This window comes from Corynebacterium antarcticum, from assembly GCF_016595285.2.
GTDB classification, from domain to species: Bacteria; Actinomycetota; Actinomycetes; order Mycobacteriales; family Mycobacteriaceae; genus Corynebacterium; species Corynebacterium antarcticum.
Genome location: NZ_JAENIP020000002.1, coordinates 1 through 115,343, shown reverse-complemented (window position 1 = coordinate 115,343; position 115,343 = coordinate 1). Strand labels below are relative to the sequence as shown.

Genomic DNA, 115,343 nt, shown 5'->3' with positions numbered 1-115,343 from the left:
CACGGCGGGTGATCCCGGGGGTCATCGTCTGGCTGGACGTGCTGGTGGCCGCGATGGGACTCGGGACAGGCGCCGTCCTCGCACTGCGCGGAACGCCGCTCCCGGAGGTCCTGCGGGTGGCGGGACTGCTGATCGTCGTCGGCACGGTCATGGTCACGGCGGCACTGGCGCTGTGCGTCCGTACCGGGCCGGGAGCGGTGATCGCAGCGACCGTGTTCCTCACGGTCCTGTCCGTCACCCTCGGCGGTTCAGTCCTGGCCGACACAGCGCTCTGGTTACCGGCGATGCCCGCGTGGCCACTGACGGCCACCGGCGGCCGTCTCCCCGTTGCACTGATCATGGGCACCGCTCTGCTCATCGTGTCCACCGGGTTGGCGCACCGGGAGTTGCGTCGGGCGGCTGCACGGTGAGCGGTACCTCCGGCTGCCATCCGTGCGGACGGACCTCGTCGTGGAACGGCTCGGGTGACCCCGGGCGATCCCCGGGGTCCGTGTCTGTCCGGGACCGGCCCGTACCCCTGTCGCGGCCCACGGAACTGGGTATAGTCACCGGCATGAGCCGGATGGTGGGGTCCCATGAAATCGAGCGGTGACGTCACGGTACTGAGGGTCATCTGCACCCGGGCGCAGAGCGCCCCCGTGGTTGATCTGCTCAGCGACGTTCGCGGTGTCACCCATCTGATCCGGAGCCGCGACGCCGCACTCTCACCGCCCGGGGACGTCATCGAGGCGGTCATTCCCCGGGGACTCATCCAGGCCCTGGTGGACGATCTGACGGAACTCGGTGTCGATGAGTCGGGTGAGATCAGTTTCCGTGACATCGATCTCGTGGTGTCGCGGATGGTCGACGCGGCATGTGAAGATGTCGCGGCACACTCAGGTGCGGACCCTCTCGTGTGGGACGAACTGATTGAACAGACCGACGAGGGAAGTGAACTCAATCCCGAGTTCCTCATATTCCTCGTCATCGCGTGCCTGTTGGCGGCGATAGGCGTGATAACGCATTCAGCGGTTCTCATCGTCGGGGCGATGGTGGTGAGCCCGGATTTCGGGCCTCTCGCGGGTCTCGCGGTTGCGGTGGTGGGACAACGTCGGAGACTGGCGGTCGAGGCCGCATCAGCTATCACCGTGGGATTCCCGGTGGGGATCGCCGCAACCGGATTAGCCGCGCTCCTCGCCCGGAGCGCCGGAATTCTCCCCGGGGATTCACTGGACGACCTGGGGAGTGTCTCCTTCGTCTATCAGGTCGGCCCCTATTCGCTCATCGTGGCACTCCTGGCGGGAATGGCCGGAATGCTCGCCCTGACCTCCCGGAAGTCCACCGCGCTTGTCGGGGTGTTCATCTCCATCACGACGGTACCGGCGGCCGGTTTCTGTGCACTGGCCGCAGTCAACGGTGACTGGAGCCGGTCCGGGGAAGCACTACTCCAGCTCCTGATCAACATCGCCGGGGTTCTCGTCGCGGGAATCATCACCCTGTGGTTCCGGCGTGCCCACGTCACGGGTGGACCGGCGGTGGGCTGAGACGGGGCGGGCCCCGGGGTGGTCGTACCACTCCCGGGACCCTCCGACCTCGTGCCGCAGAAAGAATCCTAGGAGGTCTCCACCAGGTTGTCGGCGCCGAGGATCTCACGGGCGCGTTCCAGGTCGGCCTCATCGGCGCTCTGTGCGACCAGCAGGAAACGACCCGCCGTCAGGTGCTCGGTGAGCTTCGGCAGATGCTTCTTGGCCACGAAATGACCGGTGACCGCACCAACCACACCACCCAGTGCGCTGAAGGCGGCCGCACCTTCGACACCACCGGCGAGCGCCGCCGCGAGGGAACCGGCGACCACGACAGGCCCGACACCCGGAACCAGAAGGAGAGCCGACCCGGACAGAAGGCCGAAGATACCGCCGAACCAGGCGCCGAACTTGGCGTCGGACTTGGCGACATCCTTGCCGTTGATGAATCCGTGAACCTCAGTCGTGCTCTCCAGGTTCTGGGTGATCACGGAAACATGTTCGATGGGGAATCCAGCTTCACCGAGCTTCCTGACCGCTTCGGTCGCCGCCTCCAGCGAGTCGAATACCGCAACCTCACCCTGGTTGATGTTCGTTGTTTCCTGGCTCATGTTGTCCTCCATCAATCTCGGTAGTTCTCGATAAATGTCTGCCCCCGGAACAGCTCATCCAGGGGAAACCTCCGAACCGATCGGACCCATTCGGTGAATGGACCATGCGCGCTGTTCTCCGGCCATGCTCTCAGGCACAGTTTTGTCGGCGGCCACCAACCGGAACGATGAAAGCGGAAAACATCCGATTCCGTCCAACAGCAACGTCGGAAGATACAGAATTGCACCCATTATCGCGGCCAGAAGTAGCGTTAGTACATCTGCGACCGCTGGATACGTTTTTCATGATAAGGATCATCAGGCAAACTTTCCACAAATCTTCTGTATTTTTTATACTGATAACCCCTCATTTTTTATCAGTTTTTTCTCACTGTTTCGCTCATCCAGGTTAATTTCACTCAGCGAATCCCCGTCAACCGCCCACCTATCCGTCGGGAGATCGGTGTCCGGCACCACAGCATCCCGATCCCGTCGGTCCGCCGGGCCCGACCACGGAGAGCGCACGCACCGGAATCATGGACCGGAGTCCCGTGACAGGGCGGAACAAACTTCCCCGGGGATTCCTCGTTCGACTGGAACTCAGCAAAACCGCCACACCGACGGCCCCGCCACCATCAGCCGGTCCACGGATGAGTGGGATGACACCTGCCGACGCGGTCCGCCCGGGAACCGGCCGCGCCCCCGCATCGGGCATTGTCCCGAAGGTTCACCGGTTCCACCCCGGCGCCGGTCCGCACATCCCCCGACGGTTACGGGAACGATTCCTGTCTCCGCCGTACACCTACGACGACGGGAGCGTGATCGGATTGCCCGGATCCGATGATGTGGACGCCACCGTCGACGACACTCCATCCGTCGGGGATGAGGATGTGGTCGATGGGTGAACGTGCCCATCCGGGGAGGGAGGTCGGCCATGTTCCCCCACCGAAGATCGGTGCGGCGGCCACCGCATCCGTGTGCGTGTCGATCCGCGCCAGGTCACCGTGCCGGAGCACGGCGTTGAGATCACCGATGATCAGGGCGCCGGGGTTCGCCGCGGCGAGAGCGGCGACGGCTCCCAGATCACCGCGCCACCGGCTCATGAGACCAGGCAGTGGAGGCGCGGTGTGGAGACCGATGACATCCGGTTTCCCTGTCCCGGGGTGTCCGGATGAAACGTGAATGGTGCCGAATGTGACACGGGAGGAGCCGGGGACCTCTGTGGTCCGGTAGTCCCCGAGCCCGTCTGCGGTGAGAACCGTGACGGGTGTCCCTCCGCTGACGAAGGACCGGTAGCCGGCAGGAACCTCACCGGAATACTCGGGGAGAACCGCGATGTCGGGGTGGACGTCCCGGATGAGGGCGGCGAGGTTCTCCGTGGTGACGGAACCGCCGGTGTTCCACTCGAGCACGACGAGTTCCCCGTCCCCGTCGGCTCCCGCATCGCTGACGGTGGGCCGCTGGACGGGCAGGAAACTCCCCGCACCGGCTATGACGAGTACCGCGCCCGCGACGGGCAGCACCCGGAACCGCCGCCGGGGCACACCGACGGCACCGATGAGGCCCAGCCCCGCGCCGATCACGACCGGAAATGCCGTGAGGTGGGCGATGACGGGCAATGTGGTGGTCGGGTTCCCGGGCAGGAACGCCCAGACCAGAGCCGCTGTGAGGATGCAGAGGGACAGGATACGCATCACAGCTCCAGGGCGTCGAGGATCAGGTCGGAGGCGTCGGAGACGCTCGTGCGCCACAGGATGTCGGCGCGGGTGTCGGCGCGCCCCGGGCCACCGTTGACGACGATGAGGGGAAGCCCGGCGCGGCCGGCGTCGAGCGCGATGCGGTATCCGCTCATGACGGCTAGTGAACTGCCCATGACGACGAGGGCACGCGAGTTGTGGAGGAGCCTGTTGACGGTGGCACGCCGGTCGGTCGGGACGGGTTCGCCGAAGTAGACGACATCGGGTTTGAGGAGTCTCGAATCGCGGTAGATGCAGCCGACGAGCCGGAAACGGGTGACGATGTCCGGTGTGAGGTCGATATCGCCGTCGGGGCGGACGTCCCCCGTGCCCACGGCCCGGGCACACTCGAGGTATCCCGGATTCGCCGCGGCGAGACGGCGGTCGAGGTCGGGGCGCGGTTCTCGGGTGCCGCAGCGGAGGCAGACGACGACGGAGAGATCACCGTGCAGTCCGATGACGGTGCGGAGACCGTCGACGTTCTGGGTGACGATCCCGGTGATCAGACCGGCGCGTTCGAGTTCGACGAGGGTGTGGTGGGTGCGGTTGGGACGGGTACCCGCCATGTGCCGCCAGCCGATGAAGCTGCGGGCCCAGTAGCGGTGGAGTGCCCCGGGATCGTGGCGGAACTCCTGGTAGGTCATCGGTCGATCGCGGGTGAGGGACCCTGCCGGTCCGCGGTAGTCGGGGATACCGGAGTCGGTGGACATCCCGGCGCCGGTGAGCACGAGGGCCCCGCCACGACGTAGTGCATCGGCGGTGGCGGTCAGTGCGTCATCCGGCGGCGTGGGTCGTGCGGTTTCCCGGACGACGCGGGAGATGGAGCGGAGTGCGGAGGCGTGGATGCGGGCGATGTCCGGGGTGAAGCTGGTCAACCGGCGACCAGCCTGGTGACGATCTTCCCCATCCAGTGCGGGGTGAGTTCGCGGGCGGTGTGCATGATGCGGTCGGTGGTGGACACGTCGTAGTGCACCTTCGCCCGGGCGAACCGACCGGTGGGGTGCACGGCGTCCCAGAGAATGTCGGCGACGGCCTCGGGTGTGATGTTGACGCCGAGGCGGCGGACGGATCCGGCGTCGACGTCAGCGAGGCTGGTTTTGGCCCAGAGGGGCCACAGGTCGACGACGCGGATGCCGTCGTCGTGCCATTCGAGGTTCAGTGCCTCGGTGAGACCGGCGACGTAGAACTTGGTGGCGGAGTAGACGCTGATGTCGGGTTGCCCGTAGATAGCGGAGGCGGAGGCCATATTCACGAGATGCGATCCGGGTGTCGCCGCGAGATGGGGGTGGGCGGCACGGGCACCCAGGGTGACGCCGAGGCAGTTGACGTTGATCTGTGCGGCGATGTGTCCGGGGTCCATCCCCGCGAGGTGCCCGTCGGCGATGATGCCGGCGTTGTTGTCGAGCACGTCGAGTCGTCCTCCGGTGTGGGCGGTGAATTCGGCGAGTGCGGCGTCCCAGCTGCCCGGATCTGTGACGTCGAGGTGGCCGCTGATCATCGTGCCGCCCAGTTCCTCGCTGATGTCGGGGCCGTCGACGGAGATGTCGTAGACGCCGACGGTCCAGCCCTCGCGGAGGAAGCGGCCGGCGACGGCCGCCCCGATTCCCCGGGCGCCGCCCGAGATGAAGATGTTTCCCATAGGTTGGAGTGTATGACTGATTCCTCCACAACTGCAGCCGCCATCACGATCACCTGTCCGGCGGACGGTCGGACGGTGGGGCGGGTGACGGGCCACACGCGAGCGGATGTCCGTTCCGCGTTCGCCGTGGCGAGACGGGCCCAGCCGGTGTGGGCCACCACACCGGTGTCGGACCGGAGGTCGATCATGCTGCGGTTCCACGATCTCGTGCTGTCGCACCGGGACGAGCTGCTGGATCTGATTCAGGCGGAGACGGGCAAGAACCGGGCCAGTGCGTTCGATGAGGTGCTCGATGTGGCGGTGACGGCGCGGCACTACGCGTTCGCGGCGGCCGGGCTGCTCGCGCCGGAACGGGTCAAGGGGGCGTTGCCGGTGTTGACGCGCACCGTCGTGGAGCGGGCACCGGTCGGCGTGGTCGGGGTGATCTCCCCGTGGAACTATCCGCTGTCGATGGTCGTCTCCGACGCGGTACCCGCTCTTTTGGCGGGCAACGCGGTGGTGCTGAAACCGGATTCGGCGACACCGTTGACGGCGCTGAAGGCGGCGGAGCTGCTGTCCGCCGCGGGTCTGCCGGCGGAGCTGTTCCAGGTGCTGCCCGGCCCCGGTGAGGAGGTCGGCGGGGCGATCGCCGACGAATGTGACTACCTGATGTTCACGGGGTCCACGGCGACGGGCCGGATCCTTGGTGCGAAGGCCGGGGAACGGTTGATCGGCTATTCGGCGGAGTTGGGTGGCAAGAATCCGTTGATCGTCGCCCCGGACGCCGATCTGGCGCGCGCGGCGCGCGGCGCGCGGCAGGCGTGCTTCGCGAACACGGGCCAGTTGTGCATCTCCGTGGAGCGGATCTACGTGCACGAGGAGGTCGCGGGTGACTTCACCACCCGGTTCCTGGCGGAGGTGTCGTCGATGACGGTCGGCGCGGGTCCGGGCTGGGACGTCGACATGGGTTGCCTGATCTCCGAGGGGCACCTGGAGCGGGTGCGGTCAATGGTCGACGATGCGGTGTCGAGGGGCGCCCGGGTCCTGGCCGGCGGCCACCCGCTGCCGGACCTGGGACCGACGTTCTACGCACCGACGGTGTTGACGGATGTGCCGCCGGACGCGGAGCTGTATGACGGGGAGGTGTTCGGCCCGGTGGTGTTCATGGAGACGGTCGCCAGCGTCGACGAGGCGGTGGAGCGGGCCAACGAGACCACCTACGGGCTGAATGCCAGTGTGTGGGCGAAACCCTCGACGGGCCGCCGCATCGCGTCGCGGCTGCACGCGGGCACCGTGAACGTGAACGAGGGTTTCGCCGCGGCGTGGGGTTCGGTCGCCGCCCCGATGGGTGGCTGGCGGGCCTCGGGGCTGGGGCGTCGCCACGGGGCGGTGGGGTTGACGAAGTACACGGAGACCCGCACCGTCGCGACGCAGCGCCTCATGCCGGTGTCGGGTCCGCCCGGTGTCGACCGGGAGTTGTTCTCGGACGTGATGTCGACGGCTCTGCGCTGGGGCAAGCGTGTCCTGCGCTGACCGGATCGTCTGGCTGCGCCGGGATCTCCGCCTGCACGATCATCCGGCTCTGACGGCGGGCGGTCCCGACGCGCGGGTCGTCGTGGTGCGGGAGCCTGCGGCGAACGGTTTCCAGCGGGCACTCGTCGACGCCGCGTTGGATGAGGTCCGTGCGCACCGCACGGTGGAGGTTTTCGACGGCGATCCGCGCGAGGTGATTCCGGGGCTGAACCCGGCGAAGGTGTGGGTGAGCGCCGACTTCACGCCGTCGGGCCTGGCCCGTGACCGGGCGGTCTCGGACGCCCTCGGCCCCGGTGTGATGGAGGCCGCCGGGTCCGCGTACGCCGTCGATCCGGGGATCCTGCGCACGGGGCAGGGCGGGCACTACAAGGTGTTCACGCCGTTCCACCGGGCGTGGTGCGACTACGGTGCCGATGATCCCGTGGGTGGCCTCCCGGGCGAGGACGGGCTGCCGGTCACCCGGGCGTGGCGGGACTGGTGTGGGTTCCTGCGGGAGCGGCTGGACGGCTACGCGGAGAACCGGGACATCCCGGCGATCGACGGTACGTCACGGATCTCGGGGTGGCTGGCCGTGGGTGCACTGCACCCGCGGAGCCTGCTGGCCACACTGGCGGTCGCGGATGCGCCGGAGGATGACAAGGAGGCGTTCGCCCGCGAGCTGGCGTTCCGCGAGTTCTACGCCGATTTCCTCCACCACCGCCCGGAGACGGCGCACAGTGACGTGAATCCGCGGTTCGCCGGTTTCCGGTGGAACGAGTCCGGTTCGGAGTTCGACCTGTGGGCCCGGGGCCGGACGGGTTTCCCGATCGTGGACGCCGGGATGCGTCAGCTCGCGGCGACTGGCTGGATGCACAACCGGGTGCGGATGCTGGTGGCCAGTTTCCTCACGAAGGATCTCCACCTGCCGTGGCAGGCGGGAGCGGAACACTTCCGCAGGCATCTGGTCGATTTCGACGTGGCAAGCAACCAGCACTCGTGGCAGTGGTGCGCCGGCACGGGTACGGACGCCTCTCCCTACTTCCGGGTGTTCAACCCGATGACCCAGGGGAAGAAGTTCGATCCCGACGCCCGCTACATCACCCGCTGGGTCCCGGAGTTGCGGGGCGTTCCGGCCGGGGACATCCACGCGATACGGAATCTTCCGTCGGAGTATCCGGTGCCGATCGTCGATCACGCGGAGGAGCGCCGCGACGCGCTGGCACGTTACGAGGAAATCAAGGGGGTTTCCAGGGACTTTAAGGTGCGTCACGGGCGCTAATCGCCTAGGTTTGATTCCATGAGTGCACTTCAGACCCATTCCGCCGGTCACACCACCGGGTTTCTCCGTCTTTCTTCGGTGGTCACGGCGGTTCTCACCGCGCTGGCGGTCATGCTCATGCTGACCGCTGCTCCGGCACACGCCGCAGGCAACCGCGACTGGCTGCGCCCCGGATGTGAGTGGGACGGTCACGGACACTGGATCCAGAAGTGCCGGGTTCCCTCACCCTCCAACGGTCGGGACATGGCCGTGCTGGTGCAGCCCGCCGCCTACGGCGGCAACGGTGGCCTCTACCTGCTGGACGGTCTGGAAGCCCCGCGGGACAGCAATGACTGGGTGCGCACAGACGTGATGAACCAGTTCCTCGGCGACAACGTCACCATCGTCATGCCCGTCGGCGGTCGTGGCCAGTTCTACGCCGACTGGGCACAGGCGGGCCAACCGCTGTCCTCGGGTTACAGTTCCGAGATAGGCCAGGTGCCGCCGCTGCAGTGGGCGCAGTGGGAGACGTTCCTCACCGCTGAACTTCCCGACTGGTTGCAGCACCACTTCGGGGTGAGCCCGAACCGGAACTCCATCGCGGGTATCTCGATGGGCGCACTCCCGACGCTGACCCTGGCGTCCCGGCATCCGGACCAGTTCAAGCAGGCGATCGCCCTCTCGGGCTTCATTGATCCGACCGCGGCGACCCACATCCCGATGCTCGCGGCGGTCGGCTCCGCCGGTTCGTCCTTCAACGGTGGTCAGGTGTGGGAGCTCTTCGGTTCCTCACCGGCGTTCAGCTCCAACATGAACAAGCTCGATCCGGTGGCGAACATCCAGGGACTACGGAACGTCGACACCATCGTCTACTCGGGTAACGGGCTCAAGCACCCCGCGGACGGTTTCCCGCCTCCGCCGAACATCCCGCTGTCGATCCTGGGTGAGTTCTTCATCAACCTCTCCAGCATCAGCTTCGTCACGAAGGCCCGTGCACAGGGCATCAACGTCGAACACCAGCAGGGAGACGGTCTGCACACGTGGGCGCCCTGGGTGCGGGTCATGCGGGACAACCACAGTCGTATCCTCGGTGCCGTCGGCTGATCCCCGTCGCACGATCCGCTCACCCCCGCCACTGCCGGTCAGTGCGGGGGTTCCGCGTATCCGGGGACAGATGTTGACCCTGCCACGGTGTCAGACTGTCGACCGGGATCATGAACAACATCCACGGACTCAAGACAGGTGTCTTCTCCCAACTCACCGGCATCAGTGTGCGGATGCTCCGGCACTACGGGACACACGGTGTGCTCACCGCGCTGAGCCGGGAACGTCGCCGTGCGATCCTCCGGGACATCGCGGCCGCAGAGACGCAGTTGGATGCGCTCGCAGCTCTCGACGTGCGGGCGATCACCGACCCGGTTCCGGTCACCCGGACCGTGTTTCCGGCCATGGACGTCATCAGCCTTCGCGCGGTGCTCCGCGACCACAACCACGAGCACCACCTGTGGGAGCGCCTTCGTGATCTGACATCCGACGGCACGGTACCCGTTACCCCGGAAGGTGTCGCCGGGGCCTGCTACCATGACGCCGAATTCCGCGAATCGCAGACCGACGTGGAGATCTTCGTCCGGGTCACTGAACCGTTTGTGCCGGAGGCACCAGTGACACACCGGGTGATCCCCGCACGGGACGTCGTCACGGCGACGCTCCACGGGCCGTACGAACGGATGGGCACGGTCACCACACAGATCGGTGCCCATCTGGTCGAACACGGACTGGAGGCCGGGCCGATGATGAACATCTACCGGGTCTCCCCGGCGCAGGACCCGGATCCGGAGGCCTGGATCACCGATGTGGTGTTCCCCCTGGTTCAGAGCGCCGGCATGCCGGCGACGTAGGCCGCCTGGCCGACGTGCTGGGCGGCGTCGTCGATGATGCTGACGAGCCGGGTGGCCCGGGTGACGGGCGGATCATAGGAATCGTCGATGATCTCCTCCCACTGACCGTCCCGCAGGCTCGCGGCGTACCACGCGGCGGCGGCACACACGTCGGCGAGATACCCGGTGAGTCCCTCCTGATCGTCGGACCTCATCCGGGCCGCTGTCTCGGGACCGTCACCGTATCCGATGCCGTCTCCGGCCGGGCCGAGGTTCAACCGGTCCCGCCAACCCTCGGCCCACACCTCGGTGCCGCCGGTGAGCTGCGCGAGCTGCACGTCCATCTGGCGGGCCGCGTGCCAGAGCAACCACGCCGGCGAGTTCGGGTGGCCGCCGGGGTGACCGTTCAACACGGCAGGTGCCAGGGCAGGCAGTGCAGCCGCTGCTTCAGCGGGTCGGTGGGCGAGGTCGGTGAACAGTGCGGAAAGGTCCATACCGTCAGTGTAGGTCCCGTGATCACTCCGACAGAGGGGCCGAGGAGCGGTCTCCCCGGAGTCGCTTGACCACGTTCTCCGCGGAGATCAGGCACATCGGCACACCGACCCCGGGCAGGGTCGTCGCCCCGGCGTAGTAGAGCCCCGCAACGAGTGCACTGGCGTTGCTCCCCCGCAGGAAGGCCGACTGTCGCAGTGTGTGCGCCGGCCCCAGGGCGCTTCCCCGCCAGGAGTTGTAGCGCTCGGAGAAATCACCGGGTCCGAGGGTCCTCCGGACGACGATCCGGTCCGCGAGGTCGTCGACCCCGATCCGTCGACCGATCTGGTCGATGGCGGCATCCGCGATGCCGTCGACGAGCGTGGCCGCCCGGGACCGGTAGGCGTCCCCGTGCCCGAGCTGGGGATCCGCGGGAACCGGAATCAGCACGAAGAGGTTCTCGTGACCGTCCGGTGCGACACCGGGATCGGTCGCCGAGGGCTTCGATATGTATATCGACCGGGACGCCGGGAGCCCGTCCTCGGGGAGAACACCCTCGAAGACCGCGTCGAAGTCGGCGTCCCAGTCGCGGGAGAACAGCAATGTGTGGTGCGCCAACTCCGGGAGTTCGCCCCGGACCCCGAGCATGAGCAGCACGGTGCCGGGACCCGGGTCGCGGGTTCCCCACCATTTCTCCGGGTAGCTTCGAAGCTCAGCGGGGAGCAGCGCGTTCTCGGTGTGATGGAGATCCGCGCAGCTGACCACGACGTCCGCGGGCACCTGCTCGACCGTGCCGTCCGCGCGCCGGACCCGCACACCGGTGGCTGCGGCCACCGGTCGTCGGAACCGGCCGAGGAGGACCGGTCCGGGGCTCCGACGGGCGCCGCTCGTCGTGATCTCCAGAACCCGTGTTCCGGTGACGATGTCCACCCCGGCACGTCGCGCCACCCGATCCAACGCCTCGATGACCGCCGCGAATCCTCCCATCGGGTACCGGACCCCCTGGTCCAGATCCGTGTGGCTCATCAGGTGGTAGAGCGCCGGCGTGGAACCTGGCCGAGAGGCCAGGAACACCGACGGATAGGTGAGGATCTGCCGGAGCCGTGTGTCCCTGACGTACCGGGCCGCGAATGCGCCGAGGGAGGTCGTCAACAGGGTCGCGAGCAGCCCCAGGCGACTGCGGACCTCCCTCGCGGTGAAATCCCTGACCCCGCTGAATGTCGTGTACAGAAACCTGTCGACGGCGATCCGGTAGGCGTCCGCGGCGGATTCGAGGTACCTGTCCAACGCGGCCCCGGCGCCCGGCTCGATCCGTTCGAACATCTCGACCGCCTCCGCCCGTCCCGCAGGAACGTCGAGCGGCTCGCGCGCCTCAGGATAGATCCGGTACGCGGGGTCCAGTGTCACGAGATCGAGTTCGTCTTCCGTCGAGGTCCCCATCAGCCGGAAGAAGTGGTCGAATGCGTCAGGCATGAGATACCAGCTCGGCCCCGTGTCCCACCTGAACCCGGGGCCATCCGCGACGGTGAGGCTCCCGGCCCGGCCCCCGGTCTCGACAAGGGAGTCGTACACGGTCACGGCCAGGCCTTCCCTCGCGAGCAGTGCCCCGGTGGCGAGACCCGCGACCCCGGCCCCGATGACCACCGCGGTGCGGGGGCGGCCCGCCTTCCGTCCGCCGGCGGCCGTCATCGTCGATCCTCCGCGGGCATGCGGTCGCTGCGGCGCGTGGAGGGTGATTCACTGAGCAGGTTCACCGCCAGGGTCCGGACCCCGTCCCTCACCTTTCCCGGGAGGCCGGGGCCGGGGCGTGCGGCCACGCACAGCTCCGGGGCGTACCAGATGGTTTCACCGGGCCGCACCGCGAAACTCAGGTGGACGTCCTCCGACACCCGGGCACCGGCCTCACGCACCGAGCGGCGGACGGAACACCACCAGTCACGGCGGAGACTGTAATTCATACCGTAGAACGGCTGATGGCCGAGGATCCTGCCGACCGATGCTCCGTGGGCCCTCCGATAGGCCCCGCTCAGCAGTTCACCCCGCCAACCGGGGATCTCGAGACGGGTCGGACCGCTGACCCCCACGACGGCGAAGCCCGGGGTCCGGGCGGAGGCACGGTCCCAGGCGGAGACCAGGCGCGCGAGATGATCCGGGGCCGGGGTGCTCCGGGGATTGACGCGGAGGAGCACCGGTCCGGAGGCGGCATCGAAACCGGCCCATGCGGGGAGGACCCCGGGGGCGCCGGACACCGTGATGACGTCATGGACGGCGGTGACCCCGGAAACCTCACCGGGGGTTCCGGGGTCCGTGACGACGATGATCTCCCGGGCGGGGAGGGTCTGCCGGCCGAGGCCGTCGAGGCATCGCCGCAGCAGTTCGGCATCGTGGCCGGCGGGAACTACGACGCTGATCGCCTGCGCCCCGACCTCCGGCCGGTCGGGTGATTCCGGTGACATCATCTACCTCTCTCCACGGTGTCCGCCAGTCGCGGAGCACTGGTCGACAGTGTAATCCGGATCATTTTCGCCGGTCCCCTGCACCGGTACGCGGACCCTGCGGGAGTCAGCGGGTGTGGTCGGATACGCGTGTCACGAACACCGACACCCCCGGCGCGGCCACACCCATGCGGTCCGACAGTGGAAACCCACCCCGGAATCGAACGACCGGTCCCTCAGAAACGACTGCAGCCGCAGGTCACGTGATCCGTGATCTGCGGCTGCAGTCGGCGTTAACCGCCGATGGTGGGCGAAGGGGGACTTGAACCCCCACGTCCCAAAGGGACACTGGCACCTGAAGCCAGCGCGTCTGCCATTCCGCCACTCGCCCGAGTGTTGGTCGCTGCGCAACTTCATGAAATATAGCACGCGCGCAATCCTGGTTGGCAAATTCCCTGTTCACGATCCACTTTCCGCGGCCGGGACCGGGACCGGACAGGTTCACCGGTGACCGGTCGGCCTACTGTCCCACCCCACCGGGCACCTATACTGGGCGAAAACACTGCGCAGACAGATCCTCTCCACGCCCCGAGACACCGGGCGTGGCACGGAACATCGACGGCATCCGGTGGACGCCACCTCGTTTCCTTCCACGGACCTGTCGCCCAGTACCCGCTGTCCCGGCAACCGGTCTACACCGGTCGGGGACAGTCGTCATACGGAGGAAGGTGGAAACGATGTCTGTCATGGACCGGATAGCGAAGCTGGACACCTCGCTTCAGCGTGGTCTGGACAACGGCTTCGCTTTCGTGTTCGGCGGAAAGGTCGTTCCCGGGGAGATTGATGATCTGCTGACCCAGCAGGCCGAGGACAATCTCACCCGGGGCGACGGTGACTGGATCGAGGCACCGAACGTCTACCTTGTCTCGGTCAGCCGGAAGGACTTCGACAATCTCCGCACCAGTCACCCCGACCTCCCTCAGGACGCGGCCGGCCGGATGAGTAGGTGGTGCCGGAACCAGGGCTTCGTCACCCTCGGGCCGGTCACCGTCCAGGTGCGGCAGGATCCGGGACTGCGGACGGGACAGCTGGGTAGCCACAGCCGGATCGACCGGAACCCCCGGGAGGAAACCGGTTATGTGGGGGACACCGGAAGCTCAGACAGACCGGATCGACACTCATCGGATGCATCCCCGGCGGACACCGGGACTCCCGGTATCCGGACCGGGACGAATTCCCCCGGAGCAGCCGTCCCGGACCCGGTTCGGCCGGCCGCTGACCCGCACCACCGCCCCGCCGCACCGGTGCCCCCCGCACCGCAGACCGGCGTGGCGGAGCCGACCGAACACATCTCCACCGGGACACCTGTCCAGCACGCCCCGCTCGTATCTCTTCTCCTGCAGGACGGCTCGTCCCGAACCTATCTCGTGCAGGAAGGGTCCAACATCGTCGGACGCGGTACAGATGTCGACTTCCGGCTCCCCGACATGGGCGTATCCCGCCGGCACGCGGAAATCATGTGGGACGGTCGGGACGCGGTCCTCGTCGATCTGCACTCCACCAACGGCACCACCGTCAATGACACCGACATCGACAACTGGCTCCTCGCCGACGGGGACGTGATTAAAGTGGGTCACTCCTACATCGAGGTCCGCATCACCGGCGGCTGACCGAACGGCACGTCCACCGCTCCACCGTCCACCACCCACCGTCGCAACACCCGCCAGGAGAAGAAGATATGGAATCAGTTGTGCTGCTCACCCTACGGATGGGGCTGCTCGTACTCCTGTGGTTCTTCGTGTTCATGGCGCTCCGTGCGCTGCGCAGCGATGTCCGCACCGCAGCTGGCGGACGGGGCGAGGGTGCCGCCGTCAGCGGACGACCACTCACCCGTCCCACGCCCCCCACCCGCCTGATGGCCGTCGGTGGACCGTCGGAAGGTACGTGGATCGAACTCACGGGTCTCAATGAGATCCTCATCGGCCGGGACCCCAACTGCACGTTCGTCGTCGGCGACGATTCGACGACGCGGCAGCACGCCCGGCTGTTCCGGCATTCGGACGAATGGTTCATCGAGGACCTGGCGTCCCGCAACGGGACCTTCGTCGGCGGGGTGCCCATCGAACAGCCTGAACGCGTCAGCACCGACACGAACATCGACCTGGGAACCACCACCGTGAGGCTCATACCGTGACCTGGAGACTGAACTACGCCACCGCGTCCGACCGCGGTCTCGTGCGCGGCAACAACGAGGATTCCGCCTACGCCGGCCCCCACCTGCTCGCGCTGGCGGACGGCATGGGGGGGCACGCCGCGGGCGAGATCGCCTCGCAGCTGATGATCGACCATCTCCGGCCCCTGGACGCCGATCCGGGCGACAACGACATGCTCACCCTGCTCGGATCCCTCGCGGACGACGGAAACCGCTCCATCGCGGACGAGGTGAGACGCAACCCGAACACCGAGGGCATGGGCACGACGCTGACCGCGCTCCTGTTCGCCGGTCAGCAGACGGCCCTGTGCCATGTCGGGGATTCCCGTGGCTACCGGCTCCGGGACGGAAAACTGACCCAGGTCACCACCGACGACACCTTCGTCCAGTCCCTCGTGGAGGAGGGGAAGCTCGATCCCGAGGATGTCTCGACACACCCCCAGCGCTCCCTGATCCTGAAGGCCTACACCGGACGTCCGGTGGAACCCCATCTACGATTCATCGACACCCGGCCCGGGGACCGGTTCCTGCTGTGCTCCGACGGTCTGTCCGATCCGGTCACCCACTCCACCATCGAGGAGACCCTCCGCACCGGTGGCCCGACCGAGGCCGCCCGGCGACTGGTTGACCTCGCGCTGAGGTCCGGGGGCCCGGACAACGTCACGGTCGTCGTCGCGGACATCATCGACACGGAACAGCTCGCCCCGGAGGAGGCGAAAGCTCTGCCGACCACCCCCGTGGTCGTCGGGGCCCTGAACACCGTCGATCCCGAGAGCCCCCGACCGGATACCGCCGCCGGCAGAGCCGCGCTGATGAGCGCCCGGCAGCCGCAGGAGATCTCCCCTTCCGGGCAGGCTTCCCCGCAACCCGTGGGCGCAGCCGCGGATGACCCGGTCCACGCCCCCGACAAGAGTTCCCCGCGACGCCGGTTCCGCTGGATCATCCCCGTACTGGTTCTGGCGGGTGCTCTCGCCGGCGGTGCCTGGTGGGGGTGGGGACAGGTGAACTCCACCTACTACGTCTCCGTCGTCGCCGACGGCGCCGCGGACAACGTGACGGACGGTGACATCGTCATCGAGCGCGGGATCGATCTCTCCGTTCTCGGTCGGCCCCTCCACAGCACCTACCAGGTCGTCTGCCTCGACACCGGCGGGAACGTCACCGTCGTCGGAGCCGCGGCCGGCGACGGCTGCAGCCCGTTCCACCTGGATGATCTCCCCGAGGCGCGGCGCGACTCGGTGACCTCACTTCCCTCGGGCTCCTATGACGAGGTCCTGCAGCAGCTCCGACGTCTCGGGGATGACGCTCTGCCGGTGTGCGTGACGCGGGAACCGGGGGAAGAGGCGGACCCCGGAGCCGAGAAGGACTCCACCGACGCCGGTGACTCACCCACACCCGGCGAGGAGGACGGGGCCACCGGGGAAACCGACGGCGCCGAACCCTCGACCGAACCATCGGTGGCCCCCCGCCGCAGTCCCGGCGATCTGAGTACGCCGGGCGTCAACTGCCGGGAGGTGACCTCCTAGTGGGTATCGTCGAGAGACTGAAGATGCGTCGGACGGAACGCTGGCTGATTCTGCTCGCCGCTCTCGTGATCCTCGTCGCCCGTGCGTCCCTGGCGGTCGCGCAGGGGGACGACCCGGCGACCGCCCTGATCCCAGTCGCCCAGTTCGCGGTGGTGTTCCTCGTCGTGCACCTGGTGCTCTGCTGGCTCATCCCCTACGCCGACTGCGTGATGCTGCCGGTGGTGGCGTTGCTCAACGGTCTGGGGATCCTCATGATCCACCGGCTCGACCCACTGCTCATCCCGCAGCGGGACGGCGGCGTCACGGAGGTCTACCTCGCCTCGGGTCAGCTCCAGTGGACGATGGTCGCCCTCGTGGTGATGATCGCGGTACTGCTGGTGATCCCGAACCACCGCGTGTTCACCCGCTACTCCTACCTGTTGGGTGGCCTCGGGCTGATCCTCCTGGCGCTGCCGATGGTGTGGCCGGGATCCTCCGGAAGTGACGCGAAGATCTGGATCTCCATCGGCCCCTTCTCCGTGCAGCCCGGCGAGTTCTCCAAGATCCTGCTGCTGCTTTTCTTCGCGCAGCTGCTGGTGAACAAGCGGGCCCGACTCAACGTCGCCGGTGCCCGGCTCCTCGGGCTGGACTTCCCCCGCCTCCGGGATCTCGGGCCGATTCTGCTCGTGTGGGCCATCGCGCTCGTGATCATGGCCGGAGAAAACGACTTCGGCCCGGCTCTCCTGCTGTTCAGTACGGTTCTCGGCATGCTCTATCTCGCCACGGGGCGGACCTCCTGGCTGCTGATCGGCGGTCTGCTTGTCGCCGTCGGCGGCTACGGTGTCTACACGATCTCGACGAAGATCCAGTCCCGCGTCCAGAACTTCATCGACCCGCTGGCGAACTACGACGGCACCGGCTACCAGCTCTCCCAGGCACTGTTCGGGATGAGCTGGGGTGGGATCACGGGAACCGGGCTGGGTGAGGGTTACCCGGACGAGGTTCCGGTGGCCCACACCGACTTCATTCTCGCCGCCATCGGCGAGGAGCTCGGACTGGTGGGTCTCACCGCGGTCCTCATTCTCTTCGCCGTCCTCGTCATCCGCGGTATGCGCACCGCCCTTCTCGTCCGGGACTCCTACGGCAAACTCGTCGCCGCGGGTCTCTCCCTCACCCTCGCCATCCAGGTCTTCGTCGTCACGGCGGGCATCTCCGCACTGATGCCGATGACCGGACTCACCACACCATTCATCTCCCACGGTGGTTCCTCGCTGATGGCCAACTACATTCTCGTGGCACTGCTTCTCCGTATCTCCGACACCGCCCGACGCCCGGCGCTCAGGACCACCGCTCCGGCGGGACCACCTGCGCCGGGACTGCGCCAGGAGGTGCGACGCTAGATGATCAACCGTTCAATCCGCGCGACCGCCGTCTTCACCATGCTCCTCATCGTGATCCTGGTGGCCAACCTGACCAGGGTCCAGGTATTCAGTGAGGACCGGTACGCGCACAACGCCCTGAACAAGCGCCAGTACCACGAGATGCAGTCGATACCCCGCGGTCAGATCTCCACCGACGGGCTCGTTCTCGCCCGGTCCGTGAAGGACGAACAGGGCAACTACCGGCGGGAGTACGTCACGGATCCCGTCGTCTACGGTCCGGTCGAGGGATATCTCTCGAACATCTACGGCGCCGCGGGCCTGGAACTCGGTTACAACGACATCCTCAACGGAACGGACTCTTCACTGTTCGCCTCACGGTGGATGGACACTCTGCTCGGTCGTACGCAGGCGGGCGCGAGCCTGGAGCTCACCCTCAATCCCGAGGCCCAGCAGGTCGCCTATTCGGGTCTCGCGGACCGTGGCTACGAGGGGGCGGTCGTCGCCATCCGCCCGAGCACCGGGGAGATCCTCGCCATGGCCTCCACGCCGAGCTTCAGTCCGGCTGCCCTGACGGATACCTCGACAGCGGACGCCACGTGGTCGAAGCTGACCTCGGACCCCGGCGCACCCCTCCTCAACCACGCGACGCAGGACGCCCTGCCACCGGGATCGACGTTCAAGGTCATCACGACCGCGGCCGGTCTCGCCGGTGACTTCACCCCCGACACACAGCTGACGGCGGCTGCCAGGACGACCCTCCCGGGCACCGAGACCACCCTGGAGAACTACGGTGGTCAGACCTGCGGTCAGGGAGCGACAGCGTCGCTCGCCACCGCTTTCGCACTGTCGTGCAACACGGCATTCGTCGAGCTCGGCGTGAAGGTTGGCGCCGATGCACTGCGGGAACAGGCGGAGAAGTTCGGTGTCACCGACACCTACGACCTCGGACTCCCGGCCATTCCGGGCACGGTCGGCCAGTTGCCGGATCCTGCGGCCGTGGGCCAGTCCTCGATCGGTCAGCGCGATGTGACGATGACGGTCCTCGAGAACGCCGTCGTCGCCGCGACCGTCGCCAACGGCGGTAAACGGATGAACCCGTACCTGGTGTCCCGCATTCTCGGTTCCGACCTGCGAACGCTGCGCAGCACCGACGCCCGCCAACTGAACCAGGCGATCAGTCCGGACGTGGCCGCACAGCTCACGGAGATGATGCGCGCCAGCGAGCGCAACACCGCCGGCTACACCGGAGCGGACATCGCGTCGAAGACGGGGACGGCCGAGCACGGTGAGGACTCCAGGAACTCGGATCCGCATGCCTGGTACATCGCCTTCGGCCCCTCCGAGAACGCCGATGTCGCCGTGGCCGTGCTCGTGAAGAACGGTGGCGATCGCGGTCAGGCCGCGACCGGCGGATCCGTGGCCGCGCCGATCGGCAGAGCCGTCATCGACGCAGTTCTCCGGTCGGGACGCTAGGAAAGGAAACGGTGAGCCCCATGTCGAACACCAATGAACCCCGGCGATCGTCCGGGGACAACCAGGGAATCGAACGTCTCCAGCGACTGATCGGTGGAGACTACCGACTGCGGTGGGTCATCGGGCACGGAGGCATGTCCACCGTGTGGCTCGCGACCGACGTCCGGAACAACCGCGATGTCGCCGTGAAAATCCTGCGTCCCGAGTTCTCGGACAACCGCGAATTCCTCGATCGCTTCCGCAATGAGGCGGCGTCCGCCGAACGGATCAATTCCGTGAACGTCGTCCGCACCTTCGACTACCGGGAGGTGCCCGACCCCGCCGGCCACACCTTCTGCTTCATCGTCATGGAGTACGTCCGTGGAGAATCTCTGGCGGACCTCATCTCCCGCAGGGGCCATCTCGACGAGGAACTCGCACTCGACGTCCTCGAGCAGGCCGCCCACGGGTTGTCCGTGATCCACCAGATGAACCTCGTCCACCGGGACATCAAACCGGGCAACATCCTCATCACCGAGGAGGGGCGGGTCAAGATCACCGATTTCGGCATCGCCAAGGCCGCTGCCGCGGTGCCGTTGACCCGCACGGGGATGGTCGTCGGAACCGCCCAGTACGTCTCTCCGGAACAGGCGCAGGGAAAGTCCGTCACGAGTGCCTCGGACATCTACTCCCTCGGTGTCGTCGGATACGAGATGCTCTCCGGCAGGCGTCCGTTCTCCGGGGATTCCTCCGTGTCCGTCGCCATCGCGCACATCAACCAGGCGCCCCCCCAGATCGGGAACTCCGTGTCGGCGCAGACCCGCGAGCTCATCGGGATCTCGCTGCGCAAGGACCCGGAACGGCGCTTCGCCGACGGCAACGAGATGGCGCTGGCCGTGCACACGGTCCGGTTGGGCGAGAGGCCCCCACAGCCACGTTCCGCCGCGATGGAGCGCAGGGCCCCCGCACCGACCCCGACGGAGTCGACCCGGATCCTCGGTCAGGTCACCAACCCGACGACCGTGCAGCCCGCGGTGGGAGCCACCCCGCCGCCGGTGCCGGTCCGTCCGGTCGTCCACCGGCAACCCCCGGCCCGGCAGTCAGCTCCCGTGGCACCGCCGCGCCGTGGTGGAGGTGGACTCATCGCGTTCCTCGTCGTCCTGCTCCTCGGTGCCCTGGCCGCGGTGGGCTGGCTGCTGGTCTCGACCGGTACGCTGAATATCGACGGGGTCACCGCTCGTACACAACCGACCAGCCCCGCGGTCACCCGGCCGTCTGAACCGGAACTGACCGTGGTCACCGAGATCAAGACCACCGTCGTGCCCGCTCCGGAGCCCACCCCCGAAACGACCCCGACGCGGAAGGCCCCCGAGGAGCCCACCGTGCGGAATACGACCTCGGCGCCGGTACCGACGCCGCCTGCGGTGCAGCCCACCCGGGAACCGGCCCCTCCGGCGGGTGATTCCGCTGGCGGCGCTGTTCCGACCGCGGAGAACGTGAGCGAACGCGCGGCCTCCGCCACGGGCGGCAACCCGGGTACCGTAGCCCGGATGGCGGCACCGAATCGATCCACGACAGACACCGGCAACCCCGGAGAGGAGACCCCGTGAGTGAGCACGTGCTCGGCGAGCGCTACGAACTCGGTGAGGTCATCGGTACCGGCGGCATGTCGGACGTCTACGCCGCGAAGGACACACTCCTCGGGCGTGAGGTGGCGGTCAAGATGATGCGCGCGGAACTGGCCCGGGACGTCAATTTCCGGGAGCGGTTCAGGCGGGAGGCCCAGAATGCCGGGCGGCTGAATCATCCGTCGATCGTCTCCGTCCTCGACACGGGCGAGACGGAGCTGAACGGAATCAGGATCCCGTACATCGTCATGGAACGGGTGCACGGGAGAACCCTCCGTGAGATCGTGCAGAGTGACGGCCCCATGCGCCCGGCGGAGGCCGCGCGGACGCTGCTGCCGGTCTGTGAGGCCCTGCAGTTCTCCCACGACGCGGGCATCGTGCACCGGGACATCAAACCGGCGAACATCATGATCACCAACACCGGGTCGGTGAAGGTGATGGATTTCGGCATCGCCCGTGCGGTCGACGACGCCACGTCCGCGATGACGCAGACGTCCGCGGTCATCGGCACCGCGCAGTACCTCTCCCCGGAACAGGCCCGGGGCAAGTCCGCCGATGCGCGGAGCGATGTCTACGCCCTGGGTTGCGTGCTCTACGAGACGGTGACGGGACGCCCCCCGTTCGAGGGCGAGTCCCCCTTCGCCGTCGCTTTCAACCATGTCCACGAGGACCCGGAACCACCGTCATCCTTCATTCCGGACCTGACTCCGACAGCGGCACTCAACGTCGACGCCGTTGTGCTGCTGACGATGGCCAAGCATCCGGCGGACCGCTATCAATCCGCGGCTGAGCTGGCCGAGGACCTGACCCGGTTGAGCCGCAACGCGGTGTCCAACGCCGCACGGAGTCACATGCGTCCGATCCAGGGTGATGAGCCGGACCGGACCCGGGTCATCCGATCGGAGAACGCCGCGACACGACAGGTGTCCCCAGCTCCCGCGCACGCAGCGGTCCCGCAGCACTCGGCGGCCGCATCCGGGGCGCGGACCAGCCATCGCCGACGCAGCGAGGAGGGGCCCCGGTACGCGGACAACGGCGGATCCGGGAACCGTGGCGTGTGGATCGGTGCACTGCTGGGGCTGGTGTTCGTCGCGGGAGCTTCGGTCTTCGCCTTCAACTTCTTCACCGGTGACACCAGCCCCGGTGGAGGATCCGGCACACCGGTCAGCGTCAATGCCGACGGAACGGTCACGATTCCGAACGTCGAGGGGAAGTCCCTGGCTGCGGCACGCAGATCACTCGAGGAGCTCGATCTCAGGGTCAACGTGACCATGCAACCGTCACCGGATGTCTCCGAGGACACCGCCATCTCGACGAACCCCGGTTCCGGCTCAACCGTTCAGCCGGGTTCCACGGTGACGCTTCTCGTGTCCTCCGGAACCGAGTTGACGCGGGTGCCCGATGTCGCCGACATGAACACCGAGGAAGCGGAACGGGCACTCGTGGAAGCCGGACTGGCACTCGATCCCGTGGTCCGGGAGGTGACCTCCGATTCTGTCGCGGAGGGCCTGGTCATCGACCAGGATCCAGCGGCCGGCCGGAAGGTGTCCAAGGGTTCCAAGATCAAGATCACGGTGTCCACCGGCCCGGAGACGGTGACCGTACCGAATCTCAGCGGTCTACCGGTGGAGGAGGTCCGTGGCCGCCTGGAGGGGATCGGGCTCGTTCCCGTCGTCCAGTCGGTCGCCTCCGATCTGCCCGTCGGGCACGTGACCGCGGTTCTCCGGGGTGGTACCGAGGTGTCCCGTGGCACCCCGATCACCGTCCAGGTCTCCGACGGTTCGATGTTCCGCATCCCCGATCTCACCGGCATGGATGTCAACCAGGCTCTCGCGGCGCTCCGTGCGGCCGGCTGGACCTCCCCGGACACCTCCCTGCTGCAGCAGCCGGTGCAGACCGGTGCGTTGATAGAGTCCGGCCAGATCGAGGGCCAGACCCCGCTGCCCGGTGAGTTGACGGGGAAGGATGCTCTGGTGAGCATCCGCGTCAAGCAGTTCGACCTGCTGAAGGCGATCCAGCCCTGATCCCGGTGACTCCACCACGGGCCGGGTGGAGTCACCGACGGGTGCTGGTAGATTGTCACCTATGTCCGGCACCCCACCGGTACCGATCACCTACCGGTGGTGGGTGGACGATTCCGTGGCACCGTTGGCTCGGAGCATGCGGGACCCGGGGTGTCCGTAGAAAACACATCACGCCAATCTGCAGAGGTAACCATGCCGAAGTCAAAGATCAACAAGACCACCGCCCCCGTGTCCGGCGGTGGAGCGAACCGTGTGCCGGTGAAGATCAACGCCAGCGGCACCCCGCTGTGGTACAAGGTCATCATGTTCGGTCTCATGCTGGCCGGGCTCGCCTGGCTCGTGGTCAACTACCTCGCGGGTACGCAGATCCCGCTCATGCTGGAGCTGGGACCGTGGAATTACCTCATCGGGTTCTCACTGTTCATCCTGGGCCTGTTGATGACCATGGGCTGGCGCTGAGGCGCGATCTCAGCCCCTCCGCCGGACGCCGGCGCAGCACATCGGATGCTGCGCCGGCGTCCGGTTTTCTCGTCCCGTCACCCGGTACCGCCACGGGCGTGGTCACCGGGACTGATGAAGGACCCCGAAGCGACGCAGCGGCCACCGGCGCGGTGGAGAGAACCGGCGAAGACCGCGGGTCAGCTCCGCCACACCCCGCCGCCCATCCGCCGGTGCTTCCCGGTCGCCCCCTTTCCCACCGGGGAGAACGCCACCCGACGGGTTGGACCCGTCCACGGACACCGGTGGGCGGCGGTACCGGGAGGCACCACGAACCGGGGACAGAGTTATCCACAGGGAACATGAGTTACACACAGATAATTTGTGGATAAACTCCTCCACATCGTGTGCAGGGTGTTATCCACAGGGTGTGGACAATTCTGTGGACGAATCTCGCGTACCCGTTCCCGCAGGGAAACACACAACCTGTGGACAACCCTGTGCACTGTTTCCACCGTTCGTACATGCTTTCGTTCCTGCACGGATAGTCGCAGTACACAACGGTTCCCGACACACACAGACGCGCCGAATCACAAAAATGTCATTATCCACACTGTGGACAACTCCTGTGGACAACTCCCGTCCCCCGGACGATCCACAGCAAACCCCCGACCACGGTGGAGAACGGGTCGGGGGTTGTCAACAGAGGGTGAATCAGAGCAGCAGTGCTCCCGGGTCTCCTGTGGAGAACTCCGCCACCCGAATCAGGACAGCGGCGACCGCGACAGCGCAGACGGCTCCGAGCCCGAGCCACCGGGCCGTGGTCCTCCGCGTACCGAACAGCGCGGCGGCGAGCAGCGCTCCCGTGGCCAGTCCCCCGAGATGCCCCCACAGGGACACCCCTGGGGTCATCAGGGTGTACGCGAGGTTGACGCCTATCAGAACCAGTGCGCCGCCCACCTGGGAATTCTTCCGGGAATAGGCGATCGCGACGAACACCGCCATCAACGCGTACACGGCGCCCGAGGCTCCCACCGTCGGATATTCCGGGCTCCACCAGAGAACCGTCGCCGATGCACCGACTGCGCCGGTGACGAGTATCCCGGCCGTCAGCGGTGAACCGAAGGTCGCCTCCGTCTCCCTTCCGATGAGAAAGAGCAGGACGACGTTGATCAGCATGTGACCGATGCCCGCGTGCAGGAGACCCGATCCGAGTGCCCGTAGCGGGCCAAACGCTGAATCGTCCATCAACGGGAGATACAGAATCCAGGCGTCACCGAGTCCACTGTCGTCGAGGTTCCCGGTGATCGACCGGGACTGTACCGCGGTGACGACGAAAACGAGGACGATCAGGACGACGGTTGCCGCGGACACCGGAGCCTGACGGTAGAGGTTCCGGGCCAACTGGGAGGGTGGGAGCGGTGGGGACGGGGACAAGACGGCCTCCGGAATCGGTCGCCGGATCCGGTTCTCGTCCGGTCCGGCTGCGGTCAGTGACGGTGGAATCGACCGCGCACGCAGAAGAAGACCCCGCCACACCGGTCGGCGGACCACCCGGTCCGGGCGATCCTGAGACGGTGCACGGGGCTCTTCTCGTGCGCGGTACCGGTCGTGTCGCGTTGGTCGGCACGACACGACGGGTCAGTCCGTGGTGATCTCCACGCTCTCGATGACCACGGGCTCGGTGGGTCGGTCCATCCGGTCGGTGGCCGTCGTGGCGATGGCGTCGACCACCTTCTTCGACGCCTCGTCGGTGACCTCACCGAAGATGGTGTGCCTGTTGTTGAGGTGCGGTGTCGGAACCACGGTGATGAAGAACTGGGAACCGTTCGTTCCCGGGCCGGCGTTGGCCATCGCGAGCAGGTACGGACGGTCGAAGGAGAGCTCCGGGTGGAACTCGTCGGCGAACTGGTAGCCGGGGCCACCTCGTCCGGTGCCGGTGGGGTCGCCGCCCTGGATCATGAACTGGTCGATCACACGGTGGAACACGGATCCGTCGTAGAACGGGCCGGTGGTTGATCCGCTGGCGTTGTTCGTCTTGTACTCACTCGTACCCTGCGCGAGGCCGACAAAGTTGTCGACGGTCTTCGGCGCGTGATTTCCGAAGAGATCAATGGTGATGTCACCACGGTTGGTGTGGAGGATCGCGGTCGCGGTCTTGGTAGTCATGGACTCCATGCTAGTCAACAGGCGTCAGCCGTGCTGGTTTCCACGCACCGCTGTGTCGTCGGAGCCCCCACGGACCGCCGTCCGGGGCTACGCTGGACACACCAACAGCCCGACGAGTGTTTCCGGTCGTACAGTCGGCGATTCGCCCCACCCTTTCCGACTGCGTCAGCCCGACCGGGGCACAACACCTCTCAACCAAGGAGAAGCGCGTGAATCCCTCGACCATCCGTATGGCGTACAAACTCGGCCGGCAGGCCCTCGGCACCGCCCGTGATTACCGTGACCGCCACGCCGCCGACAGTTACGACGATCTGGTCGCCCGAGCGAACGACTACGCGGAACACCGGAAGGCGGTCAGTCAGCTCCGCGACGAACTCGCCGAGAAGGCCGGTTCCCTGACGGAGGAATCCCAGGCCCAGGCGAGTGCCCTGCTCAGAGAGGCGCGCCACCGCCTCGAGCAGCTCCGGAAGCAGGCTGAGGAAAAGGGGACGGATCTGGCCCAGGACCTCGAGAAGCAGGGTGGCCGGAAGGTCAGGAAGGTACGCAAGGCCGCGGAGAAGGCGCGGAAGAAGGCGGAGCGGAAGATCAACCGCCGTAAGTGCCTGACCAGCCGCTGCGGCGGCGACGAGGGCCGCGGTCGGTTGGCGAATCTCACGCTTCTCGCGCTCCTGGTCTCGACGGTCGCGGGTGTCATCTACTGGCTGCGCAACCGCGCCGACAAGCCGGGGACGACGCCCCCCGATGTGCGGGACCACGCCGCCGAGTCGACCGGAGCCTCCGGGTCGAAGGCCGAGGCAGTCTCAGACAAGGCGGCCGAGGCCGCCGCCGCCGCGACCGCCGCGGCCGGAGAGAAGCTCGCGGAGGCCCGCGCCAAGGCCGATGAACTGCTCGACAACGCCGGGACCGACGCCGGGGACGGGTCCGTCGTCGACACGGTCGCGGACAAGGCGGAGGACATCGCGGAGAGCGTCCACGACAACGCGGATGAGATCGCCGGAGAGGTGACCGACAAGGCGGAGGACATCGCGGAGAAGACCCGCGACGGCGTCGAGGACGCCGCTGACGCGGTCGAGACCCTCGCCGACGACGCCGAGACCGTCGCCGGTGCGGTCGCCGATGATGCGGCCGACGCGGCGAAGGCCGCGGCCGATGAGGTCGGGAAGGCCGCGGAGGAGAAGAAGAGCGGCAACTGACCCGGAGGCACGACCACCGCCAGGTCCCGTGGATCCCGGTTTTCCGGGGTGCGGGACCTTTCCATGTCCCGCACCCCGCCACCACCCGCCCACGGGAACCCCGGGCACCGGGTCGCGTGGATTCAGCGTGCGTTGATGCGGCGGAGAATCTCGGCCGCCGCGTCCGCCAGCACATCGTTCGCACCGTCGAGCGGCGCCAATCGGATGATCGCCTCGGACAGTGCCGCCGCCGCCGATCGGACATCCCGGTGCACGGGTATCCCGAGGTAGCTGGCCGAGGTCACCGCGGCCGCACCGGCGAGCAGCGCGTGGTCACGGACGCGGACGCGGTGCACCGCAGTGACCTCGTCGGCGATGATGAGCAGCTGTTCCGGGGTGAGCGGACGGACGCGTGGGACCGGGTTCATCGACCGTGCCGGAGCCTGCGTTCGGTCGCGGCGTACCCGCTGACCACGGTCCGGGCCAGCTCCGCGACCTCCGCGTCGGCGAGCACGCGGGCGGCGGTGGCGACGATGGCCCGGGTGGCGGCCTCCTGTTTGCTCGTGCCCTGTGCCTGGGCGAGGAGGGTGAGCGCCCGGTCCTGGGCGTCGGTGAGGCGAAGAGTCATGGCCATACCCCGACACTACGGACAGGACGCCTCTGATACCAGTCTGATATCAGTTATCGGTCTTTATCCTGACTCAACGGCGTTGAGAGCCCGTTTCAGGCCCTCAACGGGTTAGAATGGTGGGGATCAAGACCTCCATACACCCTGCTAGACGGAAATTAGGTGACCCGTGAGCGACGACAACTCCGGCGGCAACGACGGCGGCGAGCTCCTGTTCGACAGGATCCATCCGATCGACATCGGCGAGGAGATGCAGCGCAGCTACATCGACTACGCGATGTCGGTCATCGTCGGCCGTGCCCTGCCCGAGGTGCGCGACGGCCTGAAGCCCGTGCACCGACGACTGCTCTACGCGATGTACGACAGCGGCTTCCGCCCGGACCGCTCCTACGTGAAGTCCGCGAAGCCCGTGGCGGAGACCATGGGTAACTACCACCCGCACGGCGACTCAGCGATCTACGACACCCTGGTCCGCATGGCCCAACCCTGGTCGATGCGCTACCCGCTCATCGACGGACAGGGCAACTTCGGATCCCGCGGAAACGACGGCGCGGCCGCCATGCGTTACACCGAGTGCCGCCTCACCCCGCTGGCGATGCAGATGGTGCGGGACATCCGCTCCAACACGGTCGACTTCCAGCCGAACTACGACGGCAAGAACCTCGAACCCGTCATCCTCCCGTCCCGGATCCCGAACCTCCTGATGAACGGCTCCGGCGGTATCGCCGTCGGCATGGCCACCAACATCCCGCCGCACAACCTCACCGAACTGGGTGACGCGATCTTCTGGATGCTGGAGAACTACGAGGCTGACGAGGCGACCACCCTCGAGGCGTGCATGCGCTACGTCAAGGGCCCCGATTTCCCCACCGCCGGGCTCATCGTCGGCGACCAGGGCATCAAGGACGCCTACACCACCGGTCGCGGTTCCATCCGCATGCGCGGCGTGACCAGCATCGAGGAGGACGGCAACCGGCAGATCATCGTGATCACCGAGCTGCCCTACCAGGTCAACAAGGACAACCTGGTGCTCAGCATCGCCGAGCAGGCGAACCAGGGCAAGATCGCGGGCATCTCCCGGATCGACGACGAGTCCTCCGACCGCGTCGGTCTGCGCATCGTGGTCACCCTGAAGCGGGACGCGGTGCCGCGCGTCGTGCTGAACAACCTGTTCAAGCACTCTCAACTGCAGTCCAGCTTCGGCGTGAACATGCTCTCCATCGTCGACGGGGTACCGCGCACCCTGCGCCTGGACCAGATGCTGCGCCACTACATCGCGCACCAGGTCGACGTCATCATCCGCCGCACCCAGCACCTCCTGGACGAGGCGGAGAAGGAGGCCCACATCCTCCGCGGCCTCGTCAAGGCTCTCGACATGCTCGACGAGGTCATCGCCCTGATCCGTGCGTCGGCCACCGTCGACATCGCCCGGAACGGCCTCATCGACCTGCTCGACATCGACGAGATCCAGGCCGACGCGATCCTCGCGATGCAGCTGCGTCGACTCGCCGCCCTGGAGCGGCAGAAGATCGTCGACCGCCTGGCCGAGATCGAGGAGATCATCGCCGACTACAAGGACATTCTCGCCCGTCCCGAACGCCAGCGTGAGATCGTCCGCGACGAGCTCGCCGAGATCGTCGAGAAGTACGGCGACGAGCGCCGCACCCAGATCATCGGTGCCACCGGCGACGTCACCGAGGAGGACCTGATCGCCCGCGAGAACGTCGTGGCCACGATCACCTCCACCGGCTACGCCAAGCGTACGAAGGTCGACGCCTACCGCAACCAGAAGCGCGGCGGCAAGGGTGTCCGCGGTGCGGAGCTGAAGAGCGACGATGTCGTCCGACACTTCTTCGTGTGCTCCACGCACGACTGGATCCTGTTCTTCACGAACTTCGGTCGCGTGTACCGTCTCAAGGCCTACGAGCTGCCCGAGGCCTCCCGGACGGCCCGCGGCCAGCATGTCGCGAACCTCCTGGAGTTCCAGCCCGGCGAGCAGATCGCCCAGGTCATCCAGATCCGGGGCTACGACGACGCCGAGTACCTCGTGCTCGCCACCGCACACGGCCGGGTCAAGAAGTCCCGGCTCGCCGACTACGACTCCGTGCGCTCCGGCGGCCTGATCGCCATCAACCTCAACGAAGGTGACTCCCTGATCGGTGCCTCACTGTGCTCCAGCGAGGACGATCTGCTGCTCGTCTCCGAGGAGGGACAGGCCATGCGGTTCACCGCCGACGACGAGACCCTGCGTCCGATGGGCCGGGCCACCGCCGGTGTGAAGGGCATGCGGTTCCGCGGCGAGGACAAACTCCTCGCGATGTGTGTCGTCGGTACGGGTGACTACCTGCTCGTCGCCACCTCCGGCGGCTACGGCAAGCGGACCGCGATGGAGGAGTATCCGACCAAGGGTCGCGGTGGCCTCGGCGTCGCCACGTTCAAGTACACGCCGAAGCGCGGAAAGCTCATCGGTGCACTGTCGGTGGACGACGACGACCAGATCTTCGCCATCACCTCAGCGGGTGGGGTCATCCGCACGGAGGTCGGCCAGATCCGCCCGTCCTCGCGCCAGACGATGGGCGTGCGGCTGGTCAACCTCGAGAAGGGTGTCGAGCTGCTCGCCATCGACCGGAACGTCGAGCACGAGGGCGAGGAGACCGCGGAAGCCGTCGCCACCGGGGCCGCCAAGGGCCCGACGCTGGACCTCGACGAGGACACGGACACGGACGACATCCCCGGCGTCCGTCGCGGTGGAAGCGCTAACCTTGACGCCAATGGTGTTCCCCTCGACGGAACCACCGCTGACGACGAGAACGGGGACGAATGATGAGCATCCAGGAAGTGACCGTCTCCCGGGTATCCCCCCTGTCGGCGTTCCGGACCGCACTGGCGCTCTCGCTGGCGGCCCTCGCCGCGTGGATCCTGTGCGTCACCCTCCTGTACTACGGCCTCGAGCAGTTCGGGTTCTGGGCCAAGCTGAACAGCATCGTGACGGGCGTCGGTGGCAGTGACGTCATCACGTTCGGCACCGTCCTGTCCGTGGCGAGTCTCCTGGGGGCGGTCACCGCCATCGCGGTGACGATCCTGGCCCCGTTGACCGCCGTGATCTACAACGGGATGGTCGAGCTCTTCGGCGGTGTCGTGGTCACCCTCAACGAGGGCGACTACTGATTCCGTGGCCGCCGGCTACGGGTTCCGGACATACCGGATCCGTATCCGGCGCCCTTCCGGAAAATTAACCTTCACCAGGTGATTTGCTTTTGATGGAGCGGGCTGGGTAAAGTTCAGTCTCGTTCCAAGGGCCTATAGCTCAGTCGGTTAGAGCGCTTCGCTGATAACGAAGAGGTCACAGGTTCGATTCCTGTTAGGCCCACCAGAAGAACTTGGGGCATTAGCTCAATTGGTAGAGCACCTGCTTTGCAAGCAGGAGGTCAGGAGTTCGATTCTCCTATGCTCCACAAGAGAACGTTTCGCCGGCTCAGTCAGTGACTGGGCCGGCGTTTTCGTGTCCCCCGGCACCCATGTCGGCACCGACTAGGTGAATATCGTCGAGGTGTGTAACATCTGTGACTGTTGTGACTGCAGTTAATCCCTGAGTTTGACTGTGGCGGAAGAGTCACAACACCCGTGACACGTGCTCTCCGGTTCACGTCCCACCGGGACGCGGGACCCGGGGGCACCTGTGTCACCTTCTCACCCACCGGTCGTCAACGACCGCGCATCCATCACGGAGCGGACACCCGGACACGCTAGAGTGATCCCGGTAGCCCGAAACAGCCCGACGAACACCAGAGGATGTCGAACCACCGATGACCGATCTCAAGTCCACACTCACAGGAGCCAACCGGGACGCCGTAGTCAGTGACATGGCGGCCTTCGTCGAGTCCTCCGTCTCCGGTCTGTCCGGGTTCACGGGCATGGCCATCAAGGGAGCCGTCGGGGCAGCCCGCAAGGCGGACCAGAACGTGATCTCCAAAGGCGTCAACCGCCTCCTCCCCGAATTCTGCGACGCCCTCGACCCGCACTGGCGGAACTACCGGGAAAGCGGCGCACACGCCGACTTCGGTGCGTACCTCGAGGAGCACCACACGGAGGTGACCGACTCGATCCTCGCCGTCGCCGACCGCAACGCGGACAGCATCGACCAGCCCACCGTGACCAAGGTCTACTCCTCGGTGCGCGGGAAGCTGACCGGCATCATCGACGACCACCTCGGCGGCCTCGGCGCCGTGATCGAGAAACACGCCGCCTAGAGTCCCCTCGCCTCGGAGGAACGGCCCGGTTTCCCCACGGACGGCGGAGACCCGTACCCTGGCCCGCCGTACCCTTCAGCCGAAGGGCGCGTATCCACCGGCGCAGTACGAGGGTGAGCCACCGGACCTGGGGTTGACCACCACACACAGGTACGGGTCGTCATGGGCTCCGCACAACAACCGGGTGTCAACCACTGTTCCGACACCGGGCAGGGACGTCACCACCGCGCCACACAGCGTACGGTGTGCACCATCCTCCGCCCTCCCGGCGCCGCCCGACCGGGGCCCGTCGCCGGGGTACACCCACCAACCGTGCTCCCCGGGAGACGCCACAGGCCCGGACGACGCACTCCGCGGCAGTTGTTGGACCGTCCGCGGTTCAGAAGGCCGGGGAAGCGGTGCGAACCGCTCAAGACCGTCGCGACCACGATCGATCGGCGCGTGGGTGTGATGACTCCGCACCACGGTGTCCCCGGCCCCCGATTCCGGGGTTTCGGTCGGCGTAGTCGGCGTCATCGGTTCGTGGCACCGAGCATGGCCACAACCGACCGTCACTTCGTCCCACGGAACTGGAGAGGCGTCGGCGTGCAGCCATCGGAGGACACCCGTGGTCACCCCTCACTTCACGTCCACGGTGACATCTACGACGTCCCGGTGGCGGGAGTCACCCGCTGGGCGCCGATTGACGTCGGGCCCGAAGAGCACAACGTCCCCGACCCACTGTGGGACGACATCCGGCCGGACACGGTGACATCTCCCGGACCCAGGGCGGTACCGCGTGGAACGACAACCACAGCGCCATCGATCCCCCGTTTGCTTCGGTGGTGTCAGGGAATCGGGTTACGGCATCGATTACGGAGTCCGGAGCTGAAGGGACCCGGTGTCCCACAGGTCATCTCCCGCAGGTCATCATGAACTGATCCGGCCACCGGACATGAAAGACGGCACCGCTCCCGGTATTTTCCGGGGGCGGTGCCGTCATGTCTCCGGTCACCTGCCGTGGACCCTCCGGTCCGCGACAGCTTCTCTAGACGTCGAGGAAGCGGACGTCCTTGGCGTTGCGGGTGATGAAGGACCGGCGTGCGACGACATCATCGCCCATGAGAATGGAGAACAGCTCGTCGGCGGCCTGGGCGTCGTCCATCGTGACCTTGCGCAGGGTACGGACGGAGGGATCCATCGTGGTCTCCCACAGCTCCTTGGCGTCCATCTCACCCAGACCCTTGTAGCGCTGGATTCCGTCGTCCTTGTTGATCTTCTTGCCGGCGGCGAGCCCCTCCTCGAGCTGGCGGTCACGCTGTTCGTCGGTGTACGCGAACGTCGGACCACCCTTCGACCACTTCAACTTGTACAGCGGCGGCTGTGCGAGGAACACGTAGCCGTCCCTGATCAGATCCGGCATGAAACGGAACAGCAGGGTCAGCAGCAGCGTCGAGATGTGCTGGCCGTCGACATCGGCGTCGGCCATGAGCACGATCTTGTGGTAGCGCAGCTTGGAGATGTCGAACTCATCGTGGATGCCGGTACCGAGCGCCGTGATGATGGCCTGGACCTCATTGTTCTTCAGGACCTTGTCGAGACGGGCCTTCTCCACGTTGAGGATCTTGCCGCGCAACGGCAGGATCGCCTGGAACATCGATTCCCGGCCGCTCTTCGCGGAACCACCCGCGGAGTCACCCTCCACGATGTAGAGCTCGGACTTGCGCGGATCCTTGGAACGGCAGTCGGCGAGCTTTCCGGGGAGACCGCCCATGTCGGAGCTGGACTTCCGGCGCACCAGTTCGCGGGCCTTGCGGGCCGCGAGGCGTGCGTGGGCGGAGGACACGGCCTTGTTGACGATCGCCTTGGCTTCGGCGGGGTTCGCCTCGAGCCAGTGGGTGACGTTCTCGTTGACCATGCGCTGCACGAAACCCTTGACCTCGGTGTTGCCGAGCTTCGTCTTCGTCTGGCCCTCGAACTGGGGGTCGGCGACCCGGACGGAGACCACCGCGGCGAGACCCTCACGGCAGTCCTCGCCGGCGAGGTTCGGTTCCTTCTCCTTGAGCAGTTTGTGCTCGCGGGCGTACCGGTTGAGCAGGGTCGTCAACGCCGCCCGGAAGCCCTCCTCATGGGAGCCTCCCTCGATGGTGTTGATCGTGTTGGCGAAGGTGTGGACGTTCTGCTGGTAGCCGCTGTTCCACTGCATCGCGATCTCGACCTCGTGCTCATCCGCCTTGGCCTCGAAGGCGACGATGGTCGGGTGGATCGGGGTCTTCGACTTGTTCAGTGCGTTGACGTAGTCCTTCAGACCCTCGGGGTAGTGGTACGTCCTGGTCTTGACCTTCTTCTTCACCTTCTTGCCGGCGGCTGCGGCTTCCGCAGCTTCCGCAGCTTCCGCTTCCTCGGCGGCGATCTCGGCCTCATCGAAGGAGTCCCCGGTCAACGGCTCCGCCTCGTCGACGCCCTTTTCGGCGATCTCGTCGAGCTCGGCCTGCTCCTCGGTGACGCGCTGGTCGGTGAGGGTGATGGTCAGTCCCTTGTTCAGGAACGCCATCTCCTGCAGGCGGCGGGCGATGGTCTCGAACTTGAATTCGGTGGTCTCGAAGATCTCGGCGTCGGGCCAGAACCGGACCGTGGTGCCGGTTCCGCGGGCCCGCCCGCCCTGCTGGAGTTCCTCGGGTACGGCCTGGTTGAAGTTCTGGAACCAGTGGTGTCCCTCCCGCTTGATGTCGGCCTCGACGCGGGTCGACAGGGCGTTGACGACGGAGATACCGACGCCGTGGAGACCACCGGAGACCGCATAGGACTCGGAGTCGAACTTACCGCCGGCGTGGAGCTGGGTCATGACGACCTGGACCGTGGGCATACCGGAGGGATGCATCTCGACGGGGATACCACGGCCGTTGTCGACGACCTGGACACCACCGTCCACGAGAAGGGTGACATCGACGCGGGTGGCGTAGCCGGCCATCGCCTCATCGACGGAGTTGTCGACGACCTCCCACACCAGGTGATGGAGCCCGCGTTCACCGGTGGACCCGATGTACATGCCGGGCCGCTTACGAACCGCTTCCAGACCCTCGAGGATCGTGATGGATGAAGCGTCGTAGTGGTGTTCGGTTGCTGCCACGGTGTCTGCCACGGTGTCCTTGGCTCCTCGCTGAAGTTGTATCTGGACCTTTTCATTCTACACGGTCAGGGGTACCTACCGAACACGGCCTTGGGAGCGTCAGAGAGCCTCACATCCGGGGAAAAACAGATTTCCCCAGGTCGCCCGGGAATGTGTCGCAACTCACCTACGCCTCACCCGTAGGTGTCCCTCGGGCCCCGTCCCTTGACGTGGAGCGGGCCCTTCCGCCAGCTGGGTTGGGAGGGTCCGAAAATCTTCAGCTCGGCGACCACGTCGGGTCCGACCTTCTGTGAGATGACCTGCAGGATGTTGCGCTGCATCAGCCTGAGGTTCGTCGCCCAGGCCGTTGAGTCGCAGGTGATGAACAGCTGCTTGTCCTTCAGCATCTGGACCTGACTGTGCCGGGCGATCCGCTCTCCGACGAGGAGCTCCCAGTTGGCCTTGACCCAGCCACCGGCCATGGGGCGACCCCAGCCCCGACGTCTGATCTCGTCGCCGAGCACGGATCCCACGGATTCCGTTCTGTCCGGGCGCCCGAGTGCCCGACCGTCCGGCCCGGTCGGCCGGCCGATCCGCCGCGGCTGCGTCTCGCCGGGGGCCGGACCGCGGGTCACGCGGCCCGCCTCAGGTGGCCTGCCCCCTCTTTTCCGCGCGACCGCACGGATGTGTTCATAGGCCGCGGTGACCGAATCCTCCCTTTCCTCAGGAGTCGTCATGATCGTCTTCCCCGGTCGGTTCCACGCCGGAGACCCGCTCCGGAGCGGACCCCGGCGCATCCAGAACGGAGTATCTGCCCGATTCGTCGGTGATCATCGAGACGCGGTGGATGCGGGCACGCGAGGGGTCCAGGCCGGTCGGGAGATCACCGTCCACGGCGGCGGTGATGAGAACCTGTTCCGCCGTCAGGGCGATCTGGATGAGTGCCTCTCTCCGGGCCGCGTCGAGTTCCGCGAAGACATCGTCGAGGATCAGGATCGGGTCCGTTCCATCCTCCCTGAACAGTGAGAACACACCGAGTCGTAGCGCCAGGGCGTACGACCATGTCTCCCCGTGGCTCGCGAATCCGCGGGCGGGTTCATCTCCGAGCATGAGTTCCAGATCATCCCGGTGGGGACCGACGAGTGACAGTCCCCGTTCGATCTCCCTCGTCCGGTTGTGCGCCAGATCGGACAGCATCGCGGCCTCGAGGACCTCAGCGTCACAGCAGTCGTCGGGGGCCGTCGTGATGGTGCTCCGGTAGCTGAGTCCGGGGGGTCTCGATTCCGGGGCGATGATGCCGTATGCGGTGGTGACATGGTCGGACAGCTCGGCGACCAGTGCCACCCGTGCGGCGGTGAGCTGTCCGCCGGCCGCCGCCAGCTGCCCGTCCCACGCATCGAGTGTGGTGAGCGCCGCGGCCCCGTCCTCGTTGTCGTAGCCGCGCCGGAGTGCGCCGGACGCGGATCGGAGGAGTGCGTTGCGTTGCCGGAGGATCCTGTCGTAGTCGGCTCTGACACCCGCGATCCTCGGGTAGCGGGTCGCCAGTACCTCATCGAGGTAGCGACGACGTTCCACAGGCTCACCCCGCACGAGGGAGATGTCCTCCGGGGCGAAGAGCACAGTCCTGACGACACCGAGCAACCCGCGTGGGGATTCCAGTCTGGTCCGGTTCAGCTGCGCGAGGTTTCCGCCCCGCGGCTTTATCAGGAGATGGGCCGTGAGTTCACGGCCGCCGTTGACGGCCACCGCGGAGATCCTGGAGTCCCGGGCCCCCGATCGGACCAGCGGCGCATCATTGGCCACGCGGTGGGACCCGAGATGCGCGAGGTATCCGACGGCCTCGACGATGTTCGTCTTTCCGTGTCCGTTCCTCCCCACCAGAACCGTGACGCCGGGACGGAGATCGAGGGAGAGAGTCGGCCAGGAGCGGAAATCACGCAGCGTCAGGGTACGGATGTGCACTCTTCGCCTTTCACTCCTTCACGTGGTCCACACGACAACCCCGGTCTGTCCCTCGTCTCTCAGCCGGGAAGACGGACCGGCATCAGGAGATACGTGAAATCGGTCTCCGGGGTGGTGAAGGTCCCGTCCTCGTCGGCTTCGGGCAGGTCTGCGGGCTCCGGGATGAGAATCGCGGGCCGTGACGGATCGGTGAATCCGAAGACGACGCGCTCCGTCCGCACCACGGCGAGACCATCCTTGAGGTAGCCGGCGTTGAAGGCGGTGAGGAGCGGTTCACCGGTGAACGCGCAGGGGAGGATCTCCTCGGCGTGACCGGCGTCGGAACCTCCGGCGGAGAGGATGACCTGTCCCTCGGAGAATTCCATCCGGATCTGGGCGTTCCGGTCAGCGACCAGTGCGACTCGGCGGATCGCATCGATGAGCGGGGCGATCTCGACGCTCGCCAGCGCCTTGTGGTTCTTCGGCAGGAGCGGACGGAAGTTGGGGAACTGCGCGTCCAGGAGGCGCGTGGTAGTCCGGCGGGCGTCCGCGTGCACGCCGAACAGGCCTTCGCTACCGATTTCCGCGCCCGCACCGACGGCGATCTCGATGTCGTCGCTGGCTCCGTCGAGGGTACGGGCGTTGTCGAGGAGAGTCTTCGCGGGGATGAGCAGTTTCGCCGTGGCGTCCGTGTCAGCGGAATTCCATCCCAGTGTGCGTACGGCCATCCGGAAGCGGTCGGTAGCGACGAGCAGCAGTTCCGGACCGTTGATCTCCATGTGCACGCCGGTGAGCATCGGCAGTGTGTCATCTCTGCCGGCCGCGGTGGCGACCTGGGTCACGGCTTCGGTGAACAGCTTCGGGTTGATCGTGCCGGTGGTCTCAGGGAGCGTCGGCAGCTGCGGGTAGTCATCGAGCGGGATGCTCGGCAGCTCGAATCGGGAGGAACCACATCTGACCTGCACCGTCGACCCGTTGAGTTCGATTTGGACGGGCTTGTTGGGCAGGGTTGCGGTGATGTCGGCGATGAGTTTGCCGGCGACGGCGACCCGACCTGTCTCGGTGACCTCGGCCGGGATACGGACCTGGGTGGAGACCTCGTAGTCGTAGCCGGCCAGTTCCAGACCCTCGTCATCGGCGGTGATGAGCATGCCCCGGAGAACGGGCTGGGTGGGTTTACTCGGGAGGCTCCGTGCCACCCAGGCGACAGCTCCCGCCAGGTCGTCCTTGGACACCCGGAATGACACCGATTGTGACTCCATGCTCGTTGAAGCTCCTCAAGACGTGGTCGAACACTGCGACGCGACACAGGGACATGTTCCGGCCGGTCGCCGGAACGGGATGCACTGCCGCCGGAGCGTTGTCGCCGGACGGGTGGGATCGGGTCCGGGACATCGCTTCATGTGATTACAGACCAACGTACCCGGCGAGCGGTCGCCGGGAAACCTGGAATTACAAAGATGCCTCCCCGCCGGAGGCCCAGCCTGTCGTTCCGGTGCCGGTCAGATCCGGCCCGGAGTCAGTTTCCCCACATCCCCTCTTTCTTCTTTAGATCTACCAAGGGAAAAGACGGGAGTAACAGTAAGTCCTGTGCAAACTGTGGAATCGGCGTCATCGGGTCTGGTCCGTCCGGCGATTCGGGTTGTGGGTTCATCTGTGTGGATCCTGTGGACAAAGTCGACGGGCTGTGGATGGATCCCGGAGCCTGTTGTTCATCCACAGGCCATCCACCATTCGGGGGTTGTTGCTCAACAGGTTGCCGGCGGTTGTCCACCGACGGCTCCGGTTGTGATGGGCGTGAGAGCTTGTGTCGAGGATCACCAAATTACAAATCTGAAATTACACAGGTGTGGATAAGGTCTGTGGACAACTTCCGACCTCTCCTGACACACGAAGACGAACAGGAGGCACCCCTTCCTGAGGTGCCTCTCGTTCGGGTGTGGTGCGGTCCGTCAGGCCCGCCCGCGGGTCTTGACTATTCTGGTGAGCTCCTGGATCTGATCGTAGGTGTCATGTTTCTCGGTCATCTCCTTCCGGATCTTCCGGTCCGCGTACATGACCGTGGTGTGATCCTTGCCGCCGAAGCTCGCACCGATCTTGGGCAGGGAGAGATCGGTGAGTTCCCGGCAGAGGTACATGGCCAACTGGCGTGCACGGGCGATGGGGCGCGCCTTTCCGGTGCCGCACAGCTCCTTGACGCTGATGTTGAAGTAGTCCGCGGTCACCTCGATGATCGTGTTCGCGGTGATCTCGATGTCCGCGGCCTCGGGCATGATGTCCGACAACGCGGACATCGCCGTGGCCATGTCGATGCTCGTCCCGTTGAGGGACGAGAACGCCGTGACGCGGATGAGGGCGCCCTCGAGTTCCCGGATCGACGACTCGTAGCGGGACGCGATGAGCTCCAGCACATCCCTCGACACCACGGTTCCCTCGAGACCGGCCTTCTTCTCGAGAATCGCGATACGGGTCTCGAGGTCGGGTGGCTGGACATCGGTGATCAGCCCGCCCTCGAAGCGGGTCCGGAGACGGTCGGTCAGGGTGGTCAGCTGCCGTGGTGGCCGGTCCGAGGACAGGATGATCTGCTTGTCGGCCTGGTGGAGGGCGTTGAACGTGTGGAAGAACTCCTCCTGCGTACCTTCCTTGCCCTCGAGGAACTGGATGTCGTCGACCATGAGCACATCGAGATTCCGGTACCGGCGTTTGAATGACTCCTGACGGTCATCACGGACCGAATTGATGTAGTCGTTGGTGAACTCCTCGCTGGAGACGTACAGCACGCGGAGGTCAGGTTGCAGTTCCTGCGAATAGTGTCCTGCGGCGTGGAGGAGATGGGTCTTTCCCAGCCCCGATCCACCCCAGATGAACAGTGGGTTGAAGGCCTGGGCGGGAGATTCGGCGACGGCGATGGCCGCTGCCTGGGCGAAGCGGTTGGACGAACCGGTGACGAAGGTGTCGAAGGTGTACCGCTCATTCAGGGATGCCGCCCGGTGCGGGTTTCTCGCGGTCTTCTCCCGGACGATCCGCTGGCCGCTGTCACGTTGCGGCTTGTTCCGGGAATTCGCGGTCGCACGGGCGACCGTGGCCCGCCATCCCTCGCTGGACGGGTAGTCGGCGTCCCGGTCGGACAGGTGCCCGTTCAGGTGGTTCTCCGTCTCCCCGTGGACGTCCGCCGGGAACAGGGTCGGCGCGGCGGGGTCGTCCCGGTGTGAGGTACGACCGTCGACCTCGGTCGGTCCGCCCGGAACCGGCGTCCGCGAATCCCGCCCACGCCACTGTGATTGAACCGGCTGCTGCCGGGTGGAAGCGTCCGGTTCGGTGTCGGACCGGTCCGCTGACCGGTGCTCCTCCCGGTGGAAGGGATCCCGGTGGGGGGGCTCCGCCTCCCGGTTCTCCCCGGAGGACTCCGGTGCGACGGAGACCGCGATACCGTGGGGACTCCCGAGGATGTCGGAGAGAATCTGCTTGATCGGCTCCCCGAAGTCCTTCTCGATCATGTTCTTGGCGAACAGGTGCGGCGTGGTGAGAACGGCGAAACCCGGGACGAGTGCGACGATCCGTACGAGCTGCATGTTCGCGGCCTGCATCGGGCCCAGGGGAGGGACTCCGCTTCCGGGCCTTCCGGCCAGGTCAGTGAGCTCGGTCACTACCCTGTCCCAGATCTGCTGGGGTGAAGTATCCGTCACGGTCATCCTTCTGTACGTCGTCTCTGATCTCTGCCGGACATCGGCGGTCTGCACTTCCCGGCGTAACACGAACGGGGTATGCGGGGAAGCTCAGGTGCTGATTCCGTGGCCCGGGGTGCCGGTGCGGGCAACGGCGGTGGACGGAGAACTGTCATTCTCCACCGGTTCGTCCACACCTCGATGTGGTCGGTGTCCAGCGGGTTCCACAGAGTTATCCACATCTGTGGACAACAGTTCGTGGACCTCGTTCTCCACAGGGTACCGGATACCCTGTGGATAGATTCAACCGGCTGTCCTGACTGGTTTAACCTGCGGATTCATCGGGAAATGCGAATATCCTCAAGCTTTGGTTGAGAGTTATTCACAGTGCAGGACATCCACAGGCTGTGGTTCGACTGCTGCTTCATTGTTACCTGTCGCCGCGGACCGGTGTCTAGACGGGTGACCCGGCGGCCCTGCCCCCGGATCCTCGCCGTGGATCGCCGCCGGTGGCGTCTGCCCGCGGAAACGTGTCGGAAGGGTCAGGTGAATAGGGGGATAATTACGGAAATGTCATTTCAACTCCGGGGTTCTCCGGCGGCGTGTCGATTTGTCGAACCATCAACCTGCACGTAATCTGGCCTAGTCTCAACGCATCACTCAGGGTGGACACTTGTGTCCGGTCTGTTCCGGTGCGTTTCACGCAGCACCGGCCGGTCAGCCGGACGGCCGCAGTGCCGGCATTCCGGGTTTTCCGGTTCGTCGCATTCCGGTCGATCCGTTCGACGTGCCACCGCTGCGTTGTGTTCCGGGAATCGCCTGGACGAATGTCGCCCCCGCGACATCTGTCGATCGTGTCCCGGGCAGCAGAAAAATCATCCACCTAAGGGTGAGATGCACAACCGGTGCCTGTGTCTCGGCGCCCGGCGAAGAGGGCGATCATCCCGTCCCGTGTGCTCCGGCACAGGGACGGACCCCTCCGGTAGTCGGGTGCCCCGTCCGGCCCGGTGTGTGGATCGCCCGTTAATTTGAGGAGTGTTCACCGTGGCAAAGGGCAAGCGGACGTTCCAGCCGAACAACCGTCGTCGCGCACGCGTGCACGGCTTCCGTACTCGTATGCGCACCCGTGCAGGGCGCGCCATCGTGACGGCTCGCCGTCGCAAGGGCCGTGCTTCCCTGACCGCTTAATCAGCGGTCGGATCCGCAGGTTCACGGGTGTTACCGAAAGAGCATCGACTCTCCACCCCGTCCGACTTCAGTCGTACGATCCGGGGTGGGCGTCGAGCCGGCTCGAAGACGGTCATCGTGCACCTTCGGCACACGGAGACCGAACCCGGAATGGCCCGCAGTGGCGGTCCCCGGTTCGGTCTCATCGTTTCCAAGGCCGTCGGGAACGCGGTGGTCCGCCACCGTGTCTCCCGACGGCTTCGGCATGTCTGCGCCGGACTGGCGGCGGGTCTCGGTGATGACTGTGATGTCGTCATCCGCGCCCTGCCGCGTGCCGCGGAGGCCTCCGGAACGGAGCTCGACCGCGATGTCCGGAGAGCTCTGGGCAGAATCCGGGACCGCAGCGGTGACTGAGAGCCGTGGAACGTGCCCCCACTGCGGGACATCGCCGGCTGCGCCCGGGTTCCGTCCGGGGAAATCCGCGGCATCCCGGGCGCTTCTGTCCGGGGTCCGTTTCTACCAAAACTACATATCACCCCTTAAGATGGGGTCCACCTGCCGTTTCGAGCCGACCTGCAGTGCCTACGCGCTCCAGGTCATCTCAGCGCGGGGTGCGGTCACCGGCATCGCGCTCACGCTTGTGCGGTTGTCCAAGTGCGGACCCTGGCATCCGGGTGGTTTCGATCCTGCGCCTCGGTTCCGGGCACCGGAGGATCCTCCCGGCTGCCCCCACTGCACACCCACCACCACCAAGGAGTCCTGACTCAAAAGTGCTTGATTTCGTCTACTGGCCAATTTCGGCCATTCTCTGGTTCTGGCACAAGGTCTTCAGTGTCCCCTTCGGATCCGGATCCGGTGTCTCCTGGGTCCTGGCCATCGTTTTCCTGACCTTCACCATTCGTGTCCTGCTGGTTAAGCCGATGCTCAATCAGATGCGGTCATCGATGAAGATGCAGGCGCTGCAGCCCCAGCTCGCCGAGGTGAAGGAACGCTGGAAGGGCGACCAGACGAAGATCATGGAGGAGACCCGGCGGATCAACAAGGAGGCCGGAGTCAATCCGATCGCCGGCTGTCTGCCCGTCCTCGTCCAGATGCCGGTGTTCTTCGGCCTGTTCCACGTGCTGAGGTCGTTCAACCGGACCGGTTCGGGTCCCGGACAGCTGGGCCTGTCTATCGAGGACAACCGTCAGCTCGCGAACTACATCTTCTCCCCCACCGACGTCCAGTCCTTCCTGGACGCACGGCTCTTCGGGGTCCCGATCTCGGCCTACATCAAGATGCCGCAGGACATGTACGAGGCGTTCCAGCCCATCGACTTCACGCGGATGAACATCGTGTTCGTCGCGGTGCCGTTGATCATCCTCACGGCGGTTGCGACGCACTTCAACGCGAAGATGTCGATCACCCGGCAACGTGAACGCATCGCCAGCGGCAAGCAGAAGAGCATGGGTAGCGCACAGATGCAGTCCCAGATGGAGATGATGAACAAGATGATGGTCTGGTTCTTCCCGGCCATGATCGTGTTCACCGGTATCTTCTGGCACATCGGTCTGCTCTGCTACATGGGTGCCAACAACATTTGGACCTTCTTCCAGCAGCGTTGGATCTTCGCGAAGCTCGACCGTGAGGAGGCCGCCGAGGAGGAGCAGAAGAAGCAGGCGAAGCGTGCCACCGCCCCGAAGCCCGGGGTGCGACCGGAGAACCCCAAGAAGGCGCCGAAGAAGAAGCGTCGGGGTTCCCCGGGCAACGGGAACCTGAGCATCGACAAGGTGGTGGGGGACGGCCCCGCCCACACGGAGGACGGGGATTCTCCGGCAGCCGGTGGCGGGGCACCGGACGGTGCCGCACAGGAACCCCCCTCGGCCGGGCAGTCACCGGCTCCGGGAAAGCGGAAGAGGAAGAAGCGGAAGTAATTCCGGCTCGTCCACGAAAACCCCACAGATCCGATCCTGTGGGGTTTTTCCGTGTGTGTCGGTCGATGACGCCGGGCGGAATACGCCCCCGCAGCGCCACATGGAAAGATGTTTCACGTGAAACCACCAGAGACTGATCCGGAAGAACCGACCACTCCCCCGTCCGCGGCTGAAGCTGTCTTCGGCACCAACCTGGACAGGGCGATCGCATACCACCGCTCACTGGCGACGGACGGTGCGGTCCGGGGCTTCATCGGGCCCCGTGAGGTTCCGCGGCTGTGGGACCGTCACATCCTGAACTGTGCGGTGCTCGGCGAAGTCATTCCCCGTGCGGACGGCCTCCGGGTGGCGGACATCGGCTCTGGGGCGGGACTGCCCGGGATACCGCTGGCTCTCGCGCGTCCGGATCTCGACATAACCCTGATAGAGCCGTTGCTCAAACGGTCCACCTATCTCTCCGAGGTGGTCGACGACCTCGGACTGGACAACGTGACCGTCGTCCGGGGTCGCGCCGAGGAGAAGGCGGTGCGGGAACAGGTCGGACGGTTCCGGGTCGTCACCTCCCGGGCCGTCGCCCCCCTCGGGAAGCTGGCCGGGTGGTCACTCCCCCTCGTCGCCCGTGGTGGCGAGATGATGGCTCTGAAGGGCTCGTCCGTGCGGGAGGAACTCGACCGCGACGCGCGGGAGATCACCCGGGCCGGAGGCGGACGTGCGCGGATCGTCACCGCAGGTGAAGGTCTCGTCGGAGAGCCCGCAACGGTCATCGTGATTCCGCGACGGAGATGACCGGCCAGTCACCGGTTCAGGTGGTGCCGCTCCGGTGGATGACCCATTCATGAGACACTAGTGTTGAACTGATGGTGGAAAGGTCCACGGGCTGAAGGTCCGGAAACCGAACCGCCGTCGCGGGACACCCGACTTCGGCCCCCCGCGCGCATGACCTGCGAATTCCGGCAATGAAAAGGGGAAACGACGTCCATGGACGACAACTTCTGGGACGACACGCCGATAGCGGCCGCGGCCAAGCGCGCCGCCAAGGTGAAGACCCCGAACGCCTTTTCGCTCCCACGCCCGGAGCGGCCCAGGATCTTCACCGTCGCCAACCAGAAGGGTGGTGTGGGGAAGACCACGACATCGGTGAACCTGGCTGCCGGACTCGCCCTCTGCGGACTGAAGGTCCTGGTGGTCGATCTCGACCCCCAGGGAAACGCCTCGACAGCCCTCGGTGTGGAGCACCGCGGTGAAGGCGTGCTGTCCAGCTACGAGGTACTCCTCGGAGACTGCACCCCCCTGGAGGCCATGCAGACGTCGACGGCGCACGAGAACCTCAAGTGCATTCCCGCGACGATCGATCTGGCCGGATCAGAGATCGAACTGGTCTCCATGGTGCGGCGCGAGTACCGGCTCGCGGACGCACTGAATGAGGAGTTCATCACCACCCAGGGATTCGACTACGTCTTCATCGACTGTCCCCCGTCACTCGGTCTGCTCACCATCAACGCCATGACGGCGGCACGGGAGGTTCTCATACCCATCCAGTGCGAGTACTACGCCCTCGAGGGCGTCGGGCAGCTCCTCAACAACATCACGATGATCCGGGACTACCTCAACCGGGAACTGCACATCTCGACGATCATGCTCACCATGTACGACGCGCGGACGAAGCTCGCGGAACAGGTGATGGAGGAGGTCCGCTCCCACTTCGGGGACGTCGTTCTGCGCTCGGTGATACCCCGCTCCGTGAAGGTCTCCGAGGCCCCGGGCTACGGTCAGACCGTACTGGCATACGATCCCGGTTCCCGCGGTGCCATGGCCTATCTCGATGCCGCGAAGGAGATCGCCAATCGCGGTGACTACCCCGTCACAGCTGACTCCGGAGCCCTCGGGGTCTCCCCCGACGGGGATGCGGGTACGCAGCGATCCGGTACCGGAGGCGCACGGTGAGCGACGGGCGCAACGAAAGAAATCCACTCCTGCACCAGAAAGGTTCCGGTCACACCATGGCACAACAGACCCGCAAGGGTGACAGCCGCCGCGGCGGCCTGGGGCGCGGTCTCGCCGCACTCATCCCGGACGGCGCATCCCCGGCCCGGCCCCGGTTGGGCGACGGAGCCGCCAGCATCCTCATGGGTGAACGCACCCCGGGTGCGGAGACCACGACCGGGGAATCCGTGGGGGGTGCCGGACGACCCCCGGCCTCGTCGACCAAGGGGAACAAGCGGCCCACCGTCGCCTCGGGGACACCGGACACGGGCAACTCCGTCGGGGCCGTCTACCGGGAACTCCCGGTCACGCAGATCATGCCGAACCCGCACCAGCCGCGGACGGTCTTCGAGGAGGAGGCGCTCGAGGAGCTCGTCCATTCGATCCGCGAGTTCGGACTCATGCAGCCGATCGTCGTCCGCCGAGCGCCCGACGACGGCGGCTGGGAGATCATCATGGGCGAGCGCCGCTGGCGGGCGGCTACCCGTGCGGGTCTCACCGAGATCCCGGCCATCGTCCGGGACACCGACGACGGATCCATGCTCCGGGACGCACTCCTGGAGAACATCCACCGCGTTCAGCTCAACCCACTGGAGGAGGCGGCCGCCTACCAGCAGCTGCTGGAGGAGTTCGGTGTGACCCAGGCGCAGCTCGCCGACCGGATCGGTCGGTCCCGACCGGTGATCACCAACATGATCCGGTTGCTGGCGCTGCCTGTGCCCGTCCAACGCAAGGTTGCCGCCGGTGTGCTCTCCGCGGGGCACGCCCGTGCCCTGCTGGGACTGAAGGCCGGTGCTGACGCCCAGGCGTCCCTCGCCGACCGGATCGTCGCCGAGGGGCTTTCCGTGCGTGCCACGGAGGAGGCCGTCACGCTGCTCAACCGGGGCGACAGGATTCCCGAGCGCAGGGCGAAGGACAGGCCCGCCCCGCCGGAGTTCGCGACACATGCCGCGGACAGTCTCGCGGACCGCCTGGACACACGCGTGACCGTGAGCGTGGGCAAGCGCAAGGGAAAGATCATGGTCGAGTTCGGGGACCGGGAGGATCTCGAGCGGATCATGGGACTCCTGCAGGCCGGTAACAGGTAGCCTCCGGAAGAAGATCGGGGCGCCGGCCATGATTCCCTCGCTGTACGCGGTGACACCGGACACGGTCTGTCTCATGCACGCCCGCGCCCGTTCCAGTGTCTTCTGGGAACTGGACCCCGGGACCGCGGCCGAGGTCACCGCCACAGATTCCGCCTCCCTGGAGAAGGAGGCGTGGATCCACCGTGTCCTGGCGGAACAGGGCGGATGCGGCTACAGCATCGGTTCCGTCGAGGAATCCGAGGCGATCGCGAGTGTCCTGTTCTGCTCCCCCGAGGACGCGTCAGGGGTGGTGCAGCTGCCGACCGGTCCGGTCTCCCCGGACGCGATGTTGCTGAGTTCGTTGTTCATCGATGACCGGTTCGGGGAAATTGGACTGGAATCGGTTCTGGTGAACGCGGTCATCCTCGAACTCACCCGACGAGGTGTGCGGGCCGTGGAAGCTTTCGCTCTGCGTGACCCCGCCCCTGGCGTGCACACCGATGAAGTGGAGCCGGGTACCGGGGAGGATTCCGCCCGAGGTCTGGTTGTGCGGGCCCGCGATGTCGGACTGCTGCGGTACGGGATACTCGAGGAAGCGGGATTCGATGTGATCGCCGACCACGAGCTCCTCCCCCGGATGCGACTGTCGCTCCCCTGCGAGGACCACCTCCGGATGGAGGGTTTCGAGTCTCTGCCGCTCGCGGCGACCCCGAGGTAGTTCGGGAGAAGCTGACGCAGAGACCGTCCCACGGTGACTGAGGAGGACGTCGGCGGTCGGGGATTGCGTCGGTGTGGTACGGGAAGGCGGCCGACGGAGGATCTCGGTCGTCCCGTCGCCACCCGCCCACCATTCGTCGGTCCCGGCGGTGGCCGGTTGAGACGGAACAGCGCCCCGAGCGCTCAGAGCAGCTCGGACTCGAGGATCTCGCTGAACTTGTAGGTACCCGTCGGCTGGTCGTCGCGGTCCATCAGGTACAGCCGTTTGACCGCGACGACGATCGACTCCGCGATGGCGTCACGTTGTGCCGAGTCCGTGAGAATGGAGACGTCGTGCGGATTCGAGAGGTAGCCCGCGACGAACTCGACGCAGGTCATCTCACTCAGTCGCAGGAGATCCCAGGTCCGCGCGTGATTTCCGCAGTTGATCAGCTCGGTGCGTGCACTCACCTCACGCTGGATCAGACCTGACAGCTTCTCGCCCATCAGCGATGACGATCCGTGCCGTGAACCGAAGTAGAACGATGCACAGCCGGAGGCCTTCTCGTTCGGGTAGTGGTCCAGCTGCAGGCAGAGCATGAGGTCCGCGCCGAAGGCGTTGGCGATGTTCGCGCGCTGATCGTGGCTCGGATCATCCATGCGGGGCCGGGAGATGATCGTCTCCATGCCCGTCGCGACCATACGGCCCTCGAGGCGGGTGGCCAGATCCCAGAGGATCTCCTCCTCGGAGATGTCACCGAATCGTCCACGGACGGTGCGGCCCTTGTTGGAGCCCCCGAGTCCCGGGTCGATGACGACCCGTTTGCCGGTGAGCTGTGGGCCCGCGAGACGCACCTGTTCCCGCTCGAGGATGGCGTTGGGTGAGCCACCGGTGATTCGCCGCCCGAGGTAGCTGAGGGCGCGGATCGTCTTTGGGCCACAGATCCCGTCGCTCTCCAGGCCGTAGTTCAACTGGTAGTTGGCGACGGCGTTGTAGGTGGCCTGGCCGTAGTGTCCGTCGATCCGGTCGGTGTAGAACCCCAGCTCGAGCAGCTGGCGCTGCAGCTGGTTGACGTCGTCGCCGACGAGGATGTTGTTCGGGTAGAAGGAGAGCACCCGGGCACCGAGCGTGTACGTGGCCTCGCGGAGTTCACGCAGCGTCGACTCCCCGATCTCACCGGAGGCGATGATGCCCCGGGTCTGCTGGAACTCCTGCACGGCACGGGCCAGGTCAGCGTCGTAGAGGGTGTCCTTCTCCTCGAAACTTCCGGAATCTCTTCCTCCGACGTCTCCTGCGTAGCCCTGAATCAGGCCGAGTCGGGCCAGGGTGGAACGCACCTCTGCGACACGGGGGCTTCGGTCGCCCACCCGCAGTTTGTCTGCCACGATATCTTCGTCCTTCGTCCTACGTTCCCACAACTGTCGTGGACGCCCGGAAAACCTGCGCCCACAGATCCGACTATTGGTGCAGTCGGTGACTTCAGGTCAGATTACCAGTTAAACCAGGCTCTCCAGCTGGGACACGATCTCGTGCCTGGGGCGTGGCCGGTTGAATTCGGCCACCTTCTTTCCCCCGCTGAAGAACATCAGCGTGGGGATTGACATGATCTGATACCTCGCACCCAGGCCGCGTTCGGCGTCGACGTCGACCTTGGCGATGAGCGCCCTGTCCCCCATCTCCTCGGCAACCTGGTCGATGACCGGTGCCAGTTTCCGGCACGGGCCGCACCACTCGGCCCAGAAGTCGACGAGGACCGGTTTGTCGGCCCCGAGCACCAGCTCCTCGAAGTTGCTCTCGGTGACGTTGACGGGGTTGCTCATGTCTCTCCTCCGGAGTCGTGTCGGTGTGTGGAACAAGGGTGAAACCGTGGTTCCCGGGGGTGGTGTTCCCGAGAATACGCCGTTTCGGCCGGCGACCGCCGCGGCGCGGAGTGCTCAGAGTGCGGGTGCCGCGGCGAGGAAGTGCTCGGCGTCGATCGCCGCCCTGCACCCGGAACCGGCGGCCGTCACCGCCTGCTGGTAGTGGCTGTCGACGAGGTCACCGCAGGCGAAGACACCGGAGATGCTGGTGCGGCTCGACGGGTGCTCCACGGTGACGTATCCGGCGGGGTCACAGTCGATCTGACCGTCGACCATCCCGGAGCGCGGATCGAGACCGATGGCGACGAACATGGCCGTCACATCGAGATGCGAGCTTTCCCCGGTCACCGTGTCGGCCAGCTCGAGACCGGTCACCTTTTCCGCGCCCTCGACCCGGGTGACCACTTTGTTGGTGACGAACCGGATCTTGTCGTTTGCCCGTGCCCGCTCCTCCATGATGGCGGACGCCCGGAACTCCCCACGCCGGTGCACGATGGTCACCGAACTGGCGAAACGGGTCAGGAAGAGTGCTTCCTCCATCGCGGAGTCACCGCCGCCGATCACGGCGATGTCCTGGTCCCGGAAGAAGAACCCGTCACAGGTCGCGCATGAGCTGACGCCGCGGCCGAGGAGTTCCTGTTCCCCGGAGACCCCGAGATAGCGCGGTGCCGCGCCCATCGCGAGGATCACGGTTCGCGCGGCGAACTCCTCGTCATCGACCCACACTTTCTTGATGTCGCCTGAAAGGTCCATCCGGTCCACGAGTTCCTGGCGCAGATCGGCGCCGAAGCGCTCGGCCTGGCTCCGCATCTGTTCCATCAACTCGGGACCCATGATCCCCTCCGCGAAGCCGGGGTAGTTCTCCACCTCAGTCGTGGTCATCAGGGACCCGCCGTACTCGATTCCCTCGAAGACCAGGGGCTTGAGTTCGGCGCGGGCGGCGTAGATCGCCGCGGTGTAGCCGGCCGGGCCGGAACCGACGATGATGACGTCATGGACTGGTGGGGTGGTCATGGAGATCCTCGCGGGGTTGATGGGTAGTGCCGGCGTCGATTGTAGGCGTGCACCGCCGGCTCCTCCGCCGCTCCCCGTCGGATTCAGTCCTCCGGCTCCGTGAGCAGTGCCTTCAGCGTGGACCGGGCCCGGGCGCGTCGGGACTTCACGGTTCCGGGACGGACCTTCATGATCGCGGCCACCTCATCGACCGGGAGATCCGCCAGATCCACGAGCAGAATCGCCTGTCGTTGGTCTTCGGGGAGCTGACCGATCGCGTCCCGGAGTGTGATCGAGAGATCCACCTGCCCGAACGGTTCCTCGGTCCCGAGGAGTCGGTGAGCGACCTCGGAGGCATCCAGCGTCGTGAATTCCCTGCGCCGGAAACCGACGCCGAGATGGTCGTACCCGGAGTTGACCACGAGCCGGTGGAGCCAGGTGGTGAGGGCGGAGTCCCCACGGAACTTCGAGAGGTGCCGACTCGCCCGCAGAAGTGCGTCCTGGACGATGTCATCGGCCTCATCGTCGGAACGGGCGTAGCGTCGGGCCACCCGCCACAGTCGGGCCCGGTGTCTTCTGACGATCTCCGAGAACGCGGCGTCATCGCCGTCTATGTACGCGTCGACGAGACTGCCGTCGTCGGCGGTCCGGTGGACACGGACGCCGGGCCGGGTACGGCGACGCGGTAGTGGGCGGGGCGTCGCACCCGGGATCGTTCCGGCGCCGGGTACCCGATCATCTTCCCCGGCTCCGCAGCCGGTGTCGGTGTTCCCCATGAGGCCTCTCCCCTGCTCGTCCGCGAGAAACCGCCGGGAGGTACGTGGCGAAGGTCCATCGTTTCCGTCGATGCGTGTACCGGCGGTGGAGGTCCATTATCCATCGAGTGCTGCACTTGCGATAGGTTCGGGGTTGAAAATGACCGTTCCGGGGGTAGCGAAACCGCTGATTCAGGGGTGTTCCCCACCTCGGGTCAGCGGGGGTTGTTGATTCCGCGGGCGGAAACCGGGATTCCGCGGACCGAGATTTCGGACACATCCGCGGCCTCCGGCATGGGCAGGGCCCACACCCAGACCAGGATCCGGGTGAAACTCGGGCCGTCCGTGGAGGGATCCCCGGTGGCGATGACATTCTCGCCCCGGGACAGTCGGGCCTCGCCCAGCTCAACCGCCCGGTCGAGGGCGACGAAAGGGCCTTCCGGAACCCCGTAGATCCGGATTCCGGTGCCCGGTCGGTCGACACTGATCCTGATCTCCCCGACCCTCGTCGGCCCCGCGAGATCCACGAGGAGCCCGACACCGGGTTTGAGGCCCGCCGGAGGTGCCGCGAACTGCTGGAGGTAGCGGTCGGTCCGCCACCCGGTGGTCGGATCCCCGTCCACCGCGAGCGGTGCGAGATCCGGGTTGTCCTCGGTTCCCGGGACCACCTTGCCGGGTTCCCACTCGACGGCCGCGGTCACCGGGATGTCGGCGACTTCGCGTGGTTTTCCGGCACCGCGCGCCGCGGACGGCGCGACCGAGGCGATGGAGTCGCTGTTGACGGGGGACTCCTCCCGGTCACCACCGAACACGCTCGCGAGGTAGAGGGCCGCGACCGCGATGATGACGACGAGGGTGACGGACAGAGCTGCGATGGCCGCGATCATCCGGCCGGAGTACTCCGCGCTACCGAAGCCGGAGGTGCTCGTGGGTTTCGGGGTCCGTTCGTTCTCGACCACCACCCGGGGAGCGGAGGTGTCGTCGTCCGACAGACCGACCTCCCTGAGGCGTACGGAGAGATCCGCGGCCGTGGGCTGCTGGGTGTCGCTCGATCCTGAGCGGCCGGCGATCCGGGCCGCCTCGGACAACTCGGTGATCGCCTCCGGTCCGTTTCGCCCGACGAGGAGCGCGAGACCGGCTCCGATGCTGTCCAGATCCTCCGCGACCGATGCGTCCGGGAGGACCGCCGGGAATGCGAGGACCGCCCGCCCCGAGGTGTCGATCCGGATACGGGAACGGTGTTCCAGCCCGAGAGGCTGGTGTTCGGCGTGTGCCGCGGCGGCGGCGTCCGCGAGATAGCTCACGGCGAGTGCCGCGGCGTGGGGGTCGACCTCGCCCTCCGCGACGCTGACGAGTGCGGATCCGGGGACCCAGTCGGCGACGACCAGGCAGCCCGACCGGTAGGAGGACACCGAGATACCGCGGGCTATTCCCGTGCTCCCGAGGCGACCGAGGAGTCGGGTTCTCCTGGCGACCTCACGGGCGGTGGCGGCCGATTCGATCGGGCTCGCCGGTGCTGCCGGTACCTGTCCGGTCGTGTCCACGAAGACCAGGGCGACCTCACGGCCCGTCGCGATCTCACGGGCCTGCCAGAACCGTGCCCCGGGGACGCTGCCATGATCGGCGAGCAGGCGGAAACGGCCGTCGGACACCGGGGCCCCGGGAACCAGCCGCGGTCCCCGGACGACGCCGGCGGACATCGGTGGCGGTACCGGGGAAGCGTTGAATGGCTCGACGGTGATGATCTGGGAGGAGATCTCCTCCGGAGTCGCCTTCTCCACGCCTTCCCCGTTCCGGGCGTTCACGGTGATTAGGCGGCGCAGGACCGGAATACGCCCCAGTAGTCCACCCATCGAGCGGACCTCGGGCAGGCCCGAGCGGGACAGGACGAATCCCGTCACGATGAGGAAGATGATTCCGGCGACACCGCAGCGGAGGAAGAACCCGAGGCTGCCCATGGCGTCGAAGAGACCGGGGGTCAGGCGGACCAGCGCGGCATCGAGGCCGAAGGCCACGAATGCGCCGATGAGGGAGGAACCGAGCGCCCAGGCGCTCGATCGCAGGATGGACAGGCCGTTGAGGGAACCCAGCTTGCGGTGCAGCAGGAACGCACCGATGACGGCGCCGGCGGCGAATCCGAAGCCGTTCGCCGCACCCAGCAGGATGACGACCCGCGACGGCGACGTGGCCACGACCGGAGCCAGCAGGCTGAGCAGGACCTTCGTGCCGGTGATTCCGGCGATGATGAAGGTGGGTGTCCACGCCTGCTCCCGGGCGTAGAACACGCGCAGGTGAAGGAGCACGAGTGCGTACGGGAGGAGGGTGAACGCCGAGAAGCTCAGTGTCCAGCCGAGGATGTCCGCGGAGTTACGGCTGAACAGGCCGTAGGCGAACAGGGCGTTGGCGATCTGTGTGCCGAACGCGGTGAAGAAGACGATCACGGGGATCATCGCCACGAAGGTGAGCTTCGTCGCGAGGGTGAGATCCCGGACCACGGCGGCGTCGTCGCCGTCCGCGGCATTGCGGCTCAGACGCGGCATGATCGCGGTGAGCAGGGTGACTCCGATGATCCCGTAGGGCACCTGGAGCAGCAGCCACGCCTGCTGGTAGATCAGGGGCGCGGAGTCACTGGAGGCGGACGCTATCCGGGTGACGATGATGTAGCCTGCCTGCGAGATCGCGACGTACACGATGATCGCCATCGCCATGCCGCCGAACTGCTTGAGCCGGTCGTCGATGCCCCACAGGGGACGGAGGTCGATGCCCGCGTCCCGCAGTGGTTTCACCATGATGAGTGCCTGGACCACCACGCCGAGGGTCGTGCCGACACCGAGCAGGAGAACGTGCGGGTCGGTGAGGGACACCTGCTGCTCGGGTGCGAGTCCTCCCGGGAGCGTCCAGTAGAGGACCAGGACGACCAGGACGACGACGTTGTTCGCGACCGGCGCCCACGCCCCCGGTTTGAACACCCCCTTCGTGTTCAGGATCGCCATGAAGAGGGAGAACACACCGTAGAAGAAGATCTGCGGCAGCAGAAGGTAGGCGAAAGCCGAGGCCTGGGAGAGGTTGACCTCGCCGTCCCTGCCCAGCGTGAGGGTGGCCAGCAGACCGGCTGTCCCGACCGAGAGCACCGTCACCACGATCAGCAGCGTCGCCGACAGGGTGAATAGTCTCCGGATGAAGGCGGCACCGTTGTCCGGGTCCTCCTTCTCGGCGCGGACGAGGACGGGGACGACGAGAGAGGTCAGAACGGCGCCGAGCACGATCTCAGTGATCAGGTTCGGGAGGGTGTTCGCCGTGTTGAAGGCTGAGCCGACCGCGGTGCCCATCGTCGCACCGATGGCCGCGTTGCGGAGGAAACCGGTGATGCGGCTGATGAGTGTCGCGACCGCCATGGAACCGGTGGAGCGGACGACCTCGGAGTCGGTGGCCTTGCGTCCCGGTTGTGGCGCAGGGACCGCCGCCCCGGCAGGCCGCCGCCCGGTCGTGGACGTGTCGGCCGTGAGCCCGACGGCATTCATCCCGCTGGTCACTGCGGTCGGGGCCAGGGTGAGACGGGACAGATCCACCACTGGTTGACGTGCACCGGTGACCGGTCGATTGACCGGCACCGGTGCCGGCGGCGACGGCGGGATGATCCGGCCGCGCTGGCCGGTGGAGGTGCCGTGGTCGGACCCGTGTCCGGATGCGTCTCGGTCGGGTTGATCGGGATCAGCTGAGTTCACAATCCCCATTGTCTAACAGGATCGTGTGGAAGGAGGTAAACGGTCCCCATCCGGGCGCGGCGGATCGCCGACCGGGGAGCTTTCGTTCGGGTCACCGTATTCCCTGCGGATACCCCGCGCGGGGAACGCCTGGAACCGGGGTGGTCCGGCCACTCCCCTACCGTGTACCGGTGGTGCGCCGGGCGCCCCGGATGCGGCGTACGACCTTCGTCTGGATCAGTCGGGCGACCAGGGCCACGACCAGAAGCCCGATGATGAGGCGACCGAGGAGACCGATGAGCGGTCCCTGTGTCTGGACCGTGATCTCCACCGGATCGCTGACCACGGAGCCCTGGGAACCGGACAGCCGCAGCACCAGGGTCACCTGGTCCGGTTCGGTCGGGAGGTCCGCGGTCATCTGGGTCATGATCGAACCCTTCGCCGGGATCCAGAGCTGGTCGGGTACGTGCACGACACTGCCGGGTGGGCCCTGGTAGCTGATTCGACCGTCGACCGGGAGAGGAAGGCCGTTGCGCGCGACGATGAGCAGCGGCGAGGACTGGGACACTCTCGTGTAGACGTAGCCGGGTGGCAGGAGCGCCACCGAGGATTGCAGCCTCTCGAGCATCTTCCGGTTCAGGGTGAAGATGCGGTTCGCACGGGCGGTCGCGGTGGCGTACTCCTCGGCATTGCGGCGGCCGATGACGGTGAGACCCCGAAGCAGGTCGAGCATCAGGGGGCGCATGAATTCGTACCGGGTCAGTGCGATGCCGGGATCGTTGACCATCAGCTGGGTGAGGTCATTCATGTAGTTCGACTGCTGCGTGGCGGCGAGGATCTCGCGGTCCGACGGTACCGAGGGGTCCGGGAAGGGGGCGCCGAACCGGCTCGTCCCCCGCTCCCGCTCCACGGGATCCGCCGACCGGGCCAGGACCGACTCCGTGGCGGGATCGGGTGTCGTGGCCTCATGGAGGCTCAGCGGACGTGCCTGCCCCGATTCCAGGAGTCGGGCGACGGTGTGGAGCAGCTCCGCACTGTCCGTCGGTGCGGCCGGGGCCGCCGGCGGGATGACGATGACCGGTTCCGGTGCCTCGGGTGGCGGGTCACCGTCCCCGGCGACGGGTGAGGTGGCGGTCCTGCGGGCAGCATCCACCGCGAGCCGCAGCGCGGTGTTACCCGTGGTGAGTCTCGCTCTCGCGGAGTCGAGGGTCGGATCATGCCGCGTCTCCGGGTTGCTGTATCCGACCGTCAGCGGTTCCGGACCGGTCGCCGCGAGTGTCGCCGCGAGTGAGCCCTGGTAGGTCACGCCGGTCACTCCGGGGCCGAGGCCCGCGAACCGCCCCTTCGTGGGGGCGTTCCACACACTGTTGTCGGTCACGAGGACGCGGATCCCCGTGCTCGGGACCGGCAACGGCTCCAGGGGATAGGGGTCCGGCATCTCGGGATCCTCGAGGGCCGCGGTGTCCGCCGGTTGCCGGACCGTCGGCAGCCCGTTCCGCTGCAGCGCCTCCCAGGCGGATTCGGGATCGACGGTGTTCTCCGCTCCGGTGGTGTCCGCGAGGGGAAGCCAGGCGGCACTTGATTCGGTCACGTATCCGGACAACGGAATCACGAGGTTCCGCTCGGGTTCCGTGTCCAGGACATCGGCGATCACCGATGACCCGCGGGACAATGCCTCACGGACCAACCACTGGTTGCCCGTCCGGGTCACCGCGTTGATGTCGGTGCCGGCCCACGGCAGTGCCACCGTGCAGCCCTGTCCGGCCGCCGTCCGGAGCCTGGACAGCCAGTCCGCCGCGGCGGCCGCTCCCACTCCCGGTTGCTCGGCGCTGGGCGTGGATGACTCGGCGCGCCAGCTGTCGCGGAGCCGTGGAGTCCCGGACACCGGGCTCGGCCGTTCAGCTGTCACCGTGTACCCGTCGCGCATCCGGTTGACGACATCGATCAGCTGGGGGTCGATGGCGAGGCAGGTCGCCTCCCGGAGGGCGGAGCCCGAATCCCCCGAGGTTGCGTCGATGTAGGTGTCGAGGAGCTGGTCTAGGCGGCCCCCCTCCCGGAGCTGGGTGGCGAGATCGTCGTTCTCGAGCAGCAGCGGTGCGGCCAGCGGTGCCTCACCCGTCTCGCCCGCCACGAGCCCGGTGGGGGCGGTGAGGGGCCACAGCATCGTCACTCCCGGTGCGGCGGATGGGTGGGGGGTTGCGTCGGGTTCGCCGACCGTCAGGAGGAAGCGCTCCGAGGTGAGGTATCTGATGATGCCTTCCCCCGGTCGGCCGTTCAGGTTGATCATGACGGGGTAGACCCCGGGAGCACCGATACCCAGGCCGTCCGGTGAACCCGGGGTGGTGTCCAGGGGCAGGCCGACCGTCACCGAATCGCCCGGGTTCAACGGGGTCGGCAGGTCGGTGAATGGTCCCGTGTAGCCGTAGGCCGACTGATCGTCGGTCAGTGCCAGACGGGCGGTGGCGGGATCGTCGACGAGGGCAGAGCGCTGAAGACGAAGTGATAGATCATCCACCACCTGTTCCGAGTGGTTCTCGATCGTCACGCTGACGATCTGTTTCATGCCGAGGCGGAGATTCTCGAGCGGTGACTCGAGCCGGATCTCTATATCGCTCGCGGCGTCATCTTCGCGAATGGAGGGATTCCTCCACTGGGCCGCCGAACTGTCCGGGAGGCTCACCACCGACCGCTCCTGGGCCGAGGCGATCGTGGGGTGACCGGCTCCACCGACGGTGGTCGCTGCGAGGAACCCCGCGGCGAGCAGGGCGCCGCCCAGGGCGCGCACCCGGCGTACGCGATTTGCACCCCTGTCACCGTCCGTGAGGTGGGCGGTGGTGGAGCGCGGGAAGTCGGACGGAATCACCGGGGGGTCCTTCTCCCCTCCGACTTTTCCCGACGGGCGAGTTCGGGAAGCATGTCGTGCGCGTAGCGCGCCAACTTGCGTTCATCCGCATAGGCGAGCCGTTCGGTGAGTTCGCTGGCCGGTACCCAGGTCACCTCGGTGACCTCCGGATCCTCATCGTTGAGATCTCCGTCGAGATAGCGGAGCAGGTGATGGTGCACGGTCTTGTGGATGCGTACCCCCTCGGAGACGAACCAGTAGTCGATGACACCGAGCTCCGCGAACACCTCACCGGAGATCCCGGTCTCCTCCCACACCTCACGCTCCGCGGTCGCGGCATGCCCTTCGCCGGGTTCGACGTGGCCCTTGGGCATCGACCAGAGGAGTCGACCCCGGCGGTCCAACCGTCCGATCAACGCGACGTAGATCCGCCCCAGGTCAACGGTTCCGTTCTCCTGCACGGATTCGGCGAGACCCGACAGGACGAGTCCACCGGCCGAGGTCTCGTCATTCGTCTGCATTCGGGGACGTTGGCTGTGGGTACGGGGTGAGTCCCCGGGTCGGTTGCGACGGCCACCTTTCCGGTTCCGGGTGCCCGGATCCCGGCGTCGGGCGTTCCCCCGGTCGGTGGCCTCCCCGTCCCGTGCGCCGGATTTCTCCGGTGGAGGGCTCTGCCTGCCGCCCCCGGTCTTCTCCACCGCGGCGTCCGGGGTCTGCACCGGCCTGGCGGTGTTCGTCTTCTTTCCACGTCCCCGGCGTCGCCGCGGTCGCCTCCGTCCGCTACCGCTGGAACGCCTGTCATCACCCGTCCCGGAGGTGTCCGGTGCGCCGGATGATCCTGTTGCCCCCGGGGCGGTGGCAGCCGCCGGATCGGGCGCCGGGGCGTCAGTCCGCGGTCCCGGTCCGCCGGCGGTGTTCCGTGTGTCGTTCTGGCGGGCGCGACCATGCGAGCGACGCCGCCGACGGCCACGCCGGCGACGTCCGGGCTGCTTCTCGGCGTGCTGCCGCTCGCTGTCGCTCATATCCCATGATCGTAACCCGCCGGACACCCGCGTGGTACTCCGACCCGCTGCGACCGGATCCCGTCCATCGCCGGTGGGCTGCTCCCGGCCCGCCCGGGCCCGCCTCCGCGCGGTTCCGGGGCCCCGGCCCGCCGGGTAGACTCGACCGGGTGAAAAACGAGGAAGCAACAGGACACCCCGGCCAGCGTCCCGGCACCGACACGGGAACGGTATCCGCGCTCGCAGATGCGGAGAAGGCTCTCGACGCACTCAGGCCCGTGCTGCAGCCTCTGGCGCAACGTTTCGCCGACCACGACGTCGCGCTCTACCTTGTCGGAGGATCTGTCCGGGACGCGTTGCTCGGTCGGCTCGGAACCGATCTCGACTTCACCACCCCCGCCCGCCCTGATCTCGTCAGGAAGATCCTCGACGGCTACGCGGACACCGTCTGGGACACGGGCATCGATTTCGGGACGCTCTCGGCGGAGAAGGCCGGAAAGCAGATCGAGATCACGACCTTCCGGTCCGACACCTACGACGGCCAGAGTCGAAATCCCGAGGTCAGCTACGGTGACACCCTCGAGGGTGACCTGATCCGGCGTGACTTCAGGGTCAATGCGATGGCTGTCGAGCTGCTTCCCGACGGATCCTTCCGGTTCCACGACCCCGTCGGCGGACTCGCGGATCTGGCGGTGGGCGTCCTCGACACCCCGGCGACACCGGAGCAGAGTTTCAACGATGACCCGCTGAGAATGCTGCGTGCCGCCCGTTTCGTCTCACAGCTGGATTTCCGGCCCGCGGAACGGGTGCATTGCGCGATGAGTGCGATGGCCGGTCAGATCGGCAGGATCACCGTCGAGCGGGTTCAGGCGGAACTCGACAAGATGATGCTCGGTCGGGTCCCCTGGCTGGGTATCGATCTGATGGTCGACACCGGTATCGCGGACATCATCTTCCCCGAGATCCCGGCCCTCCGACTCACCCAGGATGAGCACCGCCAGCACAAGGATGTCTACGCCCACTCGCTGCAGGTCCTCCGCCAGGTCATGGACAGGGAGGAGGACGGCCCCGATCTCGTCCTCCGGTGGGCGGCCCTGCTCCATGACATCGGCAAGCCCGACACCCGGGCCTTCAACGGGGACGGGGCCGTCACCTTCCACCAGCACGAGGTCGTGGGGGCGAAGCTCGCCCGACGACGCCTCCGGGCACTGAAGTACCCGAAGCACGTGATCAACGAGGTCAATCAGCTCGTGTTCCTGCACATGCGGTTCCACGGCTACGGAGAGAGCCGATGGACCGATTCCGCCGTCCGTCGCTATGTCACGGACGCCGGGGACCAGCTGCAACGGCTGCACAAGCTGGTCCGCGCTGACGTCACCACCCGGAACCGTCGGAAAGCGGAACGTCTCGCCCGGACGTACGATCACCTCGAGGAGAGGATCGCGGAGATCGGGCAGAAGGAGGATCTCGCCCGCGTCCGACCGGATCTGGACGGCAACGAGATCATGAAACTGCTCGACATCTCCCCCGGTCCGGATGTCGGTAGGGCGTGGGCTTTCCTGAAGGAGCTGCGTCTGGAACGCGGCCCCCTCGGACACGATGAAGCGGTGGAGGCGCTACTCGCCTGGTGGCGTGGGCAGAGCGGTGGAACCGCCGCACCGGACACGACGGAGGATCGAGACAATGAGTGAGCTTTTCGGAGACCGGCTCTTCAACGCCCTGGAGCGCACGGACCCCGCCCCCGGCATGCTCCTCGTCGCGGCCCCCGGCCTCGTGGCGGGTGAGTTCACCCGGAGTGTGGTGTTCGTCATCGAACACGGGGACACCGGTACGTTCGGTGTGAACCTCGTGGCGCGCAGTGAACTGGCCGTGGACGAGGTCATGCCGGAATGGCTGGCGATCACCGCCAAGCCGAAGGCCCTGTACGTCGGCGGTCCCCTCTCCCGCGACACGGTGCTCTGTGTCGGGGTGACGAAGAACGGGGTCGATCCCTCGGACAACCCGCAGTTGACCCGCTGCGCGAACCGCATCGTGTACGTCAACGGCGCCGCCGATCCGGCGGAGCTCGCGACCCAGCTCGATGGCGTCAGACTCTTCGCCGGTTTCGCGGAGTGGGCACCGGGGCAGCTCGACGAGGAGATCGCGCGGGGTGACTGGTACATCGCGCCCGCCCTGCCCGGCGACATTCTCGCCCCCGGGCCGGCCGACCTCTGGAGTGACGTCATGCGTCGACAACCGGCACCGCTGCCCGCTTTCGCCACGTTCCCCGTGGATCCGAGAGACAACTGACGGTCTCCCACCGACTTCAGCCGGTCGATGTTTCACGTGAAACCACCGGGGAACGGTGGGCTGTCCGGTGGAGCGTCAGGTTCGGTCAGTCGTCCCGCGACGGGTTCCGACTCCGGTTTCCCCGCAGCGTAGTGCGACGCCAGGGCGGCGCACATCATCAGCTGAATCTGGTGGAAGATCATCAGCGGCAGAATGAGCAGGCCGAGTTCCCCGGTCCCGAAGATGACGGCGGCCATCGGCAATCCGGTGGCGAGGGACTTCTTCGTTCCACAGAACTGGATGGCGAGGGTGTCCGCCCGGTTGAACCCCAGGCGTTGTGCGCCGAACCGCGTGAGCCACAGCATGAATGCGACGAGGACGACGGAGAACAGCACCACCCCGATCAGATCCAGCGGTGTCACCCGGGACCAGATGCCCTCCTCCATTCCCGCCGAGAACGCCGAGTAGACCACCATGGTGATGGAACCACGGTCGATGATCTTCGTCGCGGAATGGGACACGATCGATCTGATCCACGGCCGCGCGAGCTGCCCCAGGAGGAACGGCAGCAGGAGCTGGACCGCGATGTCGAGGAACACCTGACCGCTGACATGGACATGACCCCCCTGGCTCATCAGCAGCATCACCAGGATCGGGGTGAGGACCACCCCGAGCAGATTCGACGCCGAGGCACTGATGATGGCCCCGGCGACGTTACCCCGGGCGATCGACGTGAATGCGACCGAGGACTGGACGGTGGACGGAACCAGGGTCAGGTACACGATCCCCAGGAACAGGCCCGTCGGGAACAGGTGCTCGAAGGGCATGAGCGCCACACCGATCAGCGGGAAGACCACGTAGGTGAAGGCCAGGATGGCCGTGTGCAGCCGCCAGTGGCGGAGACCGGCGAGAGCCTCGGTGGGTGAAAGGCGCGCTCCGTAGACGAAGAACAGGAGCGCGATCGCGAGCTTCGTCGCCACGGAGAACACCGTCGCCGCCTCACCCCGGACGGGCAGCAACGCGGCGAGGAGAACGGCGAGGAGAATGAGGACGATCAGCGGGTCGAGCCGCGGGCGCCTGATACGACTGAGCATGGTCACAGTCTAGGTGGCGCCCCGGAACCGGACAGTCTTCCGGGAGACCGCGTGGATCGCATCATCTGCTGCACATCGTCGCTGTCCTGTGGAAACATGGGCTCATGAACACCAACCGTCCCGAGTCCCCGGTATCCGCAGCGCGAACGACAGTGGACCGGGCGGCGCCCGTCGCGGCAGACCCCCCGTTCGTGGCGAAGAAAGGCGTGGCATGGGCCACGATCCTCGGGTTTCTGCTGCTTTTCGCGGGACTGCAGTTCCTGAGTGCCGGAGCCGGAGACTCCGACGGGGCTCCCCAGGGTCTGCCGGGCACAGCCGAGTCCGCCCGGGCCGGGCAACTCCAGGAACGCTTCCCGGGCGGCGACAACCTGCCCGCTGTCCTGGTGTACTCCACCGACGGCACGCTGGGCACCGAGCGATTGAAGGCCATCGACGGATCTGTGGAACGCCTCGCGGGCATGGATCTACCCGATGGGCGGGCGCTGCGACGTGCGGGTCCGACGGTGCCGCTGTCGGAGCGGGCCGCGCAGGCCACGGTCCTCCTGCCGGCGGACCTGAACGGCTTCGGACTCAACGATGCGGTGACCGAGCTCCGGTCGTCCGCCCGGGAGGATCTTCCCCGGGGTGTCCGCGTCGAGGTGACCGGACCGGCGGGCTTCGCGGCCGACACTGCGGCGGCGTTCTCGGGGGCGAACGTCACATTGCTCGCTGTCACCGCCGCGGTGGTCGCGGTACTGCTCATTCTCACCTACCGCTCCCCCATTCTCTGGCTCATCCCCCTGGTCGTCGTGGCGCTCGCGGACCGGGCCGCCGCCGCGGTCACCGCCTGGCTCTCCTCCACCACGGGGTGGTTCGCCAACGACGGCTCAACAGCGGGAATAACCTCCGTGCTGGTGTTCGGTGCCGGAACGAACTATGCGCTGCTGCTGGTGAGCAGGTACAGGGAGGAGCTGAGGACGCGGCCGTGCCACCGGCAGGCCCTGGGTTGTGCGCTTCGGGGTGCCACCCCGGCCATCCTGTCGTCGAACCTGACGGTCGTGCTCGCACTGCTCACCCTGATCGCGGCGACGGTTCCGGCGTTCCGGAGCCTCGGTATCTCGAGTGCGATCGGTCTGCTGCTCGCCCTTCTCTTCGCACTCGTTCTCCTGCCCGCACTGCTCGCGGTCTGTGGCCGGGGGCTGTTCTGGCCGAGGGTTCCCCGTGCTGACGGACACCCGCAGACAGACGACGGTGGAGTTTTCGGGCGGGTCGCCGGGGCGGTCGCCCGACGTCCGGGCGCCGTACTCGCCGTGATGGTCCTCGTCCTCCTCTGCATGAGCGCCGGTCTCACCGCTACGCGATTCGGCTTGTCCACGACCGAACAGTTCCGGACCGACTCCGAGGCCGTCGCAGGACAGCGGACCCTCGCCGAGAACGCCCCCGCGGGCGCGTCTGCGCCGCTCCTCGTCATCGCGGACGTCGATGCGGTGTCGGGGATCAGAGACGAAATCAGCGCACACCCCGACCTCACCGTGCTCGGACCGCCGGTGGAGAGCACCGACGGGGCGCTCGCCCGGCTCACGGTTCTACCGGACGCGGAACCCGCCTCGCCCCGGTCCTTCGAGCTGATCCACGAGACCCGGGACATCGCACGCGCGGCGGACCCTGATGCCGTCGTCGGTGGTGCGGCAGCCCGGGATCTGGACAGCCGTGACGCCACCCTGAGGGATCTACGCGTCTGCGTACCCCTGATCCTGCTGGTGGTGTTCCTGGTTCTCGTGGTGGTGCTGCGTGCCGTTCTGGCCCCGCTTCTGCTGCTCGCGGCGGCGGCACTGTCCACCGCCGCCGCCCTCGGTGTGGGCACCTGGATCTCCGACCACGTTTTCGGGTTCCCGGGCCTGGACACGGCCGCTCCCCTCTATTCCATCCTGTTCCTGATCGCACTCGGGATCGACTACACGGTGTTCCTCGTGCTCCGTGCCAAGGAGGAGAGCGAGGGAAGGGGCGTCCGACGTGGGATGGTGCGCGCGGTGGCGCTCACCGGTGGGGTGATCACCTCGGCCGGTATCGTTCTGGCCGCGGTGTTCGTGGTACTCGGGGTGCTCCCCCTCATCACCCTCACGCAGGTCGGCATCATCGTCGGCTTCGGCATCCTGCTCGACACCTTCCTGGTCCGGACCCTCGTCGTGCCGGCACTCTTCGAGCTCATCGGTGAGCGGATCTGGTGGCCGGCGCGGTCGGCGGAACCCGTGGCTGCGGGCACCACGGAGTAGGCGAAGGACGACCGAAGAACCAGGGCCCATGGGCCCTGGTTCTTCTGCATTGTGCTGACGGCCGATTCCGGCGCCGATGTTCCACGTGAAACATCGGCCGCGGTGGGACCGGGTGGCCGCGACTAGGATGCGGTGAGAGTGGTCCCGGCGGCGCTGAGCTCGGCCGGATCCAGCGGCGCCCGTGCGGGCCCCTCGACGACGCTCCCGTCCTCGATGCTGAACACGGAGTTGTGCTTCGGGCAGCGGACCGTGTCGCCCTCGACGACCTCCACCTTCGCGCCCTGATGGGGGCAGACGGTCGAATAGGCGTGGAAGACACCTGACGTAGGCTGCGCGATGATGAAGTTCCCCACGACGACCGCACTCCCAACCGGTACGTCCTCCGCCTCCACTGACGCGGGAGTCTCCTTCCCGCCGCATGCGGCGAGGACGGCGCCGGCGAATGTCGTGGCGGTCCCGACCAGGAACAGGCGGCGGCTGCAGGAGGGTGTATGGGTGTTCGGGGAAACATCTTGGCAGCTCATGGGCCCAGTATCTCCCATCCGGACAGCTGTGTCACAAACGGTGAGGCTGACCTATCTCCTCCGGTGCCCGCCGACGGTACGGGTCATCATCCACCACCCGGATCACCTGATCTCCCGCCGGGATGCAGCCCCGGCACCGGCAAGGGTGCACGCGACGCCGATGGCGACCAGCAGAGTGGTCGTCCACCCGGTTTCGGAGACATCGGTGCTGGTCGGGGTGTGGCTGAATACCGAGACATCGATGACCCAGTCCGGTGCGTTGAACACGGGCCCGAAGATCCAGATCAGTGCGCAGACGATGAGCGGCAGCCAGGCTTGTGTCGCGAACCGGGGACTCGCTCCAACCAGCAGCAGCGCGATTCCGGTAAGGGCTGCCGCGGGGCCGATCTGGGTGAGGAAACTCACGGTGATCGCCGTCGCGGTCTCCCCTGAATCGTCGGCACCCGGGATCCCCCCGATGAGACCTCCGACTGTTCCGAGCACCACGAGCAGAATCACCGTCACCCAGCTTGACCGGGCGATGGAGCGGTACGGGGCTCCACGGGAGACACCACACGATCGGATCAGGTCCACTGTGCGGTGGTTCTCCTCCGACCTGAAGCGGAGCGATGTCTGGATACCCGCTGCCCCGATCAGAATTCCGATCTGGGCCGCGCAGTAGGCGAAGAAGGAAGGCACGACATCGCCGTTGCCGAAGATCGTCCCGACCCGTTCGGCCAGCGCCGTCTGTTGCCCGTCGACGGTGAGAGAATCGATCACGGTCTGGAGGAGTGAACACAGTACCACCGCGAACACCACGACCGGGATCAGCCAACCGATCCTGGTGCCACGGTCGAGTACCCGGCGGAGTGCAACCAGGCCGTTCAGGTGGCGGGGCGCCTTCGGCTTGGGGTCTCCGAACGTGATCACCGGCATTCCGAACTCGCGGCGTTTCTCCACCGCCACGAGTCCGAGGCTGAACGCGAGACACAGGATCGTGAGGCCGCCTAGGGCCGCCCAGTTGTTCGAGTCGTAGGGCGACGCAATCGCGCGCCAGCCCAGTGGGCTGGCCCAGTTGAGGTGCGGAAGATCCCGACTGTCCGCCACCGCGCGGATGATGAATTGAACAGCGAGGGCTCCGAAGGCCGCACGCCGGAGGTTCGCGGGATCCCGGACGAAGAACGTGCACGCCGCGGTCAGGAACGCTGTTCCGAGGACGGCCAGGAGGACGGTTGCGCCGAGAACCAGGGAGCCCTCCAAGGGAAGATCCCCGACAGCCGAGTTCGCGGCGATCATCACGGCGCTGGTGCCCGCGGCGAGGAACAGACCGCCGATTGCTGCGGTGGTCAGGGCAGCCGCGGGTACGGATCCGGGGCGAAGGCCCGTCGCACGGATCAACTCACCGGCTCCGGCCTGTTCCGGTCCCCTGAAGAGCCCGGTCACGAGCAGTACCGTCATTACTCCGGCGAGCAGTGTGAGGAGCGCTCCGCCCTCGAGCGACACCAGCTGCCCGAGTGAACCACTCTCGGGTGCCCGACCGTACATCGCCTCGATGACGGCATTGCCCCGGAAGGCGTCGGCGGCGAGCTTCCGGGACGCGGGATCCGGGTACTGGTTGTCGTATCCGGGAGGCAGCGCCCCGATCAATCCCAGGAGCGGGATGATCCACAGCAGAAGAAAGCGGCGACGCAGTCGGAGATTGAATATCGTCAGGGACAGTGTTTCGGTGATCATCGTTCCTCCGCGTAGTGGCTGAGGAAGATGTCCTCCAGCGATGCCGGTGTGCTCGTGATGTCGTGACCGCCGCTCTCGATGATCCGGTGGAGGAGTTCGGTGCTCTCCTCCCGGTCGACGGTCGCGGTCAGCCGGGATCCCTCCACGGTCACCGCCGCGAGAGAACGGAAGGCTTCGGGTACTCCCCCGTCGAACTGCGCGGAGACATGATGGGCCGAAATCTGTTTGAGATCGTCGACCCGGCCCCTCAGTACCACCCTGCCTGATTTAATCACTGTGACGGAATCGCAGAGCTTCTCCACCTCATTCATAATGTGACTGCTGAGCAGTACGGTCGCTCCCCTCTTCGCCTCCACGGTGAGTTGTTCCGCGAAAACCTGTTCCATCAGTGGATCGAGTCCCGAGGTGGGCTCGTCGAGGATCAGAAGATCCGCGCCCGTTGACAGAGCGGCGACGAGGAGAATCTTCCGCCGGTTACCCGTGGAGTAGTCCCGGTTCCGGCGGTTGACGTCGAGCTGGAAAACCTCGATCAGCTCCTCCCGTCGCGCCTTGTTCACACTTCCGCCCCGAAGCTCACCGAGAAAGTGGATCGTCTCCGCTCCGGTGAGCTGCGGCCACAAGGTCACCTCGGCGGGCACGTACGCCACGCGGCGGAGCACCCCCGGGTCTGATCGTGGATCGCTCCCGAGGACCCGGACTCTCCCGGAATCGGGGTGGAGCAGTCCGAGCAGGATTCTGATCGTGGTTGATTTTCCGGCGCCGTTGGGCCCGAGGAAACCGTGGACGCTCCCCTCCTCCACCTCCAGGGTGAGCTCGTCGAGGGCGCGGACGGTGCCGAAGGTCTTGGAGATGCTCTCACAGAGCAGTGGTTTCACGTGAAACTCCCTTGTTTATCGAGCGGTTCTGGAGTGTGTGGGGGTGTCATCGGGTTCGGGGCGGGACGGGGCGATTTCCGCGATCCGGGTACACAGGCGGCGGATTCTCGCATCCACGTACCGTGCCTCTACCGGGTCCGGGAAAGCGAGGAGTACGAGCTGCCGTGCGGGCTCCCGTTCAAGAGATCGGAGGTGCCGGGAAATGGCCTCTATGGTTCGCCGGTCACCGATTGTCCGCAAAACGTCAATGAAGTGGTCGGCGGTTGCTTCGGCTGTTTCGATGACCGCTTCGGGATCCAGCTGATGGATGCGGGCGAAACGGTTGATGTCGTCCCGGAATCCCTTCAACGTGGATTCGTCGAGTTCGGACACCGATTTGAACACGTCACCGGGTATCAGGCCGCGGTGGAGAAACAGCTGAATGAGTTGTTTCTCTCTTCGGATGAGTGCCATGGAACGCTCATCGTCCACCCCTGCGGTCAAACGAGCATAGAGGTCGTCGAGCTGGCTGGGAAGCGGAGGAATCAGCTCGAACTGCGTCTCTGTTCGTTTCCCGACGCACCGGTCCGGCAGCATCGAGCGGAGGCTCCGGAGGCGTTCCCGCTGTTTCTCCAGATCAGCTATCTGCTGATTGATGGAGTTCTCCGTGGCCTGGAGTTCCCGGGCCACATCGATGCGGTCGTCCGCGATGAGGGTCTGGATTGACGCGAGCGAGAGGCCCGATCGACGCAGGTGACGTATTCTCTCGACCCTGATGAGGTGTTCGAATCCGTAGTCCCGGGGGCCGTTACCTTCGGGTACCGGGAGCAGGCCTACCTGGTGGTAGTAGCGGATGGTCCGCACCGTGGTGCCGGTGTGCTCGGCCAGCTCTTTCACCCTCATGCCTCAATGGAACACTGTGACGTTACGTCACGGTCAAGGGCCCACAGAAACTGTGATGAAGCTGATATCGCACAAGATACCGCTCCGTGCCTGTGGCGGACATGCGAGGACCCCATGTTTCACGTGAAGCATGGGGTCCCTCGGTGCCGGGTCTATCGCCGGGTCGCGGCTTTCATATCGGCCGTGAAATCGCGCAGCTCTCCGAGGAGAGCCGGGAGATCGTCGACGGTACGGGTTGCCGGAGAAGCGCCGGAACAGTGCCGCTCGATGATCCGCGTGATCGCGGAACCCGAGATCGCACCGGCGGCACCGGCGTCAATGGCCGCCCGAACGTGTTCGGGGGTGGAGATCCCGAACCCGAGCAGGGCGGGGGCTCCGCCGAAGCGCCGCAGGTTGGCGACCACATCGGCGAGGCCGTCGGTGCTGGAGGCATTCTCCGCTCCGGTGACACCGACGCGGGAGACCGCGTAGATGTAGCCGCGGGAGTGGGCCGCGACGCCGGCGAGGGTTCGCTCCGAAGCGTGGGGCGGGGCGATGAAGATCTGGTCGACACCGGCTTCCTCAGCGGCCGCGGAGAACGCCGCGCCCTCTCGGACGGGAACATCCGGGATGAGCACCGAGTCTGCACCGGCCTCCGACACGGAGGCGTAGAACTCCCCGCTCCCCCGGGCGAAGGGAACGTTGCCGTAGATGAGCAGTCCGATGGGGAGATCCGGCCACGTGTCGCGGATACGGCGGATGATCGAGAACGAGGTGTCCACGTCCACACCGGCGTCCAGTGCCCGGATGTGGGCGGCCTGGATCGTGGGGCCGTCCGCGACCGGATCGGAGAACGGCACACCCAGCTCCAGGGCGTCCGCCCCGCCCTCGACGAGGGCACGGACGATCTCGAAGGAGGTTTCCGCGTCGGGATCACCGAGCATGACGAAGGGAACGAAGGCTCCCTCCCGGGCGGCGTCGAGACGCTCGAACAGTGCGGGATAGCGGCTCATCGGTTGTCCTCCATGACGAGTTCGGGGTGATCGGCGAGGGTACGACGGACGTGATCGACGTCCTTGTCGCCCCGCCCGGAGAGTGAGACGAGGATGGTGATCTCCCGACCGTCCTCCTCGGCTGCCGCGGCGCGCTTGAGTGCGTAGGCCAGCGCGTGCGAGGACTCAAGAGCGGGGATGATCCCCTCGTATCGGCTGAGCAGCTGAAAGGCCTCCAGCGCCTCCGCATCGGTGATACCGACGTAGGTTGCTCGCCCGGATTCGTGCAGATACGCGTGCTGGGGTCCGACACCGGGATAGTCCAGGCCGGCGGAGATGGAGTAGCTCTCCTCGACCTGCCCGTCCGCCGTCCTCATCAGGTAGGAGCGGGCACCGTGGAGGATGCCAATCTTCCCGGCGTGGATGGGCGCGCCGTGGCGTCCCGAATCCAGGCCCTCCCCCGCTGGTTCCACCCCGACGAGTTCAACGGACTCCTCATCGATGAAGTCGGCGAACATGCCGATGGCGTTGGATCCGCCGCCGACGCAGGCCGTCACCACGTCCGGCAGTCCGCCGGTCCGTTCGAGCATCTGCGCCTTCGCCTCGGTCGAGATGATCCGGTGGAACTCACGGACGATCGTCGGGAAGGGATGCGGACCGGCCGCGGTGCCGAGGAGATAGTGGGACTCGTGGAACGTGGCCGTCCAGTCGCGGAGCGCCTCGTTGACGGCGTCCTTGAGAGTGCCCGCCCCTGAGGTCACGGGAATGACCTTCGCGCCCATCAGCTCCATCCGGTAAACGTTGGGCTGCTGGCGCTGGACATCCTCGGCGCCCATGTAGATGACGCACTCGAGGTCGAGCAGGGCGCACGCGAGCGCCGTGGCGGTGCCGTGCTGGCCGGCACCGGTCTCCGCGATGATGCGGGTCTTTCCCATCCGCTTGGCAAGCAGCGCCTGTCCGATGACCTGGTTGGTCTTGTGTGCACCGCCGTGGACGAGATCCTCACGCTTGAGGAAGATGCGGGCCAATCCCCGACCTCTTCCTTCCAGCGGCAGGTTCGAGCATTCCGTCAGCGGGGTGGGTCGACCCAGGTAGTCGCGGAGGTAGTCGGCGAGTTCCGTGCGGAACCCGGGGTCGTCCATCGCGTCGACGAAGGCCTGCTCCAGCTGGTCGAGCGCGGGAATGAGCAATTCGGGTACGTACTGTCCACCGAACTGGCCGAAGTAGGCGGGCAGAATGGTCGCTCCCCCGGACATGTCCGGGGTCGTCGAGTGGTGTTCGGGAGGGGTCATTTCTCTACCGCCTGTTCATCGTTGAAGGTGCGTATCGTGGTGAAGGCCGAGGCGAGCCGCGCGGTGTCCTTGTGCCCGGCCCAGGCCGCCGCATCCGGTCCGTATTCGAGTGCTGAATTCAGGTCGAGTCCCGCGCAGCCGACGTCGAGGGCGTCGCGGAGATTGTCCACCCCGATGCCGCCGGCGAGGAACGACCGCTGTTTCACGTTCTCCGGGATCATGGTCCAGTCGAACGCGGTTCCCGTGCCGCCCGAACCGGAGTCCAGGACGAACCTGTCGACGAGTGGTTCTCCCTCGGCGAGTGCGGAGACGGTCTCGGCGGCGTCGCGTGTCGACATCGAGACGGCCCGCCACAGTTCCACGTGGTCGGGAAGCTCGGTCCGGATACGTCGGATCAGTTCGCCTTCCTCGTCGACCGTGCCGAGGGGGCAGTGGACCTGAACCGCCGCGACGCCCTCGATGCAGAGCTCACCGTAACCGGAGGAACGCCGGCTGACCGCGACGTAGCGCAGCCCGGGTTCCGCTGCGATGATCGATTCCGCCGTACCCGCGTCCACCGCGCGGGGAGAGTTCTCCTCGAAGATGAGCCCACCGTAGACCGCACCGGCCGCGCGGGCAGCCTGCGCGGCACCCGGTGTCCTCAGCCCGCACACCTTGTTCGGACCGTAGACGAGTTCCCGCGCGGCGGCGTCGATGTCGGGCTCACCCGTGAGCTGGGAGCCGACGAGAAAACCGTTCACGGGTGCCCCGATACGACGGACCGTCGCGTTGTCCCGGATCCCGGACTCGGCGATGAGCACGGCGTCATCCGGGGCGAGCGACGCGAGGCGCGCGGAACGGCCGAGATCGATGCTCAGGTCGTGGAGATTTCGGTGGTTGATCCCGATGATCCTCGCGCCGAGGTTGCGTGCGCGGTCCATCTCCTCCTCGTCGACGACCTCGGTGAGGATGTCGAGGCCGAGTCTGTCGGCTTCGCCGGCGAGGCGTGTGTAGGTCTCATCGTCGAGGACCGACAGCATGAGGAGGATCGCGTCGGCGCCGAAGTAGCGGGCGGCGTGGATCTGCACCTCGTCGATGATGAAGTCCTTGCACAGGACCGGAAGGTGCGTGGACATTGCCACGGTTGCCAGGTGATCGTAGTCGCCACCGAATCGGTCGGGCTCACAGAGGACGGAGATCCCCGAGGCGTAGCGGGAGTAGATCCGCGCGATGTCGCCGGGCTGGTAGTGCTCACGGATGAGCCCCAGCGACGGGGAGGCGGACTTGCACTCCATGATGAAGCGGTTGGTCCCCCTACCCCGCTCGGGCAGGTCGCCGCCGAGGCTGGCGACGAGGCTGCGGGTTGAGCGGGGCAGCGCCTCCGGGTCCACGTGGCTGATGCGGTGGCGGATGCCCTCGAGGTGCACCCTGCGGGCGGTGACTATCCCCTCGAGGACCGTCGGCATCGAATGGGTGTCAGGCATAGTCCGCCTCCTCGTGGGTCGCGAGCCAGTTCTCAACCGTCTTGTCGGCGAGAAGCTGCTTCGCCTTCGTCACACCGTCGGCGATGGTGTCCGTGTCACCGTTGAGGTAGAACAGGGCACCGGCGTTGGCGGTGATCGCGTCCAGATGGGCGTCGGGACCTGTCCCGGCGAAGGCGGCCCTGAGGTGGTCGGCGTTCTCTTCCCCGTCGCCCCCCGTGAGGTCTTCCAGGGAGTGCGTGCGCACCCCGAGGTCCTCCGGGGTGAGTTCGTAGTCGGTGACGGTGCCGTCGCGGAGCTCCCAGACGGTGGTGGGCCCGTGGACGGCGATCTCATCGGTCCCCGAGCCGTGGACGACCAGTGCCCGGCTCCGGCCGAGTTCACGCATCACCTCGATGATATCGGGTCCCAGTTCGGGACGCGCTATCCCCATCAGCTGGAGCTGGGGTTTGGCCGGATTGAGCAGCGGGCCCAGGATGTTGAAGATCGTGGGAACCTTCAGTTCCTTGCGCACGGGCATGACGTGGGCGATCGCCGGGTGGTAGGCGGGCGCGAAGAGGAAGGTGAAGTTGGAGGCCCGGAGCTGACGTTCCGCCCGTGCCGGATCGAGGTCGAGGGGGATGTTGAGTGCCTCGAGGACATCGGCGGACCCTGACCTGGAGCTGACGGAACGGTTGCCGTGTTTGACCATCGTCACTCCCCCGGCTGCGGCGACCAGTGCCGCCGCGGTGGAGATGTTGATGGTGTTGGCGCCGTCGCCGCCGGTGCCGCAGGAGTCCATGACGCCTTCCCCGGTGACGGGGAAGGGTCGTGCCGCGTTGATGAATGCCTGGGCCGCTCCGGTGATGTCGGAGACGGTTTCGCCACGGGTGCGCAGGGTCGCGAGGAGCGCGGCGATCTGGGCGGTTGAGTAGGAACCCGTCGTCAGCGGATCGAAGACGGCTCGGGCCTCCTCGACAGAGGGATCGCTGTTGTCCAGGTAGGCGGTGAGCAGTGTGCTCGGATCAGTGTGGGTCATCTGTGGTTCCTTCTCGGTTCTGGGTGAGCAGCGTTTCCACGCTACGGGTGAGGATGTGGGGGCCGGAGGGGCTGAGCACCGATTCGGGGTGGAACTGCAGTCCGAGGGCGGTTCCGTCGACGGTGCGGGCCGCCATGGTGACCTCCCCGATCTCCGAGGGGCAGGTCGCGAGGGACACCATGCCGTCCGGGATCGTGGTGCAGCCGAGTGAGTGGTATCGGGCGATGGGGACCTTGCGTCCGGTGACACCGGGAAGGTCCGGTCCCGCGTCGACGGTGAGACCGCGGAACACGGGACTGTCGAGGCCCTCGTCCGTCAGGGTCATCAGGTCCGACGTGCCGTGGACGGGTCCGCAGGGCTCGACCCTGCCCCCGTGGTGGTCCAGGAGGGCCTGGAATCCCAGGCAGATCCCGAGGAGCGGAATCCGCCCCAGAACGGCGTCGATCAGCTCCATCATCGTGCCCGCGTCACGGGGATGCCCGGGCCCGGGTGACAGGCAGATCAGGTCGGGGTCACTGTTGAGGATGGTGGCCACGGGCACGGTGTTCCGGTAGACGGTGCAGTCGAATCCGGCGACGGCGAAGGCGTCGACCAGGTTGTAGACGAAGGAGTCCTGGTTGTCGATGAGGACGATGTGGGGTTGCGTGTCAGTCACCGGATGACCTCCAGGTTCGCGTCGGCGGCGAGGGCGATGGCGTTGAGGACGGCGAACGCCTTGTGCAGTGATTCATCGGCCTCGGCCTGCGGTTTACTGTCACGGACGACCCCGGCCCCGGCCTGGACCACGGCTCGACCGTCGCGGACGAAGGCCGACCGGATGACGATGCAGGTGTCCATGTCGCCGTTTCCCCGCAGGTAGCCGACGGCCCCGCCGTAGGAACCCCTCCTCTTCCCCTCGGTCTCCCGGAGGAGTTCCATGGCGCGCAGTTTCGGTGCCCCGGTCAGCGTGCCCATGTTCATGCAGGCACGGTAGGCGTCGAGGGCGTCGAGTGTCGGGTCCAGGTCCGCGGTCACCCGGCTGACCAGGTGCATGACCCTGCTGTACCTGTCCACCTGGAGGAGGTCGGCCACCCGTCGGGTGGCGGGTACGGCGACGCGGGCGAGGTCGTTTCGTGCGAGATCGACGAGCATGGTGTGCTCCGCGATCTCCTTGGCGTCCGTGCGGAGTTCGAGTTCGGCCCGGATGTCCAGTTCGTCATCGACGCTGCCATCCGGATTGAGCCCCCGGGGTCGGGTCCCGGCGATGGGGTACAGCTCGACCTGACGCGTCGCGGCCGTGAACTTGAGGTTCGATTCCGGCGACGCACCGAACAGCTCGTAGGGTTCGCCGTCGGCCCGGCCCCGGACATAGAACATGTACGGACTGGGGTTGGTGGCCCGCAGGGCCCGGTAGGCGGCGAAGGCGTCGGGACACGGGGCGAGGAAGCTCCGCGCCGGAACCACCTGGTAGATGTCGCCCACCTCGATGTTCTTCTGGAGGCGGGTCACCTGCTCCCGCACCGTCGCGTCGTCGGTGTCGGTGGTGATCGTCAGCGTGTCGGTGTGATGCGCCGTGGGTACGTAGGCGTCGGCGTGATCGGGTTCCGCTGATTTGATCGCCTCGGCCAGCTTGGCGAGTTCTTCGGCGAGGCGGGTCGCCTCCGTCTCGCCCACGCTGACGCCGACGAGTTCAGCTGTACCGGACTGGTGGTCGATGGTGAGGAGCACCTCGGCCACGAGGAACTGGTAGTCCGGATAGGTGTTCTCGCCCTGCGCGACTCCGGGTAGGGACTCGAAGGTCTCGATGTAGTCGAAGGCGAATCCTCCGGCGATGAACGGGAGGGCGCCCCCTTCATCCCGGTAGCCGGGATCCTGCTGGAGTCGCCGCAGTGGCTCAATGGTGGAGATCTCGGTGAGCCGGCGGCGTTCGTCGAGTTCCGTCCCCGCGGGGAAGCGGAACGAGACCCGGCCCTCTCCCCCGTCGGACGAGGGGGTCTCGGCCACCCGGTCGGCCAGAGCCTCCCGGAGACGTTTCACGTGAAACATTCCGGATTCCGTGAGCGGTCGGGCGTAGACCGTGTTCCCACGGCAGGTGACCCGGACCGAGCCACGGAGGACCGCGACCGACGTGAGACCCTGCTTCGAGGTGATGTCTGCGCTCTCGAGAAGCACCGAATCGTCGACGGAGGTACCGCCCAGGAAGGCGAAGAGAGTTGAGGCGTTCTCGTGGTAGCGGACGGGGACCCGGTGGATGGTCGCGCCGGGAACCGGGGGTGGGGATGTTGCCCCGTCGGTGGTGGAGCCGGTGTCAATCAACTCGAATGGCCTTCCTGTGTTGTTGGGGTCGGGAGGTTCGGCCGCGTCACCCCGGGCGTTCTTTCTCCGGTGGGTCTCCGGCGGGTACCGGCATGAAGAAAGGCTCGCTGCTTGGGGTTCAAGCGGGCGAGCCCTCGGGTGTTCGATTCTGACGGTGAAAAGACCGTCGCCTACATTCCGCGGCTCGCCTCGAAAGCGTGCCACCACCACTGGGTGTGAAGGGTTACGGAAATGTTGGACATGGAGAACAGTTTAGCACCGGTCGCGGCCGCGTGTGCAAGCATCCAGGCACGGCACATCATCCCGTCGGGGGTGCGTCGGGGTCGACTGTGGAGGCGTCGCAGGAGCGATATGTATCGGTATCGGTTTTCAGTAGATGCGGTATTCACGCGGACCCGGGCTATGGGGTCGAATAACGTCGGTGACGTAAAAACGGTGTTGAGTCTCCTCTAACACTGATAGACTAAAAATGAAATACGGGGGTGCGAACTCTCGCGGGTTTCCGGTTCGGGATCCGACACGCCGCCCCCGCCACCCCAGGAGAAAGGTGACCACCGTGACCACAACCGACTGCAGGACAGTGCTCGAGGAAGCAGGCGTCCACAATCAGCACATCATCGACTTCGTCAGTGAATGGACTGCGATCCTGGAGCCCGATTCCATCGAGGTCATCTCCGCTGCCGATGATCAGAGACTGATCGACTCCGCGCTCGCGGACGACGAGATCCAGCCCGCCGGCGAGGGTCGCTACTACTCCCGGAGCTACCACAAGGACACCGCCCGGACGGAGGAGAAGACCGTCGTCGCCACCCACGACCCGGCGGACCGGGGCGAGTACAACAACTGGCGGGATGCCGCGGAGGTCACCGCCGAACAGAAGGAGAAGATGACGGGCGCGTACCGGGGCAAGACGATGTACGTCCTCCCCTACCTGATGAGTCCGAAGGACTCCCCGTTCGCCCCGTGGGCCGCCGGTGTCGAGCTCACCGACAACCGGACCGTCTGCCTGCACATGATCCGGATGGCCCGGGTCGGGATCGACTACCTCAGCGATCTCGAGGACCCGGACCACTTCGTCCGGGCCGTCCACGTCACCGGAGACCTGGAGAACCTCGGCCAGGGCACCGATGACGACCAGCGCTGCTTCGCCACGGTGGCCGACGAGCGCACCATCCTCCACTACGGCTCCTCATACGGCGGCAACGCACTGCTCGGAAAGATCGCTCACGGCCTGCGGCAGGCCTGCTACGACGGCTGGGCCTCCGGGGAGTTCCTCGCCGAGCAGTTCATGCTCATCGGAATCCACGACAAGGTCACCGGTGAACACCGCTACATCTGCGGCGGGTTCCCGTCCGCCTCCGGCAAGACGAACCTCGCCATGATGCTTCCCCCGGACGGCCTGGGGGACCGCTACGAGGTGTTCTTCTACGGCGACGACATCGTGTGGCTGCGGGTGGGGGTCGACGGCCGTCTCTACGGCATGAACCCGGAGTTCGGTGCCTTCGGCGTCGCACCCAACACGAACCGCAACACCAACCCGACCGCGATCGACGCCATCGACGAGGGCACCGGAACGCTCTTCACCAACGTCGCCTACAACACGAAGACCCACCAGGTGTGGTGGGAGGGTATGACCCCGGACTACCCGGAGGACCTGGATGGATGGCTGGACTGGAAGGGTGAGCCGATCGCCGACCGCCCCGTCGAGCACCAGCGTTCAGACGCGAAGGGTGATGAATGGGCACACCCCAATTCCCGCTTCACCACCACGCTGGCCAACGTCCCCAACGTCGCACCCAACTACGAGGTGCCCGGGGGTGTACCGGTCGACGCCGTGATCTTCGGTGGCCGTGTCCGCGACCGGGAGCCGCTGATCCGTGCCTTCCGTGATCCGGCCGAGGGCGTCTACGACGGACTCACCCTCGGGGCCGAAGCCACCGCGGCCGCGGAAGGCAAGGCCGGACAACTCCGCTATGATCCAATGTCCATGCGCCCGTTCATGGCGTACCCGGAGGGACGCTACGCGCAGCACTGGCTGAACATCTTCGACAAGGCCAGGGAGGTCGGCGGCGACAGTGCACTGCCGGTGTTCGCGCACGTCAACTGGTTCCAGCGTGGGGAGGACGGACGCTACATGTGGCCCGGATACCGCGACAACCTGCGTGCTCTGCTCTGGCTGCTCGACTACAAGGACGGCAAGGTCGAGGGAACCGAGACCCCTGTCGGCCTGATCCCGAGGATCGAGGAGCTGGACCTCACCGGTTTCACCGGTGACCGCGACGATCTCGAGGCGGTTCTCACGATCGACCGCGATCTGTGGCTCAGGGAGATGGACTCCCGTGCCGAGCACCTGTCCCGTTTCGAGGGGCTTCCGGAGAGGATCTGGGAGGCGCACCGTCGGGTCGAGAAGAACCTGAAGGATTCGGAGTAGAGGCCGGACACCACAGCGGCTGATTTATACCGAACGATAGAGATCCCCGAGGTGGGTGGGTGCGGCAGCTCCGCATTTCCACACACCTCGGCGTCTGTCACGACCGGAGCCCGGGTCCGACCCGGGCTCCGGTCGTGTGTGCGGCGGGGCTCCTCCCGCGCCCGCCCCCGTATCCGGGTTGCTCGGCCGCGACGGAAGGGACGGTCCGGCAGGGTTCAGGACCGCGGGATTGCGGGTACCGCTTCCGCCCGTCCTGTCCCGGCGTCTGCACGGGTGGCATCTGTATCAATCCGGAAAGTACACACCTCGCCCGCCCGTCCGGGTCCGACGTCCCGGACGGGTGCGTTCCGGTGGACTCTCCTCCGTACCGGAACGGGAGGATCCGCGCTGGATCGATGGCCCTACTCGTCCGCGCAGCAGGAGCAGTCCCCGGCCGTCCGGCTCTCCCGCCCGGGAGAGCCGGACGGGGAGGACTCATCGGGAACCGGAACCACGCGGGGCGTGGGCTCTCCCTTCTTCCCGGTTCGGGCCGCCCGTAGGCCGTTCGCGATGATCACGATCTCGGCCGCCTCGTGGATGAACACGATGGTGGCCAGTCCCAGGACGCCGGTGAGCGCCAACGGTGGGAGAACGGTGATGACCGCGAGCGCGAGTGCGATGTTCTGGTTCATGATCGAATGGCCCCGCCGTGCGTGACGGATGGCACCGGGGAGCAGTGTCAGGCTGTGCCCGGTGAAGGCGATGTCGGCGGATTCGATGGCCGCGTCCGTACCTGTCGCACCCATTGCGATCCCGATGTCGGCCGACGCCAGGGCGGGGGCGTCGTTGATTCCGTCGCCCACCATCGCCCAGCCGCGACCCGTCACCGCCCGGGCCTTGTCCTCTGGAAGGAGTTCGGCCCGCACGTCGGTGATTCCCGCGTCGCGCGCCAGTGCCGCGGCGGTCCGGCTGTTGTCACCGGTGAGCATCGTCACCCGCAGTCCCATGTCACGGAGGGCCTCCACCGTTTCGGCGGACTCGGTTCGGAGGGGATCGATGATCCCGATGATTCCCACGGGTGCGTCATCCACCCGGACAACCACGACGGTCGTACCGGCGGATTCGAGTTCGTCGATGCGTGGCGCCATGTCCCCCGGGTCCACGAAGCGGGGACTTCCGACGGTGACGAGACGGCCCGCCACCCTGGCCCGCATTCCGTGACCGGCGATCTCCTCGACGTCGAGCGCCTCGGGGAGAGCACGGTTCTCCGTGGCCCGCAGGATTGCTCCGGCGAGGGGATGGGTGCTGTGCTGCTCCACCGCGGCGGCGAGGACGAGGGTTTCGCCCGAGCCGTCCGTGCACACGACGGTAGGCGTGTTTCGGGTCAGTGTGCCGGTCTTGTCGAAGGCGATGCGGTCAACGGCACCGAAGCGTTCGAATGCCGCACCGGACTTGATGATCACGCCGAAGCGGCTGGCGGCGCCGATCGCCGAGATGACGGTGACGGGCACCGCGATCGCCAGCGCACAGGGTGATGCCGCGACAAGGACGATCAGCGCTCGTTCGATCCACACGGACGGGTCCCCGAGCAGGGAACCGATGGCCGCGACCGCCACCGCGATGATCAGGACACCGGGAACCAGTGGTCGGGCGACCCGGTCGGCCATCCGTGCCCGGGCGCCCTTCTCCGCCTGGGCCCGGGTGACGAGGGAGACGATCGTGGTCAGGGAGTTGTCGGTTCCGGGCGCGTCTGCGTGGACCTCGAGGGGTGAGCCGACCGCGATGGAACCCGCGGGTGCCGCGTCCCCCGGTCCGACGTTCACCGGGATGGATTCGCCGGTGACCGCGGAGGTGTCCAGGGAGCCCTCGCCGCGGGACACGGTGCCGTCGGTGGGCACCCGCTCCCCCGGTCGGACGATCACGGTGTCGCCGGCGACGAGTTCGGTGATGCCTATCGTCTCAGGTGCCGTTCCCCGGCGCACGGTCACGGTCTCCGGGATGAGGCTCACGAGGCTGCGGAGCCCGGCTCTGGCCCGCGCCATGGCCTTCTCCTCGAGGGCCTCGGCTATGGAGAACAGGAATGCGAGTGCGGCGGCTTCGCCGACATAGCCGAGGGCCACGGAACCGATTGCGCTGACGGTCATGAGGAGGCCGATGCCCAGTCGTCCGCCTCCGGACCCGGTGATGAATCTGCGCACGGACTGCGGGATGAACGTCGATCCACCGAGGGCCAGCCCGACCCAGAAAAAGGCGGGGTGGGCGAGGTGGCCGAGCAGCAGCGCCACCCCGGAGAGCAGCGGGATCACGAGCGTCGGATCGCGCCACCACGGGGTTCCCGGTTCGTCCCGGGAGATGAGCAGCTCACCGGCCGTCCCGTCTGGCGTGGTGTCTTCGCCGCCGCAGCATGCGTCGCTCATCGGTTCGCCTCCACGGGGGTCTTGTTGAGGCAGGTCTCCGAATCGTCACATACGGTGAGGACGATCCGGGTCATGTTACGTAGACTCTCGGCGAGTTCGGGGCCGGCGAGAACGTAGCGGACCTTCCGGCCTTCGGGGTGGGTGCGGACTAGTCCGCAGTCCCGCAGGCAGGCGAGGTGATTCGAGACGTTCGCCCGGGACAGTCCGAGTTGTTCGGCGAGCTGTGCCGGATAGTGGTTTCCGTCCAGGATCGCGAGGAGCAGTCGGCAGCGGGTCGGGTCGGCGAGTGCCCGACCGAGGCGGACGAGCGCCTGTTCGTGGGCTTCAATATGGCTCATGCCCCGAATGATACACGCTAGGCTGAACTATCGGGAGGGGTGCCGACCCGGGTGGGGCCGCCAGCGAGGGCGGCTGTGATCGTCTGCCGGAACCGTTCGGACAACTCGGGCAGCCGATCGACGGGGAACCAGCGGGCGTCGGTGTTCTCGTCGTCCGCCGCGTGCGCGCACCCGGAATCCCCCACCACCCGGCACAGGAGCGCGGTGTCCATGTATGAGGCGACGTCGCCGTTCGGGTAGGTGACGGGACCCACCGCCCGGACCCACAGGACCCGCTCCACCTCAGCTTCGACACCGGTTTCCTCGGTGATTTCCCGGACCGCGGTGACGTCGGGTTGTTCACCGGGCTCGGCGATTCCGGTGACCGGGGTCCACGCCCCGGTGTCGGCCCGCCGTACGAGCAGCACCTCCGGAGGCTGACCGGGATCGGCTGCCGGACGGAGAACGACGGCCGTCACCCCCGGCAACCAGAGAGGGGCGTGGCTGATCCGCTCGCGCAGATCGAGGATGAAGTCCGGGGTCGGCACGGGGAGAACCTACCTCCCGTCGGCCTGACTCGCGGCACGTCGCACGGCGTCGAGATCGACAGCCGGTTGCGTGGTGGATTGATCGTCGGCGCCTCCGCCGCAGCACCCGCCGCCGGACGAGCAGCCGTCACCTTCCCCGGCGTTCCGGTTGGCCGCGACATCCGCGGCGGCCGCGACCCGCGCACCGAGGCCCGCACCTGCGCCGACGAACACCAGTCCGGCGATCACGGCGATCACGGGCAGGAGCCACATCCAACCCGTCGCACCGAAACTGATGACGGCACCGACGAGAGTGAGTATGCCGCCGGCGATCCACAGCGGCCCGGCGGCCCGGTGCGCGAGTACCCAGACATCCTCCGACTTCCGCACCTCGGCGACGTGGATGCCGAGGACCGGATTGCCCGGGAGCCTACCGGTCCACCCGAGCACTCCCGTGATGAGCAGGAGCAGCGCGAGAACGAGCAGGACAACGGAGATCACGATCATGTCCCCAGTCTAATCCCCGGACATCCGGGAACCACGATCATCTCTCCCGTGCAACCTCCTCCGGGGCGTGCCCGGCGGAGCCGGGACCGACGCCGGGCACCACGGCACGCCGCGCGCCGCGGGAAAACATTGGTGTGTGCTGGACCTGATCCCGTATCGTAAGTTGCAGATGTCGAAAATCTGTGACTTCACACAGCTCCGACTCAGCCCACGCCTGTGTATCCCGGTCGGTTCCTCGACCGTGGTGGCCACCGGCGCCGGGTCCCCCGATCCGTCCCGGATCGCCGTGAAAGACCGGCGATCCGGTGCACCGGAACACCCACCGACCTAGGTAGAACACATGGACTTTAAGAGACTGTCTTCCTCACTGCTGTTCAAGATCATCGTCGCGATCATTCTCGGCATCATCTGCAGCTTCTTCTTCCCGGATTCGCTCGCCCGCGTCTTCGTCACCTTCAACGAGCTGTTCGGCAACTTCCTCGGATTCTTCATCCCGGTGCTGATCTTCGCCCTGATCACGCCCGCCATCGCGGGCCTGGGTCGGGGCGCGGGCAAGTGGCTCGCCGTGACGACGGGCATCGCCTACGGATCGACGGTCTTCGCCGGTCTGCTCGCGTTCGGGGCATCCGCGCTGCTGTACCCCTCCCTGCTCCAGCACCAGGAGATGGTCGATGCCGTGGATGTCGGTGAGGGTGCACTGAGCAGCTACTTCTCCATCGAGATGCCTGCTCCCTTCGGCGTCATGACGGCGCTGCTGCTGGCCTTCACCCTCGGCGTCGCGATGACGGCGGTCAAGAGCGACACGCTGTACAACACGGTCCGTGATCTCGAGCGCGTGATCATGCGGGTCATCGCGCGGTTCATCATCCCGCTGCTGCCCCTCTTCATCTTCGGTCTGTTCCTGTCCATGGGCATGAACGGCAACCTGACCTCCACGCTCACGTCCTTCGGCACCGTGCTGATCATCGCCATCCTCATGACCTTCATCCTCCTAGTCATCCAGTTCGCGATCGCCGGCGCGGTCGCGGGGCGGAATCCCGTGCGTGCGTTCCTCAACATGCTGCCCGCGTACGGCACCGCCCTCGGTACCTCCTCGTCCGCCGCGACGATCCCGGTCACCTACGCCTGCACGAAGCGCAACGGCGTCGCCCCGACGGTCGCCGGTTTCACCGTCCCGCTGTGCGCCACCACGCACCTGTCGGGTTCCATGCTGAAGATCTCCCTGTTCGCCTTCGCGATCATGTACATGAACGACATGGAGCTGACCTTCCCGATGGCGATCGGCTTCATCCTGATGCTCGGCATCACGATGGTCGCCGCGCCGGGTGTCCCCGGCGGCGCGATCATGGCCGCCACCGGTCTGCTCGCCTCCATGCTCGGCTTCAATGACGAGCAGGTCGCCCTGATGATCGCGGCCTACATCGCCATCGACTCCTTCGGCACCGCCTGCAACGTCACCGGCGACGGCGCGATCGCCATGGTCGTGAACAAGCTCGCCAAGGGTCAGATCTCCCGCTCGGAGCAGCAGGAGACCCTCGGCTACGAGGTGGACATCATCGAGGAGGACGAGCAGCTCGAATCCGAGATCTAGAAGATCCGGGCACCCGCCCGCCGCCCTCCGCCCCGCCCGCCCGACGTCCCCGTGGACTCCGGGCGGGCATCGGCGTTCCGGGGGTGTTTCACGTGAAACACCCCCGGAGTCCGGTACCGACCCGTATCACCGTGCTTTCGACCTATCATGTGTCGGGTGACCAAGACTCGAACGCTATTAGCCTCGCTGCTCGCCGCGGCCTGTGGCACCCTGGTGCCCCCGAGCGCCGGAGCGCTCACGCTCGACCCGTGGTCGGTACCGGGCCGGACCGAGATCAGCGTCCGGAATACCGACGGCACGGTGTTCAGCATCCGGGGCAACCGTCCCGGACCGGCGCTCTCGCTGGCGAAGCTCTATCTCGCGTACGGGGTTCTCGCGGCCGGGGATCCCGCGGACCGGGACGCGGTGACGCACATGATCCGGACGTCCGATGATCTGACCGCCGCGCGTCTCTCCGCGAAACACCCGACCGCGATCGCGGACACCATCGACCGTTTCGGTCTCCACGGGAGCCAGGCCGGCCCGGACTGGGGATCCGGTGTGACTACCACCGATGACGTCGTCCGGTTCCTCACGGCGGTGCGTGACGACCCGACGGCCGCCCCGATCATCGACGCCATGGCGACCGCGAGCCCCGTCGCGGCGGACGGCTACCACCAGAACTACGGGACCGCCACGCTTCCGGGCGCCTGGGCCACGAAGTTCGGTTGGTCCGACGACGGAACCATCAACGCGACCGGCACCTACGGGAACGGATGGACCGCCGCGGCCCGCACCTATGGTCCACCGGATCAGCTCACCCGGGACATCCACGTCGCCGTGGGCGAATCCCCCGCCCCACAGGCGGCGGAGCCTGCGGGACCACCGCCCGGATCCGGTTCGTGGGCCATCACCGGCGCGCAGCTGAAGCACCAGGTGCGGTGTGCGGACCCCCTCAACATCCGGAAGGTGGTACCTGACGCGATACTCATCCCGACGATGCTGGCGTCCGCGTTACCCCGCTGCTGACCGGATCCCCGGGACCGGACCCCGGCCCATGCTGATCGACGTGCGGGACGGCTATAGACTGTTTCCCATGACTAAACCGAGCGAGACTCCCGCACACCGTTACACCGCGGAGCTGGCGGGCAGCATTGAACGCACCTGGCAGAACCACTGGCGTGAACACGGCACCTTCAACGCGCCGAACCCGGTCGGCGATCTCGCCCCGGCGGACGGTGCGGATCTTCCGGAGGACAAGCTCTTCGTGCAGGACATGTTCCCCTTCCCCTCCGGGGCGGGGCTGCACGTCGGACACCCCCTCGGCTACATCGCGACCGACGTCTACGGCCGCTACAACCGCATGCTCGGGAAGAACGTGCTGCACACCCTCGGGTACGACGCCTTCGGGCTGCCCGCCGAGCAGTACGCGATCCAGACGGGAACCCATCCACGGATCAAGACGCAGGAATCCATCGACAACATGGAACGCCAGCTCGGACGTCTCGGTCTCGGCCACGATCGCCGACGCGTGATCGCCACGACGGACACCGACTACTACCGCTGGACGCAGTGGATCTTCCTGCAGATCTTCAACTCCTTCTTCGATCCGGCGCAGGGCAAGGCCCGCCCGATCGCCGAGCTCACCCCACTGCTCGAGTCCGGTGAACTCCCCGTGCCCGCGGAGCTGGCGGAGAAGTTCGGCACCTCCGACTTCACCGGTCTCGACCGGGTCCAGCGTGCCGAGGTCGTCGACACCTACCGTCTGGTCTACCGCTCCAACTCCACCGTCAACTGGTGCCCCGGGCTCGGCACCGTCCTGGCGAACGAGGAGGTCACCTCCGACGGCAAGTCCGAGCGCGGCAATTACCCCGTCTTCCGCAAGAATCTCTCCCAGTGGATGATGCGGATCACCGCCTACTCGGACCGTCTCATCGACGATCTCGATCTGCTGGACTGGCCGGAGAAGGTCAAGTCCATGCAGCGCAACTGGATCGGCCGCTCCCGTGGTGCCGAGGTCACCTTCGACGCAGGCGGTCACGCCATCGACGTGTTCACCACCCGCCCCGACACCCTGTTCGGTGCCACGTACGTCGTGCTCGCACCGGAGCATGAACTCGTCGACGTCCTCGTCGCCGAGGGAACGGGCTCCTATGAGGGCATCGACGAGCGCTGGACCTTCGGCCAGTCCTCCCCCGCCGGGGCCGTCGCCGCGTACCGTTCCGCCATCGCCGCCAAGTCGGATCTCGAGCGTCAGGAGAACAAGGAGAAGACCGGTGTGTTCACCGGTTCCTATGCCACCAACCCGGTCAACGGTGAGCAGGTTCCCGTGTTCATCGCCGACTACGTGCTCACCGGATACGGTACGGGTGCCATCATGGCCGTTCCCGCACACGACGACCGCGACCACGAGTTCGCGACCGTCTTCGGGCTACCGATCCTCGAGGTCGTCGCCGGCGGCGACGTCACCGAGGCAGCCTTCACCGGAGAAGGAACGGCCGTGAACTCGGCGAACAGCGACGGTCTGGACATCAACGGTCTCGGACTCGCCGAGGCGAAGGCGAAGACCATCACCTGGCTCGAGGAACAGGGCACCGGCCGGGGCACCATCCAGTACAAGCTCCGTGACTGGCTCTTCGCCCGCCAGCGCTACTGGGGCGAACCCTTCCCCATCGTCTACGACGCGGACGGTGTCGCACACGCCCTGCCCGAGTCGATGCTCCCCGTCGAGCTGCCCGAGGTGGACGACTACCGCCCGGTGTCCTTCGACCCGGAGGACGCCGACAGTGAGCCGCACCCGCCCCTGGCGAAGGCCGGTGAGTGGGTGGAGGTCGAACTCGATCTCGGAGACGGACCCAAGACCTACACGCGCGACACCAACGTCATGCCCCAGTGGGCGGGTTCGTCGTGGTACCAGCTCCGGTACATCGATCCGACCAACTCCGGGGCCTTCTGTGCCCCGGAGAACGAGGCGTACTGGACCGGGCCGCGCCCCGCGGAACACGGTGCGAAGGACCCGGGCGGAGTCGATCTCTACGTCGGTGGTGTGGAGCATGCCGTGCTGCACCTGCTGTACTCCCGGTTCTGGCACAAGGTCCTCTTCGACCTCGGCCATGTCAGCTCTCTCGAGCCCTACCGGCACCTGTTCAACCAGGGCTACATCCAGGCCTACGCCTACACCGATGACCGTGGCGTCTATGTCCCCGCGGCCGAGGTCGAGGAGATCGACGGTGAGTTCTTCCACGACGGCCAGCGGGTCAACCGCGAGTACGGAAAGATGGGCAAGTCCCTGAAGAACTCCGTCTCCCCCGATGAGATCTGCGACAACTACGGTGCGGACACCCTGCGCGTCTACGAGATGGCCATGGGTCCCCTCGACGCATCCCGCCCGTGGGCCACGAAGGACGTCATCGGCGCGCACCGGTTCCTGCAGCGCCTGTGGCGCCTCGCGATCGACGAGAACACCGGCGATCCCATCGTCACCGACGCCGCCCTCACCGACGATGACAACCGCGCCCTGCACCGCACCGTCGCCGGTGTCCGTGAGGACTACGCGGAGCTGCGGGACAACACTGTGGTCGCGAAGCTCATCGAGTACGTCAACCACCTCACCAAGTCGTACCCGTCGGGCGCGCCGCGCGCGGCCGTCGAGCCCCTCGTGCAGATGGTCGCCCCCATCGCCCCGCACATCGCCGAGGAACTCTGGAAGCGCCTCGGCCACGATGCCACGATCACCTACACCGACTTCCCGACCTTCGACGAGAAGTGGCTCAGCGACGATTCGGTCGAGCTTCCCGTTCAGGTCAACGGCAAGGTCCGTGGACGGGTCACCGTCGCCGTGGACGCCCCGAAGGAGGACATCATCGCCGCCGCGAAGGCCGAGTCCAACGTCGCCGGGCACATCGACGGCAAGACAGTGGTCAAGGAGATCGTCGTTCCCGGTCGCCTGGTCAACCTCGTGGTGAAGTAATCTGCGGGACCGTTCCGAGCGGCTCCGGACCCCGGGACAGGGGATTCCGTCTCGGGGTCCGGCTGTGTCGGTCGGTCGGTGTGGCCCTAGTCGCCTGCGCCGCCGAGAAGTGAGGCGAACGTCCACTCCGAATTGATGGCGTGGGCCAGGTACTCCATCAGTCGCCTGAGGTAGAGCTCCTCGGGACCGTGGTCGGGTACCCGCTGTTCGATGACCCGGAGGGCCACCGTCAGCGGCGTCCCGTCGCTCGGTACCTGCGGCAACGCCTGGCCCCGGTAGGCCGCGAAGAAGAAGTAGGGGTCGCAGCGGGTCAGATCGGTGACCGTCGGCCACACCCGGGGATCCGCGAGCCGGGCGAGGAACGTGCTGGCCGTATCCGTCAACCAGGGCTGTGAGGTGGGGCTCCCGGTGAAGAACAGATCCAGTTTCCCCACGGGATAGAAGCTCAGGCACGGATCCCAGCGCACGGCGTCCCGGCACGGAACCAGGGAGTCGAACAGTTCCCCGAACTGGAAGGGAAGGTCGCCGCTGACGGCGACCTCCCACGGAACGCCCAGTTCCCCCCGGCCCATGATGTAGGTCCGGCCGTTGATCCGGTAGTCCATGCTGCCCTCGTCGTTGAAGATCAGCCAGAACAGCAGACGCTGCTCGAAGAGGACGCCGGACAGCGTGAGGCAGAAGACCCGGAGCTGTTCCAGCGCACAGTGGGTCCGGGGCGAGTGCAGGGCCGGACCCCCCGAAGCGGGATCGGTGGCGAGCAGTTCGTCGACGGCCCACAGATGCAGCAACGCCTCCTCGAGGCAGGTCACCGGAACATGGTGCCCCGTCGTCGCCAGGACGAGTGCCGCCTCTCCCCGGGTTTCGCGGGCGGGCATCGCCGCGAGTTCGTCACGATCGAGGACCGGCCAGTTCTCGAGCGGATCCCGGCCGGTGGCGAACAGCTGCATCGCACCGTGGAAGGTGGGTCCGGCGGTGAATTCCAGCATCCAGTCGATGTCGCGGGGAACGATGATCACGGGGGTCCGTTCTTGGGTCAGGCCCGTGCCGGAAGGAGTAAAAAGGATCCGGGGGGCTGGTTGGTACGCTGTTCATCCACTGATTCGTCCAGTGAAAAACACAGTGAGTGGAATCACTAACTTCTCCCGCTTAAATTAGCCGACCCTTGCCTTACTTCCAAGAGTTGAGCGGGAATTCCCCGGAAACTGTCAGGTGACGCTCTAAGTATCGCTGGTGGGAGCGGATTCCGGCTGATTCCCGCCCCGACTAGAGCTGCTCCCCCAACGCCGTCAGGGCGGCGCGCGAGGCCGCCTCACCGGGCAGCAACGGCAGTTCAATGACCGGCAGATCCGGCAGCCGCGTGCCCAGCAGCCGCACGAAGCCGTCCTCGAGTGCGGCCCGGGCGGCGAGGAACTCCCCCTGGTTCCGTGGTGAACGGCGGTTGACCACGCACGCGGCGACCGCCACCCCGGTACCGGTCAGCTCCGCGTGCAGTTCCACCGTCTCGAGGACGGGCATGCGTTCCGCGGTGAGCACGATGACGAAGGAACAGGTCCCGGGATCGGTCAGAGTGTCCCGGAAGCGGCCGAACAGTCGCCTACGCTCCTCCAGGATCTCCCGCAGTCGATCATTGCGCCGGTGTACCGGATCCGTCGAGGTCCCGGTGGCACCTCGGGCGCCGAGAAGATCGCGGTCCCGCCGGGATGCGGGCCCCAACGCGTCAGCGGCCTCGGCGAGTTTCTCCGCCTTCGCCCGTCGGCCCAGCAACCCGTCCGTCCACGCGGCCATCATCTCCGGCAGCGCCATCAGTCTCGCGGTGTGTCCGGAGGGTGCGGTGTCGACGATTACGTGGTCGTACTCCGCCACCGAAACGTCCACGATACGGGCGATCCGCTCCAGAATCGCCGCCTCGTGGGTGCCCGGGGACCCGGCCGCGAGCCTGAGGTGGCGGGAGGCCTCGGCGTGCAGGTGCCGGGGCATCATCTCGTGCATGGTTCCCTCTACCCGTGCGAGGTGTGCGGCGGTTGTCGCGGCCGGGTCGATCTCCACGGCCGCGAGCCCGGCGTCGAGGTCGGTGACGCGGTCCCCGATCCGGGTGTCCCAGAGGTGACCGAGGTTGTGGGCCGGGTCAGTGGACACGAGCAGTACCCGGCGACCGCGCCGGGCGAGCGTCGCCGCCGTCGCCGAGGCGAGGGTCGTCTTCCCCACCCCGCCCTTCCCACCGAAGAACACGACCCGGTGGCCGTCGATGAGTTCTAGCAGCATGACAGGCCCTCGACCGGTGAGCGCTCCATTCCCATGCGCCTGTGCCAGTCGTGGAAGCGGTCGTACATCACCGGGAGAAGTTCGAGGGTGTGGTGGCTGGCGGGGTTCGGCACCCCGAGCGCCTCCCCCATGACGAGCACCATGAACAGGTCATCCTCGTCCCGCGCGGCCCGTCGGAGAGTCGCCCGGTACGGGCCGGTGTAGAACTCGGCCAGCCCGTCGGACAGTGCACGCAGTCGGATTCGCAGGTCACCGATCCGGGCCACGTCACTGCACCCGCGCCGGGGTGTCGCTGTCGTCCGTGACCTCGGTGGCTTCGTCGAATTCGGCGTCGGTGATCGCCGGCGAATTCATGGCGTCCCGCATGGCGCGGACTGATTCGGCCACGACCCAGACCGCGGCGACGAGGATGATGAGGTCGAGGATGAGCAGCATCCAGTTCCCGGCGGTGTAGAACGTCCCGAGCTGGATGACCAGGGCCCACACGGATACGGCCATGACGAAGACCATCGGGACGAGCACCACCTTGTAGGGCCGACGGAGACGGATCAGGATGATGCAGAGGATGCAGAGCGTGAGCGTGGCCATGAGCTGGTTCGTCGTGCCGAACAGGGGCCAGATGGCGAGCCCACCGGAACCGTCTCCACCGGAGGAGAAGGTCAGGCCGAGTGCGACGACGAGGACGATGACCGTGGCGACGATGTTGGACAGCTTCACACCGAGATGATCCCCGATCTCCTGGACCACCAGGCGCTGGAGCCTGACTCCCGTGTCCATCGTGGTTGCGGCGAAGAGCACCGCCATCGTGGCGAGGATCGTGGCGGAGAGGGACGACGGCAGGCCGAGCCCGGCGTGGATGATGCCGGAGCCGCCCTCGACGAAGGCACCGACGCTGCCCTTGCCGAACGCGGAGTAGACCTCACGCCACTGGGTGACCGTCTGGTACCCGGCGCAGGTGGCGATGATCGCCCCGAGGGCGAGCAGTCCCTCGCCGACGGCCCCGAAGTAGCCGACGAAGCGTTCGTCGGTCTCCAGGTCGATCTGCTTGGACGAGGTTCCGGAGGAGACCAGCCCGTGGAAGCCGGAGATCGCACCGCAGGCGATGGTGACGAACAGCAGCGGGATCATCGACGGAGTGCCCTCGGGCAGCTGGGTGTTGAATGTCGGGGCGACGACGGTCGGCAGGGAGAGCGCGATGGAGCCGTAGAGGATGATGAGCCCGACGAACAGCTGCAGACCGTTGATGTAGTCCCGTGGTTGGAGCAGCACCCACACCGGCAGCAGCGAGGCGACACCGGCGTAGAGGAAGAGGACGACGATCCAGAAACCGTTCGGATTGAGGCCGAGGATGGTCTCCGGGAGGACGACCGGGATCGAGTTGCCGATGACCATGAGGGCGTAGAGGGCGATGACACCGACGAGAGAGACCGGCGGAAGGTTCCACTTCAGACGGTAGATGGCCTGACCGATGAGCAGCGCGACGATGATTGCGCCCCAGGTGGGGATCACCGAGGTCGGGGTGCTCACGAGCAGCTTCGCGATGACCACCGCGAACGCGGCGTTCACCATGAGCAGCAGCAGGAAGATGATCATCAGGAAGAGGTTGCGGCCGTTCCGTCCGATGTATCTGCCCGACAGTGTCCCGATACTCTGTCCGCGGTGCCGGCCGGAGGCCCACAGTGCTCCGAAATCGTGCATTCCGGCGATGAATACGGTGCCGATCGTGACCCACAGGAATGCCGGGACCCAACCCCAGATCACCGCGATGGCCGGCCCGACGATGGGTGCGGCGCCGGCGACCGAGGTGAAGTGGTGCCCCCAGAGCACGTACTTGTTGGTGGGGACGTAGTCGACGCCGTCCTCCAGAGCGTGTGCGGGTGTCCGGAACGACGCGTTGAGTTTGTAGATCCGGGAACCGAGATACCTGGAGTAGAGGAAATATCCGCCGAGCATCATGGCGACGCCGATGACGGCGAGGAAGAGTGCGTTCATGGTGGGGATCTTTCCGTGTGGGCGCAATCGTCCTCACGGAGCGGATGCGTGGGTGGCCGGCGAGGGGGATACCCCCGGGGGATAGGGTGCATTAGATCACATATGGCGCATGTGGAACAGGTCTCCCCGGAAAAACAACACGACGGGGGTGCTTCACCGGATCGTCCGTGGTCCGGTTCCGTGTTCCGGTGGCCGGACACGGGGTCGACGGGTCTCCGGAGAGCTCACCCCTGGCAGCGGGGGCACCAGAAGAGGTTCCGACCCTCCAGGACGGTGGTCTCGACGGGCGTGCCGCAGACGTGGCACGGTTGCGCCGCACGTCGGTACACGTAGACCTCTCCCCCGTGGTCGTCCTCGCGTGGTTCCCGGTGCATCGCCTCCGGGGTGTGCTCGGGACGCACCGTGTCGATCCGTCCGTCCCGCACACCCGCATTCATGAGTTCGACGAGATCCGCCCAGATGGCGTCGAACCCGTTCCGGTCGAGGCACCTTCCGGGTGTGCGGGGATCGAGGCCGAGGCGGAAGAGGACCTCTGCACGGTAGATGTTGCCCACACCCGCGAACAGCTTCTGGTCCATCATGAGTGCCCCGATGGACTTTCCCGACCTGTGGACCCGGGTCCAGGTGGGTTCGGGGTCGGCGTCGGGTCGCAGGGGGTCGGCTCCGAGCCTGGCGACGGCTGCGTCACGTTCGTCGTCGGTGATCAGTCGGCACCACTGGGGGCCGCGGAGATCGGCGGCGGTGATTCCGTCGGTGATGCGGAGTCGTACCTGGCCGGTCGGCGCGGCGTACGGGGTGAAGCGCAATCCACCGATGAGTCCGAGGTGAATGTGGACGATGTGCTCGGGAGCGTCGTGGTCCACGTCGATGAAGAGCTGCTTTCCCCAGGCTTCGGCCAGGTCGATGCGGTGACCGTCGAGGCGTGCCGCCTCATCGGCGAAGCGCCCCTGGGGTGAGGAGAACTCCAGCCGTGTGTCCCCGAAGGTGGTGGTGAGGCGTTCCGCGAGCCGGTGGATGACGTGGCCTTCAGGCATGATTGTCCGTTTTCAGTGTGAGTTGGGGCTGGTCGATCTGCTCGGTACGGCGTGCGCCGTCCCACTTTTGTCCACGAGGACTCCGTTTATGCTGTTCAAAAAATCGACTGTGCCAACGATTGGAGAAGAAATATTTACAGGTAGCGATAATTGTCCATCAAGGCTATCCGTTCGTCGGGCGCTGGTCGGCGAGAAAACACACGATCAGGGCACAGAGGGTGACAACGACGGCGAACGCCACCGGGCCACGAACGAGCAGCCAGAGAGAAAGCAGGAAGAAGGCCGCCCCTATGAGCCACAGGACGGCCCGGAGATGCGGTACGGACGGCAGCATCGGATGCGTCGACGGTCTCAGGTACTCGGTGGTGCCCCGGTATCCCGCGAAGAGAATGCCACCGAGGAGAACAACCATGGGCAACAGCAGAGGGTCCATACGGTGACCCTACCGAATCAACCTCGCTCCCTACCCAGCCGCCAGTACCCGGAGAAGAAGATCTTCCTGCGGTCCATCCCGCACTCCTTCGTCAGGTGACGGCGCAGGGAGGTCGCGATCGACTGTTCGCCGCAGATCCACGCATAGGTGAGATTCTCGATCCTGACCGGAAGGGCGTCGATCGCCGCGATTCCCGCTTCGGGGGCGTCGGCGAGGGGGGCGGTCAGCCGCGTGCAGGACGCGAGCCCGGACACGATTTCGCCCAGGTCCGGATCCAGGAGGTCATCGGAATCCGCGATGACGAGGGCGTGCGTCCGGGCCCGCGCCGGTTCGTCAAGTGACTCGATGATGGCGGACAGGGCCGGAACCGCGGTCGAGTCGGCGACGAGGAGTTGGGGGCCGGCGGGCGGCCGATAGGCCGCGGAGAGGAACCGGACCCCGACCTCGTCACCCTTCTCCGCGCTGATGGCCCAGGCGGACCCCGGGCCCGAATCACCGTGGGTGACGATGTCGATGATCATCTCCCCGTGGCGGGGGTGCAGCTCCCGGATCGTGTAATAGCGCATGGAGGGGCGGACGTCCTCATCGACGGCGGCGAGGGCGGCCCGTGGATTGAGGACCGTCGGATCCGGCATCACGAGGTGTTTGCCGGGCTGCGGCATGATGAGTGCGACGTACTCGTCCGGTCCCGCGCTCTCGAGGCCCTTGAACTCGGGGGCGCTGAGGGTGATCCGCCTGAGTTGCGGCGCGAGCGGGGTGGCGTCCGCGACCGTCGCCCGGACGAGCTCCTCGCGGATTCCGGGGTCGGCGGGCATCGCCATGGTGCGTCTCATCACCGCCGACATGGTCTTCATGGTTGTCAGGTAGAGGGTGTTCTTCCACGACATGGCTGCAACGGGCCTTTCTCATCGGGTGCGGGAACACCGGCAGCGCCGGGAACCAGGTCAGCCAAGGCTATCCGATGTTCCCGAAATGTGCAGGCTGCGTGCAATAGTCCGGGAAAGGGTGACTAGACTTCCTCTCGTGGCCATCAGCAAGATTCTCCTCTACTACCGCTTCACCCCGATCCCGGATCCCACGGCGGTGATGTTGTGGCAGCGCACGCTCTGTGAATCACTGGAACTGACCGGGCGGATCCTCATCTCACGGCACGGCATCAACGGCACGGTCGGCGGCGAACTGACCGCCGTCAAGCGGTACATCCGCGCGACCCGTTCCTATCCGGGTTTCCGGGACATGGAGTTCAAGTTCTCCGAGGGGTCCGCCGCGGACTTCCCGAGGCTGAGCGTCAAGGTCCGCGACGAGCTCGTCGCCTTCGGTGCCCCCGACGATCTCGATGTCGATGAGAACGGCGTCGTGGGCGGTGGTGTGCACCTGAGGCCCGAGGAGGTCAACGAGCTGGTCGACACCCGCGGTGACGAGGTCGTCTTCTTCGACGGCCGCAATACCATGGAGGCCGGGATCGGCCGGTTCCGCGACGCGATCGTCCCGGACGTGGAGACAACCCACGATTTCATCGACGAGATCGATTCAGGTAAGTATGACGACCTGAAGGACCGCCCCGTGGTGACCTACTGCACCGGCGGTGTGCGCTGCGAGGTGCTCAGTGCACTGCTGAAGAAGCGGGGCTTCCGGGAGGTGTACCAGATCGACGGCGGGATCGTCCGCTACGGGGAGACGTACGGGAACGCCGGGCTCTGGGAAGGGTCCCTCTACGTCTTCGACCGGCGGATGCACATGGAATTCGGGGACGCGACCGACCACAACTTCGTTCAGATCGGCCGGTGCATCCACTGTTCCGGTGGGACGAACACCTACCGGAACTGTGCGAATCAGGAGTGCCGCCGGCAGGTCCTCATCTGTGACGACTGCGCGGCGACGCGGCCCGGTTCCCACTGCACCGACTGTCGGCGGGCGGTGCCCGCGGGCGCCTGAGCACCGTCCCGGGGTGTGTGTCCACGCGGTGCGCGGCTGCAACCGTGCTTCATTTCCTGCGTCGTGCGGTTTCCCGGAGTAGGTTGGTGAGCATGAGCATAATAAAGATCAACGCGATCACCGTCCCCGAGGGCAGGGGTGCCGAACTGGAGAAGCGCTTCGCGGCGCGGAAGCACACGGTCGACAACTCCCCCGGTTTCGAGGGGTTCCAGCTGCTTCGTCCGGTTGCGGGCGAGGAGCGGTACTTCGTGATCACCCGCTGGGCCGATGAGGAATCGTTCGTCGCGTGGCGCGACGGCGACGCCCGGAAGGCGCACGCCGGAGAGAAGAAGGAACCCGTAGCCACGGGTGCCGAACTGCTCGAGTTCGAGATCGCTCTCGAAGCCAGGCCCTAGATTTCAGGAAGACCCGATCACGGCCATGGTTCCCACCCCCGTGATCCAGGCGAGGGTGAACAACATGAGCGGCCAGAGCGCGGCCAACCAGGGGCGCCAGCGCTCGTAGCGCGCCCAGCGGCGGTAGGTGATCCAGGCGGTACCGAGTGTGCCGCCCAGGGTCACCGTTCCCGGGATGACCGGGAAGAGGATCTCGTAGGTGCGGGAGCAGATCCAGGATGACGTACCCGCGTCACAGAGTGGCCCGCCCTGCGTGCGGGAGATCATCGCGACGACGAACGCCGTGAGAAAGGTCAACGGGGGGACCGCCAGGGCGTAGACGATCGCCTGCCTGGTCGATGAGTTGTTGCGCTCGAGCCGCAGCAGGGGATCCGCCTCGTAATCCAGGGCGGAAGCGCCCTTCCGTGGTGCATTGTCGAGGACGGGATCGAGGTGAATACGCCGATCCCGGTCATCGTCCCCTGCCCCCTTCTGGGTGTCACTCACTACGTCCCCTCCTTCCGGATCTCCTGATCGGTCACCCCCGACGATAGTCGTGTTCGGGCGCGCTGTGTGGGTGGGTGGATCACTGGCCGTGTGCCGGCTGGATGATCGCCGGGATGCGGGAGTGGCGGAGAATCTCGTTCGTGCTCGATCCGATGAACACCCGCTCGAGCGACCCCATGAGGGCTGATCCGAGATAGAGCAGATCACCCTTCTTCCACTTCACGGACTCGACGGCCCCCGACCAGCCCCATCCTGACCCGATCTCGGTGTCGACGCTGATCTCCGGATGCCTGTCCAGTGCCGCGTCACGGGCCTGATCGAGGATCGCCAGGGTGTGTTCCCGCCATTCGACGAGAATCTCGGATTCCAGGTCGGTGGTGCTCTTCACCGGCGAATCGGCGACTCCCTCCGGAGCGAAGGACACGATCCGCAGCGGTACCCCCCACCGGGACGCGAGATCGGCGGCGTCGACGAGGAAGCTCCGGTCGTTCTCCGAGTCGATGAATGCGCAGTTGATGCGCGTCACCCCGTGCCGGGAGAGTTTCGGTGCCCGGGGCGTGAGCCCCAGGGGCCGGGGAGAAGAGTGCAGGAGAGCATCTGCCGTGGAGCCGGCCATGAACCGTCGCTTCGGCGCTGATCCGTGGGAGCCGAGGAGGACGACGTCGGCCTTGAATTCGTCGGCCGCCTGCGTCAGGATCGCCGTCTCCGAGGGGCCGTCGGCGAACACGGACACAGTCTTGTCCCACATCGAGTCGGGGAGCCCCGCCGCGGTGAAAGCCTTGCACACCCGCGATTCACACGCCGCGGCTTCCTTCTTGCGCCATTTCCTGTACTTTCCGCCGAGGCGACTCAGGGATGAGGACGGCCAGGGCCGGGTGAACGCGGTGACAGCGCGTACCTGGATGGTCGTGGTCCGCGCCAACCATGCCGCGAACTCGACTGCTTCAGTCCCCGAAGCGTCCGGGCGCCACGCGACGAGAACGCGAATCGGCGGGGAGGTGTCCTCCGGTTCAGCGTTGTTCTTCGGCATGCGGTTGCAGGGTCCTCGGGGCTCGGGCCACGGCGGCGCGCTTCAGTGCGGCCGCCCGGGTGCTGGAAACGATCAGGCGTTCTTCTGGTTCGCGGAGTAGCGCTCCGCCAACTCGGTGATGACCGGGATGATCTGCTCGGCGATCTCGAGCTTCTCCGGGCTGAGGGAGGAGAGCATATCGGCGAGATAGGTGGTGCGCTCGTCGCCCACGCGCTTGAGTTCGGTTCGGCCCAGCTCGGTGAGCTGGACGCGGACCCCACGGCGGTCACTGGTGTCGCGGATGCGCTCGACCATGCCGCGGTGCTCCAGCTGGTGCAGGGCGTTGGAGGCGGTCGGCATGCGGATGCCCTCCTGACGGGCGACCTCACTGATGCGGGAGGCGCCGTGTTCGGCGAGGCGGGTCAGGATCGTCAGCTGCGGGCCAGTCAGATCGGACTGTTCTGCCATGCGGAAGTAGGTCACGTAGAGCTTTGTCATGGCCGGCCGGATCCGGGCGGCGATATCCATCGGGGTTGCAGCAGTCATGTTCCCAATCTTAACTGCTTTCCGGGACAGCTGTGAAACCCGATTTAACCGCCTTACGCTGCGATGTCTGTGTGAGAAGCCTGTCCGTGCTGGTCCTGACGTCCGGTACCGGCGGAAAGTTCGTTCCCGAACAAAAGGAGCGGTCGTGCCGTGCAGCCATCATCCGGGGTTTCCGCGGTCGTCGTCGCGGTATACCGGGGGTTCACACCGGCGACAGATAGACTGGTCCCCGTGGTCAGGTATTCCGGCGAAGTTACTCACCAGTGGGCGCGCCGCCGCCTGCTGGCCGAGTGGCGTGCCGGCCGTGTTTCCCGGGACACGGTGTGCGACGGAGACTTCCGTCTGCTCGCCGCCTCCCGTTTCCACGGATACCGCGCGGAGCGCCCCTGTCCCATCTGTGACGGTGACGACCTCCGTGTCGTTCTGTGGATATTTGGCGACTCATTAGGGAAGATGTCATCTAGCGCCCGTAGCGCCGAGGAGATCGAACGTTTCGCTGAAGCCGGCCGTGAGTTCACGGTGCACACCGTCGAGGTCTGCCCAGATTGTCACTGGAACCATCTGCTCAGCGCCCGGGAGGTCGGTCCGTGAACCGACCGTGGTACGTGGCACGTGAACTCAACAGAATCAATCCGATGGAGTGGACACAAAGGTGACTAGCAACAACCGGTACGACAACAACGACGGGGACGGGGTGGACACTCCGCGTGGTCCCCGTCGTCGCCGTTGGATCATCTGGTCCCTGGCGACCGCGTTCGTCCTGTTCGTCGTCGCCCCGTTGGGTGCCGTTCTGATCGCCTACACCATGGCGGATGTACCGGAACCCGAGGAGCTGGTGAACAAACAGGTCTCGAACATCTACGCCTCCGACGGGACCACCGAAATCGCCCGGATCGTCCCCCCGGAAGGCAACCGTGAACAGGTCAACCTCGACCAGATTCCGGAGGCACTCCGCGGGGCGGTTCTGGCGGCCGAGGACCGCGAGTTCTACACCAATCCCGGATTCTCCGTCACCGGGTTCGCACGTGCCGTCAAGGGACAGATCACCGGTGATGATTCGGCTGGTGGCGGTTCGACCATCACGCAGCAGTACGTGAAGAACGCGGTGGTCGGCAACGAACGTTCCTACCAACGGAAGCTCAAGGAACTCGTGATCAGCGCCAAGATGGCCAACGAGTGGTCCAAGAACGACGTCCTCGAGGCGTACCTGAACACCATCTACTTCGGCCGCAACTCCTACGGCGTGGCAGCTGCATCGGAGGGTTACTTCGGCAAGCCCCTCGCCGAGCTCACCCCCGCGGAATCCGCGGTCCTCGCCGCGTCCATCCAGCGCCCCAGCCAGCTCGACCCCTGGACCAACCGGGAGGAGGCCGAACAGCGGTGGAACTATGTCCTGGACGGAATGGTGTCCACCGGTTATCTCACCCAGGCCGACCGCGACGCAGCGGTGTACCCCGAGGTCATCGACCCCGCCCTGAACCAGGCCTACGTCGAGGCGACGGGCGCCAACGGGTTGATCAAGAATCAGGTCGTCGCCGAGCTCGAGAAGGTGGGGATAACCCAGGAGGACCTGGACACACGGGGTCTGCGGATCACCACCACCATCGATATCCGCAACCAGAACGCCGCCGTCGACAACGTGAACCGGATCTTCGACGGGGAGGACGAGAAGCTGCGCTCCGCGGTCGTCTCCATCGAGCCGTCCAACGGCGCGGTACGTGCCTACTACGGGGGCGACGACGCGGCGGGATGGGACTACGCCAACGCCCCCATCCAGACCGGTTCGACATTCAAGATCTACGGACTCGCCGCTGCGCTACAGCAGGGTATTCCCCTGACCACCATGTACTCATCGGCACCGGTCACGACCGGTAACGTCACCGTCACCAACGTCGGTGGCGGAGGATGCGGCTACTGCACCATCGCCGAGGCACTCAAGCGCAGTCACAACACCAGCTTCATCCGGCTCGAGCAGGACCTGGAGAACGGCTCCCAGGATGTCGCGGACATGGCCCACGCGCTCGGTATGGCCCGTTCACTGCCCGGCTACCCCGCGACTCTGACGGAGAACGGCGGCCAGCCCTACGAGGGGATCATCCTCGGCCAGTACGAGTCCCGTCCCTTCGATCAGGCCATCGCGCTGGCGACCCTCGCCAATGAGGGCGTCTGGCACGAGCCCTACTTCGTGGAGAAGGTCGAGACCTCGAACAACGACGTCCTCTACGAGCACACCCCCACCACCGGCCAGCGCCGGGTCGCCGCGAACGTCGCCAACAACGTGATGAGCGCGATGGCCCCCATCGCCGCCTGGTCCAACCAGAACCAGCTCGCTGGTGGGCGGGTGTCCGCCGCCAAGACCGGGACCACGCAGTTGGGCGACACCGGCTTCAACAAGGACGCGTGGATGATCGGCGCGACCCCCCAGCTCGCGACAGCCGTGTGGGTGGGCACCGTCGACAACACCGCGCTGCGCAACTACTGGGGCGGAAACATGTACGGTGCCGGTCTGTCGGCCCAGATCTGGAAGGCCACGATGGACGGCGCCCTCGAGGGTAAACCCCTCGAGTACTTCCCCGAACCGGAGCCACTCGGATTCAACAACGCCCCCGCCCCGCAGTACGTGCCCCCGGCCCCGGGTTCCGCCACACCCACCGAATCCGAGTCGGAGGATGAGGACCCCGACGCCGAACACGGCGAGGAGGAAGGCGGCGGAATCGACGGCGGGGTGCCGGAGATTCCGGTGGCCCCGGCACCGGTCCCGGCACCGCCGCCCTCTCCCGAGCAGGTGGAGATTCTCCCCGGTATCACCATCCCGAACATCTTCAACTGACCGGAGCGTTCCGCTGGGGGGACCGGAGACACGGTTCCCGCCGGCGAGGTTGGCAGCGGAGGGCCGGTGAGCGACAATGATACCGACCTACATCCCGACGAGCAGGCACGAATGAGGACCATGAGTACCAGACCGAAGAACCGGAGGCCTGCGGACGTCGACCGCGACCTGGATCGAGTTCAACCCGGCCGCACGGAGCCGCTCGCGCGCGGCTTCATCGAATTCCTGGGTGGCCCGTTCGGACGATTCAGTGCACCGGGAACCGCGTGGTTGGTGACCCCTCTGCGGGTCATCGTCGCCCTCTCCCTCGTGTTCCTGGCCCTCGGCTGGCTGGCCAAGGCCAACTGCATCCAGGGGACCGTCGGTGGCGACGGGATCGTCAATCTGGACTGGTCGGGGAGCCGGCAGCTGATTTCGGCCTGCTACAGCGACATGATTCCGCTCTACGGGGCGGAGGGACTCAAGGACGGACACTTCCCCTACGCCTATTCATGGGTGGAGAATGACACGACCCGCTACATGGAGTACCCGGTACTGACCGGGCTCTTCCAGTGGCTCATGGCACGCATCACCATGCTCATCTGGCCGCTGGTCCATGCCGTGGCGGGATCAATGCCCGAGGTCGGGGTCTACTTCAGCGTTTCGGCGCTGGTCCTGGCGCTGTTCTGGGTCCTGGCGGTGCGGTGCGTCTACGCCATGACCGGCAACCGTGTCTGGGACACGGTTCTCATGGCGGCCTCTCCACTCGTCGTGGTGCACGCCTTCACGAACTACGACACCCTCCCCATCGCCGCGGCGCTGGCCGCTATGCTCGCCGCGGCGCGGGGCAGGCCCGGCATCGCGGGCCTGCTCATCGGCCTCGGCGTCGCCCTTAAACTGTGGCCGCTATTCATGTTCGGGGCGTATCTGGTGCTGGCGGTTCGCACCCGGCGGTTCAAACCCTTCGTTGTCATGGTCGCCTCCGGGGCCGCGGCCTGGCTCGTGGTCAACCTGCCCATCATGCTGGCGTTCCCCGAAGGCTGGCGTGAGTTCTTCAGGTTGAACACCGAGCGCGGCTGGGAGTGGTCGACGATCTACGCGATCGCCGCCCGGAACACGCCCTGGAACGGTTGGGACGAACCCGGGACCGAACCGGTGATCCTGAATGCGGTGTCGCTCGCGTTCTTCCTCGTCGGGTGTCTCGCGATCGCCGTGCTCGGTGTGCTCACCAGACGCCAGCCTAGGGTCGCGGAGCTGGTGTTCCTCATCGTCGCTGTGTTCCTGCTGACCAACAAGGTGTGGAGCCCCCAGTACTCCCTGTGGCTGGTGCCCCTCGCGGTACTGGCGCTCCCCCGGTGGCGCCTCCTCATGGCCTGGGGGTTGGCTGAGGCCATGGTCTGGCCGGTGCTGATGTGGCACATGGCGGGCGACGACGCCAAGGGCGCCCCGTCGGAACTGCTGGATACGGTCCTGGTGATCCGGGGGGCGCTGCTCATCACGATCATCGTTCTGGTCGTGCTCCAGATGCTCGGCCGCCGCAGCGATCCGGTGCTGGAGGCCAACGGCGGCATGGATCCACTCGCGGGTGGCTTCCTCGTTCGACCCGGCTCCACGTACCGCGGCTTCATCGGCGAGATCCGCCCGGTCGGGGAAGAAGACGGCACCGACGAAAAACAGCGGCCGGTCGCGCCGCGCGGGGCGGACACGGTGTCGAGCGGTACCGGGGGAGCGTCCGGTCGTGGATAGCACAGCGGTCATCGTCACCATGGCGAGTGTCTTCGTCGGGTTCCTGCTCTTCGGCGGGTCGTACGCGAGCTTCAGCTACCGCCGCAGCCCGAAACTGACATGGACCCTTTTCACGTTCGCGATCTTCTTCATCACGGTCATTCCGACCGTCATCGCCGTGTTCTGGGCCACGCTGTTCGCCGGGTCCGGAGCCGGCTGAACCGGGACCGGGGGCCACGGGATCCGCGGAACGGGGGAACGTCGCTTCCGCTTCGGCTTCCGACTCTCCATCGGCCTGGTGTACGCTGGTGGGGTTGCTGACGCAACGAACCCTCCTGCCACACCACAAGGGTGTGGCCGATCCAAAACACTAGACCACAGGAGGTGATGAGGTCCGTGCGTCAATACGAACTCATGATCATTCTCGACCCCTCCCAGGACGAGCGCACTGTCGCCCCGTCCCTGGATAAGTTCCTCGAAGTCGTCCGCAAGGAAAACGGCACCGTGGAGAAGGTTGATATCTGGGGCAAGCGTCGCCTGCAGTACCCGATCAACAAGAAGGAAGAGGGCATCTACGCGGTCATCGAGCTCAACTGTGAGCCCGCTACCGTGCAGGAACTCGACCGTCTGCTGAACCTGAACGACAGCATCCTGCGCACCAAGGTGCTGCGGGCTGACCGTTAAGCAGGGACACTGGTAGGAAAACTCTTTCCCGCACGCAGTCCCACCACCAGTGGTGGGCGGTGAACCCCCCAGTACACGAGTCATAAAGGAAGGTCGTTCAAGGACATGGCACAGGGAGACACAAACATTACGGTGGTCGGCAACCTCGTCGCCGACCCGGAGCTCCGGTTCACCCCTTCGGGGGCGGCCGTCGCCAATTTCCGTATCGCCTCGACCCCCCGCCGTTTCGACGCTGAGTCGAAGCAGTGGGTCGACGGGGAGGCCCTGTTCCTGACCTGCAACGTCTGGCGCCAGGCCGCGGAGAATGTCGCGGAGTCCCTGAGCAAGGGGATGCGCGTCATCGTCACCGGTCGACTCCGTCAGCGCTCCTACGAAACCCGTGAGGGTGAGAAGCGCAGTGTCTTCGAGGTGGAGGTCGACGATGTCGGCCCCTCCCTGAAGTACGCGACGGCTCAGGTCGCGCGGACCCCCAGGGGCGGCGGCCAGGGCGGCGGAAACTTCGGTGGCGGCGGCAGCGGTGCCGGCGGCAACGCCGGCGGCGGAAACTACGGTGGCGGAAACGCCGGCGGTGGTTTCGGTGGCGGCCAGAGTACCGGCGGTTTCGGTGGCGGAAACGCCAACCGCGCCCCCGACAATGACCCGTGGAACAGCGCTCCGCAATCCGGCGGTTTCGGTGGTTCAACCGATGACGAGCCCCCGTTCTGACCTGAGGGTCCGTAGAACGTGGGTACGTCCCAGCATCAATCATCCACATAATTCCCGCTCCCCTGAACGCCGCACAGCTGGCGCCGGGTTCGGCGGGAAGCAGAACGAAAGGCAGGGATCATGAAGCTGATCCTCACCGCCGCCGTTGACAATCTCGGTGTCCCCGGGGACATCGTCGAGGTCAAGGCCGGCTACGGACGTAACTTCTTGCTTCCGCGTGGCTACGCCATCGTTGCGACCCGCAACGCGGAAAAGCAGATCGAGGACATCAAGCGCGCCCAGAAGGCCCGCGAGATCCGCGATACCGACCACGCTCGCGAGGTCAAGAACCAGCTCGAGCAGCTCACCGGCGTCTCCATCGCGGTGCGCACCTCTGACAAGGGCAAGCTCTTCGGCTCCGTCACCGCGGACGACATCGTCGACGCGGTGAAGAAGGCCGGCGGTCCCACCCTGGACAAGCACAACGTCAAGCTGGCCAAGGGAACGGTCAAGTCGACCGGCTCCTACCAGGTGGACGTGAAGCTGCACGGTGACGTCACCGCGCCGATCAACTTTGAGGTCGTCTCCGCCTAAGACAGGCGGTCAGACGGCGGCCGGTACACACCGTACCGACCCAACGACAACAGCAGCCACGGCCCCCGCACCTAGGCCCTCCGACACGTTCGACGTGTCCACGGGACAAGATGCGGGGGCCGTGGTCTTTCTGTCGTGCGGGCGACCACCACGACCGGTCGGGGCCCCGCGGGCGTCGTGTGGGAGTTGTCGACGGATGGGGTTCGGGTGGTGGGATATCGCGGTTGCGACCGCATGTGAATATTGTTCCCGAATTGTGGATAACTCCGGGTGCTGAACGTGCAACGCGACGCGCTGACCGGCGGTGATTCGTCTAACTCGTGGGGGGTGGCGGTGTCAAACCGGCTGGTTAGCGACGGTTATCCACGGCCCACGACCAGTTACCCACAGCCCATTTATGCGGTATGACCTGCGACTTCAGTTAAAGTTCAGCAAAATTTCGGGCGGTATTCCACAAGTTGTCCACAGGCGCGCCGGGAAATCCCCAGCCCAGAGATGAACTATCCCTAACTTTGTGCACAGCCCCTGTGGATAACTGACCTTCCCCGACCGGGGTACGGGCGCCCGGGACCCCCCGAAACTGAGGGGGCAGAGCGCTGTGAGCCGGTGTGACTTACCGGGGGCGGAGGGATTCCGTGGAGTGCCTCGAGATAGGTGTGTCGTTGGCGGTACTGTTGGCCCTGACGCTTGCCGGTCCGCCCGTTGCGGTACCGCGGGCGTCCAGCTTCCCGCAGCCGGTGTCCCGGCCCGGTGGCGGGGACCAGCGATCTTCTTCAGACAGTGAAAGGTGCACCTCAGTGACCTCCGGTTTAAGTGACACCAGCTTCGACGACGACTATGTACCCCCGGAAGCACCTCCGGAGGAGGACGGCGGTGGTTCGGACTTCGTCCGCTTCGACCGGCCACGGCGCGATCGCCCCGGATTCCGGTCCACCTCCGGTGAGGCCGCGGAGAAGAAGTTCGGTCGGGTACCGCCCCACCACCTGGAGGCCGAGCGGAGCGTGCTGGGTGCCATGCTGCTGTCCACCGGTGCGGTCACCGACATCGTCGAGGAGCTCACCCCGGAGGATTTCTACCGGCCCGCCCACCAGATCATCTACTCGGTGATCCTCGACCTTTTCAGTGAGCAGAAGGAGGTCGACCCGATCATCGTGTCCGGCCGCCTGGACCGGCAGGGTGATCTGGACCGGGTCGGAGGGGCACCCTATCTCCACACCCTGATCTCCTCCGTCCCGACGGCGGCGAACGCCCGCTACTACGCCGAGATCGTCGCTGAGAAGGCGCTGTTGCGCCGATTGGTCGATGCGGGCACGAGAGTGGTCCAACTGGGCTACGAGGGCACGGAGACCGCCGAGGCGGACACGGTGCTCGACCTCGCGCAGCAGGAGGTCTTCGCCATCGCGCAGCGCAAGACGACCACGGACTACGCGATCCTCTCCGATGTCCTGGAACCGACGATGGAGGAACTCGAGGCGCTGGCGACCCACGGTGGGTTGGCGGCAGGGATACCGACCGGGTTCGTCGACCTCGATGAACTGACGAACGGGCTTCACGGCGGTCAGATGATCATCGTCGCCGCCCGCCCCGGCGTCGGTAAGTCGACACTGGCGCTGGACTTCATGCGGTCCTGCTCGGTGAAGCACGGCAAGGCCTCTGTGATCTTCTCCCTCGAGATGTCGAAGTCGGAGATCGTCATGCGTCTGCTGTCCGCCGAGACGGAGATCAAGCTCACCGACATGCGGTCGGGCAAGATGACCACCGAGCAGTGGCAGCGCATCGCGGAACGGGTCGGCAAGATCGCCGATGCCCCCCTGTTCATCGACGACTCCGCCAATCTGACGATGATGGAGATCCGGTCCAAGGCCCGCCAGCTGAAGCAGAAGCACGACCTGCAGATGATCGTGGTGGACTATCTCCAGCTCATGAGCTCGGGGAAGAAGGTCGAGTCCCGCCAGCAGGAGGTCAGTGAATTCTCCCGTCAGCTGAAGCTGCTGGCCAAGGAACTCGACGTGCCCCTGGTGGCCATCTCCCAGCTGAACCGTGGCCCGGAGTCCCGGACCGACAAGAAGCCGCAGCTCGCGGACCTCCGCGAGTCGGGTTCGCTGGAGCAGGACGCCGACATGGTCATGCTGCTCTACCGGCCGGACTCCCAGGACAAGGAGGACCCGCGTGCGGGCGAGGCCGACATCATCATGGCCAAGCACCGTGGTGGCCCGATCGGAACCGTGGCCGTCGCCCACCAGCTGCACTACTCCCGTTTCCGGGATCTGGCCCGCGGAATGGGCTAGCGACGACCGGAAAAACGACGACGGCGGGGACGACACCCTCAGGTGCCGCCCCCGCCGTCGTCGCGCGGATGTCCGCCGGTCAGCGGAAGGTCCGGAGCCGGAGGGAGTTGGTGACGACGAACACCGAGGACAGAGCCATCGCCGCGCCGGCGAGCATCGGGTTGAGCCAACCCATCGCGGCGACCGGGATCAGGACGATGTTGTAGCCGAACGCCCAGAACAGGTTGCCGTGGATCGTCCGCAGCGTGGCACGGGACAACCGGATGGCATCGGCGACCCCGTCGAGCCCCTCCCGCATGAGGGTGATGTCCCCCGCCTCGATGGCGACGTCGGTACCGGTGCCCATCGAGAGTCCGAGGTCGGCCTGGGCGAGGGCTGCCGCGTCATTGACGCCGTCCCCGGCCATGGCGACGGTCCGCCCCTCGCCCTGCAGACGGCGGACCTCCTCGACCTTGCCTTCCGGCAGAACCCCGGCCAGCACATCGTCCGGGTCGATTCCGACCTCCCGGGCGACAGCTGCGGCGGCACCCCGGTTGTCACCGGTGAGCAGAACCGGGGTCAGCCCGAGTTCCTTCAGCGATGCTATCGCGGCCGAGGAGGTCTCCCGGATCCGGTCCCGGACGGTGAGGACGGCGGTGGGGTCACCGTCGACGTGGAGTACGACCGGCGTGGCGCCGTCGGACTGGGCGTCCGCGATGACGGAGGCGAGTTCCCGCGGAAGACCCTCCTCCGGACGCAGCACCGCGACCTGACGTCCTTCGACGACCGCGCTCACGCCACTACCGGCGTGCGCGGTGAAGCCGGAGAACTCCGGCAGCTCCCCCTCCCCCGCTGCCGCCGTCGCGGCGGCGACGATCGCGCGCCCGACGGGATGTTCACTGCCCTGTTCGACCGCGCCCGCCAGGCGCAGCGCCTCCCCGCGATCCGTCCCCGGGACGGTGGCGACGTCGGACAGCGCCATTTCTCCGGTTGTCACCGTTCCGGTCTTGTCCAGGACGATCGTGTCCACCCGGCGGGTCGACTCGAGCACTTCCGGCCCCTTGATCAGGAGCCCCATCTGGGCGCCGCGACCGGTTCCGACGAGAAGCGCGGTGGGTGTGGCGAGGCCGAGGGCGCAGGGGCAGGCGATGATGAGGACCGCCACCGCGGCTGTGAAGGCCCCGGCCGTGGTCGATCCCAGCAGCAGATGGGCGATCAGCGTCACCAGGGACACCACCATGACGACGGGGACGAAGACCTGCGATATCCGATCGACAAGCCGCTGGACCGGCGCCTTCCGGGACTGGGCTTCGGTGACCATGCGACCGATCCGAGCGAGCGTGGTTTCCCCGCCGACCCGGGATGCACGGACCACGAGCCGACCGGAGTTGTTCACCGTCGCACCCGTCACCGTGTCCCCCGGGGTGACGTCGACGGGTACCGACTCCCCCGTCAGCATCGACTCATCGACGGAACTCGTCCCCGAGACGATCACGCCGTCTGTGGCGACCGTCTCCCCCGGGCGGACGACGAACTCGTCACCCACGGAGAGTCGGTCGACCGGTATCCGCTGCTCCCTGCCGTCGACGAGGAGGGTGGCCTCCTTCGCCCCGAGGGTCAGCAGGGCACGCAGCGCCTGTGAGGAACGGCCCTTGGCGCGAGCCTCGAACCAGCGGCCGAGAAGCAGGAACACGATCACCATCGAGGCGGTGTCGAGGTAGATGTCGTGCAGTCCGGAACCGCTGTCCGCGAAGAGGTGGAAGTGCATCGTCATCCCCGGCCGTCCTGCGTCGCCGAGCGTCAGTGCCACGATCGACCACACCAGCGCCGCGGTGGTGCCCAGGCTGACCAGAGTGTCCATCGTGAACGCCCCGTGCCGCAGATTCGTGGCGGTGGCCCGGTGGAACGGCCACCCGCCCCAGAAGAACACCGGTCCGGTGAGCGCGAGCGCGACCCACTGCCAGTAGTCGAACTGGAGGGCGGGGACCATCGACAGCAGCATCACCGGTAGACCGCACACAGCGGACACGATCAGCCTGCGGCGTAGATCGGCGATCTCCTCCGCGCGGGCCTCGTCGGCGGTGTCCGGTGAATCCCCCGCAGGATCAGTGTCGTCGGTCCCGGAGCCGGCGGGGGCGATGACGCTCGCGCCGTAGCCCGTCTTCTCTACGACGGAAACCAGATCATCCGGAGTGAGGAGATCCGGATCGAAGTCGACGGACGCGGTCTCTGTGGCGAAATTCACGGTGGCGGTGACCCCGTCGAGACGGTTGAGTTTGCGCTCGACCCGGCCCGAACAGGAGGTGCACGTCATACCCGTGACCGTGAGATCGACGTGTTCGGTACCGGCTGTTGCGGTGGGACCGGTGGTTCCGGTCGGGTTGTTCATTGTTGCTCCTGTTCATGGGAACCGTTGATCCGGTTTCCGGAGAGGACGACGCCGCCCGGCCGTCGGTACAGCGACAGCGGGGCGGCGTGGTGAGTGGGAGATCCGCGCTGACCGGGTCAGTCGGCCACCTTGTAGCCGGCCTCCTCTATCGCCGTGGAAATGGCTTCGTCGGTGAATCCCTGGCCGGTGACCGTCACCACTCCCTTGTCGAGGTCGACGTCGACACCCTGGGTACCGGGAACCGTCGACACCTCCTCGATCACCGCATTGCTGCAGTGCTCGCAGGTCATACCTTCCACACGGTAATTCTTGGTCATTGTTCGTTCCGTCCTTTCGCGTCTCCGTCACATCCGTCCGATGGGTGCGGAGGGTTCGGCCCGATCGGCCCGCGTCCCTCCGGTACCGTGACGGTGCGGTGTCATCTATCCGCACAAACTACCCCAGCTCACCGGTTCCACCGCAAGAGGACGGGAATACCGTCCGGGATTTCGGTGTTGAGCGGGATGCACAGTTCCCAAACAGAGAATCCGGAGTGTTTATTCCATGGCCACGATTGATGTAACCGAAGCCACATTCGAAGAGACCGTCACCAAGGGCGGAATAGTCCTCGTCGATGTGTGGGCGTCCTGGTGCGGCCCCTGTGTCCGCTTCGCCCCCACCTTCGAGAAGGTCTCCGAGGCGCACCCTGAGGCTGTGTTCGCGAAACTGGACAGCGAAGCGAACCAGGGACTCGCTGCCGCACTGCAGATCCAGTCGATACCCACCCTGATGATCTTCCGCGACGGAATCCTCGTGTTCCGGGAATCCGGATCCATGTCGGCCGCGGCACTGGAGGATCTGTACACCCAGGTCAGTGAGCTGGACATGGATCAGGTCCGCAGTGAGATGGCGAAGGAACAGCAGTCCGAGTAGCGGCCCCCTTTCTTCTCCCCTCCCCCGGGGACGCGCAGGTACTCCCGGGGGGAGGGACTTTTCCGGTTCCGCTCCGTGAGTCGGCTGATGGGGGTGGTCGGCGCGGCTAGACTGGTGGCAGTACAGAAGCCGTTCAACGCGGCGCCGCCACGGTCCCCCGGAAGAGAGTCGACACAAGATCATGGCCAACACATTCGCGAAGGGATGGAAGTACCTCATGGCATCCCTGGACAAGAAGATCGAAGACAACGCCGACCCGAAGGTGCAGATCCAGCAGGCCGCCGCTGCCGCGAAGCAGCAACACGCGGACATCGCCAGTCATGCTGTGTCGGTGATCGGGACCCGCAGTCAGTTGGAGATGAAACTCAACAGGCTCCTCGCGGACAAGAACAATCTCGAGGATCAGGCACGCACCTCCCTGCGGGCCGCGGACGCCGCCACCGAGGCCGGGGAAACCGCCCGCGCCGCCGAACAGATGGCCGCCGCGGAGGTGCTGTCCACGCGACTGGTGGCGGTGGAGAACCAGATCGAGGAGACCACCGCGCTCCACGGTCGGGCGGTGGAAGCCGCGGAGCAGGCGGAGGCGCAGGTTCGGGAGTCCGAGGCGCGGCTCCGTGAGCAGCTGGACCAGATCGAGAAGCTGCGTGCCCAGGTGGATCAGACCGCGATGCGGGAGACCGTCAACGACGCCGCGGATCCGATGGACGGAATCGGCGACCCCGATTCCGCCGTCCCCACCCTGGACGCCGTCCGTGCCAAGATCGAGCGTCGCTATGCGGAGGCCCTGGGGTCCCAGGAACTGCTGGAGACCTCTGTCGCCGAGCGGATGACGGAGATCAGGGACACCGGCCTCGACATGAAGGCCGCGGCCCGCCTGGAGCAGATCCGGGCGGAGATGCGGAAACCCGAGATCACCGACGGATCCGGGGATTAGGCCCGGGAGATACACGGTGATCCGCCCCCGCCCCGACCAGGTCGGAACGGGGGCGGATCACGCTTCTCCAGCGATCGTCGGTCAGCGGCGGGAGATGTGTAGCAGAACACCCCGGATGCCGGAATGGAACCCGTCGCGCAGATTCACCCGCTGCGATTCGGTGAGGGTGTACTCGTGCAGTGTCTCGCAGGCGAACTGCAGGAGTGGGCGATCGATCTCGGGTGGAAGACCGCCACCGCACAGCTGATGGGCGTTGTTGCGCTGTTCTCCGGAGGCAGCGTTGTCGTACCACCAGCTCGCGTACTGCTGGCCGACGTCGAAGGGGGTCTGGGATCCGTCCGACGCCCAGACCTCGCTCGGCAACGGCACGTACCTGGACCGGAGTTTCCGCCGCGGAGCCATCATCGACGGGTTGGGGACCGGACGGGCCGGTTTCTCCGCGGCATCCTGCTGCGGAGGCTGAACCGGACGCCCGGTGCCGGGCTCCTCCGTCTGTCTCCGGTCCACGGCAGAGGCGTCGGAGGTGTGCTCCGCACCCGCCGGTGTCGGTGCCGCGGTCGCTCTGCGGAGATCGCCGGTTTCGGGGCTCTCCGCGGTGGCGGGCTCGCGGGGGGAATCGGCTCCGGCGTGTGTCGACGGCGACGCCGTCTGGCGCATCGCGGGCGCACCGGGACCGCGGTCCTCGGTGGGGGGTCCGGGCACGTCGACCTGGTTGTCACCCGATCCGTGGAGCTGTCCCTGCCTGATGGTGCCGGGGGTGGGGCCGGAACGGTGTTTCCCGGGATGCCCGGTGTGGTGATCGTCCGGAGTGTTCGTTTGCTCGGACGTCTGTGGGGTGGCTCCCCCCGGGTTCGGCACGCTGGTCGGCCCCGTTTCCTCGATGGGCTCGGCGTCACCGATCGGTTTGGTTCTCACCACCGGTGGGAGAGGCCCTTCGAGGACCTGGAGCTGCATGCATTCAGCGAAGTCCTCGCGGGGATCGAGGATCGTCGTGGAATCGCAGGCGTAGCGCAGCGCCGAGGACATGGAGTCCCAGCCGAATCCGTAGAGATGCACGCGGAGTCCGGCCGCGGTCGCCTCCTGCACTCCCGGCAGCATGTCGGCGTCGCCGGAGACGAGGACGATGTCGGAGCACTGGCCCCGGACCCCGGAGAGAACCATGTCGGCCACCAGCCGGGTGTCCACGGCCTTCTGGGTGCGGCGCTCACCCCACTCGATGAGCTGCCCCGCGCGGAGCTGCACGCCGTCGCATGTCCGGAGCGCGCGCTGGTAGCGGTGCGGGCCGGAATCGGGGATCCCGTCGTACCACATCTGTCGCTGGATGGGCTGGTCGAGTTGATTCCGGATCATCGTGCCGAGAACGGCGACGACCTCGGGTAGGTCTATCTCTAACTGGGCGCGTGCCCCCGTCTCCCATGAGTTGTAAAAGCTGGCGAGCAGGTAGGACGTATCGACGAATACTTGTGTGCGCTCAAGCATGGCTCCTAATTTCCGTTCATTGTCTTGCTAAATCCGTTTAGTCACTTGTGTCCAGCATGCCTGAAAGGGCCCGGTTACGTCGATATCCCGCGGCGAGGCCCCCGGGCGCTGCAGTTGTACGTTTCCATGTCCCGCCAGCACAGGCGGGGGATCTGTGCGTGGCCGGGCATCGATGGGCGCTGTGACTCACCCGTTCGGGGGGTGGTGGGGCGTGGGCTGTACCCCCGTATCTGTCCGGTTCCGACGGGCATTGCGGCCGCCTGGAATTGGTTGTATGGTTAGTTACACAAGTAACCAACCAACGAACCAACGATTCGCGATCCATCCGATGACGGAGAGTGGGCCATGGAGGAAACGACCCTGCCGCTGTTCCGGCAGATCGCCGCACTGGTCGAGGACTCAATCGTCGACGGCTCTCTCGTCGCCGGCGAACGGGCCCCGTCGACCAACGAACTCGCGGCGTTCCACAACATCAACCCTGCCACGGCCCGCAAGGGTCTCACCCTGCTCGTGGACACCGGGATACTCGAGAAACAGCGCGGAATCGGCATGTTCGTCACCGCCACAGCCAGGGAGACGATTCTCCGGCGCCGTCGGGAGGCGTTCGCGGCCGGTTTCCTGGCCCCGCTCATCGACGAGGCCGTCAAACTCGGGATGTCCCGGGAAGAGCTGCACACCCTCACCGACCAGGTCGCGGAAAGCCGAGGACTCTACTCATGAACCACAACGACAACACAGTCATCACAGTCATCAACGCGGACGACGTCACCATCGGATACGGGAAGACGCCCGTGCTCACCGGTCTGAGCGTCACCGTCCCGGACGGCGGTATCCACGCGCTCGTCGGACCCAACGGGTCCGGCAAGACCACGCTGCTGCGTTCCATCGCCGGCCAGCACGAGACGAACGGCGGCAGCCTCACGGTGTTCGACGCCCCGCCCTTCGACAACGCCGAGGTGATGGACCGGGTCGTGCTCATGGGCGCTGATGTGTCCCTACCGCGGACCTGGAAGGGGCGCAGGCTCCTGGAGATCGGGGAGGCACGCTGGGCCACCTTCGACATGGCGCGCGCCCTCGAGCTCGCCGAACTGTTCGATCTCGATCTGGACAAGAAGTACTCGGAGTACTCGACCGGTCAGAAGTCCATGCTCCAGGTCGTCATAGGGCTTGCGGCCCGCTGTCCCGTCACCCTCCTCGACGAACCCTATCTGGGGCTCGACATCGAGCGTCGCAGGGTGCTCTACACCGAGCTCCGGGCCGATGTGGAGCAGCATCCCCGAACGGTGATCCTCTCCACCCACCAGCTCGATGACGCAGCGGCCGTCATCGATTCCGTCATCGTCATCGGCTCACGCTCTCTGCTCTTCACCGCCGAGGTCGCCGACCTCAATGAGGGCGTGCTCTCCGCGACCGGGCCGGCGTTCCGCATCGATGCACTCGTCGAGGCGCTCGGGTCCACCGGGACGGTCCTCGCCCGCGAGAAACTCACCGGGCAGGAGCGGGTGATCCTCGACCTGCGGGGCGCCACCGCAGACGCCATCGACTCCCTGTGGACGAAGGCACGCGAACTCGGCGTCCGCGTCCAGGCCGCCGACCTCGAGGACGCCGTCACCGCCCTGGCGGGTGATGCCCGATGACTCCCCACGTGACCCCGGGCGGCGGTGTGGACCGCCGACTGATGCTGACACTCGGCGACTGGCGCCGCGCAGGACTCATCCTCGCCTTCATCCTCGCCGACTACGTGCTGCTCACCGGTGTGCTGATGATGTTCATCGAGGATGGCGGCCGATGGAACGTCCTCTACATCGGACTCGTCCTTCTCTCCGGTGCACTCGTGTGGCTGCACACCCCGGCCGACGGCTACCGGGCCATGAATCTCACCGGGGCGACCTGGAGAAGACACCACATCGTGCGCTCGGCGGTGTTCACCCTGAGCACCGCCCTCGTCGTGGCCCTCGTGGTCGTCGCACCCGGCTTTCTTCCCCCGCGCGCCCTCGTACCCGTCGGCGTCATTCTCGCCGCGGCGTTTCTCGTGCAGGTCTGGCGGGGACGGTCGATGCCGGAGTCCCGGTCCCGGGCCGACGACGGGAAACCGTGGTGGTTGACGGCGGACCTCGGGATGAGCCGTGGAACGCTGATCGGCTCCTCCCCCACGGCCCAGGTCATCCGCGACCCGGTCCTCCGCTTCACGGTGATGGTCTGGGTCGGGGTACTGGTCTACCTTCTGATGATCCGCCTCCTGCCGTGGGGCGCCGTCCGGGAGGCCGACGACCTGGCCTTCGTCACGATCATGGTGCTCTCCTTCTCCGGGAGCATGGCATCCCTGGCTCCCCTGGCCGCGAGGACATGGCGGGCGTACGGCTGGCCGCTACGTGACTTCGTCCGCGACTGGAACGTCACGACGCTGTTCAACCTCCCGGTGGCGCTCCTGGTCTGGACCGCCGCGTGGGCCGTGGCGTTCCGGGGAACGATCTCCTTCCACGAGGGGATCCCCGTTTTCCTCGCCGTCGGACTCCTCGCCGTCAGCGGGATGGTGCTCGCACCGTGGGCCATCGGGCGGAACGCCTGGTGGTACGCGAGCCTGGTGGCCGCGTACCCCGTCGCCTTCGCGACAGGCTCCACCGACGTCCGGGTCGTATCCGGAGCTCTGGCGACGCTCACGATCTGGACGCTCATCCTGCTGTTCGTGATCTCCCCGAGACTCGCCGGAACCACCGACCTCAGCGGGGCGACGTTCCATGAGCGGTTCTCCGGTAATCGACGATGGGGAAGGATGCGTTGACAGTGAGGACAATGGGTGGTTCATCAACCGCGATCCTCCGCCACGCGAACCCCTGGGTCCTGCCTGTCCTGGTGACCCTGGCCTCCGCCGCAGGTCTCTACGGGTACCTCTTCACGGAAGATTGGCCGCACGCGTGGACCGCGTGGGTCGCTGCGGCACTCGGTGCGGTTCTCCTGGCATCCGCCGGTGACGCGGACACCTACCGCGCCTTCAACCTCGACCACGCGACCTGGCGTCGGCATCATCTTCTCCGGGTGGGGATCTACACGGTCATCCTCTCCTCCTGCGCCCTGCTCAACTGGTTGCTGCGCGGCGAGGGCGTCGTCCTCGTGAGCGTCGTGTTCTGGGTGGTGGCCGCCATCATCCAGGTCCGCAACACGCGAACCTGGCCGGAGGCGTCCCGGACGGCGACGTCGAGGTCGGGAGATCCGGCGAACAGCGGTGGCGGCCCGCGCCGGGCGTGCCGGGCGATCATCGCCGGGAACGTTGTTCCGCGGGACCTCATCGGCTGGGGACTCACGGCTGTCGCCGCGGTCATCATCGGTCTCACAGACATCCGGGTGAACTGGATGATCCTTCCCCTGGTGACGGTCATGGCGGGTCTCACATCCGACGAACGACCGGACCGGTGGATGGCCTTCAACGGTCGCCGACGGACCTGGCTGCGGGAACGGACACGACTGGCGTTGCTCCATCCGGTCATGGCCGCGGCCGCGTCACTGCCGTCACTGCTGATCGTGAACCCGGATGACCATCTGCTCACCGGAATCTACCGGTGGATCGCGGTGGGATTCCTGATCGCCACCATCGACATCATCCTCCCCGTGCTCACCGTGTGGTGGGCGCCCTATCTCATCATCATCATGGGCCTGACGGGGATTCCGGTCTCGTTGCCCGCGGACACCTGTCCTGATCCGACCCTCTATCCCGTGGTCGGGGCGGGGTTCCTCATCGTCAACTACATCGTGGTCGACCGGTGGCTGGTCCGACGTTGGCGGTCGGGGTCGAGGGGGTTGGCGGATTGGTTGGGCATGAATACCGCCAGGGCAACCAACGCGGGGTGAGTGGCGGATGAACATCCCTAAAACTGCCGGTA

General features: G+C 66.5%; 99 protein-coding genes, 3 tRNA genes and 2 pseudogenes (1 of these 104 running past the window's edge). 51 read left to right on the top strand and 53 right to left on the bottom strand.

Features of this window, described 5'->3' with window-relative positions:
• Together JIM95_RS04650 and JIM95_RS04645 are read left to right on the top strand one after the other, a co-directional pair.
• A protein-coding gene (locus JIM95_RS04650) for an ABC-2 family transporter permease (protein ID WP_200258209.1) crosses the window boundary here: on the top strand, window positions 1-410 show its final stretch. Its footprint begins 958 nt before the window's first position; the window shows 410 of its 1,368 coding nt (coding positions 959-1,368); its start codon lies beyond the left edge, outside the window; it ends in the stop codon at window positions 408-410.
• A gap of 165 nt (window positions 411-575) precedes the next feature.
• Window positions 576-1,523, top strand: a complete 948-nt coding sequence (locus tag JIM95_RS04645) for a DUF389 domain-containing protein (RefSeq protein ID WP_200258211.1) — start codon at window positions 576-578, stop codon at window positions 1,521-1,523.
• Between the two features lie 68 nt (window positions 1,524-1,591).
• Here the strand turns inward: JIM95_RS04645 and JIM95_RS04640 are convergent, their stop codons facing one another.
• The 4 genes from JIM95_RS04640 to JIM95_RS04625 form a co-directional block, all read right to left on the bottom strand.
• Window positions 1,592-2,113, bottom strand: a complete 522-nt coding sequence (locus tag JIM95_RS04640; RefSeq protein WP_198738811.1) for a general stress protein — start codon at window positions 2,111-2,113, stop codon at window positions 1,592-1,594.
• Window positions 2,114-2,862: 749 nt separating this feature from the next.
• Window positions 2,863-3,786 (bottom strand): endonuclease/exonuclease/phosphatase family protein, encoded by a 924-nt coding sequence (locus JIM95_RS04635; protein WP_200258213.1) that lies wholly within the window; start codon window positions 3,784-3,786, stop codon window positions 2,863-2,865.
• Window positions 3,786-4,703 (bottom strand): Sir2 family NAD-dependent protein deacetylase, encoded by a 918-nt coding sequence (locus tag JIM95_RS04630; RefSeq protein WP_234034584.1) that lies wholly within the window; start codon window positions 4,701-4,703, stop codon window positions 3,786-3,788. Before JIM95_RS04630 ends, JIM95_RS04635 begins: the two co-directional genes overlap by 1 nt.
• Window positions 4,700-5,467, bottom strand: a complete 768-nt coding sequence (locus JIM95_RS04625) for an SDR family oxidoreductase (protein ID WP_200258215.1) — start codon at window positions 5,465-5,467, stop codon at window positions 4,700-4,702. Before JIM95_RS04625 ends, JIM95_RS04630 begins: the two co-directional genes overlap by 4 nt.
• Before the next feature lie 12 nt (window positions 5,468-5,479).
• Here JIM95_RS04625 and JIM95_RS04620 point away from each other — a divergent pair, with 12 nt between their 5' ends.
• The 4 genes from JIM95_RS04620 to JIM95_RS04605 all read left to right on the top strand — a co-directional run bounded on the left by JIM95_RS04620 (window position 5,480) and on the right by JIM95_RS04605 (window position 10,114).
• On the top strand, window positions 5,480-6,979 hold the full coding sequence (locus JIM95_RS04620; RefSeq protein WP_200258217.1) for a succinic semialdehyde dehydrogenase: 1,500 nt from the start codon (window positions 5,480-5,482) through the stop codon (window positions 6,977-6,979).
• A complete protein-coding gene (locus JIM95_RS04615; protein ID WP_200258219.1) occupies window positions 6,966-8,237 on the top strand; it encodes a cryptochrome/photolyase family protein in 1,272 nt (423 codons plus the stop codon). The genes JIM95_RS04620 and JIM95_RS04615 overlap by 14 nt, the downstream gene beginning before the upstream one ends.
• Before the next feature lie 18 nt (window positions 8,238-8,255).
• Complete coding sequence (locus tag JIM95_RS04610) at window positions 8,256-9,320, top strand: alpha/beta hydrolase (protein WP_200258223.1); 1,065 nt, start codon at window positions 8,256-8,258, stop codon at window positions 9,318-9,320.
• Window positions 9,321-9,430: 110 nt separating this feature from the next.
• A complete protein-coding gene (locus JIM95_RS04605; RefSeq protein WP_200258232.1) occupies window positions 9,431-10,114 on the top strand; it encodes a MerR family transcriptional regulator in 684 nt (227 codons plus the stop codon).
• Here JIM95_RS04605 and JIM95_RS04600 read toward each other — a convergent pair.
• The 4 genes from JIM95_RS04600 to JIM95_RS04585 all read right to left on the bottom strand — a co-directional run bounded on the left by JIM95_RS04600 (window position 10,087) and on the right by JIM95_RS04585 (window position 13,390).
• Window positions 10,087-10,587, bottom strand: a complete 501-nt coding sequence (locus JIM95_RS04600; RefSeq protein WP_200258234.1) for a DinB family protein — start codon at window positions 10,585-10,587, stop codon at window positions 10,087-10,089. The genes JIM95_RS04605 and JIM95_RS04600 overlap by 28 nt on opposite strands.
• A gap of 22 nt (window positions 10,588-10,609) precedes the next feature.
• Complete coding sequence (gene crtI, locus JIM95_RS04595; protein WP_200258241.1) at window positions 10,610-12,253, bottom strand: phytoene desaturase family protein; 1,644 nt, start codon at window positions 12,251-12,253, stop codon at window positions 10,610-10,612.
• Window positions 12,250-13,023 (bottom strand): glycosyltransferase, encoded by a 774-nt coding sequence (locus JIM95_RS04590; protein ID WP_200258244.1) that lies wholly within the window; start codon window positions 13,021-13,023, stop codon window positions 12,250-12,252. The genes crtI and JIM95_RS04590 overlap by 4 nt, the downstream gene beginning before the upstream one ends.
• Window positions 13,024-13,303: 280 nt before the next feature.
• A tRNA-Leu gene (locus JIM95_RS04585) sits at window positions 13,304-13,390 on the bottom strand.
• 346 nt (window positions 13,391-13,736) lie between these two features.
• Here JIM95_RS04585 and JIM95_RS04580 point away from each other — a divergent pair.
• From JIM95_RS04580 to crgA, 8 genes are all read left to right on the top strand, one after another.
• On the top strand, window positions 13,737-14,669 hold the full coding sequence (locus JIM95_RS04580; RefSeq protein WP_200258247.1) for a DUF3662 and FHA domain-containing protein: 933 nt from the start codon (window positions 13,737-13,739) through the stop codon (window positions 14,667-14,669).
• Window positions 14,670-14,737: 68 nt separating this feature from the next.
• Window positions 14,738-15,193 carry an FHA domain-containing protein FhaB/FipA gene (locus JIM95_RS04575; RefSeq protein ID WP_200258250.1) on the top strand — a complete coding sequence of 152 codons (456 nt, stop codon included), beginning with the start codon at window positions 14,738-14,740 and terminating at the stop codon, window positions 15,191-15,193.
• Entirely contained in the window at window positions 15,190-16,737 is a 1,548-nt protein-coding gene (locus JIM95_RS04570) for a protein phosphatase 2C domain-containing protein (RefSeq protein WP_200258253.1), read from the top strand. The genes JIM95_RS04575 and JIM95_RS04570 overlap by 4 nt, the downstream gene beginning before the upstream one ends.
• Window positions 16,737-18,116 (top strand): FtsW/RodA/SpoVE family cell cycle protein, encoded by a 1,380-nt coding sequence (locus JIM95_RS04565; RefSeq protein ID WP_200258256.1) that lies wholly within the window; start codon window positions 16,737-16,739, stop codon window positions 18,114-18,116. Before JIM95_RS04570 ends, JIM95_RS04565 begins: the two co-directional genes overlap by 1 nt.
• A gap of 3 nt (window positions 18,117-18,119) precedes the next feature.
• Window positions 18,120-19,571, top strand: a complete 1,452-nt coding sequence (locus JIM95_RS04560; RefSeq protein WP_200258688.1) for a peptidoglycan D,D-transpeptidase FtsI family protein — start codon at window positions 18,120-18,122, stop codon at window positions 19,569-19,571.
• A gap of 20 nt (window positions 19,572-19,591) precedes the next feature.
• On the top strand, window positions 19,592-21,160 hold the full coding sequence (locus JIM95_RS04555) for a serine/threonine-protein kinase (RefSeq protein ID WP_200258265.1): 1,569 nt from the start codon (window positions 19,592-19,594) through the stop codon (window positions 21,158-21,160).
• Window positions 21,157-23,202, top strand: coding sequence for a Stk1 family PASTA domain-containing Ser/Thr kinase (gene pknB, locus JIM95_RS04550; RefSeq protein WP_267164824.1), 2,046 nt, complete (start codon window positions 21,157-21,159; stop codon window positions 23,200-23,202). Before JIM95_RS04555 ends, pknB begins: the two co-directional genes overlap by 4 nt.
• 192 nt (window positions 23,203-23,394) lie before the next feature.
• Window positions 23,395-23,661 carry a cell division protein CrgA gene (crgA, locus tag JIM95_RS04545; protein WP_200258271.1) on the top strand — a complete coding sequence of 89 codons (267 nt, stop codon included), beginning with the start codon at window positions 23,395-23,397 and terminating at the stop codon, window positions 23,659-23,661.
• 693 nt (window positions 23,662-24,354) lie between these two features.
• On the opposite strand, the gene JIM95_RS04540 is transcribed toward crgA, so the two are convergent.
• Together JIM95_RS04540 and JIM95_RS04535 are read right to left on the bottom strand one after the other, a co-directional pair.
• A complete protein-coding gene (locus JIM95_RS04540) occupies window positions 24,355-25,077 on the bottom strand; it encodes a rhomboid family intramembrane serine protease (protein WP_234034586.1) in 723 nt (240 codons plus the stop codon).
• Window positions 25,078-25,281: 204 nt separating this feature from the next.
• On the bottom strand, window positions 25,282-25,809 hold the full coding sequence (locus tag JIM95_RS04535; protein ID WP_200258274.1) for a peptidylprolyl isomerase: 528 nt from the start codon (window positions 25,807-25,809) through the stop codon (window positions 25,282-25,284).
• Between the two features lie 209 nt (window positions 25,810-26,018).
• Between JIM95_RS04535 and JIM95_RS04530 the strand changes: the two genes are divergently transcribed.
• On the top strand, window positions 26,019-27,002 hold the full coding sequence (locus JIM95_RS04530; RefSeq protein ID WP_200258277.1) for a hypothetical protein: 984 nt from the start codon (window positions 26,019-26,021) through the stop codon (window positions 27,000-27,002).
• Between the two features lie 122 nt (window positions 27,003-27,124).
• On the opposite strand, the gene JIM95_RS04525 is transcribed toward JIM95_RS04530, so the two are convergent.
• Window positions 27,125-27,409: a TetR family transcriptional regulator gene (locus tag JIM95_RS04525; protein ID WP_200258280.1), complete on the bottom strand. Its 285-nt coding sequence runs from the start codon at window positions 27,407-27,409 to the stop codon at window positions 27,125-27,127.
• Window positions 27,406-27,615, bottom strand: coding sequence for a CopG family transcriptional regulator (locus JIM95_RS04520; RefSeq protein WP_198738784.1), 210 nt, complete (start codon window positions 27,613-27,615; stop codon window positions 27,406-27,408). Before JIM95_RS04520 ends, JIM95_RS04525 begins: the two co-directional genes overlap by 4 nt.
• Before the next feature lie 163 nt (window positions 27,616-27,778).
• Here JIM95_RS04520 and gyrA point away from each other — a divergent pair, with 163 nt between their 5' ends.
• From gyrA to JIM95_RS04495, 5 genes are all read left to right on the top strand, one after another.
• Window positions 27,779-30,433 carry a DNA gyrase subunit A gene (gene gyrA, locus JIM95_RS04515; RefSeq protein WP_200258289.1) on the top strand — a complete coding sequence of 885 codons (2,655 nt, stop codon included), beginning with the start codon at window positions 27,779-27,781 and terminating at the stop codon, window positions 30,431-30,433.
• On the top strand, window positions 30,433-30,777 hold the full coding sequence (locus tag JIM95_RS04510) for a DUF3566 domain-containing protein (protein WP_200258292.1): 345 nt from the start codon (window positions 30,433-30,435) through the stop codon (window positions 30,775-30,777). Before gyrA ends, JIM95_RS04510 begins: the two co-directional genes overlap by 1 nt.
• A gap of 128 nt (window positions 30,778-30,905) precedes the next feature.
• Window positions 30,906-30,982: transfer RNA gene (locus JIM95_RS04505), tRNA-Ile, on the top strand.
• A gap of 9 nt (window positions 30,983-30,991) precedes the next feature.
• Window positions 30,992-31,064: transfer RNA gene (locus JIM95_RS04500), tRNA-Ala, on the top strand.
• 351 nt (window positions 31,065-31,415) lie between these two features.
• On the top strand, window positions 31,416-31,859 hold the full coding sequence (locus tag JIM95_RS04495) for a DUF6918 family protein (protein ID WP_200258295.1): 444 nt from the start codon (window positions 31,416-31,418) through the stop codon (window positions 31,857-31,859).
• 1,027 nt (window positions 31,860-32,886) lie between these two features.
• Here the strand turns inward: JIM95_RS04495 and gyrB are convergent.
• The 5 genes from gyrB to dnaA form a co-directional block, all read right to left on the bottom strand.
• Window positions 32,887-34,968 (bottom strand): DNA topoisomerase (ATP-hydrolyzing) subunit B, encoded by a 2,082-nt coding sequence (gene gyrB, locus JIM95_RS04490; RefSeq protein ID WP_200258710.1) that lies wholly within the window; start codon window positions 34,966-34,968, stop codon window positions 32,887-32,889.
• 173 nt (window positions 34,969-35,141) lie between these two features.
• The gene (locus JIM95_RS04485; RefSeq protein ID WP_200258310.1) at window positions 35,142-35,684 is read right to left on the bottom strand and encodes a DciA family protein; all 543 of its coding nucleotides are present in this window, start codon (window positions 35,682-35,684) and stop codon (window positions 35,142-35,144) included.
• On the bottom strand, window positions 35,671-36,909 hold the full coding sequence (gene recF / locus JIM95_RS04480) for a DNA replication/repair protein RecF (protein ID WP_200258321.1): 1,239 nt from the start codon (window positions 36,907-36,909) through the stop codon (window positions 35,671-35,673). Before recF ends, JIM95_RS04485 begins: the two co-directional genes overlap by 14 nt.
• A 59-nt stretch (window positions 36,910-36,968) precedes the next feature.
• Window positions 36,969-38,150, bottom strand: coding sequence for a DNA polymerase III subunit beta (gene dnaN / locus JIM95_RS04475; RefSeq protein ID WP_200258336.1), 1,182 nt, complete (start codon window positions 38,148-38,150; stop codon window positions 36,969-36,971).
• 690 nt (window positions 38,151-38,840) lie between these two features.
• Window positions 38,841-40,580, bottom strand: coding sequence for a chromosomal replication initiator protein DnaA (dnaA, locus tag JIM95_RS04470; protein ID WP_200258347.1), 1,740 nt, complete (start codon window positions 40,578-40,580; stop codon window positions 38,841-38,843).
• Between the two features lie 1,017 nt (window positions 40,581-41,597).
• On the opposite strand from dnaA, the gene rpmH reads away from it, so the two are divergent.
• The 8 genes from rpmH to JIM95_RS04430 all read left to right on the top strand — a co-directional run bounded on the left by rpmH (window position 41,598) and on the right by JIM95_RS04430 (window position 47,401).
• Window positions 41,598-41,741: a 50S ribosomal protein L34 gene (rpmH, locus tag JIM95_RS04465; RefSeq protein ID WP_198735233.1), complete on the top strand. Its 144-nt coding sequence runs from the start codon at window positions 41,598-41,600 to the stop codon at window positions 41,739-41,741.
• 27 nt (window positions 41,742-41,768) lie between these two features.
• Window positions 41,769-42,134 carry a ribonuclease P protein component gene (gene rnpA, locus JIM95_RS04460; protein WP_200258350.1) on the top strand — a complete coding sequence of 122 codons (366 nt, stop codon included), beginning with the start codon at window positions 41,769-41,771 and terminating at the stop codon, window positions 42,132-42,134.
• Entirely contained in the window at window positions 42,127-42,483 is a 357-nt protein-coding gene (yidD, locus tag JIM95_RS04455) for a membrane protein insertion efficiency factor YidD (protein WP_410170748.1), read from the top strand. Before rnpA ends, yidD begins: the two co-directional genes overlap by 8 nt.
• A gap of 7 nt (window positions 42,484-42,490) precedes the next feature.
• Window positions 42,491-43,633 (top strand): membrane protein insertase YidC, encoded by a 1,143-nt coding sequence (gene yidC, locus JIM95_RS04450; RefSeq protein ID WP_200258356.1) that lies wholly within the window; start codon window positions 42,491-42,493, stop codon window positions 43,631-43,633.
• 108 nt (window positions 43,634-43,741) lie between these two features.
• Window positions 43,742-44,419: a 16S rRNA (guanine(527)-N(7))-methyltransferase RsmG gene (gene rsmG / locus JIM95_RS04445; protein WP_200258360.1), complete on the top strand. Its 678-nt coding sequence runs from the start codon at window positions 43,742-43,744 to the stop codon at window positions 44,417-44,419.
• A gap of 192 nt (window positions 44,420-44,611) precedes the next feature.
• The gene (locus JIM95_RS04440) at window positions 44,612-45,577 is read left to right on the top strand and encodes a ParA family protein (RefSeq protein ID WP_200258362.1); all 966 of its coding nucleotides are present in this window, start codon (window positions 44,612-44,614) and stop codon (window positions 45,575-45,577) included.
• Between the two features lie 56 nt (window positions 45,578-45,633).
• On the top strand, window positions 45,634-46,704 hold the full coding sequence (locus tag JIM95_RS04435) for a ParB/RepB/Spo0J family partition protein (protein WP_200258364.1): 1,071 nt from the start codon (window positions 45,634-45,636) through the stop codon (window positions 46,702-46,704).
• Window positions 46,705-46,732: 28 nt separating this feature from the next.
• Window positions 46,733-47,401, top strand: coding sequence for a hypothetical protein (locus JIM95_RS04430; RefSeq protein ID WP_200258366.1), 669 nt, complete (start codon window positions 46,733-46,735; stop codon window positions 47,399-47,401).
• A 182-nt stretch (window positions 47,402-47,583) separates the two neighbouring features.
• Here the strand turns inward: JIM95_RS04430 and JIM95_RS04425 are convergent, their stop codons facing one another.
• The 7 genes from JIM95_RS04425 to JIM95_RS04395 all read right to left on the bottom strand — a co-directional run bounded on the left by JIM95_RS04425 (window position 47,584) and on the right by JIM95_RS04395 (window position 58,555).
• Entirely contained in the window at window positions 47,584-48,765 is a 1,182-nt protein-coding gene (locus JIM95_RS04425; RefSeq protein WP_200258372.1) for an N-acetylmuramoyl-L-alanine amidase, read from the bottom strand.
• A 111-nt stretch (window positions 48,766-48,876) separates the two neighbouring features.
• Complete coding sequence (trxA, locus tag JIM95_RS04420; RefSeq protein WP_200258375.1) at window positions 48,877-49,200, bottom strand: thioredoxin; 324 nt, start codon at window positions 49,198-49,200, stop codon at window positions 48,877-48,879.
• 114 nt (window positions 49,201-49,314) lie between these two features.
• Entirely contained in the window at window positions 49,315-50,253 is a 939-nt protein-coding gene (trxB, locus tag JIM95_RS04415) for a thioredoxin-disulfide reductase (protein WP_200258378.1), read from the bottom strand.
• A gap of 83 nt (window positions 50,254-50,336) precedes the next feature.
• Window positions 50,337-51,008, bottom strand: coding sequence for an RNA polymerase sigma factor (locus JIM95_RS04410; protein ID WP_200258386.1), 672 nt, complete (start codon window positions 51,006-51,008; stop codon window positions 50,337-50,339).
• A gap of 194 nt (window positions 51,009-51,202) precedes the next feature.
• Window positions 51,203-54,712, bottom strand: coding sequence for a murein biosynthesis integral membrane protein MurJ (locus tag JIM95_RS04405; protein WP_418904040.1), 3,510 nt, complete (start codon window positions 54,710-54,712; stop codon window positions 51,203-51,205).
• A gap of 157 nt (window positions 54,713-54,869) precedes the next feature.
• Window positions 54,870-57,554, bottom strand: coding sequence for a DUF6049 family protein (locus tag JIM95_RS04400; protein WP_200258392.1), 2,685 nt, complete (start codon window positions 57,552-57,554; stop codon window positions 54,870-54,872).
• A complete protein-coding gene (locus tag JIM95_RS04395) occupies window positions 57,551-58,555 on the bottom strand; it encodes an NUDIX hydrolase (protein WP_200258403.1) in 1,005 nt (334 codons plus the stop codon). Before JIM95_RS04395 ends, JIM95_RS04400 begins: the two co-directional genes overlap by 4 nt.
• A gap of 149 nt (window positions 58,556-58,704) precedes the next feature.
• Here JIM95_RS04395 and JIM95_RS04390 point away from each other — a divergent pair, with 149 nt between their 5' ends.
• Window positions 58,705-60,225, top strand: a complete 1,521-nt coding sequence (locus JIM95_RS04390; protein WP_267164830.1) for a CCA tRNA nucleotidyltransferase — start codon at window positions 58,705-58,707, stop codon at window positions 60,223-60,225.
• Entirely contained in the window at window positions 60,218-60,823 is a 606-nt protein-coding gene (locus tag JIM95_RS04385; protein ID WP_200258417.1) for a YqgE/AlgH family protein, read from the top strand. Before JIM95_RS04390 ends, JIM95_RS04385 begins: the two co-directional genes overlap by 8 nt.
• 32 nt (window positions 60,824-60,855) lie before the next feature.
• On the opposite strand, the gene JIM95_RS04380 is transcribed toward JIM95_RS04385, so the two are convergent.
• Window positions 60,856-61,896 (bottom strand): bile acid:sodium symporter family protein, encoded by a 1,041-nt coding sequence (locus JIM95_RS04380; protein WP_200258419.1) that lies wholly within the window; start codon window positions 61,894-61,896, stop codon window positions 60,856-60,858.
• A 104-nt stretch (window positions 61,897-62,000) separates the two neighbouring features.
• Between JIM95_RS04380 and JIM95_RS04375 the strand changes: the two genes are divergently transcribed.
• Window positions 62,001-64,148, top strand: coding sequence for an MMPL family transporter (locus tag JIM95_RS04375; RefSeq protein WP_200258432.1), 2,148 nt, complete (start codon window positions 62,001-62,003; stop codon window positions 64,146-64,148).
• Window positions 64,149-64,270: 122 nt separating this feature from the next.
• On the opposite strand, the gene JIM95_RS04370 is transcribed toward JIM95_RS04375, so the two are convergent.
• From JIM95_RS04370 to JIM95_RS04325, 10 genes are all read right to left on the bottom strand, one after another.
• Window positions 64,271-64,672, bottom strand: coding sequence for a Rieske (2Fe-2S) protein (locus JIM95_RS04370; protein ID WP_234034588.1), 402 nt, complete (start codon window positions 64,670-64,672; stop codon window positions 64,271-64,273).
• A gap of 102 nt (window positions 64,673-64,774) precedes the next feature.
• The gene (locus tag JIM95_RS04365; protein WP_200258436.1) at window positions 64,775-66,385 is read right to left on the bottom strand and encodes a hypothetical protein; all 1,611 of its coding nucleotides are present in this window, start codon (window positions 66,383-66,385) and stop codon (window positions 64,775-64,777) included.
• Complete coding sequence (locus JIM95_RS04360) at window positions 66,382-67,260, bottom strand: ABC transporter ATP-binding protein (protein ID WP_248232391.1); 879 nt, start codon at window positions 67,258-67,260, stop codon at window positions 66,382-66,384. The genes JIM95_RS04365 and JIM95_RS04360 overlap by 4 nt, the downstream gene beginning before the upstream one ends.
• Before the next feature lie 15 nt (window positions 67,261-67,275).
• Entirely contained in the window at window positions 67,276-68,142 is an 867-nt protein-coding gene (locus tag JIM95_RS04355) for a MerR family transcriptional regulator (RefSeq protein ID WP_200258439.1), read from the bottom strand.
• Between the two features lie 152 nt (window positions 68,143-68,294).
• Window positions 68,295-69,134 (bottom strand): tryptophan synthase subunit alpha, encoded by an 840-nt coding sequence (trpA, locus tag JIM95_RS04350; RefSeq protein WP_200258442.1) that lies wholly within the window; start codon window positions 69,132-69,134, stop codon window positions 68,295-68,297.
• A complete protein-coding gene (gene trpB / locus JIM95_RS04345) occupies window positions 69,131-70,369 on the bottom strand; it encodes a tryptophan synthase subunit beta (RefSeq protein WP_200258714.1) in 1,239 nt (412 codons plus the stop codon). Before trpB ends, trpA begins: the two co-directional genes overlap by 4 nt.
• 32 nt (window positions 70,370-70,401) lie before the next feature.
• Window positions 70,402-71,868: a bifunctional indole-3-glycerol-phosphate synthase TrpC/phosphoribosylanthranilate isomerase TrpF gene (gene trpCF / locus JIM95_RS04340; protein WP_234034589.1), complete on the bottom strand. Its 1,467-nt coding sequence runs from the start codon at window positions 71,866-71,868 to the stop codon at window positions 70,402-70,404.
• On the bottom strand, window positions 71,861-72,883 hold the full coding sequence (gene trpD, locus JIM95_RS04335; protein ID WP_200258445.1) for an anthranilate phosphoribosyltransferase: 1,023 nt from the start codon (window positions 72,881-72,883) through the stop codon (window positions 71,861-71,863). Before trpD ends, trpCF begins: the two co-directional genes overlap by 8 nt.
• On the bottom strand, window positions 72,870-73,538 hold the full coding sequence (locus tag JIM95_RS04330) for an anthranilate synthase component II (RefSeq protein WP_200258448.1): 669 nt from the start codon (window positions 73,536-73,538) through the stop codon (window positions 72,870-72,872). Before JIM95_RS04330 ends, trpD begins: the two co-directional genes overlap by 14 nt.
• Window positions 73,535-75,115 (bottom strand): anthranilate synthase component 1, encoded by a 1,581-nt coding sequence (locus JIM95_RS04325; protein ID WP_200258731.1) that lies wholly within the window; start codon window positions 75,113-75,115, stop codon window positions 73,535-73,537. Before JIM95_RS04325 ends, JIM95_RS04330 begins: the two co-directional genes overlap by 4 nt.
• Before the next feature lie 619 nt (window positions 75,116-75,734).
• On the opposite strand from JIM95_RS04325, the gene JIM95_RS04320 reads away from it, so the two are divergent.
• Window positions 75,735-77,609 (top strand): phosphoenolpyruvate carboxykinase (GTP), encoded by a 1,875-nt coding sequence (locus JIM95_RS04320; RefSeq protein WP_248113036.1) that lies wholly within the window; start codon window positions 75,735-75,737, stop codon window positions 77,607-77,609.
• A 401-nt stretch (window positions 77,610-78,010) separates the two neighbouring features.
• Here JIM95_RS04320 and JIM95_RS04315 read toward each other — a convergent pair whose 3' ends face one another.
• From JIM95_RS04315 to JIM95_RS04300, 4 genes are read right to left on the bottom strand one after another with little or no spacing between them, the layout of a single operon-like run.
• On the bottom strand, window positions 78,011-80,005 hold the full coding sequence (locus tag JIM95_RS04315; RefSeq protein WP_200258452.1) for a heavy metal translocating P-type ATPase: 1,995 nt from the start codon (window positions 80,003-80,005) through the stop codon (window positions 78,011-78,013).
• Window positions 80,002-80,343, bottom strand: coding sequence for an ArsR/SmtB family transcription factor (locus tag JIM95_RS04310; RefSeq protein ID WP_200258454.1), 342 nt, complete (start codon window positions 80,341-80,343; stop codon window positions 80,002-80,004). Before JIM95_RS04310 ends, JIM95_RS04315 begins: the two co-directional genes overlap by 4 nt.
• Before the next feature lie 17 nt (window positions 80,344-80,360).
• Window positions 80,361-80,870 carry an NUDIX hydrolase gene (locus JIM95_RS04305; RefSeq protein WP_200258456.1) on the bottom strand — a complete coding sequence of 170 codons (510 nt, stop codon included), beginning with the start codon at window positions 80,868-80,870 and terminating at the stop codon, window positions 80,361-80,363.
• 9 nt (window positions 80,871-80,879) lie between these two features.
• Window positions 80,880-81,356 carry an SdpI family protein gene (locus tag JIM95_RS04300; RefSeq protein WP_200258458.1) on the bottom strand — a complete coding sequence of 159 codons (477 nt, stop codon included), beginning with the start codon at window positions 81,354-81,356 and terminating at the stop codon, window positions 80,880-80,882.
• A 340-nt stretch (window positions 81,357-81,696) separates the two neighbouring features.
• Here JIM95_RS04300 and JIM95_RS04295 point away from each other — a divergent pair, with 340 nt between their 5' ends.
• The 3 genes from JIM95_RS04295 to leuS all read left to right on the top strand — a co-directional run bounded on the left by JIM95_RS04295 (window position 81,697) and on the right by leuS (window position 86,896).
• Entirely contained in the window at window positions 81,697-82,947 is a 1,251-nt protein-coding gene (locus JIM95_RS04295) for a dicarboxylate/amino acid:cation symporter (RefSeq protein WP_200258460.1), read from the top strand.
• Window positions 82,948-83,103: 156 nt separating this feature from the next.
• On the top strand, window positions 83,104-83,955 hold the full coding sequence (locus tag JIM95_RS04290; RefSeq protein ID WP_200258473.1) for a serine hydrolase: 852 nt from the start codon (window positions 83,104-83,106) through the stop codon (window positions 83,953-83,955).
• A gap of 67 nt (window positions 83,956-84,022) precedes the next feature.
• Entirely contained in the window at window positions 84,023-86,896 is a 2,874-nt protein-coding gene (gene leuS / locus JIM95_RS04285; RefSeq protein WP_200258483.1) for a leucine--tRNA ligase, read from the top strand.
• Window positions 86,897-86,982: 86 nt separating this feature from the next.
• On the opposite strand, the gene JIM95_RS04280 is transcribed toward leuS, so the two are convergent.
• From JIM95_RS04280 to JIM95_RS04250, 7 genes are all read right to left on the bottom strand, one after another.
• Window positions 86,983-87,912, bottom strand: a complete 930-nt coding sequence (locus JIM95_RS04280) for a hypothetical protein (RefSeq protein WP_200258485.1) — start codon at window positions 87,910-87,912, stop codon at window positions 86,983-86,985.
• A 247-nt stretch (window positions 87,913-88,159) separates the two neighbouring features.
• On the bottom strand, window positions 88,160-89,158 hold the full coding sequence (locus JIM95_RS04275; RefSeq protein WP_200258493.1) for an ArsA family ATPase: 999 nt from the start codon (window positions 89,156-89,158) through the stop codon (window positions 88,160-88,162).
• Window positions 89,149-89,424, bottom strand: coding sequence for a cory-CC-star protein (locus JIM95_RS04270; RefSeq protein WP_248232394.1), 276 nt, complete (start codon window positions 89,422-89,424; stop codon window positions 89,149-89,151). Before JIM95_RS04270 ends, JIM95_RS04275 begins: the two co-directional genes overlap by 10 nt.
• 1 nt (window position 89,425) lies before the next feature.
• Window positions 89,426-91,150, bottom strand: coding sequence for a carbon starvation CstA family protein (locus JIM95_RS04265; RefSeq protein WP_200258494.1), 1,725 nt, complete (start codon window positions 91,148-91,150; stop codon window positions 89,426-89,428).
• 224 nt (window positions 91,151-91,374) lie between these two features.
• A complete protein-coding gene (locus JIM95_RS04260) occupies window positions 91,375-92,184 on the bottom strand; it encodes an Fpg/Nei family DNA glycosylase (protein WP_200258495.1) in 810 nt (269 codons plus the stop codon).
• Between the two features lie 163 nt (window positions 92,185-92,347).
• Complete coding sequence (locus tag JIM95_RS04255) at window positions 92,348-92,617, bottom strand: hypothetical protein (protein WP_200258497.1); 270 nt, start codon at window positions 92,615-92,617, stop codon at window positions 92,348-92,350.
• A 17-nt stretch (window positions 92,618-92,634) separates the two neighbouring features.
• The gene (locus tag JIM95_RS04250; protein ID WP_200258499.1) at window positions 92,635-93,504 is read right to left on the bottom strand and encodes a siderophore-interacting protein; all 870 of its coding nucleotides are present in this window, start codon (window positions 93,502-93,504) and stop codon (window positions 92,635-92,637) included.
• 136 nt (window positions 93,505-93,640) lie between these two features.
• Here JIM95_RS04250 and trhO point away from each other — a divergent pair, with 136 nt between their 5' ends.
• Both trhO and JIM95_RS04240 read left to right on the top strand, forming a co-directional pair.
• Window positions 93,641-94,552 carry an oxygen-dependent tRNA uridine(34) hydroxylase TrhO gene (gene trhO, locus JIM95_RS04245; protein WP_200258501.1) on the top strand — a complete coding sequence of 304 codons (912 nt, stop codon included), beginning with the start codon at window positions 93,641-93,643 and terminating at the stop codon, window positions 94,550-94,552.
• Window positions 94,553-94,644: 92 nt separating this feature from the next.
• The gene (locus tag JIM95_RS04240; RefSeq protein ID WP_200258503.1) at window positions 94,645-94,947 is read left to right on the top strand and encodes an antibiotic biosynthesis monooxygenase family protein; all 303 of its coding nucleotides are present in this window, start codon (window positions 94,645-94,647) and stop codon (window positions 94,945-94,947) included.
• A gap of 3 nt (window positions 94,948-94,950) precedes the next feature.
• On the opposite strand, the gene JIM95_RS04235 is transcribed toward JIM95_RS04240, so the two are convergent.
• The 3 genes from JIM95_RS04235 to JIM95_RS04225 form a co-directional block, all read right to left on the bottom strand.
• A complete protein-coding gene (locus JIM95_RS04235; RefSeq protein WP_248113027.1) occupies window positions 94,951-95,433 on the bottom strand; it encodes a hypothetical protein in 483 nt (160 codons plus the stop codon).
• 79 nt (window positions 95,434-95,512) lie between these two features.
• Window positions 95,513-96,463: a universal stress protein gene (locus JIM95_RS04230; RefSeq protein WP_200258511.1), complete on the bottom strand. Its 951-nt coding sequence runs from the start codon at window positions 96,461-96,463 to the stop codon at window positions 95,513-95,515.
• Between the two features lie 72 nt (window positions 96,464-96,535).
• Window positions 96,536-96,988 (bottom strand): MarR family winged helix-turn-helix transcriptional regulator, encoded by a 453-nt coding sequence (locus tag JIM95_RS04225; protein ID WP_200258513.1) that lies wholly within the window; start codon window positions 96,986-96,988, stop codon window positions 96,536-96,538.
• 231 nt (window positions 96,989-97,219) lie between these two features.
• Here JIM95_RS04225 and JIM95_RS04220 point away from each other — a divergent pair, with 231 nt between their 5' ends.
• The 8 genes from JIM95_RS04220 (at window position 97,220) to dnaB (ending at window position 105,772) form a co-directional block, all read left to right on the top strand.
• Window positions 97,220-97,579 carry a DUF5318 family protein gene (locus JIM95_RS04220; protein WP_200258515.1) on the top strand — a complete coding sequence of 120 codons (360 nt, stop codon included), beginning with the start codon at window positions 97,220-97,222 and terminating at the stop codon, window positions 97,577-97,579.
• 61 nt (window positions 97,580-97,640) lie between these two features.
• Window positions 97,641-99,818, top strand: a complete 2,178-nt coding sequence (locus tag JIM95_RS04215; RefSeq protein ID WP_248232395.1) for a transglycosylase domain-containing protein — start codon at window positions 97,641-97,643, stop codon at window positions 99,816-99,818.
• 120 nt (window positions 99,819-99,938) lie between these two features.
• A complete protein-coding gene (locus tag JIM95_RS04210) occupies window positions 99,939-101,543 on the top strand; it encodes a glycosyltransferase family 87 protein (RefSeq protein ID WP_200258528.1) in 1,605 nt (534 codons plus the stop codon).
• Window positions 101,544-101,562: 19 nt separating this feature from the next.
• On the top strand, window positions 101,563-101,742 hold the full coding sequence (locus JIM95_RS04205) for a hypothetical protein (protein WP_234034644.1): 180 nt from the start codon (window positions 101,563-101,565) through the stop codon (window positions 101,740-101,742).
• Between the two features lie 176 nt (window positions 101,743-101,918).
• Window positions 101,919-102,206, top strand: a complete 288-nt coding sequence (gene rpsF, locus JIM95_RS04200) for a 30S ribosomal protein S6 (RefSeq protein ID WP_200258534.1) — start codon at window positions 101,919-101,921, stop codon at window positions 102,204-102,206.
• A 105-nt stretch (window positions 102,207-102,311) separates the two neighbouring features.
• Window positions 102,312-102,911, top strand: a complete 600-nt coding sequence (locus JIM95_RS04195) for a single-stranded DNA-binding protein (RefSeq protein ID WP_200258536.1) — start codon at window positions 102,312-102,314, stop codon at window positions 102,909-102,911.
• 120 nt (window positions 102,912-103,031) lie between these two features.
• Window positions 103,032-103,484 carry a 50S ribosomal protein L9 gene (gene rplI / locus JIM95_RS04190; protein ID WP_200258538.1) on the top strand — a complete coding sequence of 151 codons (453 nt, stop codon included), beginning with the start codon at window positions 103,032-103,034 and terminating at the stop codon, window positions 103,482-103,484.
• A 797-nt stretch (window positions 103,485-104,281) separates the two neighbouring features.
• Window positions 104,282-105,772 (top strand): replicative DNA helicase, encoded by a 1,491-nt coding sequence (gene dnaB / locus JIM95_RS04185; protein WP_200258540.1) that lies wholly within the window; start codon window positions 104,282-104,284, stop codon window positions 105,770-105,772.
• Between the two features lie 79 nt (window positions 105,773-105,851).
• On the opposite strand, the gene JIM95_RS04180 is transcribed toward dnaB, so the two are convergent.
• Together JIM95_RS04180 and JIM95_RS04175 are read right to left on the bottom strand one after the other, a co-directional pair.
• The gene (locus JIM95_RS04180) at window positions 105,852-108,140 is read right to left on the bottom strand and encodes a heavy metal translocating P-type ATPase (protein ID WP_200258542.1); all 2,289 of its coding nucleotides are present in this window, start codon (window positions 108,138-108,140) and stop codon (window positions 105,852-105,854) included.
• Window positions 108,141-108,256: 116 nt separating this feature from the next.
• Window positions 108,257-108,457, bottom strand: coding sequence for a heavy-metal-associated domain-containing protein (locus JIM95_RS04175; protein ID WP_200258544.1), 201 nt, complete (start codon window positions 108,455-108,457; stop codon window positions 108,257-108,259).
• Between the two features lie 226 nt (window positions 108,458-108,683).
• On the opposite strand from JIM95_RS04175, the gene JIM95_RS04170 reads away from it, so the two are divergent.
• Entirely contained in the window at window positions 108,684-109,052 is a 369-nt protein-coding gene (locus tag JIM95_RS04170) for a thioredoxin family protein (RefSeq protein WP_200258546.1), read from the top strand.
• 181 nt (window positions 109,053-109,233) lie between these two features.
• Entirely contained in the window at window positions 109,234-109,986 is a 753-nt protein-coding gene (locus tag JIM95_RS04165) for a PspA/IM30 family protein (protein ID WP_200258549.1), read from the top strand.
• An 81-nt stretch (window positions 109,987-110,067) separates the two neighbouring features.
• Here the strand turns inward: JIM95_RS04165 and JIM95_RS11565 are convergent.
• Window positions 110,068-110,412, bottom strand: a pseudogene (locus tag JIM95_RS11565) (NYN domain-containing protein); the annotation flags it as partial.
• 479 nt (window positions 110,413-110,891) lie between these two features.
• Window positions 110,892-111,465, bottom strand: a pseudogene (locus JIM95_RS11560) (NYN domain-containing protein); the annotation flags it as partial.
• Window positions 111,466-111,810: 345 nt separating this feature from the next.
• Here JIM95_RS11560 and JIM95_RS04155 point away from each other — a divergent pair.
• The 4 genes from JIM95_RS04155 to JIM95_RS04140 are packed head-to-tail and all read left to right on the top strand — an operon-like array spanning window position 111,811 to window position 115,311.
• The gene (locus JIM95_RS04155; RefSeq protein ID WP_200258559.1) at window positions 111,811-112,185 is read left to right on the top strand and encodes a GntR family transcriptional regulator; all 375 of its coding nucleotides are present in this window, start codon (window positions 111,811-111,813) and stop codon (window positions 112,183-112,185) included.
• Window positions 112,182-113,102 (top strand): ATP-binding cassette domain-containing protein, encoded by a 921-nt coding sequence (locus JIM95_RS04150; RefSeq protein ID WP_200258561.1) that lies wholly within the window; start codon window positions 112,182-112,184, stop codon window positions 113,100-113,102. Before JIM95_RS04155 ends, JIM95_RS04150 begins: the two co-directional genes overlap by 4 nt.
• A complete protein-coding gene (locus JIM95_RS04145) occupies window positions 113,099-114,247 on the top strand; it encodes a hypothetical protein (RefSeq protein ID WP_200258570.1) in 1,149 nt (382 codons plus the stop codon). Before JIM95_RS04150 ends, JIM95_RS04145 begins: the two co-directional genes overlap by 4 nt.
• A gap of 11 nt (window positions 114,248-114,258) precedes the next feature.
• Window positions 114,259-115,311: a hypothetical protein gene (locus JIM95_RS04140; RefSeq protein WP_200258573.1), complete on the top strand. Its 1,053-nt coding sequence runs from the start codon at window positions 114,259-114,261 to the stop codon at window positions 115,309-115,311.
• Window positions 115,312-115,343: the final 32 nt, after the last annotated feature.

What these genes read in the sequence shown, in the direction of transcription:
- JIM95_RS04645 (WP_200258211.1), top strand. Translation starts at nt 576, where the DNA reads ATGAAATCGAGCGGTGACGTCACGGTACTGAGGGTCATCTGCACCCGG.
- JIM95_RS04640 (WP_198738811.1), bottom strand. Translation starts at nt 2,113, where the DNA reads ATGAGCCAGGAAACAACGAACATCAACCAGGGTGAGGTTGCGGTATTC.
- JIM95_RS04635 (WP_200258213.1), bottom strand. Translation starts at nt 3,786, where the DNA reads ATGCGTATCCTGTCCCTCTGCATCCTCACAGCGGCTCTGGTCTGGGCG.
- JIM95_RS04625 (WP_200258215.1), bottom strand. Translation starts at nt 5,467, where the DNA reads ATGGGAAACATCTTCATCTCGGGCGGCGCCCGGGGAATCGGGGCGGCC.
- JIM95_RS04620 (WP_200258217.1), top strand. Translation starts at nt 5,480, where the DNA reads ATGACTGATTCCTCCACAACTGCAGCCGCCATCACGATCACCTGTCCG.
- JIM95_RS04610 (WP_200258223.1), top strand. Translation starts at nt 8,256, where the DNA reads ATGAGTGCACTTCAGACCCATTCCGCCGGTCACACCACCGGGTTTCTC.
- JIM95_RS04605 (WP_200258232.1), top strand. Translation starts at nt 9,431, where the DNA reads ATGAACAACATCCACGGACTCAAGACAGGTGTCTTCTCCCAACTCACC.
- JIM95_RS04600 (WP_200258234.1), bottom strand. Translation starts at nt 10,587, where the DNA reads ATGGACCTTTCCGCACTGTTCACCGACCTCGCCCACCGACCCGCTGAA.
- crtI (WP_200258241.1), bottom strand. Translation starts at nt 12,253, where the DNA reads ATGACGGCCGCCGGCGGACGGAAGGCGGGCCGCCCCCGCACCGCGGTG.
- JIM95_RS04590 (WP_200258244.1), bottom strand. Translation starts at nt 13,023, where the DNA reads ATGATGTCACCGGAATCACCCGACCGGCCGGAGGTCGGGGCGCAGGCG.
- JIM95_RS04580 (WP_200258247.1), top strand. Translation starts at nt 13,737, where the DNA reads ATGTCTGTCATGGACCGGATAGCGAAGCTGGACACCTCGCTTCAGCGT.
- JIM95_RS04575 (WP_200258250.1), top strand. Translation starts at nt 14,738, where the DNA reads ATGGAATCAGTTGTGCTGCTCACCCTACGGATGGGGCTGCTCGTACTC.
- JIM95_RS04555 (WP_200258265.1), top strand. Translation starts at nt 19,592, where the DNA reads ATGTCGAACACCAATGAACCCCGGCGATCGTCCGGGGACAACCAGGGA.
- crgA (WP_200258271.1), top strand. Translation starts at nt 23,395, where the DNA reads ATGCCGAAGTCAAAGATCAACAAGACCACCGCCCCCGTGTCCGGCGGT.
- JIM95_RS04535 (WP_200258274.1), bottom strand. Translation starts at nt 25,809, where the DNA reads ATGACTACCAAGACCGCGACCGCGATCCTCCACACCAACCGTGGTGAC.
- JIM95_RS04525 (WP_200258280.1), bottom strand. Translation starts at nt 27,409, where the DNA reads ATGAACCCGGTCCCACGCGTCCGTCCGCTCACCCCGGAACAGCTGCTC.
- JIM95_RS04520 (WP_198738784.1), bottom strand. Translation starts at nt 27,615, where the DNA reads ATGGCCATGACTCTTCGCCTCACCGACGCCCAGGACCGGGCGCTCACC.
- JIM95_RS04510 (WP_200258292.1), top strand. Translation starts at nt 30,433, where the DNA reads ATGAGCATCCAGGAAGTGACCGTCTCCCGGGTATCCCCCCTGTCGGCG.
- JIM95_RS04495 (WP_200258295.1), top strand. Translation starts at nt 31,416, where the DNA reads ATGACCGATCTCAAGTCCACACTCACAGGAGCCAACCGGGACGCCGTA.
- JIM95_RS04485 (WP_200258310.1), bottom strand. Translation starts at nt 35,684, where the DNA reads ATGACGACTCCTGAGGAAAGGGAGGATTCGGTCACCGCGGCCTATGAA.
- dnaN (WP_200258336.1), bottom strand. Translation starts at nt 38,150, where the DNA reads ATGGAGTCACAATCGGTGTCATTCCGGGTGTCCAAGGACGACCTGGCG.
- dnaA (WP_200258347.1), bottom strand. Translation starts at nt 40,580, where the DNA reads ATGACCGTGACGGATACTTCACCCCAGCAGATCTGGGACAGGGTAGTG.
- rsmG (WP_200258360.1), top strand. Translation starts at nt 43,742, where the DNA reads ATGTTTCACGTGAAACCACCAGAGACTGATCCGGAAGAACCGACCACT.
- JIM95_RS04440 (WP_200258362.1), top strand. Translation starts at nt 44,612, where the DNA reads ATGGACGACAACTTCTGGGACGACACGCCGATAGCGGCCGCGGCCAAG.
- JIM95_RS04435 (WP_200258364.1), top strand. Translation starts at nt 45,634, where the DNA reads ATGGCACAACAGACCCGCAAGGGTGACAGCCGCCGCGGCGGCCTGGGG.
- JIM95_RS04430 (WP_200258366.1), top strand. Translation starts at nt 46,733, where the DNA reads ATGATTCCCTCGCTGTACGCGGTGACACCGGACACGGTCTGTCTCATG.
- trxA (WP_200258375.1), bottom strand. Translation starts at nt 49,200, where the DNA reads ATGAGCAACCCCGTCAACGTCACCGAGAGCAACTTCGAGGAGCTGGTG.
- trxB (WP_200258378.1), bottom strand. Translation starts at nt 50,253, where the DNA reads ATGACCACCCCACCAGTCCATGACGTCATCATCGTCGGTTCCGGCCCG.
- JIM95_RS04410 (WP_200258386.1), bottom strand. Translation starts at nt 51,008, where the DNA reads ATGGGGAACACCGACACCGGCTGCGGAGCCGGGGAAGATGATCGGGTA.
- JIM95_RS04395 (WP_200258403.1), bottom strand. Translation starts at nt 58,555, where the DNA reads ATGAGCGACAGCGAGCGGCAGCACGCCGAGAAGCAGCCCGGACGTCGC.
- JIM95_RS04385 (WP_200258417.1), top strand. Translation starts at nt 60,218, where the DNA reads ATGAGTGAGCTTTTCGGAGACCGGCTCTTCAACGCCCTGGAGCGCACG.
- JIM95_RS04380 (WP_200258419.1), bottom strand. Translation starts at nt 61,896, where the DNA reads ATGCTCAGTCGTATCAGGCGCCCGCGGCTCGACCCGCTGATCGTCCTC.
- JIM95_RS04375 (WP_200258432.1), top strand. Translation starts at nt 62,001, where the DNA reads ATGAACACCAACCGTCCCGAGTCCCCGGTATCCGCAGCGCGAACGACA.
- JIM95_RS04370 (WP_234034588.1), bottom strand. Translation starts at nt 64,672, where the DNA reads ATGAGCTGCCAAGATGTTTCCCCGAACACCCATACACCCTCCTGCAGC.
- JIM95_RS04365 (WP_200258436.1), bottom strand. Translation starts at nt 66,385, where the DNA reads ATGATCACCGAAACACTGTCCCTGACGATATTCAATCTCCGACTGCGT.
- JIM95_RS04355 (WP_200258439.1), bottom strand. Translation starts at nt 68,142, where the DNA reads ATGAGGGTGAAAGAGCTGGCCGAGCACACCGGCACCACGGTGCGGACC.
- trpA (WP_200258442.1), bottom strand. Translation starts at nt 69,134, where the DNA reads ATGAGCCGCTATCCCGCACTGTTCGAGCGTCTCGACGCCGCCCGGGAG.
- trpB (WP_200258714.1), bottom strand. Translation starts at nt 70,369, where the DNA reads ATGTCCGGGGGAGCGACCATTCTGCCCGCCTACTTCGGCCAGTTCGGT.
- trpCF (WP_234034589.1), bottom strand. Translation starts at nt 71,868, where the DNA reads ATGCCTGACACCCATTCGATGCCGACGGTCCTCGAGGGGATAGTCACC.
- trpD (WP_200258445.1), bottom strand. Translation starts at nt 72,883, where the DNA reads ATGACCCACACTGATCCGAGCACACTGCTCACCGCCTACCTGGACAAC.
- JIM95_RS04315 (WP_200258452.1), bottom strand. Translation starts at nt 80,005, where the DNA reads ATGAGCGACGCATGCTGCGGCGGCGAAGACACCACGCCAGACGGGACG.
- JIM95_RS04310 (WP_200258454.1), bottom strand. Translation starts at nt 80,343, where the DNA reads ATGAGCCATATTGAAGCCCACGAACAGGCGCTCGTCCGCCTCGGTCGG.
- JIM95_RS04300 (WP_200258458.1), bottom strand. Translation starts at nt 81,356, where the DNA reads ATGATCGTGATCTCCGTTGTCCTGCTCGTTCTCGCGCTGCTCCTGCTC.
- JIM95_RS04295 (WP_200258460.1), top strand. Translation starts at nt 81,697, where the DNA reads ATGGACTTTAAGAGACTGTCTTCCTCACTGCTGTTCAAGATCATCGTC.
- leuS (WP_200258483.1), top strand. Translation starts at nt 84,023, where the DNA reads ATGACTAAACCGAGCGAGACTCCCGCACACCGTTACACCGCGGAGCTG.
- JIM95_RS04275 (WP_200258493.1), bottom strand. Translation starts at nt 89,158, where the DNA reads ATGCTGCTAGAACTCATCGACGGCCACCGGGTCGTGTTCTTCGGTGGG.
- JIM95_RS04265 (WP_200258494.1), bottom strand. Translation starts at nt 91,150, where the DNA reads ATGAACGCACTCTTCCTCGCCGTCATCGGCGTCGCCATGATGCTCGGC.
- JIM95_RS04260 (WP_200258495.1), bottom strand. Translation starts at nt 92,184, where the DNA reads ATGCCTGAAGGCCACGTCATCCACCGGCTCGCGGAACGCCTCACCACC.
- JIM95_RS04255 (WP_200258497.1), bottom strand. Translation starts at nt 92,617, where the DNA reads ATGGACCCTCTGCTGTTGCCCATGGTTGTTCTCCTCGGTGGCATTCTC.
- JIM95_RS04250 (WP_200258499.1), bottom strand. Translation starts at nt 93,504, where the DNA reads ATGTCGTGGAAGAACACCCTCTACCTGACAACCATGAAGACCATGTCG.
- JIM95_RS04240 (WP_200258503.1), top strand. Translation starts at nt 94,645, where the DNA reads ATGAGCATAATAAAGATCAACGCGATCACCGTCCCCGAGGGCAGGGGT.
- JIM95_RS04230 (WP_200258511.1), bottom strand. Translation starts at nt 96,463, where the DNA reads ATGCCGAAGAACAACGCTGAACCGGAGGACACCTCCCCGCCGATTCGC.
- JIM95_RS04225 (WP_200258513.1), bottom strand. Translation starts at nt 96,988, where the DNA reads ATGACTGCTGCAACCCCGATGGATATCGCCGCCCGGATCCGGCCGGCC.
- JIM95_RS04210 (WP_200258528.1), top strand. Translation starts at nt 99,939, where the DNA reads ATGAGTACCAGACCGAAGAACCGGAGGCCTGCGGACGTCGACCGCGAC.
- JIM95_RS04205 (WP_234034644.1), top strand. Translation starts at nt 101,563, where the DNA reads ATGGCGAGTGTCTTCGTCGGGTTCCTGCTCTTCGGCGGGTCGTACGCG.
- JIM95_RS04195 (WP_200258536.1), top strand. Translation starts at nt 102,312, where the DNA reads ATGGCACAGGGAGACACAAACATTACGGTGGTCGGCAACCTCGTCGCC.
- rplI (WP_200258538.1), top strand. Translation starts at nt 103,032, where the DNA reads ATGAAGCTGATCCTCACCGCCGCCGTTGACAATCTCGGTGTCCCCGGG.
- JIM95_RS04180 (WP_200258542.1), bottom strand. Translation starts at nt 108,140, where the DNA reads ATGAACAACCCGACCGGAACCACCGGTCCCACCGCAACAGCCGGTACC.
- JIM95_RS04175 (WP_200258544.1), bottom strand. Translation starts at nt 108,457, where the DNA reads ATGACCAAGAATTACCGTGTGGAAGGTATGACCTGCGAGCACTGCAGC.
- JIM95_RS04170 (WP_200258546.1), top strand. Translation starts at nt 108,684, where the DNA reads ATGGCCACGATTGATGTAACCGAAGCCACATTCGAAGAGACCGTCACC.
- JIM95_RS04165 (WP_200258549.1), top strand. Translation starts at nt 109,234, where the DNA reads ATGGCCAACACATTCGCGAAGGGATGGAAGTACCTCATGGCATCCCTG.
- JIM95_RS04155 (WP_200258559.1), top strand. Translation starts at nt 111,811, where the DNA reads ATGGAGGAAACGACCCTGCCGCTGTTCCGGCAGATCGCCGCACTGGTC.
- JIM95_RS04150 (WP_200258561.1), top strand. Translation starts at nt 112,182, where the DNA reads ATGAACCACAACGACAACACAGTCATCACAGTCATCAACGCGGACGAC.
- JIM95_RS04145 (WP_200258570.1), top strand. Translation starts at nt 113,099, where the DNA reads ATGACTCCCCACGTGACCCCGGGCGGCGGTGTGGACCGCCGACTGATG.
- JIM95_RS04140 (WP_200258573.1), top strand. Translation starts at nt 114,259, where the DNA reads ATGGGTGGTTCATCAACCGCGATCCTCCGCCACGCGAACCCCTGGGTC.